The 115,343-nt window shown below is 62.3% G+C and carries 97 protein-coding genes and 3 tRNA genes (2 of these 100 cut by a window edge); 48 read left to right on the top strand and 52 right to left on the bottom strand.

The window, feature by feature from the left end; all coding sequences use genetic code 11:
• From dnaQ to ACL9RJ_RS17955, 3 genes are all read right to left on the bottom strand, one after another.
• On the bottom strand, nt 1-216 hold the beginning of the coding sequence (dnaQ, locus tag ACL9RJ_RS17965; RefSeq protein ID WP_017129538.1) for a DNA polymerase III subunit epsilon. Its footprint begins 540 nt before the window's first position; only the first 216 of its 756 coding nucleotides appear in the window; it begins with the start codon at nt 214-216; its stop codon lies beyond the left edge, outside the window.
• Nucleotides 209-661: a ribonuclease HI gene (gene rnhA / locus ACL9RJ_RS17960; RefSeq protein WP_017129539.1), complete on the bottom strand. Its 453-nt coding sequence runs from the start codon at nt 659-661 to the stop codon at nt 209-211. The genes dnaQ and rnhA overlap by 8 nt, the downstream gene beginning before the upstream one ends.
• A 90-nt stretch (nt 662-751) precedes the next feature.
• A complete protein-coding gene (locus ACL9RJ_RS17955) occupies nt 752-1,510 on the bottom strand; it encodes a class I SAM-dependent methyltransferase (RefSeq protein ID WP_017129540.1) in 759 nt (252 codons plus the stop codon).
• Nucleotides 1,511-1,585: 75 nt separating this feature from the next.
• Between ACL9RJ_RS17955 and gloB the strand changes: the two genes are divergently transcribed.
• From gloB to ACL9RJ_RS17920, 7 genes are all read left to right on the top strand, one after another.
• Nucleotides 1,586-2,365 (top strand): hydroxyacylglutathione hydrolase, encoded by a 780-nt coding sequence (gloB, locus tag ACL9RJ_RS17950; protein WP_017129541.1) that lies wholly within the window; start codon nt 1,586-1,588, stop codon nt 2,363-2,365.
• 99 nt (nt 2,366-2,464) lie between these two features.
• Nucleotides 2,465-3,871, top strand: coding sequence for a transglycosylase SLT domain-containing protein (locus ACL9RJ_RS17945; RefSeq protein WP_042937130.1), 1,407 nt, complete (start codon nt 2,465-2,467; stop codon nt 3,869-3,871).
• Between the two features lie 141 nt (nt 3,872-4,012).
• Entirely contained in the window at nt 4,013-5,842 is a 1,830-nt protein-coding gene (locus ACL9RJ_RS17940; RefSeq protein WP_017129543.1) for an extracellular solute-binding protein, read from the top strand.
• Nucleotides 5,839-7,683, top strand: coding sequence for an extracellular solute-binding protein (locus tag ACL9RJ_RS17935; RefSeq protein ID WP_017129544.1), 1,845 nt, complete (start codon nt 5,839-5,841; stop codon nt 7,681-7,683). Before ACL9RJ_RS17940 ends, ACL9RJ_RS17935 begins: the two co-directional genes overlap by 4 nt.
• Before the next feature lies 1 nt (nt 7,684).
• Nucleotides 7,685-8,758: a microcin C ABC transporter permease YejB gene (locus ACL9RJ_RS17930; protein WP_017129545.1), complete on the top strand. Its 1,074-nt coding sequence runs from the start codon at nt 7,685-7,687 to the stop codon at nt 8,756-8,758.
• A gap of 1 nt (nt 8,759) precedes the next feature.
• Nucleotides 8,760-9,779 carry an ABC transporter permease gene (locus tag ACL9RJ_RS17925; RefSeq protein WP_017129546.1) on the top strand — a complete coding sequence of 340 codons (1,020 nt, stop codon included), beginning with the start codon at nt 8,760-8,762 and terminating at the stop codon, nt 9,777-9,779.
• Nucleotide 9,780: 1 nt separating this feature from the next.
• Nucleotides 9,781-11,394 (top strand): ABC transporter ATP-binding protein, encoded by a 1,614-nt coding sequence (locus tag ACL9RJ_RS17920; RefSeq protein WP_017129547.1) that lies wholly within the window; start codon nt 9,781-9,783, stop codon nt 11,392-11,394.
• An 84-nt stretch (nt 11,395-11,478) separates the two neighbouring features.
• Here ACL9RJ_RS17920 and ACL9RJ_RS17915 read toward each other — a convergent pair whose 3' ends face one another.
• The 9 genes from ACL9RJ_RS17915 to ACL9RJ_RS17875 all read right to left on the bottom strand — a co-directional run bounded on the left by ACL9RJ_RS17915 (nt 11,479) and on the right by ACL9RJ_RS17875 (nt 20,746).
• Nucleotides 11,479-13,338, bottom strand: a complete 1,860-nt coding sequence (locus ACL9RJ_RS17915; protein WP_177107602.1) for a SurA N-terminal domain-containing protein — start codon at nt 13,336-13,338, stop codon at nt 11,479-11,481.
• A 243-nt stretch (nt 13,339-13,581) separates the two neighbouring features.
• Complete coding sequence (locus ACL9RJ_RS17910; protein ID WP_002552737.1) at nt 13,582-13,854, bottom strand: HU family DNA-binding protein; 273 nt, start codon at nt 13,852-13,854, stop codon at nt 13,582-13,584.
• 147 nt (nt 13,855-14,001) lie between these two features.
• Nucleotides 14,002-16,398 (bottom strand): endopeptidase La, encoded by a 2,397-nt coding sequence (gene lon, locus ACL9RJ_RS17905; protein WP_017129549.1) that lies wholly within the window; start codon nt 16,396-16,398, stop codon nt 14,002-14,004.
• A gap of 170 nt (nt 16,399-16,568) precedes the next feature.
• Entirely contained in the window at nt 16,569-17,852 is a 1,284-nt protein-coding gene (gene clpX, locus ACL9RJ_RS17900) for an ATP-dependent Clp protease ATP-binding subunit ClpX (RefSeq protein ID WP_008048848.1), read from the bottom strand.
• Between the two features lie 112 nt (nt 17,853-17,964).
• Nucleotides 17,965-18,600 carry an ATP-dependent Clp endopeptidase proteolytic subunit ClpP gene (gene clpP / locus ACL9RJ_RS17895; RefSeq protein WP_017129550.1) on the bottom strand — a complete coding sequence of 212 codons (636 nt, stop codon included), beginning with the start codon at nt 18,598-18,600 and terminating at the stop codon, nt 17,965-17,967.
• Nucleotides 18,601-18,693: 93 nt separating this feature from the next.
• Nucleotides 18,694-20,004, bottom strand: coding sequence for a trigger factor (gene tig, locus ACL9RJ_RS17890; protein ID WP_103032735.1), 1,311 nt, complete (start codon nt 20,002-20,004; stop codon nt 18,694-18,696).
• Nucleotides 20,005-20,418: 414 nt separating this feature from the next.
• A tRNA-Leu gene (locus ACL9RJ_RS17885) sits at nt 20,419-20,503 on the bottom strand.
• A 58-nt stretch (nt 20,504-20,561) separates the two neighbouring features.
• Nucleotides 20,562-20,637: transfer RNA gene (locus ACL9RJ_RS17880), tRNA-His, on the bottom strand.
• A gap of 32 nt (nt 20,638-20,669) precedes the next feature.
• Nucleotides 20,670-20,746, bottom strand: a tRNA-Arg gene (locus ACL9RJ_RS17875).
• A gap of 279 nt (nt 20,747-21,025) precedes the next feature.
• Between ACL9RJ_RS17875 and folD the strand changes: the two genes are divergently transcribed.
• Nucleotides 21,026-21,880: a bifunctional methylenetetrahydrofolate dehydrogenase/methenyltetrahydrofolate cyclohydrolase FolD gene (gene folD, locus ACL9RJ_RS17870; protein WP_017129552.1), complete on the top strand. Its 855-nt coding sequence runs from the start codon at nt 21,026-21,028 to the stop codon at nt 21,878-21,880.
• Nucleotides 21,881-21,943: 63 nt separating this feature from the next.
• Here folD and ACL9RJ_RS17865 read toward each other — a convergent pair whose 3' ends face one another.
• The 6 genes from ACL9RJ_RS17865 to ACL9RJ_RS17840 form a co-directional block, all read right to left on the bottom strand.
• Nucleotides 21,944-23,710: an ABC transporter substrate-binding protein gene (locus ACL9RJ_RS17865; RefSeq protein WP_017129553.1), complete on the bottom strand. Its 1,767-nt coding sequence runs from the start codon at nt 23,708-23,710 to the stop codon at nt 21,944-21,946.
• Between the two features lie 70 nt (nt 23,711-23,780).
• A complete protein-coding gene (locus ACL9RJ_RS17860) occupies nt 23,781-24,053 on the bottom strand; it encodes a DUF2160 domain-containing protein (RefSeq protein WP_017129554.1) in 273 nt (90 codons plus the stop codon).
• Nucleotides 24,054-24,064: 11 nt separating this feature from the next.
• Nucleotides 24,065-24,865: a carbohydrate ABC transporter permease gene (locus ACL9RJ_RS17855; RefSeq protein WP_017129555.1), complete on the bottom strand. Its 801-nt coding sequence runs from the start codon at nt 24,863-24,865 to the stop codon at nt 24,065-24,067.
• Between the two features lie 8 nt (nt 24,866-24,873).
• The gene (locus ACL9RJ_RS17850; RefSeq protein ID WP_017129556.1) at nt 24,874-25,740 is read right to left on the bottom strand and encodes a carbohydrate ABC transporter permease; all 867 of its coding nucleotides are present in this window, start codon (nt 25,738-25,740) and stop codon (nt 24,874-24,876) included.
• Nucleotides 25,737-26,834, bottom strand: coding sequence for an ABC transporter ATP-binding protein (locus tag ACL9RJ_RS17845; RefSeq protein ID WP_017129557.1), 1,098 nt, complete (start codon nt 26,832-26,834; stop codon nt 25,737-25,739). Before ACL9RJ_RS17845 ends, ACL9RJ_RS17850 begins: the two co-directional genes overlap by 4 nt.
• On the bottom strand, nt 26,834-27,928 hold the full coding sequence (locus tag ACL9RJ_RS17840) for an ABC transporter ATP-binding protein (RefSeq protein ID WP_042937131.1): 1,095 nt from the start codon (nt 27,926-27,928) through the stop codon (nt 26,834-26,836). Before ACL9RJ_RS17840 ends, ACL9RJ_RS17845 begins: the two co-directional genes overlap by 1 nt.
• A gap of 294 nt (nt 27,929-28,222) precedes the next feature.
• On the opposite strand from ACL9RJ_RS17840, the gene ACL9RJ_RS17835 reads away from it, so the two are divergent.
• Nucleotides 28,223-30,061 carry a sigma-54-dependent Fis family transcriptional regulator gene (locus tag ACL9RJ_RS17835; RefSeq protein ID WP_422765512.1) on the top strand — a complete coding sequence of 613 codons (1,839 nt, stop codon included), beginning with the start codon at nt 28,223-28,225 and terminating at the stop codon, nt 30,059-30,061.
• A gap of 60 nt (nt 30,062-30,121) precedes the next feature.
• Here the strand turns inward: ACL9RJ_RS17835 and cysS are convergent, their stop codons facing one another.
• A complete protein-coding gene (gene cysS, locus ACL9RJ_RS17830) occupies nt 30,122-31,504 on the bottom strand; it encodes a cysteine--tRNA ligase (RefSeq protein ID WP_017129559.1) in 1,383 nt (460 codons plus the stop codon).
• Nucleotides 31,505-31,522: 18 nt separating this feature from the next.
• Complete coding sequence (locus ACL9RJ_RS17825) at nt 31,523-33,220, bottom strand: glutamine--tRNA ligase/YqeY domain fusion protein (protein WP_017129560.1); 1,698 nt, start codon at nt 33,218-33,220, stop codon at nt 31,523-31,525.
• A gap of 244 nt (nt 33,221-33,464) precedes the next feature.
• Here ACL9RJ_RS17825 and ACL9RJ_RS17820 point away from each other — a divergent pair, with 244 nt between their 5' ends.
• Entirely contained in the window at nt 33,465-33,968 is a 504-nt protein-coding gene (locus ACL9RJ_RS17820; RefSeq protein WP_017129561.1) for a peptidylprolyl isomerase, read from the top strand.
• On the top strand, nt 33,965-34,711 hold the full coding sequence (gene lpxH / locus ACL9RJ_RS17815; RefSeq protein ID WP_017129562.1) for a UDP-2,3-diacylglucosamine diphosphatase: 747 nt from the start codon (nt 33,965-33,967) through the stop codon (nt 34,709-34,711). Before ACL9RJ_RS17820 ends, lpxH begins: the two co-directional genes overlap by 4 nt.
• 13 nt (nt 34,712-34,724) lie before the next feature.
• On the opposite strand, the gene ACL9RJ_RS17810 is transcribed toward lpxH, so the two are convergent.
• From ACL9RJ_RS17810 to ACL9RJ_RS17795, 4 genes are all read right to left on the bottom strand, one after another.
• On the bottom strand, nt 34,725-36,254 hold the full coding sequence (locus tag ACL9RJ_RS17810; RefSeq protein ID WP_017129563.1) for a DHA2 family efflux MFS transporter permease subunit: 1,530 nt from the start codon (nt 36,252-36,254) through the stop codon (nt 34,725-34,727).
• Between the two features lie 63 nt (nt 36,255-36,317).
• Nucleotides 36,318-37,520: an HlyD family efflux transporter periplasmic adaptor subunit gene (locus ACL9RJ_RS17805; protein ID WP_212809928.1), complete on the bottom strand. Its 1,203-nt coding sequence runs from the start codon at nt 37,518-37,520 to the stop codon at nt 36,318-36,320.
• A gap of 15 nt (nt 37,521-37,535) precedes the next feature.
• Nucleotides 37,536-39,005: an efflux transporter outer membrane subunit gene (locus tag ACL9RJ_RS17800; RefSeq protein WP_103032663.1), complete on the bottom strand. Its 1,470-nt coding sequence runs from the start codon at nt 39,003-39,005 to the stop codon at nt 37,536-37,538.
• Nucleotides 38,995-39,477, bottom strand: coding sequence for a MarR family winged helix-turn-helix transcriptional regulator (locus ACL9RJ_RS17795; protein WP_017129566.1), 483 nt, complete (start codon nt 39,475-39,477; stop codon nt 38,995-38,997). Before ACL9RJ_RS17795 ends, ACL9RJ_RS17800 begins: the two co-directional genes overlap by 11 nt.
• Nucleotides 39,478-39,783: 306 nt before the next feature.
• Here ACL9RJ_RS17795 and ACL9RJ_RS17790 point away from each other — a divergent pair, with 306 nt between their 5' ends.
• Together ACL9RJ_RS17790 and ACL9RJ_RS17785 are read left to right on the top strand one after the other, a co-directional pair.
• On the top strand, nt 39,784-39,966 hold the full coding sequence (locus tag ACL9RJ_RS17790; RefSeq protein ID WP_017129567.1) for a type II toxin-antitoxin system HicA family toxin: 183 nt from the start codon (nt 39,784-39,786) through the stop codon (nt 39,964-39,966).
• Nucleotides 39,967-39,989: 23 nt separating this feature from the next.
• Complete coding sequence (locus tag ACL9RJ_RS17785) at nt 39,990-40,394, top strand: type II toxin-antitoxin system HicB family antitoxin (protein ID WP_017129568.1); 405 nt, start codon at nt 39,990-39,992, stop codon at nt 40,392-40,394.
• On the opposite strand, the gene ACL9RJ_RS17780 is transcribed toward ACL9RJ_RS17785, so the two are convergent.
• A complete protein-coding gene (locus tag ACL9RJ_RS17780) occupies nt 40,391-41,005 on the bottom strand; it encodes a tRNA-(ms[2]io[6]A)-hydroxylase (RefSeq protein WP_017129569.1) in 615 nt (204 codons plus the stop codon). The genes ACL9RJ_RS17785 and ACL9RJ_RS17780 overlap by 4 nt on opposite strands.
• Before the next feature lie 239 nt (nt 41,006-41,244).
• On the opposite strand from ACL9RJ_RS17780, the gene ACL9RJ_RS17775 reads away from it, so the two are divergent.
• Complete coding sequence (locus ACL9RJ_RS17775) at nt 41,245-42,105, top strand: universal stress protein (protein WP_017129570.1); 861 nt, start codon at nt 41,245-41,247, stop codon at nt 42,103-42,105.
• 30 nt (nt 42,106-42,135) lie between these two features.
• Here the strand turns inward: ACL9RJ_RS17775 and ACL9RJ_RS17770 are convergent, their stop codons facing one another.
• A complete protein-coding gene (locus ACL9RJ_RS17770) occupies nt 42,136-42,606 on the bottom strand; it encodes a DUF1289 domain-containing protein (RefSeq protein WP_017129571.1) in 471 nt (156 codons plus the stop codon).
• Between the two features lie 404 nt (nt 42,607-43,010).
• Here ACL9RJ_RS17770 and acnB point away from each other — a divergent pair, with 404 nt between their 5' ends.
• Complete coding sequence (gene acnB / locus ACL9RJ_RS17765; protein WP_017129572.1) at nt 43,011-45,611, top strand: bifunctional aconitate hydratase 2/2-methylisocitrate dehydratase; 2,601 nt, start codon at nt 43,011-43,013, stop codon at nt 45,609-45,611.
• 204 nt (nt 45,612-45,815) lie between these two features.
• Here acnB and queF read toward each other — a convergent pair whose 3' ends face one another.
• Both queF and ACL9RJ_RS17755 read right to left on the bottom strand, forming a co-directional pair.
• Complete coding sequence (gene queF, locus ACL9RJ_RS17760) at nt 45,816-46,646, bottom strand: NADPH-dependent 7-cyano-7-deazaguanine reductase QueF (RefSeq protein ID WP_177086581.1); 831 nt, start codon at nt 46,644-46,646, stop codon at nt 45,816-45,818.
• Nucleotides 46,647-46,727: 81 nt separating this feature from the next.
• Nucleotides 46,728-47,210: a cupredoxin domain-containing protein gene (locus ACL9RJ_RS17755; RefSeq protein ID WP_370590937.1), complete on the bottom strand. Its 483-nt coding sequence runs from the start codon at nt 47,208-47,210 to the stop codon at nt 46,728-46,730.
• A gap of 209 nt (nt 47,211-47,419) precedes the next feature.
• Between ACL9RJ_RS17755 and ACL9RJ_RS17750 the strand changes: the two genes are divergently transcribed.
• Both ACL9RJ_RS17750 and ACL9RJ_RS17745 read left to right on the top strand, forming a co-directional pair.
• Complete coding sequence (locus ACL9RJ_RS17750; RefSeq protein ID WP_177086580.1) at nt 47,420-48,097, top strand: heavy metal response regulator transcription factor; 678 nt, start codon at nt 47,420-47,422, stop codon at nt 48,095-48,097.
• On the top strand, nt 48,097-49,467 hold the full coding sequence (locus tag ACL9RJ_RS17745; RefSeq protein WP_017129576.1) for a heavy metal sensor histidine kinase: 1,371 nt from the start codon (nt 48,097-48,099) through the stop codon (nt 49,465-49,467). Before ACL9RJ_RS17750 ends, ACL9RJ_RS17745 begins: the two co-directional genes overlap by 1 nt.
• 130 nt (nt 49,468-49,597) lie before the next feature.
• On the opposite strand, the gene ACL9RJ_RS17740 is transcribed toward ACL9RJ_RS17745, so the two are convergent.
• The 3 genes from ACL9RJ_RS17740 to ACL9RJ_RS17730 form a co-directional block, all read right to left on the bottom strand.
• Nucleotides 49,598-50,842 (bottom strand): lipoprotein-releasing ABC transporter permease subunit, encoded by a 1,245-nt coding sequence (locus tag ACL9RJ_RS17740; RefSeq protein WP_017129577.1) that lies wholly within the window; start codon nt 50,840-50,842, stop codon nt 49,598-49,600.
• Nucleotides 50,843-50,912: 70 nt separating this feature from the next.
• Nucleotides 50,913-51,596 carry a lipoprotein-releasing ABC transporter ATP-binding protein LolD gene (lolD, locus tag ACL9RJ_RS17735; RefSeq protein WP_167331660.1) on the bottom strand — a complete coding sequence of 228 codons (684 nt, stop codon included), beginning with the start codon at nt 51,594-51,596 and terminating at the stop codon, nt 50,913-50,915.
• Nucleotides 51,597-51,603: 7 nt separating this feature from the next.
• Nucleotides 51,604-52,854: a lipoprotein-releasing ABC transporter permease subunit gene (locus tag ACL9RJ_RS17730; RefSeq protein ID WP_017129579.1), complete on the bottom strand. Its 1,251-nt coding sequence runs from the start codon at nt 52,852-52,854 to the stop codon at nt 51,604-51,606.
• 111 nt (nt 52,855-52,965) lie between these two features.
• Here ACL9RJ_RS17730 and ACL9RJ_RS17725 point away from each other — a divergent pair, with 111 nt between their 5' ends.
• Together ACL9RJ_RS17725 and ACL9RJ_RS17720 are read left to right on the top strand one after the other, a co-directional pair.
• Entirely contained in the window at nt 52,966-53,553 is a 588-nt protein-coding gene (locus ACL9RJ_RS17725; protein WP_017129580.1) for a PilZ domain-containing protein, read from the top strand.
• Between the two features lie 63 nt (nt 53,554-53,616).
• Nucleotides 53,617-54,339, top strand: a complete 723-nt coding sequence (locus ACL9RJ_RS17720; RefSeq protein WP_017129581.1) for a glycerophosphodiester phosphodiesterase — start codon at nt 53,617-53,619, stop codon at nt 54,337-54,339.
• 42 nt (nt 54,340-54,381) lie between these two features.
• Here the strand turns inward: ACL9RJ_RS17720 and sthA are convergent, their stop codons facing one another.
• Together sthA and ACL9RJ_RS17710 are read right to left on the bottom strand one after the other, a co-directional pair.
• Nucleotides 54,382-55,776 carry a Si-specific NAD(P)(+) transhydrogenase gene (gene sthA / locus ACL9RJ_RS17715; protein WP_042937136.1) on the bottom strand — a complete coding sequence of 465 codons (1,395 nt, stop codon included), beginning with the start codon at nt 55,774-55,776 and terminating at the stop codon, nt 54,382-54,384.
• 181 nt (nt 55,777-55,957) lie between these two features.
• The gene (locus ACL9RJ_RS17710) at nt 55,958-56,935 is read right to left on the bottom strand and encodes an FAD:protein FMN transferase (protein WP_177086880.1); all 978 of its coding nucleotides are present in this window, start codon (nt 56,933-56,935) and stop codon (nt 55,958-55,960) included.
• A 353-nt stretch (nt 56,936-57,288) separates the two neighbouring features.
• On the opposite strand from ACL9RJ_RS17710, the gene ACL9RJ_RS17705 reads away from it, so the two are divergent.
• A complete protein-coding gene (locus tag ACL9RJ_RS17705) occupies nt 57,289-58,587 on the top strand; it encodes an MFS transporter (RefSeq protein WP_017129584.1) in 1,299 nt (432 codons plus the stop codon).
• An 87-nt stretch (nt 58,588-58,674) separates the two neighbouring features.
• On the opposite strand, the gene ACL9RJ_RS17700 is transcribed toward ACL9RJ_RS17705, so the two are convergent.
• Complete coding sequence (locus ACL9RJ_RS17700) at nt 58,675-60,138, bottom strand: glyceraldehyde-3-phosphate dehydrogenase (RefSeq protein WP_042937138.1); 1,464 nt, start codon at nt 60,136-60,138, stop codon at nt 58,675-58,677.
• 351 nt (nt 60,139-60,489) lie between these two features.
• Between ACL9RJ_RS17700 and mfd the strand changes: the two genes are divergently transcribed.
• Genes mfd through ACL9RJ_RS17685 form a run of 3 tightly spaced genes read left to right on the top strand, consistent with a single transcriptional unit; the run spans nt 60,490 to nt 67,228 of the window.
• Nucleotides 60,490-63,939, top strand: a complete 3,450-nt coding sequence (mfd, locus tag ACL9RJ_RS17695; protein WP_017129586.1) for a transcription-repair coupling factor — start codon at nt 60,490-60,492, stop codon at nt 63,937-63,939.
• A gap of 12 nt (nt 63,940-63,951) precedes the next feature.
• Nucleotides 63,952-64,518: a CsiV family protein gene (locus ACL9RJ_RS17690; protein WP_017129587.1), complete on the top strand. Its 567-nt coding sequence runs from the start codon at nt 63,952-63,954 to the stop codon at nt 64,516-64,518.
• A gap of 31 nt (nt 64,519-64,549) precedes the next feature.
• Nucleotides 64,550-67,228: a DEAD/DEAH box helicase gene (locus ACL9RJ_RS17685; protein WP_422765510.1), complete on the top strand. Its 2,679-nt coding sequence runs from the start codon at nt 64,550-64,552 to the stop codon at nt 67,226-67,228.
• A gap of 3 nt (nt 67,229-67,231) precedes the next feature.
• Here the strand turns inward: ACL9RJ_RS17685 and nagZ are convergent, their stop codons facing one another.
• A complete protein-coding gene (gene nagZ / locus ACL9RJ_RS17680; protein WP_177129597.1) occupies nt 67,232-68,230 on the bottom strand; it encodes a beta-N-acetylhexosaminidase in 999 nt (332 codons plus the stop codon).
• 36 nt (nt 68,231-68,266) lie between these two features.
• On the bottom strand, nt 68,267-68,977 hold the full coding sequence (locus ACL9RJ_RS17675) for a TetR/AcrR family transcriptional regulator (protein WP_177086576.1): 711 nt from the start codon (nt 68,975-68,977) through the stop codon (nt 68,267-68,269).
• 251 nt (nt 68,978-69,228) lie between these two features.
• On the opposite strand from ACL9RJ_RS17675, the gene lexA reads away from it, so the two are divergent.
• Together lexA and sulA are read left to right on the top strand one after the other, a co-directional pair.
• A complete protein-coding gene (gene lexA, locus ACL9RJ_RS17670) occupies nt 69,229-69,837 on the top strand; it encodes a transcriptional repressor LexA (RefSeq protein ID WP_042937141.1) in 609 nt (202 codons plus the stop codon).
• A 10-nt stretch (nt 69,838-69,847) separates the two neighbouring features.
• Nucleotides 69,848-70,315, top strand: a complete 468-nt coding sequence (gene sulA, locus ACL9RJ_RS17665; protein WP_017129591.1) for an SOS-induced cell division inhibitor SulA — start codon at nt 69,848-69,850, stop codon at nt 70,313-70,315.
• 104 nt (nt 70,316-70,419) lie between these two features.
• Here sulA and ACL9RJ_RS17660 read toward each other — a convergent pair whose 3' ends face one another.
• The 7 genes from ACL9RJ_RS17660 to ACL9RJ_RS17630 all read right to left on the bottom strand — a co-directional run bounded on the left by ACL9RJ_RS17660 (nt 70,420) and on the right by ACL9RJ_RS17630 (nt 78,883).
• A complete protein-coding gene (locus ACL9RJ_RS17660; RefSeq protein WP_010449609.1) occupies nt 70,420-70,653 on the bottom strand; it encodes a hypothetical protein in 234 nt (77 codons plus the stop codon).
• Between the two features lie 129 nt (nt 70,654-70,782).
• Nucleotides 70,783-71,304 (bottom strand): DUF6586 family protein, encoded by a 522-nt coding sequence (locus ACL9RJ_RS17655; protein ID WP_103032661.1) that lies wholly within the window; start codon nt 71,302-71,304, stop codon nt 70,783-70,785.
• 180 nt (nt 71,305-71,484) lie between these two features.
• On the bottom strand, nt 71,485-74,106 hold the full coding sequence (gene topA / locus ACL9RJ_RS17650; RefSeq protein ID WP_017129593.1) for a type I DNA topoisomerase: 2,622 nt from the start codon (nt 74,104-74,106) through the stop codon (nt 71,485-71,487).
• A gap of 115 nt (nt 74,107-74,221) precedes the next feature.
• A complete protein-coding gene (locus tag ACL9RJ_RS17645; protein WP_017129594.1) occupies nt 74,222-74,458 on the bottom strand; it encodes a DUF1653 domain-containing protein in 237 nt (78 codons plus the stop codon).
• An 88-nt stretch (nt 74,459-74,546) separates the two neighbouring features.
• Nucleotides 74,547-75,722 (bottom strand): acetyl-CoA C-acyltransferase FadA, encoded by a 1,176-nt coding sequence (gene fadA / locus ACL9RJ_RS17640; RefSeq protein WP_040063197.1) that lies wholly within the window; start codon nt 75,720-75,722, stop codon nt 74,547-74,549.
• A 29-nt stretch (nt 75,723-75,751) separates the two neighbouring features.
• The gene (fadB, locus tag ACL9RJ_RS17635; RefSeq protein ID WP_017129596.1) at nt 75,752-77,899 is read right to left on the bottom strand and encodes a fatty acid oxidation complex subunit alpha FadB; all 2,148 of its coding nucleotides are present in this window, start codon (nt 77,897-77,899) and stop codon (nt 75,752-75,754) included.
• A gap of 546 nt (nt 77,900-78,445) precedes the next feature.
• A complete protein-coding gene (locus tag ACL9RJ_RS17630; protein WP_042937144.1) occupies nt 78,446-78,883 on the bottom strand; it encodes a hypothetical protein in 438 nt (145 codons plus the stop codon).
• Nucleotides 78,884-78,989: 106 nt separating this feature from the next.
• Here ACL9RJ_RS17630 and ACL9RJ_RS17625 point away from each other — a divergent pair, with 106 nt between their 5' ends.
• Nucleotides 78,990-79,430, top strand: coding sequence for a universal stress protein (locus ACL9RJ_RS17625; RefSeq protein WP_017129598.1), 441 nt, complete (start codon nt 78,990-78,992; stop codon nt 79,428-79,430).
• Between the two features lie 51 nt (nt 79,431-79,481).
• Here the strand turns inward: ACL9RJ_RS17625 and ACL9RJ_RS17620 are convergent, their stop codons facing one another.
• Nucleotides 79,482-81,401, bottom strand: a complete 1,920-nt coding sequence (locus tag ACL9RJ_RS17620) for an ATP-binding cassette domain-containing protein (protein WP_177107583.1) — start codon at nt 81,399-81,401, stop codon at nt 79,482-79,484.
• Between the two features lie 212 nt (nt 81,402-81,613).
• On the opposite strand from ACL9RJ_RS17620, the gene ACL9RJ_RS17615 reads away from it, so the two are divergent.
• Nucleotides 81,614-83,542, top strand: coding sequence for a transglycosylase SLT domain-containing protein (locus tag ACL9RJ_RS17615; RefSeq protein WP_017129600.1), 1,929 nt, complete (start codon nt 81,614-81,616; stop codon nt 83,540-83,542).
• A 161-nt stretch (nt 83,543-83,703) separates the two neighbouring features.
• Here the strand turns inward: ACL9RJ_RS17615 and ACL9RJ_RS17610 are convergent, their stop codons facing one another.
• Nucleotides 83,704-84,510 carry an MOSC domain-containing protein gene (locus ACL9RJ_RS17610; RefSeq protein ID WP_422765509.1) on the bottom strand — a complete coding sequence of 269 codons (807 nt, stop codon included), beginning with the start codon at nt 84,508-84,510 and terminating at the stop codon, nt 83,704-83,706.
• 104 nt (nt 84,511-84,614) lie between these two features.
• Nucleotides 84,615-85,544, bottom strand: a complete 930-nt coding sequence (locus ACL9RJ_RS17605) for a chemotaxis protein CheV (RefSeq protein WP_017129602.1) — start codon at nt 85,542-85,544, stop codon at nt 84,615-84,617.
• 578 nt (nt 85,545-86,122) lie between these two features.
• Here ACL9RJ_RS17605 and ACL9RJ_RS17600 point away from each other — a divergent pair.
• The 3 genes from ACL9RJ_RS17600 (at nt 86,123) to ACL9RJ_RS17590 (ending at nt 88,645) form a co-directional block, all read left to right on the top strand.
• The gene (locus ACL9RJ_RS17600; protein ID WP_177086567.1) at nt 86,123-86,587 is read left to right on the top strand and encodes an Hpt domain-containing protein; all 465 of its coding nucleotides are present in this window, start codon (nt 86,123-86,125) and stop codon (nt 86,585-86,587) included.
• A gap of 496 nt (nt 86,588-87,083) precedes the next feature.
• Nucleotides 87,084-87,989, top strand: a complete 906-nt coding sequence (locus ACL9RJ_RS17595; RefSeq protein WP_177086874.1) for a sensor histidine kinase — start codon at nt 87,084-87,086, stop codon at nt 87,987-87,989.
• Complete coding sequence (locus ACL9RJ_RS17590; RefSeq protein ID WP_177107579.1) at nt 87,986-88,645, top strand: response regulator; 660 nt, start codon at nt 87,986-87,988, stop codon at nt 88,643-88,645. The genes ACL9RJ_RS17595 and ACL9RJ_RS17590 overlap by 4 nt, the downstream gene beginning before the upstream one ends.
• Here ACL9RJ_RS17590 and yegS read toward each other — a convergent pair.
• Nucleotides 88,629-89,528, bottom strand: coding sequence for a lipid kinase YegS (gene yegS / locus ACL9RJ_RS17585; protein WP_017129606.1), 900 nt, complete (start codon nt 89,526-89,528; stop codon nt 88,629-88,631). The two genes, ACL9RJ_RS17590 and yegS, sit on opposite strands and share 17 nt — an antisense overlap.
• Before the next feature lie 422 nt (nt 89,529-89,950).
• On the opposite strand from yegS, the gene ACL9RJ_RS17580 reads away from it, so the two are divergent.
• The 13 genes from ACL9RJ_RS17580 (at nt 89,951) to ACL9RJ_RS17520 (ending at nt 105,558) form a co-directional block, all read left to right on the top strand.
• Nucleotides 89,951-91,387 carry an undecaprenyl-phosphate glucose phosphotransferase gene (locus ACL9RJ_RS17580; protein WP_017129608.1) on the top strand — a complete coding sequence of 479 codons (1,437 nt, stop codon included), beginning with the start codon at nt 89,951-89,953 and terminating at the stop codon, nt 91,385-91,387.
• Nucleotides 91,388-92,845, top strand: a complete 1,458-nt coding sequence (locus ACL9RJ_RS17575; protein WP_017129609.1) for a mannose-1-phosphate guanylyltransferase/mannose-6-phosphate isomerase — start codon at nt 91,388-91,390, stop codon at nt 92,843-92,845.
• A 69-nt stretch (nt 92,846-92,914) separates the two neighbouring features.
• Complete coding sequence (locus ACL9RJ_RS17570; protein WP_017129610.1) at nt 92,915-93,688, top strand: polysaccharide biosynthesis/export family protein; 774 nt, start codon at nt 92,915-92,917, stop codon at nt 93,686-93,688.
• 18 nt (nt 93,689-93,706) lie between these two features.
• Nucleotides 93,707-95,701, top strand: coding sequence for a GumC family protein (locus tag ACL9RJ_RS17565; RefSeq protein WP_212809933.1), 1,995 nt, complete (start codon nt 93,707-93,709; stop codon nt 95,699-95,701).
• A complete protein-coding gene (locus tag ACL9RJ_RS17560; RefSeq protein WP_017129612.1) occupies nt 95,701-96,891 on the top strand; it encodes a glycosyltransferase in 1,191 nt (396 codons plus the stop codon). The genes ACL9RJ_RS17565 and ACL9RJ_RS17560 overlap by 1 nt, the downstream gene beginning before the upstream one ends.
• Nucleotides 96,881-98,206 carry a cellulase family glycosylhydrolase gene (locus ACL9RJ_RS17555; RefSeq protein WP_212809934.1) on the top strand — a complete coding sequence of 442 codons (1,326 nt, stop codon included), beginning with the start codon at nt 96,881-96,883 and terminating at the stop codon, nt 98,204-98,206. The genes ACL9RJ_RS17560 and ACL9RJ_RS17555 overlap by 11 nt, the downstream gene beginning before the upstream one ends.
• Nucleotides 98,203-99,420 carry a glycosyltransferase family 4 protein gene (locus ACL9RJ_RS17550; RefSeq protein WP_017129614.1) on the top strand — a complete coding sequence of 406 codons (1,218 nt, stop codon included), beginning with the start codon at nt 98,203-98,205 and terminating at the stop codon, nt 99,418-99,420. The genes ACL9RJ_RS17555 and ACL9RJ_RS17550 overlap by 4 nt, the downstream gene beginning before the upstream one ends.
• Entirely contained in the window at nt 99,411-100,511 is a 1,101-nt protein-coding gene (locus tag ACL9RJ_RS17545; protein ID WP_017129615.1) for a glycosyltransferase family 4 protein, read from the top strand. Before ACL9RJ_RS17550 ends, ACL9RJ_RS17545 begins: the two co-directional genes overlap by 10 nt.
• A complete protein-coding gene (locus ACL9RJ_RS17540; protein WP_017129616.1) occupies nt 100,511-101,899 on the top strand; it encodes an O-antigen ligase family protein in 1,389 nt (462 codons plus the stop codon). Before ACL9RJ_RS17545 ends, ACL9RJ_RS17540 begins: the two co-directional genes overlap by 1 nt.
• Entirely contained in the window at nt 101,896-102,717 is an 822-nt protein-coding gene (locus ACL9RJ_RS17535) for an acyltransferase (protein ID WP_017129617.1), read from the top strand. Before ACL9RJ_RS17540 ends, ACL9RJ_RS17535 begins: the two co-directional genes overlap by 4 nt.
• A gap of 9 nt (nt 102,718-102,726) precedes the next feature.
• Nucleotides 102,727-104,148, top strand: a complete 1,422-nt coding sequence (locus tag ACL9RJ_RS17530) for a lipid II flippase MurJ (RefSeq protein ID WP_422765508.1) — start codon at nt 102,727-102,729, stop codon at nt 104,146-104,148.
• 3 nt (nt 104,149-104,151) lie between these two features.
• Nucleotides 104,152-105,078 carry a glycosyltransferase gene (locus ACL9RJ_RS17525; RefSeq protein WP_177109302.1) on the top strand — a complete coding sequence of 309 codons (927 nt, stop codon included), beginning with the start codon at nt 104,152-104,154 and terminating at the stop codon, nt 105,076-105,078.
• Nucleotides 105,079-105,300: 222 nt separating this feature from the next.
• The gene (locus tag ACL9RJ_RS17520) at nt 105,301-105,558 is read left to right on the top strand and encodes a hypothetical protein (RefSeq protein WP_256260452.1); all 258 of its coding nucleotides are present in this window, start codon (nt 105,301-105,303) and stop codon (nt 105,556-105,558) included.
• Nucleotides 105,559-105,628: 70 nt separating this feature from the next.
• Here the strand turns inward: ACL9RJ_RS17520 and recR are convergent, their stop codons facing one another.
• The 3 genes from recR to dnaX all read right to left on the bottom strand — a co-directional run bounded on the left by recR (nt 105,629) and on the right by dnaX (nt 108,996).
• Nucleotides 105,629-106,231, bottom strand: coding sequence for a recombination mediator RecR (gene recR, locus ACL9RJ_RS17515; protein ID WP_017129621.1), 603 nt, complete (start codon nt 106,229-106,231; stop codon nt 105,629-105,631).
• A gap of 229 nt (nt 106,232-106,460) precedes the next feature.
• Nucleotides 106,461-106,799, bottom strand: coding sequence for a YbaB/EbfC family nucleoid-associated protein (locus tag ACL9RJ_RS17510; protein WP_017134152.1), 339 nt, complete (start codon nt 106,797-106,799; stop codon nt 106,461-106,463).
• A gap of 64 nt (nt 106,800-106,863) precedes the next feature.
• Nucleotides 106,864-108,996, bottom strand: a complete 2,133-nt coding sequence (gene dnaX / locus ACL9RJ_RS17505) for a DNA polymerase III subunit gamma/tau (protein WP_212809935.1) — start codon at nt 108,994-108,996, stop codon at nt 106,864-106,866.
• Between the two features lie 149 nt (nt 108,997-109,145).
• Between dnaX and ACL9RJ_RS17500 the strand changes: the two genes are divergently transcribed.
• Nucleotides 109,146-109,934, top strand: a complete 789-nt coding sequence (locus ACL9RJ_RS17500; protein ID WP_422765507.1) for a substrate-binding periplasmic protein — start codon at nt 109,146-109,148, stop codon at nt 109,932-109,934.
• A gap of 74 nt (nt 109,935-110,008) precedes the next feature.
• Here the strand turns inward: ACL9RJ_RS17500 and ACL9RJ_RS17495 are convergent, their stop codons facing one another.
• Complete coding sequence (locus tag ACL9RJ_RS17495; protein WP_017129625.1) at nt 110,009-111,700, bottom strand: putative bifunctional diguanylate cyclase/phosphodiesterase; 1,692 nt, start codon at nt 111,698-111,700, stop codon at nt 110,009-110,011.
• A gap of 356 nt (nt 111,701-112,056) precedes the next feature.
• Between ACL9RJ_RS17495 and ACL9RJ_RS17490 the strand changes: the two genes are divergently transcribed.
• The gene (locus tag ACL9RJ_RS17490; RefSeq protein ID WP_042937148.1) at nt 112,057-112,371 is read left to right on the top strand and encodes a helix-turn-helix domain-containing protein; all 315 of its coding nucleotides are present in this window, start codon (nt 112,057-112,059) and stop codon (nt 112,369-112,371) included.
• Nucleotides 112,372-112,506: 135 nt separating this feature from the next.
• Nucleotides 112,507-112,884 (top strand): VOC family protein, encoded by a 378-nt coding sequence (locus tag ACL9RJ_RS17485; RefSeq protein ID WP_017129627.1) that lies wholly within the window; start codon nt 112,507-112,509, stop codon nt 112,882-112,884.
• Here ACL9RJ_RS17485 and ACL9RJ_RS17480 read toward each other — a convergent pair.
• A complete protein-coding gene (locus ACL9RJ_RS17480; RefSeq protein WP_244861767.1) occupies nt 112,812-113,783 on the bottom strand; it encodes a DMT family transporter in 972 nt (323 codons plus the stop codon). The two genes, ACL9RJ_RS17485 and ACL9RJ_RS17480, sit on opposite strands and share 73 nt — an antisense overlap.
• A gap of 105 nt (nt 113,784-113,888) precedes the next feature.
• Here ACL9RJ_RS17480 and ACL9RJ_RS17475 point away from each other — a divergent pair, with 105 nt between their 5' ends.
• Both ACL9RJ_RS17475 and ACL9RJ_RS17470 read left to right on the top strand, forming a co-directional pair.
• Entirely contained in the window at nt 113,889-114,764 is an 876-nt protein-coding gene (locus tag ACL9RJ_RS17475) for a LysR family transcriptional regulator (protein ID WP_177086537.1), read from the top strand.
• Nucleotides 114,765-114,847: 83 nt separating this feature from the next.
• Nucleotides 114,848-115,343 carry the 5' portion of a DUF2167 domain-containing protein gene (locus ACL9RJ_RS17470; RefSeq protein WP_212809937.1) on the top strand. The gene runs 407 nt beyond the window's last position, so 496 of the gene's 903 nt are visible here — the first part of the coding sequence; the start codon lies at nt 114,848-114,850; its stop codon lies off the right edge, out of view.

The following is a 115,343-nucleotide window of genomic DNA, read 5'->3' as shown; positions in this document are numbered from 1 at the left end:
TTCGCCGAAACGTGGCTTGCCCACCAGGAACTGGTCGGTGATGCCGTGGACGCCGATCGCGCCCTCGTCGCTTTCGCGGTCCGGTTGCAGGTAGACATGGAAGTGCCGGCCTGTCAGGCGGCGGCCCATCAGTTCGACGCAACCGATCTCGATGATCCGGTGGCCGTCGGTGACCGGCATACCGGTGGTTTCGGTATCGAGTACCACACTACGCATGTTTGATTCCTCGCACTTCATCCACGCCGCGGTTGGCCAACTGGTCGGCGCGCTCGTTGCCATGATGGCCGATATGCCCGCGTACCCATTTCCATTTCACGGTGTGACGGTTGACCTGCTCGTCGAGCAGTTGCCACAGGTCGGCATTCTTCACCGGCTCCTTGGCCGCGGTCTTCCAGCCGCGCTTCTTCCAGTTGACCATCCACTCGGTGATGCCTTTCATCACGTACTGGGAGTCGGTCACCAGCAGCACCTCGCACGGCCGCTTGAGTTCTTCCAGGCCGCGGATCGCGCCCAGCAGTTCCATGCGGTTGTTGGTGGTGTTGAGCTCGCCGCCCCAGAGTTCTTTCTCGACACCCTTGCAGACCAGCAGTGCGCCCCAGCCGCCGGGGCCGGGATTGCCCTTGCAGGCACCATCAGTGAAGAGTTCAACGCTATCGCTCATTACAACCTTTCCATCGAAAATTGCCCTGTGGCCCGTCGGCAGCTGGCCGACGACGCCCGGACCGGAGAACCCGGTCCCTGGAAAAAACACCTAGGGTTCGCTGTGGCGGCGGTTGACCTTGGCCATGGGCAACGGCACCAGCTTGCCGACCGGTTCGCGTCGCACCTGGCGCACGGGCCGCAGGCCGACCACGATCTTGCGCGCCACCAACAGATAGAAGCCACCGCCCGACAACTGCCAGCCGCCGGCAACCCGTTCCCAGCCCGCCAGTCGTGCCTGCCAGGCCGGTGAAGCCAGCGGCGGACGATAGCATCCGAAGCGGCGTTTCTCCAGCGCAAAGCCCAGCAGGTTCAGCCAGTCGGCGACCCGTGACGGCGAAATGCATCGGGCCTGGCGCAACGCATCGTGGGCAAACACGTGCCGCAACCCCCAGGCACTCCAGGGATTGATCCCGATGATCAGCAGGTGCCCGCCGGGACGCACGCTGGCCGCTGCTTCGCGCAGCAGGCCGTGGGGCGACAGGCAGAAATCCAGGCCGTGTTGAAGCACCACGACATCGGCCGCGTGTTCGCTCAACGGCCAGGCCCGTTCGTCGCAGACGATCTCCACCCCCGGCAGCGGCGCGCCGAGACGCACGTTGCGCCGCACCTGCTGTGCCTGTGGCGGGGTTTCGGCGGAGGGGCCGTAGTGCACCAGGTAACCGCCGAAATAACGCCCGAGTTCATCCTCGAGCATGCGCCGCTCTTCATCGAGCAGCAGTTGCCCCAACGGGCCGGACAACCAGTCACGGGCCGCGCTGATCAGTGCCAGCCAGTCAGGATCAGCCTGAGCGAACGCTTTATCGGTCATTGCTTGCTCCAACTCGCCATGAGTCCTTCCCAGGCTCTAAGATGCGCCATTGTTCTCCGCTTGGCGACTTCCAACATGATACAGATCGATGCACTGCCCGCCTTCACCGACAACTATATCTGGCTGCTGCAGGACAACGCCCGGCATCGCTGCGCGGTGGTCGATCCGGGCGACGCCGCGCCGGTGCTGGCCTGGCTGGAACAGCACCCGGGCTGGCAGCTGGAAGATATCCTCGTCACCCATCACCATCACGATCACGTCGGCGGTGTCGAACGCCTGAAGCAGGCGACCGGTGCCCGCGTACTCGGTCCCGCCGCCGAGAACATCCCGGCCCGTGACCTCGCGTTGCACGACAACGACCGGGTCAAGGTACTCGGCCTGGACTTCCAGGTGTTCGCCGTCCCCGGTCATACCCTCGGACATATCGCCTTCTATCATGAGACTGTCGGCACGCCGCTGTTGTTCTGCGGCGATACCCTGTTCGCCGCCGGCTGCGGTCGCCTGTTCGAGGGTACACCCGGACAGATGCATGCCTCCCTGAGCCGACTGGCGGCCCTGCCGGCCAGTACCGCCGTCTACTGCACCCACGAATACACCCTGAGCAACCTGCGCTTTGCCCAGGCCGTCGAGCCGCACAACCCGGACATCGCCGCGCGGGTGGCACAAGTCAGCCAGTGGCGCGCCGATGGTCGGATCAGCCTGCCCTCGAACATTGCCCTGGAACGGCTGACCAATCCGTTCCTGCGGGTCGGGGAAACATCTGTTAAAGAAAAAGCAGACGAACGGAATGGCCTCGATAATCAGTCGCCGAGCGAGGTGTTTGCTGCCCTGCGAGGCTGGAAAGATAAGTTCTAATCCGTGGGGCGGTTGGCACAAAAATTCTGAATGGTTGACCGCACCCTGAGCGCTTTCTAGAATCCCCCGACATTTTTGCCCGGAACTACCTTCCAGCCAATGTCGTCACCTAACCGAAAACCCATCAACAAAGACGCATTGACGCGATTGGCTCAAGCTATCGCCGTGGCTGTGTCCGCCACCCTGGCGGGCTGCCAAAGCTTTCATCATCCGGCGGATAACAGCACCGAACCGGCCCCGAACCTCAGCACCCGGATCAAGCAGAAACCGATCTGGCTCGGCGAAAAAGCCAACCCGACTCCGCCCCAGGATGTCTGGGAGCGCATGCGCCAGGGCTTCAAGCTGCAGGATGGCCTGGGGGTGAACCCGCGTATCGAGCAGCAGCGCCTGTGGTTCGCCAGCAACCCGTCGTTCCTGGAGAATGCCAGCGAGCGCGGCACCCTCTACATCCACTACATCGTCGAGCGCCTCGAAGAACGCAACATGCCGCTGGAACTGGCGCTGCTGCCGGTTATCGAAAGCGCCTACAACCCGATGGCCTATTCACGCGCCGATGCGGTCGGCCTGTGGCAGTTCATCCCGTCCACCGGGCGTTATTTCAACCTGCGCCAGGACCGCTTCTACGACGGTCGCCGCGACATCACCGCCTCGACCATCGCGGCGATGAACTACCTGACCCGCCTGCACGACATGTTCAACGGCGACTGGCTGCTGGCCCTGGCGGCCTACAATGCCGGGGAAGGCACGGTCAGCCGGGCCATCGAGCGCAACGAAAAACTCGGCCTGCCCACCGACTACTGGAACCTGCCGCTGCCCCAGGAAACCCGTGACTACGTGCCCAAGCTGCTGGCCCTGTCCCAGGTGGTCATGGCCCCCGAAGCCTATGGCGTGAACCTCAACCCGATCGCCAACGAACCGTATTTCGCCACCGTCGAAGTCAATCAGCCGATGGACCTTTCCCGCGTCGCGGCCCTGGCCGAGATCGACGAAGACGAGATGATCCAGCTGAATCCGGCCTACAAGCAGAAGGCGACCCTCGACGGTCCGCAACACCTGCTGGTGCCGAGTTCCAAGGCCCAATTGCTGACCGCCAGCCTGTCGAACCTCAAGCCCGAGGAACTGATCAGCCTGCGGCCGAAGAAACCGGTATTCGAAAACGTCGCCAGCAATGCTCCGGTCCGCCTGAACCGCCGCTACAAGGTCAAGAACGGCGACAACCTGACGTCGATCGCCAAGGCCAACAAGGTGGACGTCAAGGACCTGCAGCACTGGAACAAGCTGTCCGGTCAGAAGCTGAAGGTCGGCCAGACCCTGGTGATGCAGGATAATGTCCGGGCTCCGGCAAGCAAGACAGCCACGACGACCTACAAAGTGCAGAAAGGCGATTCGCTGTACATTGTTGCCAAGCGTTTCAATCTCGAGGTGCAACACCTCAAGCGCCTCAACCCGCGCACCGGCCAGGCCCTGAAACCAGGTCAGATCCTGACGGTGTCCAAACCGCGCTGATAACCCGCCGTCTCGAAAACACCACGTTACCTGATGCAGGAGTCGGGCGTGCCCCCTTGCGGCACGCCTTTTTCCTGTCGATACAAGCTGTTAAGGTACGATCCATATAGCCCAAGCCGCCTGGATCGGATCTCTGACTTGATGCGTCCCCTCCTCCTGATCTTCATCAGCCTGGCCTTGAGCTCTCCCGCAAGCGCGACGATCAGCGAAAGCCACGGTTATGCGCAGTTCGGCACGCTCAAGTACCCCGCCAGGTTCACCCATTTCGATTGGGTCAATCCCGATGCGCCCAAGGGTGGCACCTTGCGGGTCATGGCCTTCGGTACCTTCGACACGCTCAACCCCTACACCTTCAAGGGCACCAGTCCGGTCTCGACCGCGAACTTCCTGCAGTATGGCGTCAACGAGCTGAACGAAACCCTGATGGTCGGAACCGGCCAGTATGCCCCCTCGGGCGACGAGCCGACCTCCAGCTACGGCTTGATCGCACAATCGGTGGAGTACAGCGAAGATCGCAGCTGGGTGGTGTTCAACCTGCGTCCCGAAGCGCGCTTTCACGACGGCACGCCGATCACCGCCTATGACGTCGCCTTTTCCTACCGCCTGCTGCTCAAGGAGGGTCACCCCCAGTACCGCACCAGCCTGCAGGAGGTTTCCCGGGTGGATGTGCTCGGGCCGCAGCGGATCCGCTTTGTCTTCAAGCGTTCGGGCAACCCGCTGCTGATCCTGCGCCTGGGCGAACTGCCGGTGCTGCCACAGCACTACTGGCAGGGTCGCGACTTCAAGGCGACGACCTTCGAGCCACCGCTGGGCAGCGGCCCCTACCGTATCACCCGGGTCCAGCCCGGACGGCAGCTGGTGTTCGAGCGGGTGAAGAACTGGTGGGGCGAGAACCTGCCGGTCAATCGCGGCAAGTACAACTTCGACCGCGTCGAAGTCGAGTTCTATCGTGACAGCGACGTCGCCTTCGAAGCCTTCAAGGCCGGCGAGTTCGATATCTACATCGAGCACCAGGCGAAGAACTGGAACACGGGCTACAACTTTCCCGCGGTCGCCCGCGGCGAGGTGATCAAGGCCCGGATTGCCCACCAGATCCCGACCCAGACCCAGGGCCTGTTCATGAACAGCCGCCGCAGCACCTTTGCCGCCGACAAGGTGCGCGAAGCCATGGGCCTGATGTTCGACTTCGAGTGGACCAACCGCACCCTGTTCAGCGGCGCCTACCAGCGCGCCATGAGCTACTACCCCAACAGCGAGTTTTCCGCCACCGGCCTGCCGGTCGGGCAGGAATGGCTGTTGCTCTCGCCGTACCGCGATCAACTGCCCGCCGGTCTGTTCAGCCAGCCATTCAGCCTGCCCCGGACCGACGGTCGCGGCATCCCCCGCGAGACCATGCGCCAGGCCCTGGCCCTGCTGAAGGAGGCCGGCTGGAAGCTCGACGGCCAGCGCCTGCTGAACAGCGCCGGGCAGCCGCTGCGCTTCGAGATCCTGCTGGTCAACCCGAACCTGGAGCGGATTCTCCAGCCCTATGTCGAAAACCTCGCCAGCATCGGTGTAGACGCCCACCTGAGAACAGTGGATCGTGCCCAGTACAAACAGCGTCTCGATCAGTTCGACTTCGACATGATCCTGATGACCCTCGACCAGACCCTCAGCCCGGGCCTTGAACAATGGCAGTACTTCCACTCCAGCCAGGCCGCCATCAAGGGCAGCAAGAATTACGCAGGCGTCGCCAACCCGGTGGTCGACCGCCTGCTCGAAGCCCTGCTGGCGGCCCGCTCGCGGGACGAACAGCTGGCCGCGGGGCGCGCCCTTGACCGGGTACTGCTGTGGCAGCACTACATGATTCCCAACTGGTACCTCAACTATCATCGCCTGGCCTACCGCAATCGGTTCGCCTTCGTCACCACGCCGCCGTACACCCTGGGCCTGAGCGCCTGGTGGATGAAAGCTTCGGAGAAAGCCCAATGATGCCTTTGCGTGCCCTGCTGCTGTCCGCCAGCGGCCTGTTGCTGACCGGGATGGTCGGCTTCGCCAGCGCCGCCCCGCAACACGCCCTGACGCTCTATGACGAGCCGCCGAAATACCCCGCCAACTTCAAGCATGTCGATTTCGTCAATCCGGATGCGCCCAAGGGCGGCACCTTCCGCCAGTCGGCCTCCGGTGGATTCGACAGCCTCAACCCCTTTATCAGCAAGGGCGTGCCGGCCGACGATATCGGCCTGATCTACGACACCCTGGCCCGCCAGGGCATGGACGAGCCCTTCACCGAATACGGGCTGGTCGCCGAAAAGATCGAAAAAGCCCCGGACAACAGCTGGGTGCGCTTCTACCTGCGCCCCGAGGCCCGCTTCCATGACGGCCATCCCATGCGCGCCGACGACGTGGTGTTCAGTTTCCAGACCCTGATCAAGGATGGCGCCCCGCTCTACCGCGCCTACTACGCGGATGTCGACGAAGCGATCGCGGAAGACCCGCTGCGGGTGCTGTTCAAGTTCAAGCACACCAACAACCGCGAACTGCCGCTGATCCTTGGCCAGTTGCCGGTACTGCCCAAGCACTGGTGGGCCACCCGCGACTTCACCAAGGGCAATCTGGAATTCCCCCTCGGCAGCGGTCCGTACAAGGTCGCCGAGGTCAAGGCCGGGCGCTCGGTACGGTACGAACGGGTGAAGGACTACTGGGCCAAGGACCTGCCGATCAATCGAGGGTTCTACAACTTCGACGTGATGACCACCGATTACTACCGCGACAACAGCGTCGCCCTCGAAGCCCTGAAGGCCGGGCAGTTCGACTACTGGCTGGAGATGAGTGCGAAGAACTGGGCCAATGCCTATAACACCCCTGCCGTGGCCCAGGGACGGCTGATCAAGGAGCAGATCCCCAACGGCAACCCGACAGGCATGCAGGGTTTTGTCTACAACCTGCGCAAACCGATGTTCCAGGATATCCGCGTACGTCATGCCCTGAGCCTGCTGTTCGACTTCGAGTGGAGCAACAAGCAGCTGTTCAATGGCGCCTATACCCGCACCCGCAGTTATTTCGAGAACTCGGAAATGGCGGCCACCGGTCTGCCGGACAAGGCCCAACTGGCGATTCTCGAGCCCCTGCGCGGCAAGATCCCCGAGCAGGTGTTCGACGAGGCTTTCCAACCGCCGCTGTGTGACGGCAGCGGGATGATCCGCAACCAGCAACGTCGCGCCTACCAACTGCTGCTGGAGGCCGGCTGGCATATCGTCGACGACAAGATGGTCGACACCAGCGGCAAGCCGGTGAGCATCGAGTTCCTGCTGGCCCAGACCGAGTTCGAGCGGGTCCTGTTGCCGTTCAAGCGCAACCTCGCCGACCTGGGCATCGACCTGGTGATTCGCCGGGTCGACGTGTCCCAGTACATCAACCGCCTGCGTTCGCGGGATTTCGACATGGTGGTCGGCAGCTTCCCGCAATCCAGCTCGCCGGGTAACGAACAGCGCGAGTTCTGGATGTCCGCCAGCGCCGACAAGCCCGGCAGCCGCAACACCATGGGCCTCAAGGACCCGGCGGTGGATACCCTGGTGGAACAACTGATCAACGCCGACTCCCGGCAGAGCCTGGTGGACCACGCCAGGGCACTGGACCGCGTGCTGCAATGGGGTTACTACGTGATCCCGAACTGGCACATCAAGACCTGGCGCGTGGCCTACTGGGATCATATCGGCCACCCGAAAGTCTCGCCGACCTACGATGTCGGTACGTCCACCTGGTGGATCAAGCCGGACGCCAAGCCGGCGGTATCGCTGGAAAAAACCAACAGCACAAGCGCGGAGCAATAAGATGCTGGCCTATATTTTTCGGCGACTGTTGCTGATCATCCCGACTCTGTTCGGCATCCTGCTGATCAACTTCGTGATCATCCAGGCGGCCCCCGGTGGTCCGGTGGAACAGATGATCGCCAAGCTCGAAGGCTTCGAGGGCGCCACCAGCCGGATCGCCGGCGGCGGCTCGGAGGTCTCGGTGGCCGGTTCCAGCTATCGCGGTGCCCAGGGCCTGGATCCGGCGCTGGTGAAGGAAATCGAGCACATGTACGGCTTCGACAAGTCGGCGCCGGAACGCTTGTGGATCATGGTCAAGAACTACGCGACCCTGGACTTCGGCGACAGTTTCTTTCGCGACGCCAAAGTCATCGACCTGATCCGGGAAAAGATGCCGGTGTCGATCTCCCTGGGGTTGTGGAGCACCCTGATCATGTACCTGGTCTCGATCCCGCTGGGGATCGCCAAGGCCACCCGCCACGGCAGTCATTTCGATGTCTGGACCAGTTCGGCGATCATCGTCGGTTATGCCATCCCGGCGTTCCTGTTCGCCATCCTGCTGATCGTGGTGTTTGCCGGCGGCAGTTACCTGGACTGGTTTCCCCTGCGCGGGCTGACCTCGAACAACTTCGATCAACTGAGCATGGGCGGCAAGATCCTCGACTACTTCTGGCACCTGGCACTGCCTGTCACCGCGCTGGTGATCGGCAACTTCGCGACCATGACCCTGCTGACCAAGAACAGCTTCCTCGACGAGATCAACAAGCAGTACGTGGTCACCGCCAAGGCCAAGGGCCTGACGCAACGCCGGGTGCTCTACGGCCACGTGTTCCGCAACGCGATGCTGCTGGTGATCGCCGGTTTCCCCTCGGCCTTCATCGGCATCTTCTTCACCGGCTCGTTGCTGGTGGAGGTGATCTTTTCCCTCGACGGCCTCGGCCTGATGAGCTTCGAGGCGGCGATCAACCGCGATTACCCGGTGGTCTTCGGCACCCTGTTCATCTTCACCCTGCTGGGCCTGGTAGTGAAACTGATCGGCGACCTGACCTACACCCTGGTCGACCCACGCATCGACTTCGAACACCGGGAGCATTGAGATGAAGTTATCCCCCCTCAATCGCCGACGCTTCGAGCGTTTCAAGGCCAACAAGCGCGGCTGGTGGTCCTTGTGGCTCTTCCTGATCCTGTTCGGCGTGAGCCTCGGTGCCGAGTTGATCGCCAACGACAAGCCGCTGGTGGTGCACTACGACGGCGCCTGGTATTTCCCGGCCCTCAAGCGCTACCCGGAAACCACCTTCGGTGGCGAATTCCCGCTGGAGGCCAACTACAAGAGCCCGTATATCCGCGAACTGATGAAGGCCAAGGATGCCTGGGTGGTCTGGGCACCGATCCCGTTCAGCTACCAGAGCATCAACTACGACCTGAAGGTGCCGGCACCCGCCCCGCCCTCGGCGGACAACCTGCTGGGGACCGACGACCAGGGCCGCGACGTGCTGGCCCGGGTGATCTACGGCTTCCGCATCTCGGTCCTGTTCGCCCTGACACTGACGATCCTCAGTTCGATCATCGGGGTGATCGCCGGCGCCCTGCAGGGTTTCTATGGCGGTTGGGTCGACCTCGCCGGCCAGCGCTTCCTGGAGATCTGGTCCGGCCTGCCGGTGCTCTACCTGCTGATCATCCTCGCCAGCTTCGTCCAGCCGAACTTCTGGTGGCTGCTGGGGATCATGCTGCTGTTTTCATGGATGAGCCTGGTGGACGTGGTCCGCGCTGAGTTCCTTCGGGGCCGCAACCTGGAATATGTGCGCGCGGCCCGGGCCCTGGGCATGCAGAACATCGCGATCATGTTCCGGCATATCCTGCCCAACGCCATGGTCTCGACCATGACCTTCATGCCGTTCATCCTCACCGGCGCCATTGGCACCCTGACCGCCCTGGACTTCCTCGGCTTCGGCCTGCCGCCGGGAGCCCCGTCGCTTGGCGAACTGGTGGCCCAGGGCAAGTCCAACCTGCAGGCGCCATGGCTGGGCATCAGTGCCTTTGCCGTCCTGGCGATCATGCTGAGCCTGCTGGTATTTATCGGCGAGTCCGCTCGCGATGCCTTCGACCCGAGGAAATAACATGAATCAGGACAATCTGATCGAAGTGCGCGACCTCGCGGTGGAATTTGTCGTCGGCGAACACCGCCAGCGCGTGGTCGAAGGCGTCAGCTTCGATATCCGCCGCGGCGAGACCCTGGCCCTGGTCGGCGAGAGCGGTTCGGGCAAATCGGTCACCGCCCACTCGATCCTGCGCCTGCTGCCCTATCCGCTGGCGCACCATCCGAGCGGGACCATCCAGTATTCGGGACAGAATCTGCTGGCCCTCAAGGAGAAAACCCTGCGGCATATTCGCGGCAACCGCATCGCGATGATCTTCCAGGAACCGATGACTTCGTTGAACCCGCTGCACTCCATCGAGAAGCAGATCAATGAAGTGCTCGGCATCCACAAGGGATTGACCGGCAAGGTGGCCACACGACGCACCCTGGAGCTGTTGGAGCTGGTAGGCATACCCGAGCCGCACAAACGCCTCAAGGCGCTGCCACACGAGCTCTCCGGCGGTCAGCGCCAGCGCGTGATGATCGCCATGGCGCTGGCCAATGAACCGGAACTGCTGATCGCCGACGAACCGACCACGGCGCTGGACGTCACCGTGCAACTGAAGATCCTCGATTTGCTCAAGGAACTGCAGGCGCGACTGGGCATGGCACTGCTGCTGATCAGCCACGACCTCAACCTGGTGCGGCGGATCGCCCATCGGGTCTGTGTGATGCAGAACGGGCGTATCGTCGAACAGGCGGGCTGCGAGGAACTGTTCTGCAAGCCGCAACATCCCTACACCTGCGAATTGCTGAGCGCCGAGCCACGCGGCGAACCGGCGGCGAACGAGGCCGGCGCGCCCTTGCTGGAAGTCGAGGACCTGAAGGTCTGGTTCCCGATCAAGAAAGGCCTGCTGCGCAGCACCGTGGACCATGTCAAGGCGGTGGACGGCATCAACTTCAGCCTGCCCCAGGGCCAGACCCTCGGCATCGTCGGGGAAAGCGGCTCGGGCAAGTCGACCCTGGGCCTGGCGATTCTGCGGCTGATCGGCAGCAAAGGCGATATCCGCTTCGAAGGCCAGTCGTTGAGCTGCCTGTCCCAGCAGCAGGTGCGACCTCTGCGGCGGGAAATGCAGGTGGTGTTCCAGGACCCGTTCGGCAGCCTCAGCCCGCGCATGTGTGTCAGCGAGATCGTTGGCGAAGGCCTGCGTATCCATAAGATCGGCACACCGGCCGAGCAGGAACAGGCGATCATTGCCGCGCTGAAGGAAGTCGGCCTCGACCCGCAGACCCGGCACCGATATCCCCACGAGTTCTCCGGCGGACAACGGCAACGGATCGCCATCGCCCGGGCCCTGGTGCTCAAGCCGGCGCTGATCCTCCTGGATGAACCGACCTCGGCCCTCGACCGCACCGTACAGCGCCAGGTGGTCGAACTGCTGCGCTCGCTGCAGGTCAAGTACAACCTGACCTACCTGTTTATCAGCCACGACCTGGCGGTGGTCAAGGCGCTGAGCCATCAGTTGATGGTGGTCAAGCATGGCCAGGTGGTCGAACAAGGGGCGGCGCAGGAGATCTTTGCCGCGCCGCAGCATCCCTATACGAAAAAGCTGCTGGAGGCGGCGTTCCTCGTCCCCGAGCCGGTCACCCCCTGATCGCTCCGTACCCTGGAGCACGAAAACAGGAAGGCCGCTCGATTGAGCGGCCTTCTTGTTTGTGGCTGAACGGTATCAATGGCTTCAGAAGCGCTTGATGTCCGCCTGGCCTTCGAGTTGCTTGCGATACGCGGCGAAGTCCTGCTGACCGATACGCGAAGCGAGGAAGCGACGGTACGAGGCTTTCTCCTGATCGGTCGGCGCAGCACCTTCGTTCACGCCGTTCAGGCGCACGATCACCAGGCTGCCATCAGCCAGGGTCACGGTGTTGAAGGTCGGCTTGTCCTTGGCTTCAGGCTTCGGCATGCGGAACAGCGCCTGCAGCACGGCCGGATCGACACCCTCCTGACCACGGGTCGCCGCTTCCTGGACCTTCCAGGACAGCCCGGCCGGCAGGGCCTTGCCATCACGCAGGCTGGCAATCAGCTCGTCAGCCTTGACCTTGGCAGCCGCGGTGGCGTGCTCCTTGGTCAGTTGCTTGCGGATGCTCGCATCAACGCTTTCCAGCGGCAGTTGCTCAGGCTTGCGGTGCTCTTTGGCACGCAGGACGACGACCGTGTCCGGATCCAGGTCGATGGCGGTGCTGTTGGCACCCTCGTCGAGAACTTCCGGGCTGAACGCGGCAGTCACCACGGCACGATTGGCCGCCAGGCCTTCGCCGCCTTCACGACCGAACGGAGCGGAGGTCTGTACCTTCAGGTTCAGGTCCTGGGCCGGCTGGGCCAGATCGGAGGCTTCGAACGAAGAGTCTTCCAGTTGCTTGGTCGCCTCGACGAAACGCTGCTCGACCTGCTGGGCCTTCAGCTCGCGGGTCAACTTGTCCTTCAGGCTGGCGAAGGTCGGCACTTCAGGCGCCTCGACACCCAGCAGCTTGATCAGGTGATAACCGAACTCGCTGCGCACCGGAGTCGAAACCTGGTCCTTGTTCAACGCATACAGCGCTTTCTCGAAGGCTGGGTCGTAGACACCAGGACCGGCGAAACCGAGGTCACCGCCATTGCTGGCCGAACCCGGGTCCTGGGAGAACTCCTTCGCCAGGGCGGCAAAATTCTCACCCTTGGCCAGACGCTGCTGGATCTCTTCGATCTTGGCCTTGGCCTGGGCGTCGGTGACCTTGTCGTTCACTTCGATCAGGATATGCGCCGCCCGACGTTGCTCGGACAGGTTGGCCGTCTCTTTCTGATACAAGGCTTGCAGGTCTTCGTCCTTGACGCTGACCTGATCGAAGAAGGAAGACTTCTTCAGTTCCAGGTAATCCACCACCACCTGATCCGGGGTCATGAATTCCTTGGCGTGCTTATCGTAGTAAGCCTTGACCTCGTCATCGGTCAGTTTCACGGCGGACGGGTCGGACTTGATGCTCAAGGAAGAGAAGTCACGGGTCTGCTTCTCCAGGCGGGCAAAGGCCAGGACCTGGGCATCGGTCACGAAACCACTGCCGGCCAGACCGGCGCGCACCTGGCCGATCAGCATTTCCTGGGCCAGCATCTGGCGGAACTGCATACGGCTGTAGCCCAACTGGCGAATCACCTGATCGAAACGATCGGCACTGAACTTGCCGTCCACCTGGAATTCAGGCGTCAGCAGAATGACCTGGTCCAGCGCGGCTTCGGAGAAAGCGAATTTCGATTTCTCGGCGCCTTGCAGCAACAGCTTGCGATCGATCAGCCCCTTGAGGGCGGATTCGCGCAGCATCTTTTCATCCAGCAGCGACGCGTCGAAATCCTTGCCCAGCTGTTGCATCAGCTGGCGGCGTTGCATGTCGACCGCCTGGCTCAGCTCGTTCTGGGTGATTTCCTCACCATTGACCTTGGCCGCGTCCTGACTGGTGGAGGTAGCCCGGAAAATGGCATCGAAACCGGTCAGCGCCATCAATGCGACGATGACCCCGATAATGGTCTTGGCAATCCAGCCTTGTGAATTGTCCCTGATATTTTGCAGCATGCGTCCCCCAGAAACGGTTGAACTTCAAAATAGGCAACCGTGGAGCGTGGGTAGAATCCGGATAGAAGAAAGGCGCATCCGAGGATGCGCCTTCTCGTAACTGGCGGAGCGGACGAAGATCGAACCTGCGACCCTCGGCATGACAGGACGGCGCTACCCTGAAAGGTCTGCCCGACCGCTTTACCGCTCCGCTGCCAAGTCAGGAGTGAACCCGACCCGGATAGGCAAAGGCTTGAAAGAAACTTAGTTGACCGCTTCTTTCAGTGCTTTACCGGCTTTGAAACCTGGTTTTTTAGCTGCAGCGATTTCCAGCGTCTTACCGGTCTGTGGGTTACGACCAATGCGAGCAGGACGATCGGTAACAGAGAAAGTACCGAAACCAACCAGTACAACGGAGTCGCCAGCCTTCAGAGCGCCAGTGACGGATTCGATTACTGCGTCCAGCGCACGGCCAGCAGCGGCTTTCGGGATATCAGCAGATGCAGCGATAGCATCAATCAGTTCCGACTTGTTCACTCTAAGTCCCCTTATATCTATTGAGTATGTTTCTAAGTTTTTTGGTGAAAGCTAAAACAGGTGCTGAATGGCCTAGACACTTAAGAGCCGCTTTATAACAAGGGCTCTAAAAAGCTGTCAAGGAAGCCCACCCAGGCAAGATCTCTACTAATGGGTACTGATTCTTTCCTTGGAATCCGAATCGCGTTTCTCATCCTTCGCGACGATCTCCGGAACCACATCTGGCAAGGGCTCCGGCGCGTATTGCAGCGCAATTTGCAGGACCTCGTCAATCCATTTAACTGGTTTAATCTGAAGATCCTGCTTGATATTGTCAGGAATTTCCTTCAGATCGCGCACATTCTCTTCCGGAATGATCACAATCTTGATCCCGCCACGGTGAGCCGCGAGCAGTTTTTCCTTCAAGCCACCAATCGCAAGCACCTGACCCCGCAGGGTGATTTCGCCGGTCATGGCAACATCCGCACGCACAGGGATCCCCGTCAAGGCTGACACCAGGGCCGTACACATTCCCACGCCCGCGCTAGGACCGTCTTTCGGCGTGGCCCCTTCCGGCATATGGATATGGGTGTCGCGCTTCTCATGGAAGTCCAGCGGGATGCCCAGGCTCTTGGCCCGGCTGCGCACCACGGTGAGGGCCGCGGTGATCGACTCGACCATGACATCGCCCAGGGAACCGGTCTTGATCAACTGGCCCTTGCCCGGCACCACGGCCGCCTCGATGGTCAGCAGTTCGCCGCCCACCTGGGTCCAGGCCAGGCCGGTCACCTGACCGATCTGATCCTGCTGTTCGGCCAGGCCGTAGCGGAATTTGCGCACGCCCAGGAAGTGCTCCAGCAGGTCGGAAGTCACCGTCACCGCGAAGCGTTTTTCCAGCGCATGCTCCTTCACCGCCTTGCGGCAGACCTTGGCAATCTGCCGCTCCAGCCCACGTACACCGGCTTCGCGGGTGTAGTAACGGATGATGTCGCGGATCGCCTCGACCTCGAATTCCAGCTCGCCCTTCTTCAGGCCGTTGGCCTGAATCTGCTTGGGCGACAGGTACTTGGTGGCGATATTGATCTTCTCGTCCTCGGTGTAGCCCGGCAGGCGGATCACTTCCATCCGGTCCAGCAGCGCCGGCGGAATATTCATCGAGTTGGAGGTGCAGAGGAACATCACGTCGGACAGGTCGTAGTCGACTTCCAGGTAATGATCGTTGAAATTGTGGTTCTGCTCGGGGTCCAGGACCTCCAGCAGGGCCGAGGCCGGATCGCCACGCATGTCGCTGCCCATCTTGTCGATTTCATCGAGCAGGAACAACGGGTTGCGCACACCCACCTTTGTCATCTTTTGTATCAATCTTCCTGGCATCGAACCGATATAAGTCCGGCGATGACCACGGATTTCCGCCTCGTCACGCACGCCACCGAGGGCCATGCGTACGAATTTACGGTTGGTTGCGTGGGCAATCGACTCCGCCAGGGAGGTTTTACCGACCCCGGGAGGACCGACCAGGCACAACACCGGGCCACGAATCTTCTTCACGCGCTTCTGCACGGCGAGGTATTCGAGAATCCGTTCCTTGACCTCATCCAGGCCATAATGGTCGGCATCGAGGATGTCCTCGGCCCGTTTGAGGTCCAGGCGCACCTTGCTCTGGGTCTTCCAGGGCACCTGCACCAGCCAGTCGAGGTAGGAACGCACAACGGTGGCTTCGGCCGACATCGGCGACATCTGCTTGAGCTTGTTCAGCTCGGCCTGGGCCTTGGTCAGGGCGTCTTTCGGCAGGCCGGCGGCATCGATACGCTTTTTCAGCTCTTCGATTTCATTGTGGCCCTCGTCGCCATCGCCCAGCTCTTTCTGAATGGCCTTCATCTGCTCATTCAGGTAGTACTCGCGCTGGCTGCGCTCCATTTGCTTCTTGACGCGGCCACGGATGCGTTTTTCCACCTGCAGCAGGTCGATTTCAGCGTCCAGCAGTGCCAGGACGTGTTCGACACGGGCCGGCAGCTCGACGATTTCAAGAATTTCCTGTTTCTGCTCGATCTTCAGCGCCATGTGGGCGGCCATGGTATCGACCAGGCGGCTTGGCTCATCGATGCTGTTCAACGAGGACAGGACCTCGGCCGGCACCTTCTTGCCCAGTTGCACGTACTGCTCGAACTGCGACAACAGGCTGCGCACGAAGACTTCGGACTCGCGGTCCGGGGCTTCGGTCTCTTCGATCAGCGCCACTTCCGCACGGCAATGGCCATCGACTTCGCTGAAACGCTCGACGGTGCCGCGCTGCTCGCCTTCCACCAGGACCTTGACGGTACCGTCCGGCAGCTTGAGCAATTGCAGGACAGTGGCCACGGTACCGACTCGATACAGTGCATCTTCGCCCGGGTCATCATCGGCAGGATTACGTTGGGCCAGCAGCAGGATCTGCTTGTCGCCCGTCATCGCGGCCTCGAGGGCTTCGATAGACTTCTCGCGCCCCACGAACAGCGGGATAACCATGTGCGGATACACCACGACATCACGCAATGGCAGGAGAGGCAATTCGATGGTTGTCTTCATGATTTCGCCTCTACGGCGGCCATAAGGCCGTAAACAGATGGAAGTAAGCTTGAAACCAAGATGGGGGCTGCCTCGGAAAAAAACAAGCACCCTGTCAGGAAAAGCAAAAGGGCCTGGAAAAGCAAAGGGGGCCCGAAGGCCCCCTTTTTCCGGGTCACACGCTCGGACGCTTACGCGTCAGGTGCGGCCTTGGCCGTCGGCTCGCTGTTTTCATAGATATACAGCGGCTTGGACTTGCCTTCTATGACGCTTTCGTCGATCACCACTTTACTCACCTCGGACTGCGAGGGGATTTCGTACATGGTGTCGAGCAAGACGCCTTCGAGGATCGAACGCAGGCCACGGGCACCGGTCTTGCGCTCCAGGGCACGCTTGGCCACGGATTTCAGCGCATCGGTACGGAACTCGAGGTCAACGCCTTCCATTTCGAACAACTTGGCGTACTGCTTGGTCAACGCGTTCTTCGGCTCGGTGAGGATCTGCATCAATGCAGCTTCATCCAGCTCGTCCAGCGTCGCCAGGACCGGCAGGCGACCGACGAATTCCGGAATCAGACCGAACTTGACCAGATCGTCAGGTTCGACCTCACGCAGGGATTCACCGACCTTCTTGCCTTCTTCCTTGCTGCGAACTTCGGCGTTGAAGCCGATGCCGCCCTTGGTCGAACGGTTCTGGATGACCTTTTCCAGGCCGGAGAACGCACCACCACAGATAAACAGGATGTTACGGGTGTCGACCTGCAGGAACTCCTGCTGAGGGTGCTTGCGACCGCCTTGTGGCGGAACGGAAGCGACCGTGCCCTCGATCAACTTCAGCAAGGCCTGCTGCACGCCTTCGCCGGAAACATCCCGGGTAATCGAAGGGTTGTCGGACTTGCGGGAAATCTTGTCGATTTCGTCGATGTAGACAATGCCCATCTGGGCCTTTTCCACGTCGTAATCGCACTTCTGCAGCAGTTTCTGAATGATGTTTTCCACGTCCTCGCCCACGTAACCCGCCTCGGTAAGGGTGGTTGCATCGGCGATGGTGAACGGCACATTCAGCAGACGCGCCAGGGTTTCAGCCAGCAGGGTCTTACCCGAGCCGGTCGGACCGATCAGCAGGATGTTGCTCTTGCCGAGCTCGACGTCGTCATTTTTCTTGTCACGCTGGTTCAGACGCTTGTAGTGGTTGTAGACCGCTACCGCGAGAACCTTTTTCGCACGCTCCTGACCAATCACATACTGATCAAGGATGCCGCTGATTTCTTTAGGCGAAGGCAATTTATGCGCGCTGCTTTCGGCCTGTGCTTCCTGCACCTCCTCACGGATGATGTCGTTGCACAAGTCGACGCACTCGTCGCAGATAAAGACCGAGGGGCCGGCAATCAATTTGCGTACTTCATGCTGGCTTTTGCCACAGAAGGAGCAATAGAGCAGCTTGCCGTTGTCCTCGCCGTTGCGGGTGTCAGTCATTCGTTCGATCCAAATCCGATAGGCTTGCAACACAAGATGAAGGCTATTGCGGGCTTTTTCAAGCCCGCCGGTGATCGGACCTGCCGACCACCCCTATTTTGAGCTGCTTATTTTAAGCGGGGCGCTGGGTGATCACTTCATCGATCAGGCCATATGCCTTCGCAGCTTCTGCACTCATGAAGTTGTCGCGGTTGGTATCGCGCTCGATTTCTTCAAGAGTACGTCCGCTGTGCTTGGCCATCAGCGTGTTGAGGCGTTCGCGAATGAAGAGGATTTCCTTGGCGTGGATTTCGATATCCGACGCCTGGCCCTGGAAACCGCCCAGTGGCTGGTGAATCATCACGCGCGAGTTCGGCAGGCAGAAACGCTTGCCTTCGGCACCGGCGGTCAACAGGAACGCGCCCATGCTGCATGCCTGACCGATACAGGTGGTCGACACGTTTGGCTTGATGAACTGCATGGTGTCGTAGATCGACATGCCAGCCGTCACCGAACCGCCCGGGGAGTTGATGTACAGATGGATGTCCTTGTCCGGATTTTCCGCTTCAAGGAACAGCAATTGCGCACAGATCAGGTTGGCCATGTAGTCCTCTACCGGGCCCACCAGGAAAATCACCCGCTCCTTGAGAAGACGCGAGTAGATGTCATAGGCGCGCTCGCCACGAGCGGACTGCTCGACAACCATCGGGACCAGGCCGCCTGCGGCCTGGATATCAGAGTTCTGCTGAATATAGGAATTACGGAACATGCTCTGCAGTCACTCCCAAATAGTCATGTCTCGAATACGCATAAGCCAGCACGAGGCTGGCTTATGGTGTGTATTTTCCAACGAGTCAGAAAATCAGTCGGCTTGTGGAGCTTCCACCGGCTTGACTGCTTCTTCGTAGGAGACCGATTTATCGGTCACATTCGCCTTCTGCAGAACAGTATCCACAACTTGTTCTTCCAGCACAACCGAACGAACTTCGTTCAGCTGCTGGTCGTTCTTGTAGTACCAGGACACAACCTGCTCGGGTTCCTGGTAGGCCGAAGCCATTTCCTGGATCAGTTCGCGAACGCGGGTTTCGTCTGGCTTGAGGTCGAATTGCTTGACCACTTCAGCCACGATCAGACCCAGCACGACACGGCGCTTGGCTTGTTCTTCGAACAGCTCGGCCGGCAGTTGGTCAGGCTTGATGTTGCCGCCGAACTGCTGAACAGCCTGCACGCGCAGACGGTTGACTTCGTTGTCCAGCAGCGCCTTGGGCACTTCGATCGGGTTGGCGGCCAGCAGACCGTCCATTACCTGGTTCTTGACCTTGGACTTGATCGCCTGACGCAGCTCGCGCTCCATGTTCTTGCGAACTTCGGCGCGGAAGCCTTCCAGACCGCTTTCCTTGATACCGAACTGGGCGAAGAACGCCTCGTTCAGCTCAGGCAGGGTCGGTGCGGAAACGCTGTTCACGGTCACGGTGAACTCGGCGGTTTTGCCCGCCAGGTCCAGGTTCTGGTAGTCAGCCGGGAAAGTCAGGTTCAGAACGCGTTCTTCACCCGCCTTGGCACCGACCAGACCATCTTCGAAGCCCGGGATCATGCGGTTGGAACCCAGCACCAGCTGGGTGCCCTTGGCGGAACCGCCAGCGAACGCTTCGCCGTCGACCTTGCCAACGAAATCGATGTTCAGCTGGTCTTCGTTCTGGGCGGCACGCTCGGCCACTTCGAAACGGGTGTTCTGCTTGCGCAGGATTTCCAGCATGTTGTCCAGGTCGGCATCAGCCACTTCAGCGCTCAGGCGCTCGACGGCGATGGACTCGAAACCGGCAACGGTAAATTCAGGGAACACTTCGAAAGTCGCGACGTATTCCAGATCCTTGCCTTTTTCCAGCACTTTCGGCTCTACCGAAGGCTGGCCAGCAGGGTTCAGCTTCTGCTCGACCACGGCTTCATAGAAGGAAGCCTGGATCACGTCGCCTACCGCTTCTTGACGTGCATCAGCTTCATAACGCTGACGGATCACGCTCATTGGCACCTTGCCAGGACGGAAGCCTGCAATCTTGGCCTTTTGGGCAGTCTGCTGCAGACGCTTGTTGACCTGGGTCTCGATGCGCTCAGCTGGCACGGTGATGCTCATGCGGCGCTCAAGAGCCGATGTATTTTCAACAGAAACTTGCATGGATATTCCTCGTTGCACAGACGTTAGCCGGCCGTTTCCGACCTCAGAAGCAAGGGCATGCATTCTAGTGGGTCATACTCAAGAAGTCACCCTACTGAAAACGGGTAAAAAACAGCAGGCAATTATTCGCCGGAACAGGCTGTTGGCAGCCTGTCCGACAACACGCATTCACTCGCGTCGCAGAGCCTCGGCCGGCCCCTCTATATATAGAAGGATCGTTCGACCGACGCCCCGACGATCGGTCCGCCAAACAGACCGAAGGTTGAACCGGTATCACCCAGCAACAATAGAGTGACGGCAAAGACCGCCACCCTACCCGCCCCGAACCGGCGGCACTCCTGGATCTGCCGGAGCCGGAAACAAAAACGGCGCAGCCCTTTTCAGGTGCTGCGCCGTTTTTTATTTCAAGCTAATTGGTGCGGACGAAGAGACTCGAACTCTTACGCCTCGCGGCGCTGGAACCTAAATCCAGTGTGTCTACCAATTCCACCACGTCCGCGGGTCAAACTTTTAAAGCAAAGACGCCAGATGATTAATCTGGCGTCTTTATTCGAATATGGGGTGGACGATGGGGATCGAACCCACGACAACAGGAGTCACAATCCTGTGCTCTACCAACTGAGCTACGCCCACCATATTGCGTTACTTGTGCCAAAGCTGCCTAATGGCGCACCCGGCAGGACTCGAACCTGCGACCATCCGCTTAGAAGGCGGATGCTCTATCCAGCTGAGCTACGGGCGCCTTATTAATCTGTATTCTATTACGACTACAAACTAAGAGCTTCAATCTTGCTGAGCTAGACATCAACTCTGCTCGACCTTCTCAACCAGTGCTAGGCTGTGCCCGACAAGTGCGACGAATGTTATAGGTGAGCCTGAGGGTCGTCAACTCTTTTTTGAAAAAAATTCAGAAATATAAAGGAGTTAGGGGAATAACCAGACCAAGCGCCTTTGCCCTTGGGCCATGGCATGCGAGAATGCGCACTCTTTTTCAACCCCTTTCGATGGTTAATCACGCGTCATGACTGCACAACTAATCGACGGCAAAGCGATCGCCGCCCGCCTGCGCCAGCAGATCGCCCAACGTGTCGCCGAGCGTCGCCAGCAGGGCCTGCGTACGCCAGGCCTCGCAGTGATTCTGGTCGGCAGCGATCCTGCCTCCCAGGTTTATGTCTCGCACAAGCGCAAGGACTGTGAGGAAGTCGGCTTCATTTCCCAGGCCTATGACCTGCCCAGCGAAACCACCCAACAGGCACTGACCGAGCTGATCGATCGCCTGAATGACGATCCGAGCATCGACGGCGTGCTGCTGCAACTGCCCCTGCCGGCCCACCTGGATGCTTCAAAGCTGCTGGAGCGCATCCGCCCGGACAAGGACGTGGATGGTTTCCATCCCTATAACGTCGGTCGCCTGGCCCAACGCATCCCGCTGCTGCGCCCCTGCACGCCGAAAGGCATCATGGCCCTGCTGGAAAGCACCGGGGCCGACCTCTACGGGATGGATGCGGTGATTGTCGGTGCGTCGAACATCGTCGGCCGGCCAATGGCCATGGAGCTGCTGCTGGCCGGCTGTACCGTGACCGTGACCCACCGCTTCACCAAGGACCTCGCCGGCCACGTCGGCCGTGCCGACCTGGTGGTAGTCGCCGCCGGCAAGCCGGGACTGGTCAAGGGCGAGTGGATCAAGGAAGGCGCCATCGTCATCGACGTGGGCATCAACCGCCAGGAAGACGGCAAGCTGGTCGGCGACGTGGTGTATGACACCGCCCTGCCCCGCGCCGGCTGGATCACGCCGGTACCGGGCGGCGTCGGCCCGATGACCCGCGCCTGCCTGCTGGAAAACACCCTGTATGCAGCCGAGTCGCTGCATGCCTGACGGCCAGCCGTCATCAACGACAAAGGCACCCTCGGGTGCCTTTGTCGTTTTACAGCCCCCGGATTACTTGCGGGCAGCCGCCCAGCTTTTCAGCAGCTCGTTGTAGTTGATGGTCTCGCCCTTGGGTTTCTCGTTGGCCAGCTTGCGCTGCGGTGCGGCGCCACCGGCGGCCTCACCCTTCTTGTACCACTCCTCGGCCGTGGTTTCCGGGTTCATCTTCGGCGCGCAACCGCTCTTCTCCTGCGCCTTGGAACGCTCAAGCCGGGTCAGGATCGCATCCTGATCCTTGGCCAGGCCATCCAGCGCCTGCTGCGCGGTCTTCTCGCCGGTCACGGCTTCGGCCACATGGCTCCACCACAACTGCGCCAGCTTCGGATAATCCGGCACGTTGGTACCGGTCGGCGTCCACTGTACCCGCGCCGGGCTGCGGTAGAACTCCACCAGGCCGCCCAGCTTCGGCGCCATCTCGGTCATGGCCTGGGAATTGATGTCCGACTCGCGAATCGGCGTCAGGCCAACGATGGTTTTCTTCAGGGACACGGTTTTCGAGGTCACGAACTGCGCGTAGAGCCAGGCCGCCAGCCGCTGTTTCTCAGGCGTCGAATAAAGGAAGGTCCAGGAACCGACGTCCTGATAACCCAGCTTCATGCCTTCCTTCCAGTAGGGCCCCTTGGGTGACGGTGCCATGCGCCACTTGGGCGTGCCGTCGGCATTCATCACCGGCAATCCCGGCTTGGTCATGTCGGCGGTGAACGCGGTATACCAGAAGATCTGCTGGGCAATATTGCCTTGCGACGGCACCGGGCCGGATTCGGAGAAGGTCATGCCCGCCGCCTCGGGTGGTGCATAGGCCTTGAGCCAGTCGATGTATTTCTGGGTGGCGAAGACCGCTGCCGGGCCGTTGGTATCGCCGCCGCGGGTGATGCTCGACCCTACCGGATGGCAGTTCTCCACCCGGATCCCCCACTCGTCCACCGGCAAGCCGTTGGGCAGGCCCTTGTCGCCGCCGCCGGCCATGGAGAACCAGGCATCGGTGAAGCGCCAGCCGAGGGACGGATCCTTCTTGCCGTAGTCCATGTGGCCATAGACGCGCTTGCCGTCGATCTCCTTGACGTCCTCGCTGAAGAACTTGGCAATGTCCTCATAGGCCGACCAGTTGACCGGCACCCCCAGCTCATAGCCGTACTTGGCCTTGAACTTGGCCTTCAGGTCCGCGCGCTCGAACCAGTCGGCCCGGAACCAGTAGAGGTTGGCGAACTGCTGGTCGGGTAGCTGGTAGACCTTGCCGTCCGGAGCGGTGGTAAAGGACAGGCCGATGAAGTCCTTGATGTCCAGGGTCGGCGAAGTGACCTTCTTGCCAGCATCGCTGGCCATCAGCTCGTCGAGGGACTGCGCCTTGCCATAGCGGAAGTGCGTACCGATCAGGTCGGAGTCGTTGACCCAGCCATCATAGATATTCTTGTCCGACTGCATCTGGGTCTGGATCTTCTCGATCACATCGCCTTCCTGCAGCAGGTCGTGGGTCACCTTGATCCCGGTGATTTCGGTAAAGGCCTTGGCCAGGGTCTTGGACTCATATTCGTGAGTGGTCAGGGTTTCCGAGACCACCTTGATATCCATCCCGCGAAAGGGCTCGGCAGCCTTGATAAACCACTCCAGCTCCGCGAGCTGCTGCTCGGGGGTCAGGGTCGAGGGCTTGAACTCCGCGCCAATCCATTTTTTTGCCGCGTCTTCGTAGGCATCCGCCCAGGCTGTCGCGCTCAAGCCACTGAGCGCCAGCATCGAAGCCAACGTCACGCTATGTCGAAGCTTATTGTTTTTATAGAACATAGACACCTCCAGATGATTCCCACGTAGCTCGCTTCCCAAGAGATCCGGGATCAGTCGCCGTGCTTGCCGGCTAACCCCAGCGCATCACCACCAACAGCCATACCAGGGCCAGCAACGACCCGATCCACAGGCTCCAGTCGGTGACACCGATTACCAGCAGATGCAGGTAGGCGCTGCCCAGGAGCCCGATAAACAAACGATCGCCACGACTGGTGGTGATCGGCAGAAAACCCCGTCGTTCGATACAGGGTGAACGCAGCTCCCAGACCGTCATGCCGATCAGCAGCAGCGCGATAGCCCCGAAGAAAGCGGCGGTCAGTGGAGTCCAGGCCATCCAATCCATCATGCGACTCCTCAGACCCGGCCGAGGGCAAAGCCCTTGACCACATGGTTACGAACAAACCAGATCACCAGCACGCCAGGCAGGATAGTCAACACCCCCGCCGCCGCCAGTACCCCCCAATCGATCCCCGAGGCCGACACCGTGCGGGTCATCACCGCCGCGATGGGCTTGGCGTTGACCGACGTCAGGGTGCGCGCCAGCAACAACTCGACCCAGGAAAACATGAAGCAGAAAAATGCCGTCACGCCGATCCCCGAACCAATCAGCGGAACGAAGATCTTCACGAAGAACTTGGGAAAGCTGTAGCCGTCGATATAGGCGGTTTCATCGATTTCCTTCGGCACGCTGGACATGAAGCCCTCCAGGATCCAGACCGCCAGCGGCACGTTGAACAGGCAATGGGCCAGGGCCACGGCAATCGGCGTGTCGAACAGGCCGATGGACGAGTACAGCTGGAAGAACGGCAGCAGGAACACCGCCGGCGGCGCCATGCGGTTGGTCAGCAGCCAGAAGAACAGGTGCTTGTCGCCGAGAAACCGGTAGCGTGAGAACGCGTAGGCCGCCGGCAGCGCCACCGTGAGGGAAATCACCGTGTTGAGGCTGACGTAGTACAACGAGTTGATGTAGCCGCTGTACCAGCTGGGATCGGTGAAGATCACCCGATAGTTCGCCAGGGTGAAATCCTGCGGAAACAGGGTCAGCCCGCCGAGGATCTCGGTATTGCTCTTGAACGACATGTTCAGCAGCCAGTAGATCGGCACCAGCAGGAACAGAATGTAGATCAGCAGGGGAATCAGCTTGCGTGCATTCATGACGGACCTCAGCGCTTGGCATCGGCGTGGGTCATGGCGGTATAGAACAGCCAGGACACCAACAGGATGATCAGGAAGTACACCAGCGAAAACGCCGCCGCCGGGCCCAGGTCGAATTGCCCGATGGCCATCTGGGTCAGGGTCTGGCTGAGGAAGGTGGTGGCATTGCCCGGCCCGCCGCCGGTCAGCACGAAGGGTTCGGTGTAGATCATGAAGCTGTCCATGAAGCGCAGCATCACCGCGATCAACAGCACGCTCTTCATCTTCGGCAACTGGATATGCCGGAACACCGCCCAGGCCGAGGCCCGGTCGATGCGCGCCGCCTGATAATAGACGTCCGGAATCGCCCGTAGCCCCGAATAGCACAGCAGCGCCACCAGCGAGGTCCAGTGCCAGACATCCATCACCAGCACCGTGACCCAGGCGTCCATGGTATTGGCCGCATAGTTATAGCTCAGGCCCAGGGCATTGAGGGTCCAGCCCAGCAGGCCTATATCCGCGCGACCGAAGATCTGCCAGATGGTCCCGACCACGTTCCACGGGATCAGCAGCGGGATCGCCAGCACGATCAGCACCAGCGAGGACCAGCGCCCCTTGGTCGGCATGGTCAGGGCGATGGCGATTCCCAGCGGGATCTCGATCGCCAGGACACAGGCCGAATAGATGAACTGGCGCAGCAGCGAATCATGCAGGCGCGGGTCCTGCAGCACCTGCCGATACCAGTCGGCGCCGACGAAGTAGCGGCTGGACTGGTCGAAGATGTCCTGCACCGAATAGTTGACCACCGTCATCATCGGCACCACCGCGCTGAACGCCACCAGCAGGAAAACCGGCAGGACCAGCCACCAGGCCTTGTTGTTCTGTACCTTGTTCATGGGTTGGCCTCCAGCAGGCGATCATCGGCATAGACCATCAGCCATTGCGCCGGGAAACTGATCCAGGCCTGGCCCTGCGGCACCGGCTTGTCTTCCTGCAGGCGCACCTTGAGCACCTGGCCATCCAGGTCCAGGGTCATGATCTTGTAGGTCCCGAGATCCTCGACATGCCGGACTTCGGCACACAACGCCTCTTCGTAGGCTTCATCCCAGACATGCACGAACTCCGGACGAATACCGACCTGCAGGCGACTCCAGCCACCGGCGGCGATCCGCTGCTGCAAGGCTTCGGAGAGTTCCAGGTGGGTATCGGCAAAGCCGACGCCGCCGGGCCGGGGCTGCACGTCGATCAGGTTCATCCCGGGACTGCCGATGAAATAGCCGACAAAGGTGTGGCTCGGCCGCTCGAACAGCTCCCGCGGCGTGCCGAACTGGACGATCTGGCCGCCATACATCACGGCGATCTTGTCGGCAAAGGTCGAGGCCTCCAACTGATCGTGGGTCACGTAGACCATGGTGATATTGAATTGCTCATGGATCTGCTTGAGCTTGCGCCGCAGCTTCCACTTCAGATGCGGGTCGATCACCGTCAGCGGTTCGTCGAAGAGAATCGCCGAGACGTCATCGCGCACCAGCCCGCGCCCCATCGAAACCTTCTGCTTCTCATCGGCGCTGAGGTTGCTGGCCTTGCGTTGCAGCAGCGCCTGCAGGTCGAGCACCTCGGCGATTTCCTGGACCTTGCTCAACACCCGCGACTCGGCCATGCCCTGGTTGCGCAGGGGAAAGGCCAGGTTGTCGAACACCGTCATGGTGTCGTAGACCACCGGGAACTGGAACACCTGGGCAATATTGCGTTTTTCCGGGCTCAGGTCGTTGACCACCGTGGTGTCGAACAGCACCTGTCCCTGCGACGGGCTGAGCAGCCCGGAAATGATATTGAGCAAGGTCGATTTGCCACACCCCGACGGCCCGAGCAGCGCATACGCACCACCCTGCTCCCAGACATGGTTCATCTCGTGAATCGCGTAATCCTCGGGCCCCGCCGGATTCTTGCTGTAGCTGTGGGCCAGGTTCTGCAAATGAATCTGCGCCATCAGGCAACCCTCGCGACACGTCGACCGGGGGCCTGGACCAGGCGGCCCTGCCCGTCGAACACAAAGAGTTTATGGGTCGGAATGTAGATACGGATCGAGGCATCGACGTCGTAGGCATGCACCCCGGGCAGATGCAGCACCAGTTGGAAATGCTCGTTGCGCACATGGAGAAAGGTTTCCGAGCCGCTGATTTCCGCCAGCTCCACGGTCACCGCCAGCTCCAGGTCGTCGTCGTTGCTCGGCACCAGGCAGATATGGCTCGGCCGTACGCCGAAACGGAACTCGCCTTCGCCGATGGGGCGCAGGTCGACGTTCAGCGGAAAGTGCACGAAGTTGGCGAAACTGACCTCATTGCCGAGAATCCGCCCCGGCATCAGGTTGATCGGCGGCTCGGAAAACAGCTCGGCCGCCAGCACCGTCTGCGGCTGGTGATAGACCGCCGGCGTGCTGCCGCTCTGGATCACCCGCCCCTCGTGGACAATGGTGGTGGTGCCGCCCAGGGCCAGGGCTTCGTTGGGCTCGGTGGTGGCATACACCGCAATGGTATGGCGCGCCTTGAACAGCTCGCGCATTTCCTGGCGCAGTTCTTCGCGCAGCTTGTAGTCGAGATTGACCAGCGGCTCGTCGAACAGGATCAGCTCGGCATCCTTGACCAGCGCCCGGGCCATGGCGGTGCGTTGCTGCTGACCACCGGAAAGCTCGAGGGGATGCCGCTGCAGGAACTTCTCGATCCGCAGCATCCGCGCGGTCTCCAGGACCTTGGCCTGGATCTGCTCCTCCGGTATCCGCGCCTGGCGCAGGGGCGAGGCAATGTTCTCGAATACCGTCATGGTCGGGTAGTTGATGAACTGCTGGTAGACCATCGACACATTGCGCAAGCGCACCGGACGCCCGGTGACATCCACGCCATTCATCAGCACCCGCCCGCCGTCGGGCTTGTCCAGGCCGGCCATCAGGCGCATAAGACTGGTCTTGCCGGAGAGCGTACGCCCCAGCAGGACATTGAAGGATCCGGGTTCGAAACTCAGGCTCGCCTCATTGATCCAGGTCTGCCCCTCGACCACACGGCTGACGCGTTCCAGCGTTAAAGACATGGCTCGACCTTTTTTATTATTGAAATCAAATGCCACACATCGCCCGAGAGACAGAGCGACATCCGTGCCAGAAACGCAAAACAGCGCGCAACCCCTCGGGGCAGAGCGCCGGACAGTGGAAATCGGAGGGTGTGGCAGATTCGCCAGTGAACAGAAATGAACAACCATCTGTGAACAGATGAACACTCCGGCGGTTGACAATGAACAAATGTGAACAACACTGGATGAATGCTTTTTGGCTCGATCGCGGCCGCCCACAACAAAAACAATAAAGCACCCCGGAGATCGACTGCCATGGCCGTTGCCCCTCTCAGTCACGACACCATCATCCAGGACTCCTGGAGCCGCTGCCGCCGCTTCGGCCTGAGCCACCAGTCCGCGCCGGCGTTCGACCAGTTGCCGACCAACGAGGTCGCGCACTTGCTGGACAGCCAGCAGGCACTGGTGCAGACCACCCACCAGGAAGTGCTGCCGTACTACGAGAACATTCTCAGCAACTCCAACTGCCTGATCATGCTCGCCGACAATCAGGGCCAGGTCCTCACATCCTGGGGCACCCAACGGTTTATCGAGCCGCAGTTGCTGCGCGGCTTCAGCCCCGGGGCCAGCTGGAAGGAGCACTACACCGGCACCAACGCCATCGGCACCGCCCTGGCCTGCGAGCAGGCGGTGCATATCGAGCACGACGAACATTTCCTCAAGGCCAACCGTTTCATGACCGGCTCGGCGGCACCGATCTTCGACGCCAGCCGGCAGGTTATCGCCGTACTGGATGTGTCCAGCGACAGCTACCTGCCGCCCTCCCACACCCTGGGCATGGTCAAGATGATGAGCCAGACGGTGGAGAACCGGCTGATCCTCAATCTGTTCAAGGGCGAACATTTCCAGCTGGTCTTCAACACCGGGCTGAACAACCTCGACAGCCAGTGGGCCGGACTGCTGATCTTCGATGAAAGCGGCCAGGTGCTGTCGGCCAATCGCCGCGCGGACAACCTGCTGGGCATCAGCCTGTCGCGGGTCGGCATCGACAGCCTGTTCAATGTGTCCTTGCTGGAACTGCTCAATCAGCCGGAAGGCCTGCCGTTTTCCCTGCAGGCCGCGGGTCGCAACCGTTTTCATTGCCTGCTCAAGCGGCCGAAGTACACACCGATCAAGCCGCGGGTATTTGCCGAAACCAGGCCTCGAACCGACACCCCGACCGACAGATCAGGTCTCAAGGCCCTGCATTGGGGCGACAACCGGGTGGAAAAAGCCATTCGACAAGCCGAGCGCCTGCAGGAGAAAGGCATTGCCTTGCTGATCCACGGCGAGACAGGGGTCGGCAAGGAAGTTTTCGTCAAGGCCCTGCACCGGGCCGGCTCGCGGGCCGCACAACCGCTGATCGCGGTGAACTGCGCGGCCATTCCGGCGGAACTGGTGGAATCGGAGCTGTTCGGCTACGAGAAAGGCGCCTTTACCGGTGCCAACCAGAAAGGCCATATCGGACTGATCCGCAAGGCCGACAAGGGCACGCTGTTTCTCGATGAAATCGGTGACATGCCGCTGCCGACCCAGGCCCGCCTGCTGCGGGTGTTGCAGGAACGTTGCGTACAGCCGGTGGGCAGCAGCGAGGCTTATCCGGTGGATATCCGCCTGGTTTCGGCAACCAACCGTTCGTTGCGCCAGCACATCGCCAATGGCCTGTTTCGCGAAGACTTGTACTACCGCATCGGCGGCCTGACCCTGGAGTTGCCGCCATTGCGCGAGCGTACCGACAAGCAGGCGGTGTTCCAGCACATCTGGGAACGACATCGTGAAAGCCCGCAATGGGCCGGGCTGAGCCGGGAGGTGCTGGAACTGTTTGAGCGCCATCCCTGGCCCGGCAACATCCGCCAGCTCGACAGCGTGATCCAGGTGGCACTGGCGATGGCCGAGGACCAGCCGATCCGTGCCGAGCATCTGCCGGATGATTTTTTCGTCGACCTCGGCCTGGACAGTGGAGAATCTGTCCCGTTGCAAAACCCGCAGGCTCTGGACAACGTCGAGGACCTGAACCAGTTACTGAAAGCCTCCGGCGGGAATATTTCCCACCTGGCGCGGCAGCTCGGGGTCAGTCGCAATACCTTGTACAAGCGCCTGCGCGCCCTGCCATGATCGCCTTGCCCGACAAACAGAAGCCCGCACAAGGCGGGCTTCTGTCGATTCAAGGTGTACTCAGTCGGCAACGCGCCAGGTCGTGCCGCCCTTGCCATCTTCCAGCACCACACCCATGGCGGTGATCTGGTCGCGAATACGGTCGGATTCCGCCCAGTCCTTGTTGGCCCGCGCCGCCAGGCGTGCCTGGATCAGCGCTTCGACTTCAGCCGCGTCGACCCGCCCTGCCGCGCCTGCCTGCAGGAAGTCATCGGCTTCCAGTTGCAGGACACCGAGCACGCTGGCCAGCTCCTTCAGGCGCGCCGCCAGACCGGCCGCCGCATTGAGATCGCTCTCGCGCAGGCGGTTGATCTCGCGCACCATCTCGAACAGCACCGCACAGGCTTCCGGCGTGCCGAAGTCGTCGTTCATCACCTGGGTGAAACGCTCGACAAAGGCTTCGCCGCCGGCTGCCGGCACGTTCGGCAGGCCTTTCAACGCGTGGTAGAAACGCTCCAGGGCGCCCTTGGCGTCCTTGAGGTTGTCTTCCGAATAGTTGATCGCGCTGCGGTAGTGACTCGACACCAGCAGGTAACGCACGACTTCCGGATGGTACTTGTCCAGCACATCGCGAATGGTGAAGAAGTTGTTCAAGGACTTGGACATCTTCTCGCCATTGATGCGGATCATGCCGCAGTGCATCCAGGCATTGGCGTAGGTCTTGCCGGTGGCCGCCTCGCTCTGGGCGATTTCGTTTTCATGGTGCGGGAATTCGAGGTCGCTGCCGCCGCCATGAATGTCGAAGGTCTCGCCCAGGCAGCAGGTGGACATCACCGAGCATTCGATGTGCCAGCCCGGACGCCCGGCGCCCCACGGCGACTCCCAGCTCGGCTCACCCGGCTTGGCGGCTTTCCACAGGACGAAGTCCAGCGGATCCTGTTTCGACTCGTCGACCTCGATCCGCGCACCGATGCGCAGGTCTTCGATCTTCTTGCGCGACAGCTTGCCGTAGCCCATGAACTTGCCGACGCGGTAGTACACGTCACCGTTGCCCGGTGCGTAGGCGTAGCCCTTGTCGATCAGGGTCTGGATCATGGCGTGCATGCCCGGGATGTGATCGGTGGCCCGCGGCTCCATGTCCGGCTTGAGGATGTTCAGGCGCGCCTCATCCTCGTGCATCGCGGCGATCATGCGTTCGGTCAGCGCTTCGAACGCTTCGCCGTTCTCGTTGGCCCGATTGATGATCTTGTCGTCGATGTCGGTGATGTTGCGCACATAGGTCAGGTCATAGCCGCTGAAACGCAGCCAGCGGGTCACCAGGTCGAAAGCGACCATGCTGCGGCCGTGGCCCAGGTGGCAGTAGTCGTACACGGTCATCCCGCACACATACATGCGGACCTTGTTGCCATCCAGCGGCTTGAAGACTTCTTTGCTCTTGGTGAGCGTGTTGTAGATGGTTAGCACAAAACGTTCCTTAACTGATCACTGACCCCAGGAGTCGCGCAGGGTCACCGTACGGTTGAATACCGGGGCGCCCGGTTTCGAGTCCTTGATATCCGCGCAGAAGTAGCCTTCGCGCTCGAACTGGAAACGGTCTTCCGGTTGTGCGTTGCCCAACGAAGGTTCGGCACGACAACCCGTAAGGACCTGCAGGGAGTCAGGGTTGATGTTGTCCAGGAAACTTGCGCTGTCTTCGGCCTTCTCCGGATTCGGCGATCGGAACAGACGATCGTACAGGCGCACTTCACACTCGACGCTGGCCGCTGCCGGCACCCAGTGGATCACGCCCTTGACCTTGCGGCCCTCGGGGTTCTTGCCCAGGGTTTGCGGATCGTAGGAGCAACGCAGCTCGACGATATTGCCCTCGGCATCCTTGATCGCCTCGTCGGCACGGATCACATAGCTGCCGCGCAGGCGCACTTCACCGGTCGGCTCCAGGCGCTTGTAGCCCTTCGGCGGCTCTTCCATGAAGTCGTCACGGTCGATATAGATCTCACGGGCGAATGGCAACTGGCGCACGCCCATGTCTTCTTTCGGATGGCACGGCAGTTCGAGGTTCTCGACCTGGCCTTCCGGGTAGTTGGTGATGACCACTTTCAACGGGCGCAGCACGCACATGGCACGCGGGGCGCTGTGATCGAGGTCGTCACGGATGCTGAACTCCAGCATGCCGAAGTCCACCACGCCGTCGGAACGGTTGGTACCGACCATCTCGCAGAAATTGCGGATGGATTTCGGCGTGTAGCCGCGACGGCGGAAACCCGAGAGCGTCGACATGCGCGGGTCGTCCCAGCCGTTGACGTGCTTCTCGTCCACCAGTTGCTTGAGCTTGCGCTTGCTGGTGATGGTGTAGTTCAGGTTCAGCCGCGAGAACTCGTACTGGCGCGGCTTGCACGGCACCGACAGGTTGTCGAGGAACCACTCGTAGAGCGGACGATGGCTTTCGAACTCCAGGGTGCAGATGGAGTGGGTAATGCCTTCGATGGCATCCGACTGACCGTGGGTGAAGTCGTAGATCGGGTAGATGCACCACTTGTCACCGGTCTGGTGGTGGTGGGCATGACGAATGCGATAGAGGATCGGGTCGCGCAGGTTCATGTTCGGCGAGGCCATGTCGATCTTGGCCCGCAGCACGCGCTCGCCGTCCTTGAATTCGCCGGCTTTCATGCGGGCGAACCAGTCGAGGTTCTCTTCCACCGACCGATCGCGGAACGGGCTGTTCTTGCCCGGCTCGGTCAGGCTGCCACGGTATTCCCTGGCCTGCTCGGGGGTCAGGTCGTCGACATAGGCCTTGCCGGCCTTGATCAACTCGACCGCCCAGTCATGCAACTGGTCGAAATACTGCGAGGCGTAACGCACTTCGCCGGCCCACTGGAAACCCAGCCACTTGACGTCGCTTTCGATGGCGTCGATGTATTCCTGATCTTCCTTGGCCGGGTTGGTGTCGTCGAAACGCAGGTGCGTGACGCCACCGAATTCCTGGGCCAGGCCGAAGTTCACGCAGATCGACTTGGCGTGACCGATGTGCAGGTAGCCGTTGGGCTCCGGCGGAAAACGGGTGACGATCTGGGTGTGCTTGCCCGAATCCAGGTCGGCCTGAATGATCGGGCGCAGGAAGTTGACCGGGACAGCCGGGCCGGTCTTGGCGTTCGAAGTAGGGTCGACAGTGGGCTTGCTCATAAGATCCTTGGACGTGACAAGTGCGTGGCCCGGATAGGCCGAGTCAATCAAAGCCCCTATCATAGCCGAACCTGTCAAGCCCCTGACAGGGCCACCCGGAAAACGGCTGCTTTTAATACCGTCGGGATAAAAACCCCTCGAAATGCCCGACGAGCACGTTAAACTCCCCGGCCAGGTTGTGGCGTGAACCGTTATCGGGTTCGGCCACAGTTCCACGAATTCCCTGAATAGAGCGATAGCTACCATGACCCAAGTCAAACTGACCACCAACCACGGCGAGATCGTTCTCGAACTGAACGCCGAGAAAGCCCCGCTGACCGTTGCCAACTTCATTGAATACGTCAAGGCCGGCCACTACGAGAACACCGTGTTCCACCGCGTCATCGGCAACTTCATGATCCAGGGTGGCGGTTTCGAGCCAGGCATGAAGGAAAAGAAAGACAAGCGCCCAAGCATCCAGAACGAAGCTGATAACGGCCTGCCGAACGAGAAGTACACCGTGGCCATGGCACGCACCATGGAGCCGCATTCGGCTTCCGCCCAGTTCTTCATCAACGTGGCTGACAACAGCTTCCTCAACCACAGCGCCAAGACCGTCCAGGGCTGGGGCTACGCGGTCTTCGGCAAAGTGGTTGCCGGCACCGAAGTGGTCGACAAGATCAAGGCCGTTGCCACCACCATGAAGGCCGGCCACCAGGACGTTCCAGCAGAAGACGTGATCATCGAGAAAGCCGAGATCGTTGAGTGATACTGCTGATTTCAGATTTGCATCTGGAAGAGGAGCGCCCGGACATCACCCGGGCGTTTCTGGATTTCCTCGCCGGGCGCGCCCGTTCGGCACAAGCGTTGTACATCCTCGGCGACTTCTTCGAAGCCTGGATCGGCGACGATGCCATGACCCCGTTCCAACGTTCGATCTGCGCCGCGCTGCGCGAGGTCAGCGATGGCGGCACCCCGATTTTCCTGATGCACGGCAACCGCGATTTCCTGCTCGGCACGGCCTTCTGCAAGGCCGCCGGCGCCACCCTGCTCAAGGACCCGAGCGTGGTGCAGATGAATGGCGAGCCGGTGCTGCTGATGCACGGCGACAGCCTGTGTACCCGCGATGAAGCCTACATGCGCCTGCGGCGCTACCTGCGCAATCCGGTCACGCTGTTTATCCTGCGCCACCTGCCGCTGCGCACCCGCCACCGGCTGGCGCGCAAGCTGCGCAGCGAGAGCCGTGCCCAGACCCGCATGAAAGCCAACGACATCGTTGACGTGACCCCCGAGGAAATCCCACGGATCATGCAGCAGCATGGCGTGCATACCCTGATCCATGGCCATACCCACCGTCCGGCCATCCACAAGCTGCAACTCGGCACGCAAGCGGCGAAACGCATCGTGCTGGGGGACTGGGATCGCCAGGGTTGGGCCTTGCAGGTGGATGAGCAGGGATTCCAGCTGGCGCCCTTCGATTTCGCTCCACCGCCGGCCCTCCCCGCTCACTGATCCCCCCGCTACATCAATGCCCCGCCGCCGCGGGCCCGGCCTTGGCCGCGAACGGCGGCTTGGCCAGCCACACCAGCAGCATCAGCCCCATGAACCCCCAACCCAGCAGCGTGAAGTAATCCACGGTCGAGAGCATGTACGCCTGGCTGGTGAGAATCTGGTCCAGCCGGCCATAGGCCTGGCTGCCCGCTCCACCGAGATTTTCCAGGGCGTTGCGGGTCGCCGGATCGAACGGGGTCATGCTTTCACTCAGGTAGGCATGGTGCTGGTCCGCCCGGCGAATCCAGATCCAGGTGGTCAGCGATGCCGCGAAGCTGCCCCCGAGGGTCCGCAGGAACGTGGCCAGGCCGGCGCCGTCGGCAATCTGGTGCGGCGGCAGGTCCGACATCAGGATGCTCAGGGTCGGCATGAAGAACAGCGCCACGCCGATCCCCATGAACAGTTGCACCAGGGCCACATGCTCGAAATCCACCTCATTGGTGAACCCGGCCCGCATGAAGCAGCTCAGGCCGATCGCCAGGAAGGCGAATCCCGCCAGCAGGCGCAGGTCGACCTTGTTGGCATACTTGCCGACAAAGGGTGACATCAGCACCGGCAGGATACCGATCGGCGCTACCGCCAACCCGGCCCAGGTCGCGGTGTAGCCCATCTGGGTCTGCAGCCACTGGGGCAAGATCAGATTGATGCCGAAGAACCCGGCATAGCCGAGGATCAGCACGATGGTGCCGATACGGAAGTTGCGGTAGGCGAACAGGCGCAGGTTGACCACCGGGTGCTTGTCGGTCATTTCCCAGATCACGAAGGCCGCCAGGGCGATCACCGAGATCACCGCGCCGACAATGATGAAGTTCGACTCGAACCAGTCCAGGTCGTTACCTTTGTCGAGGATCACCTGCAGCGCACCGACGCCAATGATCAGGGTCAGCAGGCCGACATAGTCCATCGGCTGGCGACTGGTCACCACCGGCCGCGCCTTGAGCTGCTGGCGCACGATCATAGTGGCGAAGATGCCGATCGGCACGTTGATGAAGAAGATCCATGGCCAGCTGTAACTGTCGGTGATCCAGCCACCGAGAATCGGCCCGGCAATCGGCGCGACCACCGTGACCATCGCCAGCAGCGCCAGGGCCATGCCGCGCCTCGCCGGCGGATAGACGGCAATCAGCAGCGTCTGGGTCATCGGGTACAACGGCCCGGCCACGAGGCCCTGGACGACCCGGAAGCCCACCAGTTCGGGCATCGACGTGGAAATGCCACAGAGGAACGAAGCCAGCACGAACAGCAGCGTGGCCCAGATAAACAGTTTCACCTCACCGAAGCGCCGGCTCAGCCAGCCGGTCAGCGGCAGGGCAATGGCGTTGCTCACGGCAAAGGAGGTGATGACCCAGGTGCCCTGCTCCGAACTCACCCCCAGGTTGCCGGAAATGGTCGGCAGGGCAACGTTGGCGATGGTGGTATCGAGCACCTGCATGAAGGTCGCCAGCGACAGGCCGATGGTGCTGAGCAAAAGGCTGGGCGGAGTAAAAGACGCGTTCGAGCTCATCGCGAATCCTTTGGAACGAGGCAGGTGCTGCGACCACCGGGGTCGCAGCCGGGGATTGGCGACTCAGCGTTGCGCGGTTTTGGTCGTCGCTGCGCTGTTTTCATGGATCAGCCGGGTAATCACCGCATCGGCGTCAGCCAGTTGCTGCTGATAGACATTGGTCGTGAACGAGGCCTTTTGCGGCGGTTGCTGGGCCAGCACCGGACCGCTCTGGTCATGCAGGTTGACTTCGACCTGGGTCGACAGCCCGACCCGCAGCGGGTGCTTGGCCAGCTCCTCGGCGTTGATATGAATCCGCACCGGCACCCGCTGAACGATCTTGATCCAGTTACCGGTGGCGTTCTGCGCCGGCAACAGGGCGAAGGCACTGCCAGTCCCCGCACCAAGGCTGTCGATGGTGCCGCTGTATTTCACGTCGCTGCCATACAGGTCGGCCTCGATGTCCACCGGCTGGCCGATACGCATCTGCTGCAACTGGGTTTCCTTGAAGTTGGCATCGATCCACAGCTGGTCCAGCGGGATCACCGCCATCAGCGCGGTTCCCGGCTGCACACGCTGACCGAGCTGCACGGTACGCTTGGCGACATAACCGGTCACCGGCGCGATCAGGGTGGTCCGGGCATTCGCCAGATAGGCCTGGCGCAGTTGGGCTGCAGCGGCTTTGACATCGGGGTGATTGGACACCACCGTGTCGTCCACCAGCGCATTGATGGTGTTGAGCTGCTGCTGGGCATTGCTCAGGGCGCTCAGTGCCGAGGTCAGGTCATCCCGGGCGTGGGACAGCTCTTCCTGGGAGATCGCCCCGCCGGCGGCGAGGTTCTTGCGGCGGGTGAAGTTGTCCTGGGCTTTCTGCACCGCGGCCTGCTGCGCGACGACCTGGGCCTTCATGCCATCGACGTTGCTATACAGGCCACGGACCTGGCGCACGGTCTTGGCCAGGTTGGCCTCGGCGCTCTGCAGGCCGACCTGGGCATCGCTCGGGTCGAAGTTCAGCAGCACCTGGCCCGCGTGGACCAGGTCACCGTCGTCGGCGCCGATGCTCACCACCGTACCGGTGACCAGCGGAGTGATTTCCACCACGTTGCCGTTGACGTAGGCATCGTCGGTGCTTTCGCTCCAGCGACCGTAGAATTCGTGCCAGCCCCAGACGGCCAGGCCACCGACGATCACCACCAGGGCGAGCACCGAGAGCATGATCTTGCGTTTACCGGAGTTGCCGGTATCCGGGGCGTTTTCAACAGCGTTTGTTTCGGCAGGGCTAGCCATGGCAAGTACCTTGAATTAATGGGGCTGTGCGGCCGGGTCTGGTGTGTTCGAGGCGATGTTCTCGGCGTGGAAGCCGCCGCCCAGGGCCTGCATCAGTTGGATGGAAAGATCGATCTGCTGGGCATTCAGGTCCGCCAGCTGGCGCTGGGACTGCAACAGGGTCTGCTCGATGGTGAGCACATCCAGGTAGTTGCCGATGCCCGCGCCATAGCGCTGGACCACGGTGTTGTAGGACTCCTGGGCGATGTCGGCCGCGTGTTGCTGGGCGACGACCTGCTGGCCCATGGCCCGCAACTGCCCGATGGTGTCGCTGACATCACCGAGTGCCTTGACCAGGCTCTTGTTGTACTGCGCCACCGCCAGGTCGTAATCGGCGTCCTTGGCATCGAGCCCGGCGCGCAGGCGGCCACCGTCGAAGATCGGCAGCGAAACCGTCGGCGCGATACTGAAGAAACGACTGGCCGAGCCGAACAGCGCATCGCCCAGCAGGGATTCGGTGCCGGCCGCGGCGCTCAGGTTGAGGTTCGGGTAGAAGCGGGTCTTGCCGGCGGCAATGTCCTTGCTCGCGGCTTCGACACGCCAGCGCGCCGCCACCAGGTCGGGACGCCGGCCCAGCAGTTCCGCCGGCAAGGTCGACGGCAGGGCGACCGCGCCGGGCTGGAGGATCTTCGGTCGGGCGATTTCATTGCCACGATCCGGGCCCTTGCCCAGCAGCACCGCCAGGGCAACCTTGGCACTCTGCAGTTTCCTGCTGGCATCGATCACCTGTTCCTCGGAACTGGCAGCCAGGCTTTCGGTTTGCTGGTACTGGTAATGACTGTCGATCCCGGCGCTCAGGCGACGCTGGCCGAGTTCGAGCAACTGCCGGGTGCGCTTGAGATCGTCGTTGGCCAGGTCATAGACGATATGCGCCTCGCCCAGGTTGCTGTAGGCCCGGGCGACATCCCCGGCCAGGGTCAGGCGTGCCGCCTGCTGGTCGACTTCGGCGGCCCGGGCCTGGCCGAGCGCGGCTTCCCAGGCGTCACGCTGACCACCCCAGAGATCGAAGGTGTAGTTGAAGTCGAGGCCCACCTTGCGCACGGTGTCGTAGGTGCCACCCTGCCCGCTCGGGTCCTGGTCCCGTGCCAGCCGCGAACGGCTGACACCGGCGCTGGCATCCAGGGTTGGCATGCGCGCGGCGTCGGCGGCATAGGCCGCAGCGGTCGCCTGATGGGTCCGGGCACTGGCGATCTGCATGTCCGGGCTGTCGCGCAGGGCTTCGCGGATCAGTCCGTCGAGCTGTGGATCGCCAAGGCTTTTCCACCAGTCGCTGGTCGGCCAGGCCGCCGGCGACAAGGTAATGCCCTTGAGGGATTGCTCGGCCCTGAGGTTTTTCGCCTCGAGGCTCACGCCCGAAGTCGTCAGGCCCTGGTAACTGGCACAGCCCGCCAGGGCCATTGCCAGGAACACCAGGCTCAAACCGCCACGCAGGGTTTTACTGTTCATTTTTACCACCCAGCCGCAGCTCGATGATCGAGTCACCGGCCGCCAGCAAAATCTTCTTGAGAATACTTTCCAGGGTTTGCAATTCGTCCCGGGTAATCGCCCCCGCCAGCTCGTTCATCGCATCGGCACCGATCTCCGGCAGCCGGTCTGCCAGGCCCTGTCCTTGCGCCGTCAGCACCAGCCGGACCTGGCGGCGATCGCCCTCGGAACGTTGGCGGGCCAGCAATTCCTTCTGTTCGAGACGATCGAGCATTCGCGTCATCGAGCCGCTGTCCAGGGACAGGTGGCGACACAGCTCGGCCGGGGAGTCGACGCCGAACTGGGCCATGATGATCAGCACCTTGAACTGCGCGGCAGTGATGCCATACGGCACCATATGGGTGTCGATGATCCGGTCCTTGAGCAGGGCAGCACGCCCCAGGAGCAGGCCGAGATGGCAATTGTGGAAGTCGTCCGGCAAGAAATGCTTCATAGGATCACCAGGAAAGCTGCCTAGGCAGAGAGTTGTGTAGATATTACTGCTTAGGCAGCGAATGTCAAAGCAATTGTTAGCAAGCTTTGTATTAAGCCGATAAAAGGCCTGCCCCGGGGACGTTCAGGCATAAGAGGGATGGGCTTAGAAGAAAATGGGCTGAACGGCAGGGTTTCGGGATCGTCTCAGCCACTACGTGACGAACGGCACGCCCCTCAAAAAGATAACTCTAGACACACCTTTAAAACCGATGTCTGATAGAGCAACAGCTAGGCTTCCCTGACATACCCGAAAAAGGAGTCATAGGTGAAGAGCAGGGATTTGATCGCCGAACTGGAGGCCGCCGGCTGGATGCTGCAACGAATCAAGGGTAGTCATCATGTGTTCGTTCACAGCACCAACCCTCATTCGATTCCCGTGCCACATCCCAAGAAGGATCTGCCACTCGGAACTATCAGAAGCATCAGAAAACGGGCGGGCCTGCTATGAACCCAGTTACGAAGGAGGAGCTCATGCAATATCCCATCGCCATTGAATGGGGTGATGAACACACCGCCATTGGCATCCAGGTTCCGGATATTCCCGGCGCCGTGACTGCCGGCGACACCTTCGAGGAGGCTTATAATGCCGCCATCGAGGTCGCCCATATAATGCTCGAGGAAATCGCGTCGGACGGACAACCGATCCCCATGCCCTCCTCGTCGCTTTCGCACCGGAAGAACCCCGACTTCGCCGACATGGGCTGGGGCATGCTGGAGCTGGATATATCGCCCTATCTGGGCAAGACCGAGAAGGTCAACGTCACCCTTCCCGGTTTCGTGATCCAGCGCATCGACCGTTATGTACGCGATCACCAGATCAAGAGCCGATCGTCGTTCCTGGCCGATGCGGCGCTGGAAAAACTGGTTCGTGCCTAAGCGATAGCCGTGGCGGGCACACCGCTGTGGAACCTGAACTCGATATCCGGCGACTCGATCAGTTCCTGTTCGACCGCCCGCACTTTTTCGATGACCCGGCCTATATCGTCGGCATCGCCGTATTGATAGGCCAGTTTCAGATAGCCCTGGAAATGCCGCGCTTCGCTCTTGAGCAAGCCGAAGTAGAACTTGCCCAGTTCTTCGTCAAGATGCGGCACCAGGGCTTCGAAACGCTCGCAACTGCGCGCTTCGATAAAGGCGCCGACCACCAGGGTATCCACCAGCTTCACCGGCTCGTGGCTGCGCACTACCTTGCGCAGTCCCGAGGCGTAACGGCCGGCGGACAGTTGCCGCAGTTCGATCTTGCGACGCTTCATCAGGCGCATGACCTGCTCGTGATGCACCAGCTCTTCCCGGGCCAGCCGTGACATCAGGTTGATCAGGTCGACATGGGAGTGGTACTTGGCAATCAGGCTCAGGGCCGTGCTCGCCGCCTTGAACTCACAGTTCTTGTGGTCGATCAGCAGCGTTTCCTGGTCGGCCAGCGCCGCTCGCACCCAACCGTCCGGCGTCCGGCAGCCGAGGAATTCATGGATTTCCGGCAGATTCACAGGAAGGCTCCCGCCAGTACGGGGCACGCAGGGTCGAACAACGAAAGAATCGGCAACATGGGGCTCACAGACACGGGCTCGCAGGACAGAAGGGAATCAGGCAACTCAGGGTCGCCGATTATACGGGTCCCGGGCCGGACCACCAGCCATCTCCCTTGATATGCATCAAGTCCAGAGTCGGCGCAGCCCAACTATAGTTGTGTATATGCCGCCTTCAGACCCTCCGGAGAGACCCGACCATGCAAGCCATCCGCAGCATTCTGGTGATACTCGACCCTGAACACGCCCACAGCCTGGCGCTCAATCGCGCCAAACTGATCGCCAAGGTCACCGATGCGCACCTGCACCTGCTGATGTGCGACCCCAAGCACGATCACAGCGCCCTGCTCTCGCTGCTCAAGAGCCAGTTGCATGACGACGGCTACAGTGCCACCGCGGAACAGGCCTGGGAAAAAACCCTGCACGACACCATCATCGGCGTGCAACAGGCTGAAGGCTGCGGACTGGTGATCAAGCAACATCGGCCCGACAGCCCGCTGAAAAAAGCCCTGCTGACACCCTCGGACTGGAAACTGCTGCGCTTCTGCCCCTGCGCCGTACTGATGGTCAAGACCGAAGCGCCATGGGCCGGCGGGGTGATCCTGGCCGCCGTGGATGTCGGCAACTCGGACGAAGAGCATCGGCACCTGCACGCCAACATCATTGACCATGGCTATGACATCGCCAGCCTCGCCAAGGGCCGGCTGCATGTGATCACCGCCCATCCTTCGCCCATGCTCTCGGCCGCCGACCCGGTGTATCAGCTCAAGGAAACCATCGAAGCCCGCTATCGCGAGCAATGCCGCGCCTTCCAGGCGGAATTCGATATCGACGACGAACACCTGCATGTCGCCGAAGGCCCCGCGGACGTGCTGATCCCGCACATGGCCCACAAGCTCGGCGCGGCGGTCACGGTTATCGGAACAGTGGCCCGCACCGGTATCTCGGGAGCCCTGATCGGCAATACCGCCGAAGTGGTCCTGGACTCACTGGAAAGCGACGTCCTGGTGCTCAAGACCCAGGAAATCACCGATCACCTGGAGGAACTGGCCAGAGGTTGAGGTCGGCGCCGGAGGCCCACTACAGGTTTCTCAGGCGCCGAACGCGTCCTTGAGAAACCCCGGCGCGATATAACGCTGGTAGTGCGCTTCGGACAACAGGAAAAACTCCCGATCAATGGCATCGCGCAGTTCCGGCAGGTTCCAGTCGCGGAACTCCGGCAGCAGCACCATGCCATAGGCGTCCAGCTGGCTGATCACCCGCGCGCCGCGGGCAATCAGTTGATAGGCCCAGCAATATTCCGACTGGTGCGGCACGAAGCGAATCTTGCGGGTCTCCAGTTGCTCGCGCAGCCTGACCGGATCGAACACCTCCAGCTTGGCCACCATCACCTGCACCAGCAATTGCTCCAGGCGCAACCAGACCGCGCGTTTCTCCTCCTCGTTGTAACCATTCCAGTGGATCACTTCATGGTGGAAGCGCTTGCAGCCGCGACACACCAGATCACCGTAAACAGTGGAGCAGAGGCCGACGCAGGGAGTCTTGATGGTCTGATTGGGCATGGGCAGGGAGCACGCGGAAAAGCAAAACAGGTCCGCATGTTAGCCCTTTGTCTAAGAGGGGTCACCCCCGAACCTGTAGGGCTTAACTTACCTTTCTCTGGAATATGCCGTAGAATCGGCCTGCCTTTTTAGGCGCCAATGTCCGTTGGAAGCTGTTTTCAAAGCGTCACGAGCACAGTTGATCCTGAAGAACGGCGTTGGCGTGAGAATTTCCGCCCGGAAATCCTCGCGCCGACCCTCATCCGCTCCCGTTCCGAAGGCGTAAAACTTTGAAAACAGCTTCTGTTGGAAATCGTGGAAACTCTGGCTAAGCGGCTCAAAAAGCCCCGCAGCGCATGAGTGCCGTGCATTTCTGGATGAGCGTCCCGGACACCCATTTGGGACCACTGATGAGGGTAATAACTGTGCTTGAAGCCTACCGCAAACATATCGAAGAGCGCGCAGCCCTGGGTATCGTGCCCCAGCCGCTTAACGCCGAACAAACCGCAGGCCTGGTCGAGCTGCTGAAGAATCCCCCGGCTGGCGAAGAAGCTTTCCTCGTTGACTTGATCACCAACCGCGTTCCGCCTGGAGTGGACGAGGCCGCCTACGTCAAGGCCGGTTTCCTCTCCGCCCTGGCCAAGGGCGAAGTCAGCTCCCCCCTGATCGACAAGAAACGCGCTGTTGAACTGCTCGGCACCATGCAGGGCGGCTACAACATCGTGACCCTGGTCGACCTGCTGGACGACGCCGAGCTGGCACCGGTTGCCGCGGCACAACTCAAGCACACCCTGTTGATGTTCGATGCTTTCCACGACGTCGCGGAAAAAGCCCGTAACGGCAACACCCACGCCAAGGCCGTGATCCAGTCCTGGGCCGACGGCGAGTGGTTCAAGAACCGCCCGACCCTGGCCGACAAGATCAGCCTGCGCGTATTCAAGGTCACCGGCGAAACCAACACCGACGACCTGTCGCCGGCTCCAGACGCCTGGTCGCGTCCTGACATCCCGCTGCACGCCCTGGCCATGCTGAAAATGGCCCGTGACGGTATCGTCCCGGACCAGCAAGGCGCCATCGGCCCGATGAAACAGATCGAGCAGATGCGCAACGACGGCTTCCCGATCGCCTACGTCGGTGACGTGGTCGGTACCGGTTCGTCGCGTAAATCGGCGACCAACTCGGTGCTGTGGTTCTTCGGCGACGACGTTCCCTACGTGCCGAACAAGCGCGCAGGCGGCTTCTGCTTCGGCAGCAAGATCGCCCCGATCTTCTACAACACCATGGAAGATGCCGGCGCACTGCCAATCGAATTCGACGTCACCAACATGAACATGGGCGACGTGATCGACCTGTACCCGCATGCTGGCAAGGTCACCAAGCACAACAGCGATGAAGTCCTGGCCACCTTCGAAATGAAGACCCCGGTACTGCTCGACGAAGTCCGTGCCGGCGGTCGTATCCCGCTGATCATCGGCCGTGGCCTGACCGAGAAGGCGCGTGCCGAACTGGGCCTGCCACCTTCGACCCTGTTCAAGCTGCCGGAAGCCCCGGCTGAAAGCACCAAGGGCTACACCCTGGCGCAGAAAATGGTCGGCAAGGCCTGCGGCGTGACAGGCGTTCGTCCTGGCACCTACTGCGAGCCGAAGATGACCACCGTCGGTTCCCAGGACACCACTGGCCCGATGACCCGTGACGAGCTGAAGGACCTGGCTTGCCTGGGCTTCTCCACCGACCTGGTGATGCAGTCGTTCTGCCACACCGCGGCCTATCCGAAGCCGATCGACGTCACCACCCACCACACCCTGCCCGACTTCATCATGACCCGTGGCGGTGTTTCCCTGCGTCCGGGCGACGGCATCATCCACAGCTGGCTGAACCGCATGCTGCTGCCGGACACCGTCGGCACCGGTGGTGACTCCCACACCCGTTTCCCGATCGGTATCTCGTTCCCGGCCGGTTCCGGCCTGGTGGCTTTCGCCGCCGCCACCGGCGTCATGCCGCTGGACATGCCGGAATCGATCCTGGTGCGTTTCAAGGGCAAGCTGCAACCTGGCGTCACCCTGCGTGACCTGGTCCATGCCATCCCTTACTACGCCATCCAGAAAGGCCTGCTGACCGTCGAGAAGAAAGGCAAGAAGAACGCCTTCTCCGGCCGCATCCTGGAAATCGAAGGCCTGGAAACCCTGACCGTCGAACAGGCTTTCGAACTGTCCGACGCCTCGGCCGAACGTTCCGCCGCCGGTTGCACCATCAAGCTGTCCAAAGAGTCGATCGCCGAGTACCTGAAGTCGAACATCACCCTGCTGCGCTGGATGATCGGCGAAGGTTACGGCGATGCCCGCACCCTGGAGCGTCGTGCACAGGCGATGGAAGCCTGGGTCGCCAACCCTGAGCTGCTGGAAGCCGACAAGGACGCCGAGTACGCCGAAATCATCGAAATCGACCTGGCCGACGTCAAGGAGCCTGTGCTCTGCGCGCCGAACGACCCGGACGATGCCCGCCTGCTGTCCAGCGTTGCCGGTGAGAAGATCGACGAAGTGTTCATCGGTTCCTGCATGACCAACATCGGCCACTTCCGCGCTGCCGGCAAGTTGCTGGATCAGGTCAAGGGCCAGTTGCCAACTCGCCTGTGGCTGTCGCCGCCGACCAAGATGGACGCTCACCAGCTGACCGAGGAAGGCTACTACGGCATCTACGGCAAGGCTGGCGCGCGCATGGAAATGCCGGGCTGCTCGCTGTGCATGGGTAACCAGGCACGGGTAGAACCGAACTCCACCGTGGTGTCGACGTCGACCCGTAACTTCCCGAACCGTCTGGGCGACGGCGCGAACGTCTACCTGGCTTCGGCCGAGCTGGCGTCCGTAGCATCGATCCTGGGTCGCCTGCCGACCGTCGAGGAATACATGGAGTACGCGGGCAAGATCGACAGCATGGCTGCCGATGTCTACCGCTACCTCAGCTTCGACCAGATCGCCGAGTTCCGTGAAGCCGCGGCGAACGCCAAGATCCCGGTTGTTCAAGCCTAAGCGACACCCGCAATAGAAAAAGCCCCGACTCGTCGGGGCTTTTTCATGCCTGCGCAAATCTGATTTTTACCCAGGGAAACATGGCCTTGAAAACGCTATGAAACTGTGGGAGCCGGCTTGCCGGCGATGAGGCCCTGGAGTTTTGCATCGTCCTTTCGATCGCCATCGCCGGCAAGCCAGCTCCCACAAGGTCAGCGTTCAGCCTTACTGCCGAACCAACCGCAGGTTCTGGAACTCGACCGCCTCGGTGCTGCGGTACGGATTGATATCCAGCCCGCCCCGCCGTACATAACGCGCATACACCGTCAGTTTCTCCGGCTTCAGCAGACGCTGCAGGTCGAGGAAGATCCGCTCCACGCACTGCTCATGGAAATCCGAGTGCTGGCGGAAGCTCACCAGGTACGCCAGCAGGCTCGCGTGATCCAGCGCCGCGCCACGATACTCGACGACAACGCTACCCCAGTCCGGCTGGCTGGTGACCGGGCAATTGGACTTGAGCAGATGGCTGTGCACGCTCTCCTCGATCACCCGCGACTCATCGCAACGTAGCAGCTCGGGACGCGGATGGGCATAGTCGCTGACACTGATATCCAGGTCGTCGATGCATACGCCCGGCAAGGCCACCACGCCCTCGGCCTGCACGTCGCCCAGGGAGCGGACCCGCACGCCCACCGGCTTCCCGGCGGCAGCCGACAGATCGGCACGCAACACCGCCTCCAGGCTCGCGGTATCGGTGAATGGCGTCTGGTTCAAGGAGTTGAGGTACAGCTTGAAGGACTTGGATTCGATGATATTCGGCGAATCCGCGGGAATGCAGAACTCGCCGATCGCCACCACCGGTTTGCCCGACGGCAGCAGCCAGGACAGCTCGAAGCAGTTCCAGAAATCCACGCCCCGATAAGGCAAGGTATCGGCGCTCAGGCCCAGTTCGGCCCATTTCGCCGCGCGCGGGATCGGGAACAGCAAGGACGGGGTGTAGGTAGCGATGTACTCACTGGACTTGCCCAGCGGCGAGTGTTCGGCTGCGGGATGCATAACGGAAACCTGAAAGAATGAACCCGACAAGTCTATCGGGTTTACGTCCGGCTTTCAGCGTGGGGATGCAACCCGCTTGACTCAGCGGTCGACTTTCAGCTGGCCGACCATGCCCGCCTGGTAATGACCGGGAATATTGCAGGCAAACTGCAGGTTATCGGCCTTGCTGAAGGTCCAGGTCAGTTCGGCGGTCTTGCCCGGCTCCACCAGCACACTATTGGGATCGTCATGTTTCATCCCGTGATCCATGCCCGCCATGGCGGAATGATCCATCCCGGCCATCTGCATGCCGGTCGGCGTCAACATGCCGCTCTGCTGCATCTTGAGCATTTCCTGCTGGTGCGCGGCATGCATCGAGGCTTCGCCAAGGTTGAACTCATGCAGCAATCGGCCTTTGTTGATCAACACGAAACGCACGGTCTCACCGGCCTTGACCTCCAGCTCCTTGGCGCTGAAGGCGATATCGGTCATGGTCACTTCGATAGTGCGGGTGGCCTTCGCGGCGGGTGCGGGCTGGCCGAAGTCATAGTGGGCCGGCGAGGCCCAGGCCGGCAGACTCAGCATCAGCAGGCCGGCAAGCGCCAGACCGTTACGCACAAACCCAGTAGCAACAAACATACTCACACTCCAACGGGATGGGCTTCACTCTGTGCAAGACTGTAGAGGCGGGCCGCTGCCAGCAAGCTGACGAACAGATTACAACTTTGTCAGCTTCGGCTGGAGCGACCGGACCACCTGTATAACGTCACTGTTCCATTTGCCATGAGTCATCCATGAAACTGCTGATCGTCGAAGACCAAGCGAAAACCGGCCATTACCTGCGCCAGGGCCTGAACGAGGCCGGATTCAACAGCGAACTGGTGGCGGACGGCACCACCGGCCAGCATCTGGCGCTGACCGGCGACTACGATCTGCTGATCCTCGATGTGATGCTGCCCGGTCGTGACGGCTGGCAGATCCTGCAAGCGGTCCGCGCGGCCGGCCTGGATATCCCGGTGCTGTTCCTGACCGCCCGCGATGCAGTCGAAGACCGTGTCCACGGCCTGGAACTGGGGGCCGACGATTACCTGGTCAAGCCTTTCGCCTTCTCCGAACTGCTGGCGCGGGTGCGCAGCCTGCTGAGGCGTGGCGGCAGCACTCAGGAAACCAGCCTGCAGGTGGCCGACCTGCGCCTGGACCTGATTCGCCGTCGGGTCGAACGGGCGGGCCAGCGCATCGACCTGACCGCCAAGGAGTTCGCCCTGCTGGAAATGCTCCTGCGCCGCCAGGGCGAGGTGCTGCCCAAATCGCTGATCGCCTCCCAGGTCTGGGACATGAATTTCGACAGCGACACCAATGTCATCGAGGTGGCCATCCGCCGTCTGCGCCTGAAAATCGACGATCCCCATCCGAACAAGCTGATTCACACCGTCCGGGGCATGGGCTACGTGCTTGAAGAGCGGACACTCTGATGCGCCGCCTGTCACTCGCCGGCCGCCTGGCACTGTTGTTCGCGGCCTGCACCGCCATGGTTTCACTAGTGGCCGGCGTGCTGTTCAGCCGCGCCAGCGAGTCGCACTTCATCGAACTCGACCAGCAACTGCTGGATGGTCGACTGGTCGCCCTGCGCAACACCCTCGGCCAGGTGGATGACTTCGGCGACTTCCAGCTCAAGGTCGAACGCCTGCGAGCCGAAATCAACCTGCGGCCGGACCTGGCCCTGAGAATCCACGGTGCCGATGGCCAACCCTGGTTCGACGCCGCCCGCGCCCTGCCCGACGCCCTGCCCGCGCAACCGGGACTGACCAGCCTGCAGATCGACGGAACCGCCTACCGGGTCTTCAACGCGCCCCTGACACCCGGTCAGGCCAGCTCGCCGCGGCTGACCCTGATACTCGACATCACCCATCACCAGCACTTTCTGCAGCGCATGCAGCAGTTGATCTGGCTGACGGTCGGTCTCTCGGCCCTGGCTACCGCCCTGCTCGGCGCCTGGGCTGCCCGTAGCGGCCTGCGCCCATTGCGGCGCATGAGCGATGTGGCGGGCAGTATCTCCGCCAGTTCCCTGACCCGACGCCTGGACACCGGGCAGATGCCGCCGGAACTGGCCGAGCTGGCGCAGGCTTTCAATGCCATGCTCGGACGCCTGGAGGACTCCTTCCAGCGTCTCTCGGCCTTTTCCGCCGATATCGCCCACGAGTTGCGCACTCCGCTGTCGAACCTGTTGACCCACACCCAGGTCACCCTGACCCGCCCGCGCCCACTGGAGGACTACCGCGAGGCCTTGCACAGCAACCTCGAGGAACTGCAATGGATGGCGCAACTGGTCAACGACATGTTGTACCTGGCGAAAGCCGACCATGGTCTGCTCAGCCCCAGGCACGAGCCACTGGAACTGGCGGATGAGGTCGATGTGCTGCTGGAGTTCTTTGCACCGCTGGCGGAAGACAACCAGGTAAGCCTGACAAGGGACGGTGCAGCCAGCCTGTCGGGCGACCGCAGCATGCTGCGCCGTGCCGTGTCCAATCTACTGGACAACGCCCTGCGCTTCACGCCTGCGGGTGGCGAGATCCGTATCCGCCTGGAGACGACCCGGTCCGGGTTACGGATCAATGTGGAGAACAGCGGCGAGGGTATTGCGGCACCATTGTTGCCCCGGTTGTTCGACCGTTTCTACCGGGCGGACCCGGCCCGCCATGAAGGCAGCAGCGAACATGCGGGGCTCGGGCTGGCGATTACCCGATCGATCATCCAGGCCCATGGCGGGCAGATTCGTTGCGAATCAGAAGCCGGCTGGACACGGTTTATCATCGAGTTGCCGCGCCAGCAGTCAAACCTGTAGGAGCCGGCTTGCTGGCGATTACGATTTATCCGGCGATAGAGATGTGGACTTTGAAACCGCTATCGCCAGCAAGCCGGCTCCTACAGGGGATCGCATTCAGCCCCGGGCAGGAAGATCGCGCCCCAAAAACTTACGAATATCTCAACGCATGCGCCGGTTCGATCTTCGCCGCCCGATACGCCGGGTACAGGGTCGCCAGGAAGCTGAGGATAAACCCGGCCGAACAGATCAGCACCACATCCCCGGCCTGCAACTGCGACGGCAGGTTACTGACGAAATACACATCGGAACTGAAGATGTGCTGCCCGCTGATCCGCTCGATCCAACCCACCAGTTCACTGACGTTCAGCGCCGCGATCACCCCGAGCACACCACCGATCAAGGTTCCGACAATACCGATCACCGTGCCCTGGACCATGAAGATCGCCATGATCTGCCGGGGCGTGGCGCCGATGGTGCGCAAGATGGCGATATCCGCGCCCTTGTCGTTCACCACCATGATCAGCGTCGCGATGATATTGAACGCCGCCACGGCAACGATCATCAGCAGCAGCAGGCCGATCATGGTCTTTTCCATCTTCATCGCGCTGAACAGGCTGCCCTGGGTGTGGGTCCAGTCATCCGCCGTGAACCCGGCCCCCAGCCCACCGGCAATGCGGGTCGAGACCTGCGGCGCGGCATACAGGTCCTTGACCGCCAGGCGCACGCTCTGCACCTGGTTCGGTTGCCAGTGCTGGATATCCGCCGCGTCGGCCATATGGATCAGGGCCATCGAACCGTCCAGCTCGGCACCGACCTTGAATACTCCGACCACGTTCAGACGCTGCATGCGCGGGGTGATGCCACCGGGCGCGGAACTCAGCTCCGGAACGATCAGGGTCAGCTTGTCGCCGACATTCAGGCGAAAGCGCCGCGCGGTGATCTCGCCGATCACCACGCCGAACTCGCCCGGCTTCAGGTCATCCAGCTTGCCCTGGACAATGTGCTGGGCAACGATCGAAACCTTGCCTTCCTGGGCCGGATCGACACCGCTGATCTGGATCGGCTGCATCGATCCCTTGTACGAGAGCATCCCGTCCATTTCGGTGAACGGCACCGCCGCGGTCACCTCGGGATTCTTCATCGCCGCGGCGGCCACCGGCTGCCAGTCATCGATGGGCTTCACGCCGACGATGGTCGCATGGGGCACCATGCCGAGAATGCGCGATTGCATTTCCTTCTGGAAACCGTTCATCACCGACAGCACCACGATCATCGCCAGCACGCCCAGGGCGAGGCCGATCATCGAGGTCATCGAGATAAACGAGACAAAACGGTTGCGGCGCTTGGCGCGGGTATAGCGCGTGCCGATGAAAATCGATAACGGTCGGAACATTCGCAGGCCACCGTAGAGAAAGTAAGGGACCCGGCACTCGCGCTACGGCAAGCGGCCGGGTCCTGGCGAATCAGATTGCAACCAGCTTGCCGTCTTCCAGATGCAGCACTCGGTCCATCTGGCGGGCCAGGTTCATGTCATGGGTCACCACCAGGAACGCCGTGCGCATCGAGGTGCTGAGTTCCAGCATCAGGTCCTGGATACCCTGGGCAGTGTGGTGGTCGAGGTTGCCGGTCGGCTCGTCGAGCATCACCAGGCCGGGTTTGTTCACCAGTGCCCGGGCAATCGCCACGCGCTGGCGCTCACCGCCGGACAGCTCGGCCGGCTTGTGCTCCAGGCGATGGCCCAGGCCCACCCGCTCCAACAGCGCGGTAGCGCGCTGGCGTGCTTCGGGAATCGCCGTGCGACCGATCAGCAACGGCATGCAGACGTTCTCCAGCGCGGTGAACTCCGGCAGCAGGTGGTGGAACTGGTAGACGAAACCCAGGGAGCGGTTGCGCAACAGCCCACGGGCCTTCTCACCCAGCGCCGAGAGTTCTTCGCCGGCCAGCCAGACACTGCCCTGGGACGGCGTATCCAGCCCGCCCAGCAGGTTGAGCAAGGTACTCTTGCCGGAGCCGGAACTGCCGACGATCGCCACCCGCTCGCCCGCGTGCAGCTCAAGCTGCAGGCCGGACAGCACCACCACCGACTCCGGGCCCTCCTCGTAGGATTTGCCCAGGTTGCGGCAACTCAGCACTGCTTTATCACTCATGCCCAATTCACTCATAACGTAGCGCCTCCGCAGGCTGGGTGCGCGCCGCACGCCAGGCTGGATACAGGGTGGCGAGGAAACTCAGGAGCAACGCCGCGCCGCAGACCATCAAGACGTCCTCGGCCATCAGCTGGGACGGCAGGTAGTCGATGAAATACACGTCGGCATTGAGGAACTTGTGGCCGATCAGGCCTTCGAGGGCGGAGATCGCGGCACTGACATTGAGCGCGGCGAAAATCCCCACGGCCGCGCCGATCAGCGTGCCCACCACGCCGATCACGGTGCCCTGGACCATGAAGATCGCCATGATCTGCCCGGGCGTGGCGCCCAGGGTGCGCAGGATCGCGATATCGCCTTTCTTGTCGTTCACCACCATCACCAGGGTCGAGATGATGTTGAACGCCGCCACCGCGACGATCAGCAGCAACAGCAGGCCGATCATGGCCTTTTCCATCTTGATCGCCTGGTACAGGTTGCCGTGGGTACGGGTCCAGTCGCGGGCGTAGTAGTGGCTGTCACCCAACTGCTGGGCGATTTCCCAGGCGGTACGTGGTGCCTGGAACAGATCGTTGAACTTCAGGCGCAGGCCCTGGACCTGATCCGGCTTCCAGCGATGCAGGCGCGCAAGATCGTCGAGATTGGTCAGGCCGAGATAGCCGTCCAGCTCACCGGCCCCGACATGGAAGATGCCGACCACGGTAAAACGCTTCATCCGCGGAAACATCCCCGCCGGCGTCACCGTGACTTCCGGGGCGACGAAGGTCAGCTTGTCGCCGAGACCGACACCGAGCTTGGTCGCCGCCTTGTCGCCGATGACGATACCGAAGCTGCCGGGCGACAACGCATCGAGCTGCCCCTGCTGCATGAACTGGTCGATGATCGAGACCTTGCGCTCCTGCGCCGGGTCGATGGCATTGAGCAGCACCTTCTGCACCTGGCCGTTGTTGGTCAGCAACCCCTGCATCTGGGTGAACGGGGCCACGGCGGCGACTTTCGGATTCTGCAGGACCTTGCCCGCCAGGCTCTGCCAGTCGCCGATCGGCTCGTCCGACTCGATGGTCGCATGGGGCACCATGCCCAGGACACGGTTGCGCATCTCACGGTCGAAACCGTTCATCACCGAAAGCACCACGATCATCACCACCACGCCGAGGGCGAGGCCGATCATCGAAGTCAGGGAAATGAAGGAAACAAAGTGATTGCGACGCTTTGCACGGGTGTAACGCGTGCCGATGAATACGAAGAGTGGTCTGAACATGTCGGAGGCTAGTTCGAAGGCAAAGAAGTTCGGAGGAAAAGAAGACGTCCATGTGGCGAGGTGGGGTCAGCAGCTTTACACTCAGACCATCACCTCTGCCTTGGGTTCGCCATGTCGACATTAGATGAAGAAGATCGCCGCGAATACTACCGTATCGAGGACACGATCGCACTGGAAATCCGCCCCCTGTCTGCCGCCGATGCCGCGGACAAGGAAGTGTTGCAGGATGCGTCGCCACTCTTCAATCTGCTGAGCGAACTGCACCTGAGCGAATTCGAATCACAGCATCTGCTGCGTCAGGTCAGCGAGCGCGACCGGGCCCTGTCGGCCTACCTGAAATCCCAGAACAAGCGCATCGACCTGCTGAGCCAGGTGATGGCGATGACCGTGCTCGGCGAGTTCGGCGAACCGCAGGCGGTGATCATCTCCGAAGGCGGCATCGAGTTCAGTCATCACATGGCCTACCCGGCCGGCACTCACCTGGCGGTCAAGCTGGTGCTGATGCCGCAGGCTCTCGGCCTGCTGCTGCGGGCCAAGGTGACCCACTGCGAACCGCAGAGCTTCGGCACCTTCGAAATCGGCACCGAGTTCGAATCATTGACCGATGCCCAGCGCCAGTTGCTGGCCCGCTATATCTTGCAGAAACAGGCGCTGCAACGACGCCTGGCCCGCGAGCAAAACGATCCCGAGGCGAGTTGAGCCCTGGATTCATCGTGCGACCCCGATTATTTGCAGGATCATTTTTTCCTTGAAGGAGCAGTCGTGACTCTGATTTATGGCCATCGTGGTGCCAAAGGCGAAGCACCGGAAAACACCCTGACCAGCTTCCAGGAGTGCCTCAAACACGGCGTGCGCCGCTGCGAACTGGATTTGCACCTGTCCATGGATGGCGAGTTGATGGTGATCCATGATCCGACCCTCAAGCGCACCACCGACCGGCGCGGCAAGGTGGTCGAGCATTCGGCCGCCGACCTGGTGACCTATGACGCGCGCAAGGGCGGCCCGGGCTGGATCACCCCCTGCCCGATCCCGCGCCTGGAAGAGCTGTTCGAGCAGTGCGATTTCGAACACTGGCAACTGGAAGTCAAGAGCGCCTCGCGCACCCGCGCCGCGACCACCGTCCTGGCGATCCGCGAGATGGCCCAGCGCTTCGGCCTGCTGGACAAGGTCACCGTCACCTCCAGTTCCCGCGAAGTGCTCAAGGCCGCCCTGGAGCTGACCCCGGACCTGTCACGCGGACTGGTAGCCGAGTACGCCTGGCTCGACCCGTTGAAGGTCGCCCAGAGTTATGGCTGCGAGATTCTGGCGTTGAACTGGACACTCTGCACCCCGGAACGCCTGATCAAGGCCCAGCGTCAGGGTCTGCATGTGTCGGTGTGGACAGTCAACGAGCCGGCGCTGATGCGCAGGCTCGCCGACTTCGGCGTCGATAGCCTGATTACAGACTTTCCCGGTTTGGCCACGGCCACACTTGGGAAAGGCTGAAATCGGTCTCCCCGGCCGGCTCAGGCCACCGGCCGGAGCCGCTCAAAAAAGCCGGTTGAGACCATCGTAGGCCGCTACCCGATAGGCTTCGGCCATGGTCGGGTAGTTGAAGGTGGTGTTGACGAAGTACTTCAGCGTGTTGTGCTCGCCCGGCTGGTTCATGATCGCCTGGCCGATGTGCACGATCTCCGATGCCTGGTAACCGAAGCAGTGAACGCCCAGGACTTCCAGGGTTTCACGATGGAACAGGATCTTCAGCATGCCTTGCGGCTCGCCGGCGATCTGTGCCCGGGCCATGCTCTTGAAGAACGCCTTGCCGACTTCGTAAGGCACCTTGGCCTTGGTCAGTTCATGCTCGTTCTTGCCGATCGAGCTGATCTCCGGAATGGTGTAGATCCCGGTCGGTACGTCGTTGACATAACGCCAGCTGCCGTTGTCGACAATGCTGCCCGCCGCCGAACGCCCCTGGTCGTGCGCGGCACTGGCCAGGCTCGGCCAGCCGATCACGTCACCGGCGCCATAGATGTTCGGCACGCAGGTGCGATAGTTCTCGTCGACCTCGATCTGGCCGCGGCCGTTGACCTTGACGCCGATGTTCTCCATGCCCAGCTTGTCGGTGTTGCCGGTACGGCCGTTACACCAGAGCAAGGCATCGGCCTTGATCTTCTTGCCCGACTTCAGGTGCAGGATCACCCCGTTGTCCAGGCCTTCGACACGCTCGTACTCTTCGTTGTGGCGCACGGTGATGTTGTTGTTGCTGAAGTGGTAGCTCAGCGCCTGGGAAATCTCCGAGTCGAGGAAGCTGAGCAACTGGTCGCGGTTGTCCACCAGTTCCACCAGAACCCCCAGGCCACTGAAGATCGAGGCGTACTCGCAACCGATCACCCCGGCACCGTAGATGATCAGCTTGCGCGGGGTATGGCCCAGGCTGAGGATGGTGTCGCTATCGTAGATACGCGGGTGGTGGAAATCGATATCGGCCGGGCGATAGGGACGCGAACCGGTGGCGATGATGATGTGCTTGGCCACCAGTTTCTCGACCACGCCGTTGGAGCAGACCACTTCGATGGTCTGCTCGTCGGCGAAGCTGCCGGTGCCGAAGAACAGGTCCACGCGGTTGCGGGCGTAGTAGCCGGTGCGCGAGGCGACCTGCTTGGAGATCACCTTCTCCGCGCTCTTGAGCACGTCCGGGAACGAGAACCAGCGCGGCTCACCGATGGCCCGGAACATCGGGTTGGTGTTGAACTGCATGATCTGCCGCACAGAGTGACGCAGGGCCTTGGACGGGATGGTCCCCAGGTGGGTGCAGTTACCGCCGACCTGCCGACGGCTGTCGACCATCGCCACCTTGCGCCCTGCTTTGGCGGCGTTCATTGCCGCACCTTCTCCAGCGGGGCCGGAACCCAGTACCACTACGTCGTAGTTGTAGACAGCCATGCGTACTCCTCAGAACAGGCCGAGGCACCCCTCTGGCACCTGCGGCTAAATCATGTCGCGGCCAGCGACATGAAGGATCAAATCTCGGTGTGCAGTCTATAGAAGCGTCAACGCCGCGCACATTAACCCTTGGTCGCGTCGTAGGCTAGTCTTGCCTGCACTACATGTCAGGCGCCCCATGTTAATGCGCCTTGCTTTTCAATAATCGGTCAAACGCCGAATTCGTTCGTGTGACGAAACCTTTATCGGCACGAATCACAAAAAATGCGGCGACATCGTGTTTTTCCGCATAGTCCCAGCCGCGCTCGGGCCCCAGGATCAGCAACAGCGTCGACAAGCCATCGGCCATCAGGGTCGAGGGATGAATCACCGTGACCGCCGCCAGGTCGTGGGTGATCGGCGCGCCGGTGCGGGCATCGAAGGTATGGGAATAGCGTCGGCCATCCTGCTCGAAATAGTTGCGATAGTCACCGGAAGTGGACACCCCGTAGCCGTCGATATCGACGACCCGCTGCGCGACCTGGCGATCGTCCCGCGGCTCCTCCAGCGCGACACGCCAGGGGCTGCCGTCGGGTTTCCTGCCGACCGCCTTGAGCTCCCCCGTGGCCTCGGCCAGAAAGCTGTCGATGCCCATCGCCGTCAGCCGCCGGGCAATCCGGTCCACGGTGTAGCCGGCGGCAATGCTGTCGAAATCGACCTGCACGGCCGCATCCTTGCACAACTGCTCGCCATCGATACGCAGGTGAGCATGCCCGACGCGCTGGCGGGCCTCGGCCAGTTGCGCGGCCTCCGGCACCTTCTCCGCGCGCCCTTGCGGGCCGAATCCCCAAAGGTTCATCAGCGGCTCCACCGTCAGGTCGTAGGCGCCGTCGCTGGCCAGCGAAAGCTGCTCGCCGACACGCACCAACTCAAGGATCGGCGCCGGCATGACCTGGCAGCGGTTGGCCGGCAGATCGTTGAAATGCTCGATGTCCGAATCACTGCGATAGGTCGACATCTGTTGGTCGACCTGCGCCAGGATCGCTTCCACCTCGCGCCTGACCTCGCTGACCGCCGGCCCGCCCGCGCGCCGCACATACTGGATGGAGTAGGTGCTCCCCATGGTCGGGCCGCCAAAACGCTCCAGCGAGTCTCCCCCATCACAGCCGGAAACCAGCAGGAACGCCGCAGCAGCGAGCAATCGCAGGGTTGTTCTTAGCAAAATCCGGGCCTCCGGGGCAATGGCACAGGTTGTGAAGGCGCCATTCGAGGCTGCACATTGCACCAGAGTTTAAAGGACATTCGCCAGGACCACCGTTGCGCGAAACCCTGCTCACGCAAAAACCCAATGAACCGCTCTAGTCCGCGGACTGTGCCATTTAGCCAGCAAGCTTGGTTTTTTTGTTGCCCGATAACCCTAATACACATATCGTTACAAAACTGTTCTGCCAGCGTGCGTATGCCTGAAAGGATCAGTAAGGACGAGCAAAGACGAAGGATTGCTTATAAGACAGCCAAAGTGAGTGAATAAAAATGGCCTCGAGTACGGGCAAGGGCAAGGCGATCTTTCGCGTTGTCAGCGGCAACTTTCTTGAGATGTTCGACTTCATGGTCTACGGCTTCTACGCCACGGCCATCGCTAAAACCTTCTTTCCTGCCGACAGTGCATTCGCTTCCCTGATGCTTTCGCTGGCCACCTTTGGTGCCGGCTTCCTGATGCGTCCGCTGGGTGCGATCTTCCTCGGCGCCTATATCGACCGCCATGGTCGTCGCCAGGGGCTGATCATCACCCTGGCCCTGATGGCCGCGGGTACGGTGCTGATCGCCTGTGTACCGGGTTACGCGACCCTGGGCGTGGCCGCCCCGCTGCTGGTCCTGCTGGGCCGACTGCTGCAAGGTTTCTCCGCCGGCGTGGAGCTGGGTGGCGTCTCGGTCTACCTGGCCGAGATCTCGACCCCGGGCCGCAAGGGCTTTTTCGTCAGTTGGCAGTCCGCCAGCCAACAGGCCGCGGTGGTCTTCGCCGGCTTGCTGGGCGTGGGTCTCAACCACTGGCTGAGCCCCGAGCAAATGGGTGAATGGGGCTGGCGCGTGCCGTTCCTGGTCGGTTGCATGATCGTCCCGGCGATTTTCATCATCCGTCGCTCGCTGGAAGAAACCCCCGAGTTCCAGGCGCGCAAACATCGTCCGACCCTGCAGGAAGTGATGCGCTCGATCGGTCAGAACTTCGGCCTGGTGCTGGCAGGCATGGCGCTGGTGGTCATGACCACGGTGTCCTTCTACCTGATCACGGCCTATACCCCGACCTTCGGTAAAGCCGAGCTGCACCTGTCGGACTTCGACGCTTTGCTGGTGACCGTGTGCATCGGCCTGTCGAACTTCTTCTGGCTGCCGGTGATGGGTGCCGTTTCCGACAAGATCGGCCGCAAGCCGCTGCTGCTGGCGGCGACCATCCTGGCGATCCTCACGGCCTACCCGGTACTGTCCTGGCTGGTGGCGGATCCGAGCTTCAGCCGCCTGCTGATCGCCGAACTGTGGCTGTCGTTCCTCTACGGTTCGTACAACGGCGCGATGGTGGTTGCCCTGACCGAGATCATGCCGGTCGAAGTCCGTACCACCGGCTTCTCCCTGGCCTACAGCCTGGCGACCGCGACCTTCGGCGGCTTCACTCCGGCGGCCTGCACCTACCTGATCCACGTGCTGGACAACAAGGCGGCACCGGGCATCTGGCTCAGTGGCGCGGCCGTGTTGGGCCTGATCGCCACCCTGGTACTGTTCCGTGGCAACAAGCACGAACTGCGTACCGCACAGATGGCGGCTTCCAGCCAAGCCTGAGTAGACGCCCGTGGCGAGCGGGCAATCCCCCTCGCCACAAACAAAAACGCCCCGACTGGTCGGGGCGTTTTCATGTGCAGCTAGCGCTTAGCGCGGAAACGCTGGCGGGTTGACCCCGGCCATGTCTTCCATCACGCGCACCACCTGGCAGCTGTAACCGAACTCGTTGTCGTACCAGACGTACAGGACAACGCGGTTGTCGTTGCAGATAGTGGCTTCGGCATCGACCACACCGGCGTGACGCGAACCGACGAAGTCGGTGGATACCACTTCCTGCGAGTTGACGAAGTCGATCTGCTTGTGCAGATCCGAGTGCAGCGCCATGTAGCGCAGGTACTCGTTCATCTCTTCACGGGTGGTGGCAGTACCCAGGTTCAGGTTCAGGATCGCCATCGACACGTTCGGCGTCGGTACGCGGATCGCGTTACCGGTCAGCTTGCCGGCCAGTTCAGGCAAGGCCTTGGCAGCCGCGGTGGCTGCGCCGGTCTCGGTGATCACCATATTCAGCGCGGCGCTGCGGCCACGGCGATCGCCCTTGTGGAAGTTGTCGATCAGGTTCTGGTCGTTGGTGTACGAGTGAACGGTTTCAACGTGGCCGTTGACGATGCCGAACTTGTCGTTGACGGCCTTGAGCACCGGCACGATGGCGTTGGTGGTGCAGGACGCGGCGGAAACGATCTTGTCGTCAGCGGTGATTTCACCGTGGTTGATGCCGTGAACGATGTTCTTCAGCTTGCCCTTGCCCGGCGCGGTCAGGACCACGCGGTCGATACCCGGGCAGGCCAGGTGCTGGCCCAGGCCATCGGCGTCACGCCATACACCGGTGTTGTCCACCAGCAGGGCGTCCTTGATGCCGTACTGGGTGTAGTCCACCTCGGTCGGGTTCTTCGCGTAGATCACCTGGATCAGGTTACCGTTGGCGGTGATGGTGTTGTTTTCTTCGTCGATGGTGATGGTGCCGTTGAACGAACCGTGCACCGAATCGCGACGCAGCAGGCTGGCGCGCTTGGTCAGGTCGTTCTCGGCGCCCTTGCGCACGACGATGGCGCGCAGGCGCAGGCCGTCGCCACCACCGGTTTTCTCGATGAGGATGCGCGCCAGCAGGCGGCCGATACGACCGAAGCCGTACAGCACCACGTCAGTGCCCTTGCGTGCGGAAACATTCTGCTGACCGACGACATCGGCCAGCTCTTCGCGGACGAACTGCTCGGCAGTGCGGCCATTGCCCTGGGCCTTGAACTTCACGGCCAGCTTGCCGAGGTCCACCGAAGCGGCGCCCAGCTTGAGCTCGCTCATCGCCTTGAGCAGCGGGAAAGTCTCGTGGACGGACAGTTCGGCATCATCACTCTGACGATGGCGAGCAAAGCGGTGAGCCTTGAGAATCGCGATGACAGACTGGTTGATCAGGCTGCGGCCATAGATCGAACTCACCACATTGTTATTGCGGTAGAGCTGACCGATAAGCGGGATCATCGCTTCTGCAAGCGCTTCACGATCAATCCACTCACCAAGACACTGGTCGGGCTTCTGAGTCACGGGAACCTTCCACATGTAGGGGCTGAAAAAAGGGGCTACATTATGCAGCCCAGCCGCCCTGCGAGCAATGCACGACTGTCGCGCAAACCCGCATAAAATCCCTTTGCAAAAAATCGCACCCCGCTCCAGCCCAGTAAACACGCGGGTTTCAGCGCGCCCCATTTTGGCGCACCGACTATCACTTGTCTGTAACCCTCCGAAACATAAGTGCAATGCGGCACTACATATTCAGGTAAAAAGCGCTATTTCTTGTCATAGCCACTACATTTCCCTTCACCTGTAATAGACACAGTCTGCAACTGACAGGCGGCACCCGGGGCCGTTACAATTACCGACTTTGTCGCAACGCTTGGAGCTCAACCTTCCGTGCCCGTTCTGCGTCTACCGCTACTCCCTGCCGCGGCAGGTAAACAGCACTGGGGCAATCTCCCCGGTGCCGCCCTGAGCCTGGCCATTGCCGAGGCTGCCAGCGCTGCCAAGCGCTTCACCCTGCTGCTCACCGCCGACAGCCAGAGCGCCGAACGGCTGGAGCAGGAGCTGAGCTTCTTCGCCCCCGATTTGCCGGTGCTGCATTTCCCTGACTGGGAAACCCTGCCCTACGACCTGTTCTCACCGCACCAGGACATCATCTCCCAGCGTATCGCCAGCCTGTACCGGCTGCCGGAACTGGAACATGGCGTGCTGGTGGTGCCGATCACCACCGCGCTGCACCGCCTGGCCCCGACCCGGTTTCTGCTGGGCAGCAGCCTGGTGCTGGATATCGGCCAGAAGCTCGATGTCGAGCAGATGCGCACCCGCCTGGAAGCCTCCGGCTACCGCTGTGTCGACACGGTCTACGAACACGGCGAATTCGCCGTGCGCGGCGCCCTGATCGACCTGTTCCCGATGGGCAGCAAACTGCCGTACCGCATCGACCTGTTCGATGACGAGATCGAGACGCTGCGCACCTTCGACCCGGAAAACCAGCGGTCCATCGACAAGGTCGATTCGGTACGCCTGCTGCCGGCCAAGGAATTCCCGCTGCAGAAGGAAGCGGTCACCCGCTTCAAGGCACGCTTTCGCGAACGCTTCGACGTCGACTTCCGCCGCTGCCCGATCTTCCAGGACCTCAACAGCGGGATCACCCCCGCCGGCATCGAGTACTACCTGCCGCTGTTCTTCGAGGAAACCTCGACCCTGTTCGACTACCTGCCCCAGGACACCCAGGTGTTCTCCCTGCCGGGCATCGAGCAGGCCGCGGAAAACTTCTGGAACGATGTGCGCAACCGCTACGAGGAACGCCGCGTCGATCCGACCCGTCCGCTGTTGCCGCCGGCCGAACTGTTTCTGCCGGTGGAAGACTGCTTCGCCCGCCTGAAAAGCTGGCCGCGGGTCATCGCCAGCCAGCAGGACGTGGAAACCGGTGTCGGCCGCGAACGCTTCCCCGCCCGCGAACTGCCGAACCTGGCGATCGAGGCCAAGGCCAACCAGCCCCTGGCGGCGCTCTCCGCATTCCTCGAGCAGTTCCCCGGCCGCGTGCTGTTCACCGCCGAATCAGCCGGTCGCCGGGAAGTCCTGCTGGAGCTGCTGGAACGCCTCAAGCTGCGCCCGAAGACCGTCGACAGCTGGCCGGACTTCACCGCCGGAAAGGAACGCCTGGCGATCACCATCGCGCCGCTGGACGACGGCCTGGTGCTGGACGATCCGGCCCTGGCACTGATTGCCGAAAGCCCGCTGTTCGGCCAGCGCGTGATGCAGCGCCGACGCCGGGAAAAACGCGCCGACGCCAACAACGATGCGGTGATCAAGAACCTCACCGAGTTGCGCGAAGGCGCCCCGGTGGTGCATATCGACCACGGCGTCGGCCGCTACCTCGGCCTCGCGACCCTGGAAATCGACAACCAGGTCGCCGAATTCCTCACCATGGAATACGCCGAGGGCGCCAAGCTCTACGTGCCCGTGGCCAACCTGCACCTGATCGCCCGCTACACCGGCAGCGACGACGCTCTCGCGCCGTTGCACCGCCTGGGCTCGGAAGTCTGGCAGAAAGCCAAGCGCAAGGCGGCCGAACAGGTCCGCGACGTCGCCGCCGAACTGCTCGATATCTATGCCCGTCGCGCCGCCCGCGAAGGTTATGCATTCGCCGACCCGAAAGCCGACTACGCGACCTTCAGCGCCGGCTTTCCGTTCGAGGAAACCCCGGACCAGCAGACCACTATCGAAGCGGTGCGCGCCGACATGCTCTCGGCCAAGCCGATGGACCGCCTGGTCTGCGGCGACGTCGGCTTCGGCAAGACCGAAGTGGCCATGCGCGCCGCCTTTATCGCGGTCCACGGCGGCAAGCAGGTGGCGATCCTGGTCCCCACCACCCTGCTCGCCCAGCAGCACTACAACAGCTTCCGCGACCGCTTCGCCGACTGGCCGGTGACCGTCGAAGTGATGAGCCGCTTCAAGTCCACCAAGGAAGTGAACGCCGCCGTGGCGGAGCTGGCCGAGGGCAAGATCGATATCGTCATCGGCACCCACAAGCTGCTACAGGACGATGTGAAGATCAAGAACCTGGGCCTGGTGATCATCGACGAAGAGCACCGTTTCGGCGTGCGCCAGAAGGAACAGCTCAAGGCCCTGCGCAGCGAAGTCGACATCCTCACCCTGACCGCCACGCCGATTCCGCGCACGCTGAACATGGCGGTGTCGGGCATGCGCGATCTGTCGATCATCGCCACCCCACCGGCCCGGCGCCTGTCGGTGCGCACCTTTGTCATGGAGCAGAACAAGAGCACGGTCAAGGAAGCCCTGCTCCGCGAGCTGCTGCGCGGCGGCCAGGTCTATTACCTGCACAACGACGTGAAGACCATCGAGAAATGCGCCGCCGACCTCGCCGAACTGGTGCCGGAAGCCCGTATCGGCATCGGCCACGGACAGATGCGCGAGCGCGAACTCGAACAGGTGATGAGCGACTTCTACCACAAGCGCTTCAACGTGCTGATCGCCTCGACCATCATCGAGACCGGTATCGACGTGCCGAGCGCCAACACCATCATCATCGAGCGCGCCGACAAGTTCGGCCTGGCCCAGTTGCACCAGTTGCGCGGCCGGGTCGGGCGCAGTCACCACCAGGCCTACGCCTACCTGCTGACGCCCGGTCGCCAGCAGATCACCGCCGATGCGGAGAAACGCCTGGAAGCCATCGCCAATACCCAGGACCTCGGCGCCGGCTTTGTCCTCGCCACCAACGACCTGGAAATCCGCGGTGCCGGCGAACTGCTGGGCGACGGCCAGAGCGGGCAGATCCAGGCGGTGGGCTTCACCCTGTACATGGAAATGCTCGAACGCGCGGTCAAGTCCATTCGCAAGGGCGAACAGCCGAACCTCGACCAACCCCTGGGCGGTGGCCCGGAGATCAACCTGCGCCTGCCGGCACTGATCCCCGAAGATTACCTGCCGGATGTCCATGCCCGCCTGATCCTCTACAAGCGCATTGCCTCGGCGACCGACGAAGAGGGTCTCAAGGACCTGCAAGTGGAGATGATCGATCGCTTCGGCCTGCTGCCGGAACCGACCAAGAACCTGGTGCGCCTGACCCTGCTGAAACTGCAGGCCGAGCAACTGGGTATCAAGAAGATCGACGGCGGTCCGCAGGGCGGTCGCATCGAGTTCGCCGCGGACACTCCGGTCGATCCGCTGGCCTTGATCAAGCTGATCCAGGGACAACCCAACCGCTACAAATTCGAAGGTGCCACACTGTTCAAGTTCATGGTGCCGATGGAACGTGCGGAAGAACGCTTTAATACACTGGAGGCGCTGTTCGAGCGCCTCACCCCGAAATCTGCTTGATAAGGACGCCGTATGCGCCTGATCTCCTCGCTGGCCGTGTTGTTGGCCCTGTTCACCCCGGCAGCCTTTGCCGACGAGCTGTACCAGGTCGAAATGATCCTGGTCCGGCAGAACCTCGAGCAACCGTTCCAGAGCCAGCCGGCTCCCGAGGACTGGGCCAGGGGTGCCAGGCCCGTCACCGCCGCTGACGAACGAACGCCCGCGCTGAACGACATGGTCGCCAAGCTCGGTGCCAGCGGCAACTATGAAGTATTGCTGCACAAGGCCTGGCAGCAGTCGCTCAGCGACCAGCCGAGCAAGGTCTCGATCACGGCCGGCGAGGAACAGTTCGGCCAGTTCCCGGTGGAGGGCACCCTGAGCCTGACGCTCAAGCGCTTCACCGACGTGGAGGCACAGTTCTGGGTCAACCGCTTCGACAACAACGGTGTGGTCAATGCCAGCGAACGCCTGAACCAGACCAGCCAGACCAAGAACGGCCAGCTCAATTTCCTCGACAGCGGCCACCTCGCCCTGCTGCTCAAGGTGACCTCGCTGTCAGCCTCCAAACGCGAAGCGCCGTCACAGAACCTGGACCAGTGACCCCCCGATGCCCTCGTCCCTGACGCCCTCCATGACCAAGCCACTCGCGCCGTCATGGGTCAGCCGCTTCAAGGAACAGAGCCTGGAACGTGGCCGCCGCTACGCCGTGGAAAACCGTGTGCGGATCGTCCAGGCCGGTGACAGCACCATCACCGCCAGTTGCGAAGGCTCCGGCGGCAATGTCTACCGCCAGACCATTCACCTGCGCGAGTCGGCCAAGGGCACCTTGCTGATCGTCGATGCCAACTGCACCTGCCCGGTTCGCATGAACTGCAAGCACACCGCGGCGGTCCTGCTGAAAGTCCAGGAGACCCTCGCCTACCCGGCCGCGGAAAAAGACGCCGAACTGCTGGAGAAGCTGCAGGCCGTACTTGACGCCCGTCCTCCCGCCCCGCCCCAGCAGATCGTCGACGACGTCCAGCCCATACCACGGCTGTGGCTGGCCAGCGTCGAGTTCAGCGCCTTCGAACCGCGCAACGGGCGCATGCAGCGTTATATCCAGCACCGCGCGGCACTGTCGTTCAACTACCTGGGCGAGTACGCCAGCGGCCAGAAAAACACCGACATCATCCAGCGCCAGGAACACCAGAGCCTGCGCATCAAGCGCCAGCCCGAGGCGGAAAAGGCCTGCCGCGAGCAACTGCGCCTGCTCGGCTTCAAGATCGCCACGCGTCAAAGCAAGGCCCTGCCGGAAAGCGCCGGCGAGCTGTACGAGATGGTGAACGACAGCGCCTGGCTGAACTTCACCCTCAACGAGCTGCCGGGTCTGCGCAGCCAGGGCTGGGAGTTGCAGATCGACGAGGATTTCGGTTTCGACCTGAGTACCGTCGACGACTGGTACGCCACCGTCGACGAAGCGCCGGAGCGTGACTGGTTCGACCTCGAACTGGGCATCATCGTCAATGGCGAGCGCCTGAGCCTGCTGCCGATCCTGCTCAACCTGATGCGCTCCCACACCGAACTGCTCAACCCCGAGCGCCTGGCCCGGCGCCGGGACGACGAACTGATCCTGGTGAACATCCCCGCCTCGCCCAACGGCAGCCATGGGCCGCTCCAGGTAGCGCTGCCCTACGGCCGCCTCAAGCCGGTGCTGATCACCCTCGGCGAGTTCTACCTGGAAGAACCCGGCACCACCACCCTGCGCCTGAGCAGCGCCGATGCCACGCGCCTCAACCCCCTCGACGGCTTGCCGCTGCTCTGGGAAGGCGGCGAACAGATTCGCAGCTTCGCCGAACGCCTGCGGGATATCCGCGAGTACAACGCGAGCATTCCCGAGGGACTCAACGCCACCTTGCGCCCCTACCAGCACGAAGGCCTGAGCTGGATGCAATCGCTGCGGCAACTGGAAGTCGGCGGAATCCTCGCCGACGACATGGGTCTGGGCAAGACCTTGCAGACCCTGGCGCATATCCTCAGCGAAAAGAACGCCGGGCGCCTCGATCGCCCGTGCATGGTGGTGATGCCCACCAGCCTGGTCCCCAATTGGGTCGACGAGGCCGCACACTTCACCCCGCAGCTCAAGGTCCTGGCCCTGTATGGCGCGGCGCGCAAAAAGCATTTCGAACACTTGCAGGACTACGACCTGATCCTCACCACCTATGCCTTGCTGCCCAAGGACATCGAGAAACTCAAGCTGCAACCGCTGCATGTGCTGGTGCTCGATGAGGCGCAGTACATCAAGAACCCCGGCAGCAAGGCCGCCCATGCCGCCCGCGAGCTGGACGCGCGCCAGCGCCTGTGCCTGAGCGGTACGCCTCTGGAAAACCATCTCGGCGAACTCTGGTCGTTGTTCCACTTCCTCCTGCCGGGCTGGCTGGGAGACATCAAGAGCTTCAACCGCGACTACCGCGTGCCCATCGAAAAACGCGCCAGTGAAGTCCGCCTGCAACACCTCAATGGCCGGATCAAACCCTTCCTGCTGCGGCGGACCAAGGAGCAGGTGGCCACCGAGCTGCCGCCCAAGACCGAGATCATCCACTGGGTCGAACTCAACGAAGCCCAGCGCGACGTCTACGAGACCATGCGCCTGGCGATGGACAAGAAGGTCCGCGACGAAATCACCCGCAAGGGCGTGACCCGCAGCCAGATCATCATTCTCGAAGCCCTGCTCAAGCTGCGCCAGGTCTGCTGCGACCTGCGCCTGGTCAACGGCGCGACCCTGCCGGCCCGCGGCAGTGCCTCCGGCAAGCTCGACAGCCTGATGGAAATGCTCGATGAGTTGTTTGCCGAGGGTCGGCGGATCCTGCTGTTTTCACAGTTCACCTCGATGCTCGCGCTGATCGAGACGGAACTGCAAAAGCGCAATGTAGCCTACGCCCTGCTGACCGGACAGACCCGCGACCGGAGGACACCGGTCAAGGATTTCCAGAGTGGGAAACTGCAGATTTTCCTGATCAGCCTCAAGGCCGGCGGCGTCGGCCTGAACCTGACCGAAGCCGATACCGTGATCCACTACGATCCATGGTGGAACCCGGCAGCGGAAAACCAGGCCACCGACCGGGCGTACCGGATCGGCCAGGAGAAGCCGGTGTTCGTCTACAAGATGATTGCCCGCGGCACGGTGGAGGAAAAGATCCAGCATCTGCAACAGGAGAAATCCGACCTCGCCGCAGGTGTGCTCGACGGGCGCAAGGCCGGCGACTGGCAGCTGCAGAACGAGGATATCGAGGCCCTGTTCGCACCGCTGCCGGACAAGAAAACCGGTCGCTAGCCGTCAATCGATCAGCTGGGCATCCCTGAGAGCGCCAATGGCGGTCAGCCAACGCGGCTCCTGGCGATAATCAGTGCGGGCAAATGCCTGGCCGCGCATCCGCGCGATGCGTGGCGACGGCGTCACCTTGAGCCGCTGCGCGGCACTCAAGGCCAACTCCGCCGCAGCCCGGTCGTTGCACACCAGGCCCATGTCGCAACCGGCCGAGAGGGCAGCCTCGATGCGACTGGCGGCATCGCCCACCACATGAGCTCCCGCCATGGACAGGTCATCGCTGAAGATCACCCCGTCGAATTGCAGTTCGCCGCGCAGGATCTCCTGCAACCAGCGCCGGGAAAAACCGGCAGGCTGCGCGTCGACCTGTGGATAAATCACATGGGCCGGCATCACCGCCGCCAACTGCCGGCTCAGGCGTGCGAAAGGCACCAGGTCATGGGCGCGGATCACTTCCAGGCTGCGCTCGTCGACCGGGATCGCCACGTGGGAATCCGCCTCGGCCCAGCCGTGTCCCGGGAAATGCTTGCCGGTAGCGGCCATGCCTGCATCGCTCATCCCACGGATAAAGGCACCGGCAAGCGAGGCGGCACGCTCGGGGTCACCATCGAAGGAACGACTGCCGACCACGGCGCTGCGCTGATAGTCCAGGTCGAGTACCGGCGCGAAACTCAGGTCGAGTCCCACCGCCAGGACCTCGGTCGCCATCAGCCAGCCACATTGCTCGGCCAGGTACTCGGCGTTCGGGTTGTCGGCAATGGCGCGCATCGCCGGCAGACGTACGAAGCCCTGGCGCAGACGCTGTACCCGGCCACCTTCCTGGTCGACCGCCAGCAACAGGTCGGGGCGAATGGCGCGGATCGACGCGCTCAACTCACGAACCTGGCGCGGATGCTCGATATTGCGCGCGAAGATGATCAGCCCGCCCACTTCCGGCTGGCGCAGCAACTGGCGATCTTCAGCCGTCAGCCAGGTACCGGCGATATCGACCATCAGGGAGCCTTGCAGGGCAGTACTCATAGAAAATCCTTGTGAAAAAGTACGTCAGACCTTGGCGGTGGCCGGCGCGGTCGACTTGCTGCGCGGACGCAGCTGCGCGGCCGCCATGGTTTCATCGGTCACGCCGCTGTCGGCACGCATGCCGGCGGCGAGGAACGGCACCATCAGGCGCATCACCGTCTCGATCGAGGTATTGACGCCGAAATCGGTCTCGGCAATCGCCCGCAGCGCCTTGATCCCCGACATGCTGAACGCGGCCGCACCCAGCATGAAGTGTACGCGCCAGAACAGTTCGATCGGGGGAATACGCGGGGCCGCTTCATTGACCAGCAGCATGTAGCGACGGAACACCTTGCCGTACATGTCTTCCAGGTAACGCCGCAGGTGGCCCTGGCTCTGGCTGAAGGCCAGGCCCAGCAGGCGCATGAAGATCGACAGATCGTTGCCGCTGCGGGGCTGCACCACCAGGGCCTGCTCGACGAGGATTTCCAGCAATTCCTCCAGGGTCGGCTTGACCTCGGGCTTGGCCTGGCGCCGCTCCAGCTCGCGATCGAGGCTGATGCAGAACGGCCCGAGGAAGCGCGAGAACACGGCCTGGATCAGGGCCTTCTTCGAGCCGAAGTGGTAGTTCACCGCCGCGAGATTGACGCCCGCCTTGCTGGTGATCAACCGCAATGAGGTCTCGGCGAAACCTTTTTCCGCGAACAATTGCTCGGCAGCATCGAGAATGCGTTCAACGGTTTCCGACTGGGCCATGATTATTCCGCCTGACAAACACTTGTTTGAAACATACGTTTCAGGCCATGGAATGTCAAGCCTGACGGTCCATTTGCGGCCAGCCAGTCAGGTATTAAATCATAGAAACCGGGGCCTGTAGCGCAGCACCCGATACGGCTGTCGACCCCCTTCCCGGCAACCGTCCGGCGGACACCTTGAAAAGGAGGATTGCCAAGCGCCTTCCACTGTATATAATCCCAGTCACTGTATAAAAAGACAGAGCGATCGAGATGCTAAAACTGACGCCACGCCAAGCTGAGATTCTGGCTTTTATCAAACGCTGCCTGGATGACAACGGCTATCCGCCAACCCGTGCGGAGATTGCCCTGGAACTGGGCTTCAAGTCGCCGAACGCCGCCGAAGAACACCTCAAGGCCCTGGCCCGCAAGGGTGCGATCGAAATGACCCCTGGCGCTTCGCGCGGTATCCGCATTCCCGGTTTCGAGGCCAAGGCCGACGAGTCCACCCTGCCGATCATCGGCCGGGTCGCCGCGGGCGCACCGATCCTCGCCCAGCAGCATGTCGAGGAATCCTGCAACATCAACCCGACCTTCTTCCATCCCCGGGCCGACTATCTGTTGCGCGTTCACGGCATGAGCATGAAGGACGTCGGCATTTTCGACGGCGACCTGCTGGCCGTGCATACCTGCCGCGAGGCCCGCAACGGCCAGATCGTGGTGGCGCGGATCGGCGAGGAAGTCACCGTCAAGCGCTTCAAGCGCGAAGGCAGCAAGGTCTGGCTGCTGGCGGAGAACCCCGAGTTCGCCCCCATCGAAGTCAACCTGAAAGATCAGGACTTCGTCATCGAAGGTTTGAGTGTCGGCGTCATTCGCCGCTGAAGGAGGCGTCATGCAATTTCCGCAAACTCCACAACACGCACAACTGCCCTTGTTCGAAGCGTTCATGGCGCAGCCGCTGGTCCCACTTCTCAAGGAGGTGGTTGAAACGCCCTGGAGCACCGAGCCCGAGGTCTTCAGCGAACTGTCGTTACGTGGCGGGAATTGCCTGAGCCTGCTCGCCCCCATCCTGCGCGAACTGAGCCAGGACCAGGATGCCCGCTGGCTGACCCTGATCGCCCCACCCTCGAGCCTGACCCAGGCGTGGCTGCGGGAAGCGGGACTGAACCGCGAGCGCATCCTGCTGCTGCAACCCAGCAGCGCCCAGAATGCCCAGCAACTGACGTGCGAAGCCTTGCGCCTGGGGCGTAGCCATACCGTGGTCAGTTGGCTCAATCCGCTGAGCAGCAGTGCTCGCCAGCAGTTGATCAGCGCAGCCCGCAAGGGTGACGCACAAAGCCTGAATATTCGTTTGGGCTAGATGCAAGCGCCAGACAGGCACTCTTCGCGCGTATCGCGCAGGGCTTCTCCAGGACAGAGAAGCCGATCAGAATTGACGAACCATGACAGAAACGGTTGGCAGCTTCAGTGAAGAACGCGCGGACCGTCTTCTTTCTCGATCTCGCCTTCCACCAGTCGCCCCGCCATCTGCACGCCCACGCTCAACATGGCCTTGGCCACTTCGACGTGCTGGCCCTGCAGGAAAGCCTTGGCATCTTCAGAGAAGTTCAGGGTAACCAGAGAACCTTCGTCCTCGGCCCGGCGCAGCTCGATACGGCCGTCCGGCAGCTCGACGATTTCTAGAAAGGACGTAGGCATAAAAGTCTGTTCTCCACGAAAGGCCAAGATTATATCAGTCATCCGTGGCAACCCGCTCAAGATCTCAACAGCTTTCTTTACTGCTTGATGAACAACTGACAGACGGGGCCTACAGCCCCACCCACTGAATCAGCACTCGCTCAGGCCATCGCGGAAGCGGATCGCCAGGCCCTTGAGGTTCTGCCGCCAGCCTTCCAGCTCCTCACGCCCCAGCTCCGGGGTTTCTTCCTTGTCCAGGCTGACCGCCACGATCAACGGCTGCAACACGTCGCCCTTGGCCTTCCTGGGCGCCTGGGGCGGCAGGTACAAGGCCGTGTGCGCGGCGATCAGGCGGGCCAGCCAGGTTTGCGGACTGTGCGCGAGTTCCACCAGTTCGGCCATTTCCGGAATGGCAATGGACTCCAGCACTTCTCGGGTCAGCAACAGCTCGGCCCGCGGGGCATTGGCCTGGGGCAGGCGGTAGAAACCGGCAATTTCATGGCACAGCCCGAGCAAGGCGCCGTACAGGTGGAACACCGCCGCTTCCCGCTCGGCCTGGATCAGCGCCAACGCGTTCATCGCCCGGCTTTCCTCGGCCTTGCCCAGGGCTTCGAGCGCAAGGCCCGCGTAAAAGATCTTCTGGTTGGTGCGGGTATAGAGTTCGTTGGCCATGACGGCGCACTCCAGGACAAAAAAGCCACAGGCGGGTCAGACAGTTTCAGGGATCGACCCGGCTTGTCGCAAGCCCAAAAGACCAAGGCCGCGTGAAAACCCAGGTCCTCACACGGCCTTGCCAATACCAGCCTTGCGCCAGTGAGCCGCAATGGGCCCGCTGGCACAAGACAGCAGACATCAGGCGCCCTGGCGCTTGTCCTCGACCTTCCACTTGCCGCCGTCGTAGAACGCCTTCCAGCCGGTCGGCTTGCCGTCCACTTCGCTCTGCACGTACTGCTCCTTGGTCTTGCGGCTGTAGCGAATGACCGCTGGACGACCGTCCGGGTCCTTCTTCGGCGCTTCACAGAGGAAGTGGTACTTCGGATCAATCTCGTCCTTGTGCGGAACGATTTCGCTCACCAGCGGTGCACGGGTCTCGCGGTTTTTCGGGAACTGACTGGCCGCCAGGAACAGGCCGGACGCACCATCACGCAGGATGTAGGTGTCGTTGACCTTTTCGCACTTGAGTTCCGGCATTTTCACCGGATCCATCTTCGGCGGCGCCGCGTCACCGCTCTTGAGCAGTTTGCGGGTGTTCTTGCAGGTCGGGTTGGTGCAACCGAAGAATTTGCCGAAACGGCCGGTCTTGAGCTGCATTTCACTGCCGCACTTGTCGCATTCCAGGCTCGGGCCTTCGTAGCCCTTGATCCGGTAGTTGCCTTCCTCGATCTCGTAGCCCGCGCAATCCGGGTTGTTGCCACAGATATGCAGCTTGCGCTTCTCGTCCAGCAGGTAGGCATCCATCGCCGTACTGCAGATCGGGCAGCGATGCTTGCCACGCAGCACCAGGGATTCCGACTCGCCCTCGTCGTCCGCGGCGATCTCATCGCCCGGAACCAGGTTGACGGTAGCCTTGCAGCGCTCTTTCGGCGGCAGGCTGTAACCCGAGCAACCGAGGAACACGCCGGTGGAGGCGGTACGGATCTGCATCGGCCGGCCGCAGGTCAGGCACGGGATATCGGTCATGACCGGCTGGTTGGCACGCATGCCATTTTCCGCGCCTTCGGCCACTTCGAGCTTCTTCTTGAAGTCGCCGTAGAACTCGTCGAGCACGTTTTTCCAGTCGCGCTCACCCTGGGCCACGTCGTCGAGGTTCTCTTCCATGCCGGCGGTGAAGCCGTAGTCCATCAGGTTCGAGAAGCTTTCCGCCAGACGCTCGGTGACGATGTCGCCCATCTTCTCGGAATAGAAGCGGCGGTTGTGCAGCGCCACGTAGCCACGGTCCTGGATGGTGGAAATGATCGCCGCATAGGTCGAAGGACGACCGATGCCACGCTTTTCCATTTCCTTGACCAGGCTGGCTTCGGAGTAACGCGCCGGCGGCTTGGTGAAGTGCTGGCTCGGATCGAGCTGGATCAGCTTCAGCGCATCGCCCTGGGCCATGTCCGGCAACACGTCGTCATCGCCCGGCTTGGCGATCTGCGGCATGACGCGGGTATAGCCGTCGAACTTCAGGATGCGGCCCTTGGCACGCAGCTCGAAGTCACCGGCCCCCACGGTCACGGTGGTCGACAGGTATTGCGCCGGCAGCATCTGGCAGGCCAGGAACTGGCGCCAGATCAGCTCGTAAAGGCGCTCGGCATCACGCTCCATGCCCGACAGCTTGCTCGGCTCGGTATTGGCGTCGGAAGGACGAATCGCTTCGTGAGCCTCCTGGGCGCCCTCCTTGCTGCTGTAGATGTTCGGCGAGTCAGGCAGGTACTTCTTGCCGAACTCGCTCTCGATGTAGGTCCGCGCCATCGCCACGGCATCGACCGAGAGGTTGGTCGAGTCGGTACGCATGTAGGTGATGTAGCCGGCTTCATACAGACGCTGGGCCATCATCATGGTCTTCTTCACCCCGAAGCCCAGGCGATTGCTCGCCGCCTGCTGCAGGGTGGAGGTGATGAACGGGGCCGACGGCTTGCTGCTGGTCGGCTTGTCTTCGCGCTTGACGATGCTGTAGGCCGACGCCTTGAGCTTCTCCAGTGCCGCCATGGCCTGGGCTTCGTTCAGCGGCTTGAAGGCTTCGCCTTTCTCGCGCGCCACTTCGAAACGCACCTTGGCGCCCTTGGTGGTGCCCAGGTCGGCGTGGATCTCCCAGTATTCTTCCGGGTTGAAGGCACGGATCTCGCGTTCGCGCTCGACCACCAGCTTCACCGCCACCGACTGCACACGGCCGGCGGACAGGCCGCGGGCGATCTTGGCCCACAGCAGCGGCGAAACCATGTAGCCCACCACGCGATCGAGGAAACGTCGCGCCTGCTGGGCATTGACCCGGTCCAGGTCCAGTTCGCCCGGCTTGGAGAAGGCTTCCTGGATCGCCTTCTTGGTAATTTCGTTGAACACCACGCGCTTGTAGCGGCTGTCGTCACCCCCGATGGCTTCCCGCAGGTGCCAGGCAATGGCCTCCCCTTCGCGGTCCAAGTCGGTTGCGAGATAGATGGTGTCGGCATCCTTGGCGAGCCGGCGCAGCTCTTCGATCACCTTCTCCTTGCCGGGAAGGATTTCGTAGCGGGCCTTCCAGCCGTGATCCGGATCGACGCCCATGCGCGAGACCAGCTGCTTGCGCGCCTTCTCCTTCGCCGAGAGCACGGGAGCTTCGCCAGCGGCGGCCTTGCCACGCTTGGCGGCAGGTTCCTTGGCGGCACTCGCCGAACCGCTGGTGGGCAGGTCTCGGATATGGCCGATACTCGACTTCACCACGTACTGGGTACCCAAGTACTTGTTGATGGTCTTGGCCTTAGCCGGGGATTCCACAATGACCAGCGATTTGCCCATGGATCGGAAAATTCCTGAATGCTTGAAGTGAGAGCGCAGCCCGCGTCTGGCGCGGCACCGCTATATATAGTGGCAACAAGGTGAGGTCAAGCGCGGGGTTCTGCGCGACCGGCACTCATGGCCTGGAAAAAAGGCTCGGTTCGGCTTGCACCAAAGCAAAGCGTGGGACCCGTTCGCCGTCAACCTCGACCGACTCCAGGAACATGCTCAAAGGGCGCACCCAGAAGCCGTAATCGTCATACAGTGCTTGGTAGAACACCACTTCCTCTTCGGTCTCGGAATGCCGTGCCACGCTGAAAACGCGGTACTGCGGTCCCTTGTAGTGCTGATAGAGCCCAGGCTGCAATTTCATATATCGGCCCTCTTACAAAATAAAATAAAAAAATTTTCAGAAAAACAAAAACCGGGGCACTAGGCCCCGGCTTCCATCGACGAAACGCTTAGACGCGTTCGAAGACGGTGGCAATGCCCTGGCCGAGGCCGATGCACATGGTGGAAACCCCGAGGGTCCCGCCATTCTGCTTCATCACGTTGAGCAAGGTGCCGGAAATCCGCGCACCGGAACAACCGAACGGGTGGCCCAGAGCAATGGCGCCGCCGTGCAGGTTAACCTTCTCGTTCATCTTGTCGAGCACTTTCAGATCCTTCAGCACCGGCAGGGCCTGTGCGGCGAAGGCTTCGTTGAGCTCGAAGAAGTCGATATCGGAGATTGCCAGGCCTGCGCGCTTCAGCGCTTTCTGGGTGGCCGGTACCGGACCATAACCCATGATCGCCGGGTCCACACCTGCCACCGCCATCGAGCGGATCACCGCCAGGGGCTGGATGCCGAGGTCCTGGGCACGCTGCGCCGACATCACGATCATGCACGAGGCACCATCGGTGATCTGCGACGAAGTACCCGCCGTCACGGTACCGCCCTTGGGGTTGAATGCCGGCTTCAAGGCCGCCAGGCTTTCCAGGGTGGTTTCCGGACGAATGGTTTCATCGTAGTCGAAGACTTTCAGGAAACCGTTCTCGTCATAACCCTGCATCGGGATGATTTCGTCCTTGAACTTGCCTTCCACGGTCGCCTTGTGGGCGAGCTGGTGGGAGCGCACGCCAAAGGCATCCTGCTGCTCACGGGTGATGCCGTGCATCTTGCCGAGCATCTCGGCGGTCAGGCCCATCATGCCCGAGGCTTTCGCCGCGTACAGCGACATGTGCGGGTTCGGATCGACACCGTGCATCATGCCGACATGGCCCATATGCTCGACGCCGCCGACGACGAAGACGTCACCATTGCCGGTCATGATCGCCTGGGCGGCGGTGTGCAGCGCGCTCATCGACGAGCCGCACAGGCGGCTGACGGTCTGGCCGGCCGCGGTGTGAGGGATCTGGGTCATCAGCGACGCCATGCGCGCGATGTTCCAGCCCTGCTCCAGGGTCTGGTTCACGCAGCCCCAGATCACGTCCTCGACTTCGTTCGGGTCGACCTTGACGTTGCGTTCCAGCAGCTTGCTGATCAGGTGCGCCGACATGTCCTCGGCACGGGTATTGCGGTGCATGCCGCCCTTGGAGCGGCCCATCGGAGTACGACCGAAGTCGACAATCACGACGTCTCTAGGATTCAAGCTCATATAGTTCACTCTCGCTCTAGTGTGGGCGCTTAACCGAAGAACCGCTGGCCATTCTTGGCCATCTCACGCAGCTTCGCGGTCGGGTGGTACAGCGCGCCCAGATCGGCGTACTGGTCAGCCAGGGCAACGAACTCGGCCACACCGATAGAATCGATGTAACGCAGCGCACCGCCACGGAAGGGAGGGAAACCGATGCCGTAGACCAGACCCATGTCGGCTTCGGCGGCGGTTTCGACAATACCGTCTTCCAGGCAACGCACGGTTTCCAGGCACAGCGGGATCATCATCCAGTTGATGATGTCCTCGTCGGTCACCTCACGCTGTTCGTAGATGATCGGCTTGAGCACTTCCAGCACCGAGGAATCGGCGACTTTCTTCTGCTTGCCGCGCTTGTCGGTCTCGTAGGCGTAGAAGCCCTTGCCATTCTTCTGGCCCAGGCGCTTGGCTTCGTACAAGGCGTCGACAGCCGAACGACGGTCATCCTTCATGCGGTCCGGGAAACCCTCGGCCATCACGTCACGGCCATGGTGGCCGGTGTCGATGCCGACCACGTCCATCAGGTACGCCGGGCCCATCGGCCAGCCGAACTTCTCCATGATCTTGTCGATACGGACGAAGTCCACACCGGCGCTGACCAGCTTGGCGAAACCACCGAAGTACGGGAACAGGATGCGGTTGACCAGGAAGCCCGGGCAGTCGTTGACCACGATCGGGTTCTTGCCCATTTTCTTGGCGTACGCCACGGTAGTCGCTACCGCTTGCTCGCTGGACTTCTCGCCACGGATCACTTCCACCAGCGGCATCATGTGCACCGGGTTGAAGAAGTGCATGCCGACGAAGTTTTCCGGACGCTTGAGGGCCTTGGCCAGCAGGCTGATGGAAATGGTCGAGGTGTTGGAAGCGAGGATCGCATCTTCCTTGACCTGGGCTTCCACTTCCGCCAGTACCGCCTGCTTGACCTTCGGATTCTCGACCACGGCCTCGACCACCAGGTCGACATGACCGAAGTCACCGTAGGACAGGGTCGGACGAATGCCGTTGAGCACTTCGGCCATCTTCGCCGCGGTCATCCGGCCCTTGTCGACACGACCGACCAACAGCTTGGCGGCTTCGGCCAGCCCCTGCTCGATACCGTGCTCGTTGATGTCCTTCATCAGGATCGGCGTGCCCTTGGACGCCGACTGATAGGCGATACCGCCGCCCATGATACCAGCGCCCAGTACGGCGGCCTGTTTCACGTCCTTGGCGATTTCGTCGTAGGCCTTGGCCTTTTTCTTCAGCTCCTGGTCATTCAGGAACAGGCCGATCAGGCTTTGTGCAGCCGAGGTCTTGGCCAGTTTCACGAAGCCGGCGGCTTCGATTTCCAGGGCCTTGTCACGACCGAAGTTGGCGGCTTTCTGGATGGTCTTGATCGCTTCGACCGGGGCCGGGTAGTTCGGACCGGCCTGACCGGCGACAAAACCCTTGGCGGTTTCGAACGCCATCATCTGTTCGATGGCGTTGAGCTTGAGCTTGTCCAACTTGGGTTGGCGCTTGGCCTTGTGATCGATCTCGCCGGAAATGGCGCGCTTGATCAGTTCCAGAGCGGCTTCCTGGAGTTTTTCCGGAGCGACCACGGCATCGACGGCGCCGACTTTCAAGGCATCTTCGGCACGGTTTTCCTTACCGGCGGCGATCCACTCGATGGCGTTGTCCGCACCGATCAGGCGCGGCAGGCGCACGGTGCCGCCAAAGCCCGGGTAGATCCCCAGCTTGACTTCCGGCAGGCCGATCTTGGCGCTGGCGGACATGACGCGGAAGTCCGCGGCCAGGCACATTTCCAGACCGCCACCCAGGGCGATGCCATTGATCGCGGCAACGGTCGGCACGGCCAGGTCTTCGAAATCGCTGAAAATCTTGTTGGCTTCGAGGTTGCCCGCCACGAGCTCGGCATCCGGCAACTTGAAGTTGTCGACAAATTCGGTGATGTCGGCGCCGACGATGAACACGTCCTTGCCGCTGCTGACAATCACACCCTTGACCGAGGCATCGGCCTTGATGGTGTCTACCGCCTGACGCAATTCGTTCAGGGTTAGACGGTTGAACTTGTTGACGGACTCACCCTTGAGATCGAACTTCAGTTCGACGATGCCACTTTCAAGAGCCTTAACCGTGATGGCTTTACCTTCGTAAATCATCAACTGATCTCCACGATATGGAAGCTGAACAGTACACGTCGGACGCTAACTTCTGGCCCGGCATTGACCTCATCGTCACTGCTACGCCAAGCCGCCAGGCACACCCGCCGACGCGATAGTCGGGATTCTGTAAGAGCCGTCTGATCAGACAAACGCTCAATTCATACGCCCGTTTGATTTGGGTGTGGATACCTTCACGGAATTCGAGGCAATTGTCAATTGCCGAAAACGCCCCTGAAAATGCGACTTTCCAGTCATTTCCCAGGCGCCCGGACGCTCCAGCAGCCGGCCTGATGGCGCTTCATTCATGAAATCAATAACAAACGAAGTGACCGAGTCAGACGGAAATACAGGAATAGACCTACCAGACCCCAAGAAACAGCCTAGTGGAAAATAGGGACGCTTTTTATGAAGACAAGGCGTAAGCTCGGCAACACAGATTGACCGGCCTGCCTGGCCAACCCCAGCCCGATGTTGCCTGTCGGGCTTTTTATTGGCTGTTTTTCCAGTCGTCGGCCGGCGCCGTTGCAGCCCGGCCCGCCTGCCTCAGGCCAGTGCCTTGAGCACCCCGGCGATGGCCTGCAGCACCTGCACTTCGCCACGTTCGCCCCAGTAGAGCGCGATCATCTGCCTATCCGCCTCGACCTTGAACACATTGGCCGGCAATGTCCTGAAATGAACCAGCAGGGATTCGTCCTCCAGCACTTCGCGCCACTGGTTGACCCAGATCCCGGGCTCGGTCTGCCAGTAGCTCCAGCAAGCCGGTTCCTTGCCACGACGGGGCCGGTGATACTGTGCACAGGGGCTGGGCGGCTCCTGCGGCAGCCAGTGCGGCCACTCCTGGGGCGCCAGTTGCATGCCCAGGCCGATGCGGCGCGCCTCCATGCGCAGGGCCATCTGACCGCTCTGGCGGCGCGAGGGACGCAACCACGCCAGAGGGCTGAGGACCACTGCCAGGATTGACACCACTATCCAGACCGTCATATCTCTACTCCCCGAACATTATTCATGAGCGATTGGGTCACTGCCGAACCAATCAGCTTGAAACGAGCCATACTTACAGCAATTGCGATCCTCAGGAGGTGCCTTCATGCCCTACCACCACATTCTGGTTGCCGTCGACCTGACGGAAGAATGCGACCCGGTCATTCATCGCGCACGCGAACTGTCGGTCAGCAACAGCGCCAAACTGTCCCTGGTGCATATCGTCGAGCCCATGGCCATGGCCTTCGGCGGCGATGTGCCGATGGATCTGTCCCAACTGCAGCAGCAACAGTTCGACCAGGCCAAGGAGCGCCTGGAGCGGCTGATCCTCAAGTATCCCGAACTGTCGCGAGACACCAGTCACCTGACCTACGGCCAACCCCGCCAGGAAATCCATCACCTGGCCAAGGAACAGGCCTGTGACCTGATCGTGGTCGGCAGCCACGGCCGCCATGGCCTGGCCCTGCTACTCGGCTCCACCGCCAATGACGTGCTGCACGGCGCGCCGTGCGACGTCCTCGCGGTCCGCCTGCAAAGCAAGAGCTGATCATCAAAAAGCCCGGCACGAAGCCGGGCTTTTTGATTGCAAGTCGATCAATCAGGCATCCAGCTCGGCCCAACGCTCGACCATCACCTCCAGTTCAGCCTGGAGTTTTTCCAACCGGGCGATCACTGCTGCCGTTTCCGCTGCGGGGCGCTGATAGAAACCGGTTTCGGCCATCTCCGCCTCGACAGCAGCGATCTGCTGCTCCTTGGCATCGATCTCGCCCGGCAGGGCTTCCAGCTCGCGCTGCAGCTTGTAGCTGAGCTTCTTCTTCGCGGCCGGAGCTTCGGCCGGGGCGGCCGCCGGTGCCGGCGCAGCGGTGACGACCGCCGAATTCAGCTCGGCCTTGCCCGATTTGTTCTCGGTCACGCCCAGCAGGCGTGGCGAGCCACCCTGGCGCAGCCAGTCCTGATAACCACCGACGTATTCGCGGACCTTGCCTTCGCCTTCGAAGACCAGGGTGCTGGTCACCACGTTATCGAGGAATGCCCGGTCGTGGCTGACCATCAGCACGGTGCCCTTGAAGGTCAACAGCACTTCTTCCAGCAGCTCGAGGGTTTCCACGTCGAGGTCGTTGGTCGGTTCGTCGAGCACCAGCAGGTTCGCCGGCTTGCTGAACAGCTTGGCCAGCAGCAGGCGCGCGCGCTCGCCACCGGACAGGGCCTTGACCGGCGTCCGCGCACGCTGCGGGCTGAACAGGAAGTCGCCGAGGTAGCTGAGCACGTGACGGCTCTGACCATCGATATCGATAAAGTCGCGGCCTTCGGCGACGTTGTCGATCACGGTCTTTTCCAGGTCCAGCTGATGACGCAACTGGTCGAAGTAGGCCACGTCGATGCGGGTGCCCTCTTCCACCTTGCCGCTGGTCGGCACCAGGCCGCTGAGCATCAGCTTCAACAGGGTGGTCTTGCCGGTGCCGTTGGCCCCCAGCAGGCCGATCCGGTCGCCGCGCTGCAGGACCATGGAGAAATCCTTGATCAGGAACGGGCCGCCCGGGTGGGCAAAGCTGACATTGTCGAGGACCATGACCTGCTTGCCGGACTTGTCGGCGGTATCCAGCTGGATATTCGCCTTGCCGGTACGCTCGCGACGTTCACTACGCTCCACGCGCAAGGCCTTCAATGCCCGCACACGGCCTTCGTTACGGGTACGCCGGGCCTTGATGCCCTGGCGAATCCAGACCTCTTCCTGGGCCAGGCGCTTGTCGAACAGTGCGTTGGCGGTCTCTTCAGCGGCCAGGGCCGCTTCCTTGTGCACCAGGAAGCTGGCGTAGTCGCCGTTCCAGTCGATCAGGCCGCCGCGATCCAGTTCGAGGATACGGGTCGCCAGGTTCTGCAGGAAAGAACGGTCGTGGGTGATGAACAGCACGGCGCCCTGGAAATCCTTCAGGGCCTCTTCCAGCCAGGCGATCGCACCGATGTCCAGGTGGTTGGTCGGCTCGTCGAGCAGCAGCAGGTCCGGTTCGGACACCAGCGCCTGGGCCAGCAGCACGCGACGACGCCAGCCGCCGGACAACTCGGCGAGGGTCTTGTCGGCCGGCAGCTGCAGGCGGCTCAGGGTGCTGTCGACCAGCGTCTGCAAACGCCAGCCGTCACGGGCCTCGAGGTCGTGCTGGACATGCATCAGCTTGTCCAGATCGGCATCGGTGACGATGTTCTGGCTCAGGTGGTGATACTGCGCGAGCAACTCGCCGACGCCGTCCAGGCCCTGGGCCACGACATCGAATACGGTCCGCTCGTCGGCCACCGGCAGCTCTTGCGGCAATTCGCCGATCTTGAGCCCGGGCGCACGCCAGACGGAGCCGTCATCGGGCTTCTGATCGCCCTTGACCAGCTTCAACATGCTGGACTTGCCTGTGCCGTTGCGGCCGATGATGCACACCCGCTCACCACGGGCGATCTGCCAGGACACCTTGTCCAACAACGGCATGGCGCCGAAAGCAAGGGACACATCGCTGAATTTGAGCAGGGTCATGAGCTTCTCCAAAAACCGGGCGCGCATTCTACCTGACTTGAGCCCCGAGGCGGCCGCGATTTTTGCCAATGCCCCGGCCAAGATGACATTTAGTATCAAGTTGCGTACAGCGCCCGGCAAAACTTTCGCCCGCCGCCGGCAAAAGGCTAAGCTACCCGACAATCAGTGTCGGTCCTGCCGGCACTTGCCCGTTTTTTTTGCTCGGAAGTCTCATGCGCAGCCGTCTTTTCAATTTTTTATCGTGTCTGCTTCTTTCCACCTGCGCCGTTCAAGCTGCACAGGCCGTCGACCTCGCCCAGCAACGCCAACTCTACGATGAAGCCAAGCGCGCCCTGGCCAAGGGTGACTCCGGCCCCTACTTCCAGTATCAGGACACGTTGCAGACCTATCCGCTGGAACCGTACCTGGCCTACGACGAGCTGACCGCCCGGCTGAAAACCGCCAGCAACGCCGAGATCGAGAAGTTCCTCGCCGAACACGGCGACCTGCCCCAGGCCAACTGGATGAAGCTGCGCTGGTTGCGCTGGCTGGCCGAACGTGGCGACTGGGCCCCCTTCGTCAAGTACTACGACCCGAAACTGAATTTCACCGAACTGGACTGCCTCAACGGCCAGTACCAGCTCAGCCACAACCTGCGTGCCGAAGGCTACGCCACGGCGGAAAAACTCTGGTTGACCGGCAAGACCCAGCCAGCCGCCTGCGACGCGCTGTTCGACCGCTGGGCGACGGAAGGCCAACTGACCGAGCAAAAACGCTGGCAACGCGTCAAGCTGGCCGCCGAAGCCCGCAACTACGGACTTGCCAGCGCCCTGGTCAAGGGCCTGAGCACCCTCGGCCCGCAAGGTCGAATGATGATCGAGGTGGCGCAGAAACCCGACCTGCTGAGCCAGCCTTCACGCTTCGTGCCGGCCGACGAAGCCATGTCCGACGTGGTCGGCCTGGGCCTGCGCCGCCTCGCCCGCCAGGACCCGGACAAGGCAATGGCCCTGCTCGACGGCTATGCCACCAGCATGCACTTCTCCCGTGACGAAAAGGTTTCGATCGCCCGCGAGGTCGGCCTGACCCTGGCGCGCCGCTACGACAGCCGCGCCCTCGAGATCATGACCCAGTACGACCCGGAGCTGCGTGACAACACCGTCACCGAGTGGCGCCTGCGCCTGCTGCTGCGCCTGGGGCGCTGGGAAGATGCCTACCAACTGACCCGCAGGCTGCCCCAGGACCTGGCGACGACCAATCGCTGGCGCTACTGGCAGGCCCGCAGCCTGGAACTGGCGCAACCGCAGAATCCACAGGCACTGGTGCTGTTGAAGAATGTCGCCCGTGAACGCGACTTCTACGGCTTTCTCGCCGCCGATCGCTCGCAGACCGCCTACCAGTTGACCAACCGCCCGCTGGTACTCAGCCAGCAGCTGATCAACAAGGTCCGCAATACGCCAGGCGTGCGCCGGGCGCTGGAACTGCATGACCGCGGCCAGATCGTCGACGGTCGCCGCGAGTGGTACCACGTCAGCCGGATGTTCAACCGTGACGAAATGGTCGCCCAGGCCAGGCTGGCCTACGACTTGAAGTGGTACTTCCCGGCGATTCGCACCATCAGCCAGGCGCAGTACTGGGACGACTTGGATATCCGCTTCCCGATGGCCCACCGCGATACGCTGGTACGCGAAGCCAAGCTGCGCGGCTTGCATTCGAGCTGGGTGTTTGCCATTACCCGTCAGGAAAGTGCCTTCATGGACGATGCCCGCTCCAGCGTCGGCGCCACCGGCCTGATGCAACTGATGCCCGGCACCGCCAAGGAAACCGCGCGCAAGTTCAGCATCCCGCTGGCATCGCCCCAGCAGGTGCTGGATCCGGACAAGAACGTGCAACTGGGTGCCGCCTACCTGAGCCAGGTCCATGGCCAGTTCAACGGTAACCGCGTACTCGCCACCGCCGCCTACAACGCCGGCCCGGGTCGGGTCAGGCAGTGGCTCAAGGGCGCGAACCACCTGAGTTTCGACGTCTGGGTGGAAAGCATCCCGTTCGACGAGACCCGGCAATACGTGCAGAACGTGCTGTCGTACTCGGTGATCTACGGCCAGAAGCTCAACGCACCGCAGCCGCTGGTTGACTGGAACGAGCGGTTTTTCGACGATCAATAATCAGGGACCTACAGGAAGCTCCCCACAGGACCCGCGCCGAACCCTGAACAGGTGTCCGCGCGTGCCCCGTGGGAGCTGGCTTGCCGGCGAAGAGGCCGGCAAGGCTGGCACCGCCTGATCGACCGCTATCGTCGGCAAGCCGGCGCCCACCGTTCACTTCATTATTCGAGAACGGTCACCGGCATCCCCACCTCGAGCCGCCCCTGGCCGTCATTGACCAGGTTCTGCCCGAACATCACATCCCCATCCTGCTCGCGGTAGGTCTTGAGCGTCGTCAACGGTTCCCGGTCGGCGCTACGCTCCCCCGACTGCGGGTCAATGGTGGTCAGGATGCAGCGCGAGCACGGCTTGACCACGCGAAACTCGACGTCACCGATACGAATGCGCTTCCACTGATCCTCGGCAAACGCCGTGCTGCCTTCGATCACCAGGTTGGGACGAAAACGCAGCATCTCCAGAGGCCGTCCGACCTTATGGGAAAGGTCTTCCAGCGAGGCCTGGCCGATCAGCAGCAGCGGGAAACCATCGGCAAACGCCACACGATCATCATCCCTGCCGTAGCCCGGCTGGGTGATCCGCGCCCGCTCCAGCGGTACATGCACCAGGCGCACCGGCTTGCCGATAAACCCGCTGAGCCAGGCCGCCGCTTCATCGCCAGCATCGGGCACCCGCAAGGTGTCGCTCCAGATGGTCACGCCACGCAACGACTGGTCGGCCGGCGGCAGTGCCACGTCCAGCGCCGAACGGCCCGGCGCGCTCAGGGTCATGCCACCCGCGGCATTCCACAGAGCGGACAACTGGCTCATGCCTGCGACGGCACGCTGGGTCAGGAAACGTCCGTTGGCTTCGTCCACCACCATCCAGCGTCGATCCCCGCTCAACCCCAACTCGTCGAGCGAGCTGTGCTGCAGGGATTCGCCCTTGCCGGACTTCAATGGGTAACGATACAGCGCGCTCAGACGCAACATGTCCAACTCCCGTAGAGGTAAAACCCCGATTCTACAGGAGGGTGGACCAGCGCAACACCGAGCGGCCGGCCAAACAGCGGCCTATGGCAGCCAACCGTACGGGATCAGGCTTCATCCAGCAGCAGACGCTGGCGCACCACATCCACCAGTTTGTCTGGCTGGAACTTGGACAGGAAGTTGTCGCAGCCAACCTTCTTAACCATGGCATCGTTGAAGCTTCCGGACAGCGAAGTATGCAGCACCACATACAGACCGCGCAGGCGCGGGTCGTTGCGAATCTCGGTGGTCAGGCGGTAGCCGTCCATCTCCGGCATTTCCGCATCGGTAAAGACCATCAGCAGCTTGTCGGTCATCACCGCGCCGGCATCGGCCCAGCCCTTGAGCATGTTCAAGGCCTTCAGGCCATCGCTGGCGATATGCATCTTCACCCCCAACTGGCCCAGGGTATCGCGCAGCTGCGACAAGGCCACGTTGGAGTCGTCGACCAGCAGCACCTCGCGGCCCCGCGCACGCTCCATCACCGGGTCATCGAGTTTTTCACGGGACACCTTGGCGTTGTACGGAACGATCTCCGCCAGGACTTTCTCGACATCGATGATTTCCACCAACTGGTCGTCGACCTTGCTGATGGCGGTCAGGTAGTGCTGGCGGCCGGCACTGGTCGGCGGCGGCAGAATCGCCTCCCAGTTCATGTTGACGATGCGATCCACGCCACCGACCAGGAAGGCCTGCACCGAACGGTTGTATTCGGTCACGATAATGGTGCTGTTGGGGCCCGGTACCAGGGGACGCATGCCGATCGCCTGGGACAGGTCGATCACCGGCAGGGTCTGCCCCCGCAGATTGACCACACCGCAGACAAACGGATGGCGCTGCGGCATCAGGGTCAGCTTGGGCAGTTGCAGGACTTCCTGAACCTTGAACACGTTGATCGCGAACAGCTGGCGACCGGCCAGGCGAAACATGAGAATCTCCAGACGATTCTCACCCACCAGTTGCGTACGTTGGTCTACCGTGTCGAGAATGCCGGCCATCAATCACTCCTGGGGCGCTGATACAAAAAGACTACATTGAGAGAGTTATCGGCCGGACCCGCCAGACCTTGACCCTCCGACAAAATGCCATGCAAAACGTTTGATGTCACATTAACATCATGCTTTACTGGACTCATCGCCTTGACTCGACACAATTCCCTCCCGGCGCGACCACAAATTGCTCCTTTGGTTCCCCTCCATAGGGGAATCCCCTAGTAACAATCAGGCCCAACCTGATATTCGCGATATCCAATAGCCATTAATGTGACGCCATTCTCATTGCATGAATGGAGTCAGGCTTTTGCTTTCGATCGCGGGACGGTGGCCAGAAAGCCAGGCAAGGCGCCTCACAAATCTTGTGGAAGCGCTCTGGAACGGCCCTTTTGAACGATCTCTGCAAGCGTCGGGACTCTTTTTCCTGAAGATGAGCGCGCGCAACCCAAGAATGTTGCGCAATCAATCAAGACTGAAACAATCGGAAACAGACTACAGACATCCTCTGTTGGCCGACATTAACTTAACGCCGTTCGCCAAGCGCGACGTTCTATCGCCTGCCGATGTTTTCATGGAGATAAAGCATGCTGAACGGTAAAGAGTGGCAGACGAGTCTGCCGGAATTCCTCGTCGAGGCTGGAACCCTGCAGGCGAAAATGCAGGAGTGCTGCCAGCACCTGGGCCTGATCCGCAACGATCGGGATGCGATCGACTGCCTGCTCGCCGCGCTGCACAAGCTGGCCGGCCGCGCCGATGTGCTTGGCGTACGCTGCATGGCCGACTTCTGCCGGCATATCCACGGCGTGCTGAGCCATGCTCCCGAACAGCTCAACCTGCACAATGACGCCTTGCAGGCGCTGCAGGACTGCCTGACCCTGCTGGCATGGCAACTGGAACTGATCGATCCCCGTACGGGCCAGTTGAGCCTCGACGACAGCGAACAGGCCGAACTGATCGCGGCCCTGGCGGCACAGACCGACCTGTCCGGAACCCAGTTCACCGAGCCGAAAGCCTTCGCACTGATCACCTTTCCCGGACAATCCGTTTGAACAGCAGCACTCTCGCCCATGCATTTACATTAGCTATTTCCAATAGTTAAACGCGTCTTACGCCTCCCTCATAGTCAAAACCGACACGACCAACTAACGAGCAACTTCCCGGTTTCAGACTGGGTTTTTTAGTGCGCGAAGAATAACTAGCGTACACATGACAAAGTGCCGTAAGTTCACAAGTAAGCAGACTGCAGCGAGCGGTTTCCCAGGCATTCTGGAACCATCGTACAAAAAATGCTGACCATTCGGACATATATCACCGGGGACGACCAACCTTAAACGAAGTGCTATTATGCTGCCCGCTCACTTATGTGCTTGATGGCAAAGTGATTTCATCTTGATTCATGATGACGCCAGCACTGTTTTGCCGTGTAAACATATACATCACACCACCTTGTGTATAAGTATTGAACCGTAGCCGTTTTTTCAAACAGAGTCCTGCCGGCGACAGCGTGGGGCTCCCCGTAGCGAACACTCATTGGCTCTACACGCTATGTACGCCAGCCTCAAGTCCTTAAAGCCTTGGCTCCCCTCTCGCAAAAACGCCCGCCGGCTGACCGTCCTGCTCTGTGTCGCCTCGGCCGTGATGAGCCTGTCGGTCTATCTGAATTGTGCGAGCCTGCCGCGAAGCCTGTTGCTGCTGATCCTGCTGATGCTGAACCTGGCCGCGCTGACCAGCGTCTGGCTGCAGCACCGGGTGTCACAGACATCGATCAATTTTCAACCCCAGGAACTCGCCGATCGCCTGCTGGAAGTGCAGGAAAACGAACGTCACCGCCTCAGCCGTGAACTGCACGACGATATCGGCCAACTGCTGACGGCCGCCAAACTGCAGACCCAGTGGTTGCAGGGACGCCTGCCGGAGGAATTGCGCAACCACTGCGCCGACCTGAGCAATACCCTGGACGAAACCCTGGCCAAGGTGCGGGACGTGTCGGCGATTCTCAATCCACGCCAGTTGGCCAGCCTCGGACTGGAAGCCAGCCTGCGCGCCCACCTGCTCAAGACCCTGGGCAATACCACGGTGCACTGGAGCCTGGAATGCCAGCAGCGGTTGACCGGGTTGTCCGAGGAAATGGCCGTGACCGCCTTTCGCGTGACCCAGGAAGCCGTTACCAACATGTTGCGCCACGCCAAGGCCAGCAACCTGCTGATACGCCTCAAGCGCCTGCCCGAAGGCCTGTCGCTGCATATCGCCGACGATGGCCTGGGTTTTTCCCCGGCGGCCAATCCGGGCGAGCAGGGCCAGCGCGGCATGGCCGGCATGGCGGAGCGTATCGAACAGTTGGGCGGCACATTGACAGTCACCAGCGGACCCGGCAAAGGTACGCAAATCGAAGCCCTTCTTCCCTGGGCCCCCCGGGCCCTCGAACGAGCCAGTACGAATAAGGTTCTATGACCTGCAACTTACTTCTTGTGGATGACCACTCTCTGATCAGGGCCGGTGTGCGTGCCCTGGTACTGGATATTCCGGGCTACGCCGTGATCGGCGAAGCCAATGACGGCGCACAGTTGCTCGAAGCCGTCGAACGCCTGAACCCGGATATCATCCTGCTCGACCTGTCCATGCGCGATACCGGCGGGCTCGACGCCTTGCGCCAGCTCCAGGCGGTACGCCCGCAGAGCAAGGTACTGATCCTGTCGATGCACACCGATCCGCAGTTGATCATGCAGGCCCTGGAAATCGGCGCCCATGGCTATCTGCTCAAGGACACCACCGCCACCGAACTGGCCCAGGCCCTGGAGGCCTTGCGCAACGACGAGCGCTACCTCAGCCCGGCGATCGCCCACACGGTGATCAACCAGGCCCTGACCCAGGTCCAGCGCCATTCGCCGGTGGAAACCGAGACCCATAACCTGACCGGACGCCAGCTGGAAATCCTGCGGTTGATCGTGCGCGGCAAATCCACCCGGGAAATCGCCAACGGCCTGGGCCTGAGCATCAAGACCGTGGAAACCCACCGCTCGCAGATCATGAAGCGCCTGCAGATTTTCGACGTCGCCGGGCTGGTCCTGTTCGCCGTCCGCGAGCGCATCATCAGCCTCGACGACTGAGCAGCGGCGAGTCCGCCGGCAAATGCACCTGCAACGCCCCGGCACGCGCTTCGAAACGCAGGCAATCGCTTTCCAAGGGTTCGCCGTCGAGGTTCAGGTACAAGCCTTCGGCAACCTTGATCTCGACCCAGGGCAGGCGGGCCCGGACGAACATGTTGTCGATCCCCCAACCATCGCTCATCAGGCTGCGCAGCGTCCCCACCACCTCCTGGGGCGCCGGCAGGATACTGATATCGAGCAGGCCATCATCGGCCAGCGCCTCGGGGCACAGCAGGTGCCCGCCGCCTGCCTGGCGCCCGTTGCCGATCCCCAGTGCCAGCAGTTCACCCCGCCAATGGAAATCCGGCCCCTGCAACTCGCCATAGGCGGCATGCAGTTCGTTGAAGCGTGACAACCCGGTAAACAGGTAGGCCGCGCCACCCAGGACCTTCTTCAGGTCTTCCGAGGTATTGGCCGTCACCTGACTGCCGAAACCGCCGGTGGCCATGTTCAGGAACAACTGCCCGCCGACAGCGCCCAGGTCGATCGGCCGGGCCGGCACCTCCAGCAGTTGCAAGGCCAGGGCCGGCTCCAGCGGCACTCCGGCGGCACGGGCAAAGTCATTGGCGGTGCCCAGCGGCATCAGCACCAGGCTCGCCTCGCTGGCGGCCAGGGCCAGGGCTTCGGCGATCTCGCGCAAGGTGCCGTCACCACCGCCGGCGATCAACTGCCGATAACCCATGTCCAGCGCTTCATCCACCAGGCGCCGGGCATCGCCGGCCTCCCAGGTGACGCGCACCGCCAGTTCCCAGCCTTCCCGCCGCTTGCCCTCGACCGCTGCCCGCACGTCTTCGTTGAGGGCCTGCTTGCCATGCAGAATCAGCAATGCCTTGCGCTCGTTCATGAGCCGTTTCTCCTGTGTCGATGGGCCTGGAACATGTGGACCACGGCGAGCTGAAAACGACCTGGCGCAACGGGATTTATTTCACCGCTACCCGCCCGAACGCTCTGGAACGCGCGTGATATAGCACAACAGGGGCGCTTCGGATTTTTTTTAGCTACAAGACATCATTCAATTAGCGACCCGCTGTTTCATGAGCTTTACTCAAGCCCGTGCCATTCAAACGAGAGGAAATATCGGCCGCCGCAGCGATAAAAGCGGGGGCATACCTTCAAACGGTTGACTGCCGATACCGGGCCCGCCCGGTAGAGAATTAGCCATCAGGGACGGGGTTATCGCGAAAAACCTTGTGGCTTTGCCATAGGAAGTACCTGCCGTAGTGCTTCGTAGTTGCCATTTCGCGATGGTAGAAAGGGAGGGGTCACATGCGTTTGCAACCCGTCGACAGCTTATTGCTCACTCGACCCAGCATGGTCGAGTACTTTCTGTTCGGCATCCGTCTGGTCCACGGCCTGACGGCCATTCTGCCCGGGCTGTTGCTGCTGGTTTACCTGCGCGAGCAGAGTCCCGAGATCACCCGCAGCTACCTGACCATCCTGCTGTTCTTCGGTGTCATCAGCGTACTGATCTTCCAGGCCCTGGGGGTCTATGCCGAAACCATCTTCAGCAACCTGCTGCGCTTCCAGCTCACCCTCTTCGCCTGGTCCTCGGCGTTCTGCCTGCTGCTGTTCATGCACCACGGCCTGCAACTGTTCAGCTACCTGACCAATACCCAACTGCTGGTCTGGTTCCTCGCCAGCCTGGTGCTGTTCGGCATCGAGCGCCTGATCCTGCTGACGCTGTTCCAGCAACTGATGCAACGCGGCATCTTCCTGCAGAACGCGGTGATCCTCGGCGCCACCGAGAACGGCCAGCGCCTGGCCGAATACCTGGCCCAGCACCAGGACATCCGCTCCGGCGTCATCGGCTTTATCGACGACCGCATCGGCCGGCTGCCGAAAACCATGGTCAACCTGCCGCTGCTGGGCAACTCCAGCGACCTGGAACGGCTGATCCGCGAGGAGAAGGTCACCCAGGTGCTGGTCGCCCTGCCCTGGTCGGCCGAGAACCGCATGGACTACATCATCCGCGAACTGCGCCGGCTACCGGTCAATGTGCTGCTGGTGCCGGACATGGTCGCCTTCCGCCATGCCCACAACCGCATCACCGAAGTCGCCAACCTGCCGATGTTCAACGCTTCCGAAGTGCCCCTGCGCGGCTGGTCGCCGATGTTCAAGCGCCTCGAGGACATGGTGCTGTCGAGCACCGCGCTGATTCTTTTGTCACCGGTGATGCTGCTGGTGGCCCTGGCGATTAAACTCGACTCCCCCGGCCCGGTGCTGTTTCGCCAGAAACGCTATGGCTACAACAACCGGCTGATCGAAGTCTTCAAGTTTCGCTCGATGCATCAGCACCAGAGCGACGCCAACGCAGAGAAACAGACCACCCGCGGCGACCCACGGATCACCCGGGTCGGCCGTTTCATCCGCAAGACCAGCCTCGACGAGTTGCCCCAATTGTTCAATGTATTCATCGGCAGCATGTCCATGGTCGGCCCGCGGCCCCACGCCACGGCGACCAAGGCCGCCGGCATCCTGTTCGAAGAAGCCGTCAAGGAATACACCTCGCGCCACCGGGTCAAGCCGGGGATCACCGGGCTGGCGCAGATCAACGGCTATCGTGGCGAAACCGACACGCTGGAAAAAATCGAGAAACGCGTGGAGTTCGACCTGGAGTACATCGAAAACTGGTCGATCTGGTTCGACCTCTACATTCTGTTCCGCACTGTCCCGGCAGTGCTCCTGACACGCGAGGCCTTCTGAATGAGCCTACTCATTCCCTGCATCATCGCCGGCGGTGCCGGTACCCGACTCTGGCCGGTGTCCCGCGAGGCCATGCCCAAGCCCTTCATGCGCCTGCCCGACGGCGAAAGCCTGCTGCAGAAGACTTTCCGCCGCGCCGCCGGTCTCGCTGACGTCCAGCGCCTGCTGACGGTGACCAACCGCGAGGTGTTCTTTCGCACCCTGGATGACTATCGCCTGCTCAACAAAAGCGCCGCGGCCCTGGACTTCATCCTCGAACCGTTCGGTCGCAACACCGCGCCGGCGATCGCCGCCGCCGCCCTGCATGTTGCCCGCCTGTACGGCGAGGATGCGCAACTGCTGGTGTTGCCCGCGGACCATCTGATCAAGGACCTGGACGCCTTCGCCAAGGCGGTGCGCAGCGCCCGGCAACTGGCGGAACAGGGCTGGCTGGTGACCTTCGGCCTGGTGCCGACCAAGGCCGAGACCGGCTTCGGCTATATCGAGAAAGGCCAGGCCCTGGGCAACGACAGCTTCCAGGTCGCCCGCTTTGTCGAGAAGCCCGACGCGGCCACTGCCCAGCGCTACCTCGACGGTGGCCTGCACCTGTGGAACGCCGGCATGTTCTGCATGCGCGCCGACGCCGTGCTGCGCGAACTGCAGGAACATGCACCGGATGTCCTGGCGGCGATGACCGAGTGCCTGGCCCACAGCCACAGCCGCGAGGGCAACCAGGAATTGCAGCTGGAACTCGACGGCAAGACCCTGGCCCTGGCCCCGGATATTTCCATCGACTATGCGTTGATGGAGCGCTCGCAAAAAGTCGCGGTGGTGCCCTGCCAGCTGGGTTGGAGCGATATCGGCTCCTGGCAGGCGGTACGCGAATTGAGCCCGGCCGACGCCAACGGCAACCAGTGCAATGGCGAAACCGTGCTGCATGACGTGAGCAACTGCTACATCGACTCACCCAAGCGCCTGGTCGGCGGGGTCGGCCTCAAGGACCTGATCATCATCGACACCCCCGATGCCCTGCTGATCGCCGACGGCAAGCGCAGCCAGGACGTTCGGCTCATCGCCCAGGAACTCAAGCGCCAGGGCCACGACGCCTACCGCCTGCACCGCACCGTGACCCGGCCATGGGGCACCTACACCGTGCTCGAAGAGGGCAAGCGTTTCAAGATCAAGCGCATCGTGGTCAAGCCCGAGGCCTCACTGTCGCTGCAGATGCACCACCACCGCAGCGAACACTGGATCGTCGTCAGCGGCATGGCGCGGGTCACCAACGGCGACCACGAATTCCTGCTCGACACCAATGAATCGACCTTCATCAAGCCGGGCAAGACCCATCGCCTGGTCAACCCCGGGGTGATTGACCTGGTGATGATCGAAGTGCAGAGCGGCGAGTACCTCGGCGAGGACGACATCGTGCGTTTCACCGACATTTACGGGCGGGTTCCCGCCACCACCGACAAGGCCTGAAACACCGTCAACGCAATGCCACCTAGCCCGTCAGGGAGCTGCAGATATGCACGACAGGAAGACTGACCGATGAAAAACATCCTGCTGATCCTCAGTGTTTTCTTACTCAGCGCTTGCAGCATCCCGGCCAAGGTGGCCCTGCCGGACGGCAACATATTGCGTGAAGGTCACCGCGCCGGTGACGCCCTGGCCGGCAAGCCGTTGCCAGCGCAGCGGATCCGCGCCGGCGATACCCTGCGTATCGTGCGCAACACCGGCGAGGCGCCGTCGATCTCCGCGTTCACCGCCAACTCGATCTATGAACTGACCCTGTTCACCGTGATGAACGACGGCAGTTTCGCCTACCCCTACATCGGCAACGTCAAGGCGGCGGGCCTGACCCCGCAGCAACTGACGCTGGTCCTCGAAGACAAGCTCAAGAACATCTACCAGGACTCGGCCCTGACCGTGAACATCTCCACTGCACCGAGCAACACCGTGTTCGTCGGTGGTTCGGTGCGCAACCCCGCCAGCCTGCCGGTGACCACCGTCACCACCCTCGAACAGGCGCTGATCGGCGCCGGCGGCCTGCTGCCGGTGGGCGACAGCCGCAACGTCGCGCTGCTGCGCCAGGAAGACGACGGCCGCTACAAGACCTACTTCTTCGACTACCGCGACACCATGCTCGCCGGCGTCAGCAACCGGCCGCCGGTGCTGCTGCAACGCGGCGACGTGGTGTTCGTACCCAAGTCCCATGTGGGCAATGGCATCGAATGGGTCGACCTGTACCTGAACCAGCTGATTCCGTTCCAGAAATCGATCGGTATCGGGGTGAACTACAACTTGCGCGATAACAACAACTGATCGTTAAGGACAACAGACATGATCAATATCCGTTCCTTCCGCGATTTGTTGCGCCTGTTCTTCATCTTCAAGCGCGAAGTGAAAATCACCGTGCTGGTGACCCTCATCATCATCCTGCTGGGGGCCTTCCTGCTGCCGAACCGATACGAGTCCACGGCGTTGTTGCTGGTCAAGCCCGGGCGTGACACCAGCACCCTGCCGATCGAGATCTCCGACCGCCAGGCCACCATCATCCCCAGTGCCCAGCGTGATCCGATCCTCGACGAAGAGCGCATGCTCACCGGACGACCGATTGCCCGCCTGGTCGCCGAGCAATACCTCGACCAGTTGTCCAAGGTGCCGCCACAGGAAGGTTTTATCGGCACCCTCAAGACCCTGGTAAAAAGCGCGGTGCAGGGTGTGATCGAAGCCGGCCGCGGCTTCCTGCAACTGCTCGGCCTGGTGGAAAAACAGACCCCGGTCGAACGCCTGGCCGATCAGTTGTCGAGGAATTTCAGCGTGACCCACGCCGCCGGGTCTTCGGTGATGGAGATCAGCTTCAAGTGGAACGATCCGCAGGTCGCCCAGACCATCGTCAAGAGCTGGGTCGAACAGTACGAGCAGGAACGCACCCGCAGCCTCGGGCGCAAGAGCCTCTACACCTTCTATGAAGGCGAGAGCAAGGCGACCCAGGCACGGATCCTCGACTACAAGAAACAGATCGAGACCCACCTCAACCAGCTGGGCGCGGTGAGCATCGCCGAACGCCTGAACGATATCTCACGCAACCTCAACAACCTGCGCGGCGAGCACCTGAACACCACCCGTGCCGTCGCCTCGACCCAGAGCGGCCTGGAGCGGATCCAGGCGCAGCTCAACAGCATGAAGAAAGAAATCAGCATCGGCCGGCAGATGAGCATCAACCCGGACCGCCAGGACCTGCAACAGCGGATCAACGCCAAGCAGATCGAGCGCCAGGAAATGCTCCGCACCTTCAAGGAAGGCGCGCCACCGGTGCGGGCCATGGACACCGCCATTGCCAACCTGCAGGATCTGCTCAAGTCGCAGAACGCGGTGGTCCAGCGCACCGACAACCTCGCGCCGAACCCGGTCTACACCCGCCTGCAGAACAGCTTCGCCGACCAGCAGGCCAGCCTCAGCCGCCTGACGACCCAGGCCGCGCAACAGAAAACCCAGCTCGAACAGCTGGAAAAGGATCGTCGCCAGGCCCTGGCCATCGAGCCGGAAATGTCGCGCCTGCAACGGGAACTCGACGCCGCCGAGAAAAGCTTCGCGCTGTACAGCGACAGCACCGAGAAAGCGCGGATCGACCGTGAACTGGACAAGAGCCAGATCAGCAACATCGCGGTGATCGAGCACGCCACCCTCAACGAAAGCCGGGTCTTCCCGAAAAGCCTGAGCATGTTGCTGCTGGCGATTCCCCTGAGCCTGGCGGTCGGCCTGCTGGCCCTGTACTTCTTCTACCTGCTGGACCAGCGCATCCACGACGGCGACAAGATCGAGGAACGCTTCGGGGTCAAGGTCTGGACCAGCCTGCAGGACATCAGCGACGGCCAGGCGCAACGGCGCACGGCCTTCACCGCCAGCATGTACCGGCTGTACGGGGTGCTACCGCTGGAACAGGTCGCCGAACACGGCCTGGCCATCGGCCTGACGTCGGCCCGCCATGGCGAAGGGGTCAGCTTCGTCATCGAGCATCTCACCCAGTTGCTGCGCGAGCGCGGCCATAACGTCCGTATCGCCGGGCCGGGCCCCGCGCAACCGGGAGAAATCCTCCTGCTCGATGCCGGCGGTTTCTTCTCCAACCAGGAAGCCTTCGTGATCCTGCGCCAGGCCAATCTGATTGCGCTGATCGTCGAGGCGGAAACCACCACGGTGCCGATCCTGGAGAACGCCCTGTCGACCCTCAACACCGCGTTCAAGCGGGTCGACGGCATCATCCTCAATCGCCGCCGCTTCGAGATCCCGGAGCGTGTCCTCAACGCCCTGGCCCGTATCCGGAGCCATGCCTGATGCATATCGCCCTGCTCGCCCCCCTGCCCCCGGAACAGAACGGCATCGCCGACTACGCCGGGCACCTGAAGGCCGCGCTGGAAAGCCAGGGCGTGCGTGTCAGCACGCCGCTGGCGGGGCTGGGCAACGATCCGCAGCGAGCGATCCAGGGAGTGGCCGACGGCGATTGGCACGGGATCGACCTGGTCCATGGGGAAATCGGTGGCGGCCGCCTGGCCGAGTTCCACGCCCTGAAAGCCTTGCGCGCGCGCTTTGCCCGGTTGCCGCTGACCGCCACCATCCATGATCCGGAACGCCTGGTCTGGCGCCGCGAGCGCCTGCCCTGGCCGCTGTCGCTGGCGAGCAGGCTGCCGTCACCGCTGCCCCAGGTAGCGACGGTGCTGGCCGACCCGCTGTGCCTGCACGAAGAACGACAATTGGCGCGCAGCCTGACCCGACTGATCACCCTGACCCAGTCCGGCGGCCACTGCCTGCGCCAGCGCATGGGCCTGCACAGCGAACAGATGGCGGTGATCCCCCATGGCAACCTCGCCATCGCCCCGGCCCCGCTGCCATCCCTGGATCCGTTGAAGCTGCTGTACTTCGGCTTTATCTATCGCGGCAAGGGCATCGAGGACCTGCTCGACGCCCTGGCGATGACCTTTGCCCAGCAACCCGGATTGCGCGCCAGGCTGCGCCTGACCCTGGCCGGCGGCAGCGAGCCGGAAATGGCCTTCGGCCCGGCCGGCAGCTACCTCGATCAGTTGCGCCAGCATATCCGGCGACTCAACCTGCAAGACAGCATCGACTGGCAGCTCGACCTGCCGGCCGCCGAGATTCCCCGGGTGATCCAGGCCCACCACGTGATGGTCCTGCCGTACCGCGAGTCGAGCAAGCTCAAGCTGCTGGGCAACCTGCGCGGTACCAGCGGCGCGCTGTCCTGGGCCGCCGCCTGCGGCCGTGGCGCGATCACTTCCGACGCCCGCTCCTTTGCCGAAGAGGTGGCCCAGGGCAACGGGGTGATCTTTCCCCAGGGCAATGTCAGCGCCCTGGCCGCCGAGATCAGCCATCTGTGTGCCACCCCCGAGCTGGCGATCCGCTGGGCCGAGCACGCCAGCATGATCGGCAACCAGCGGGTCTGGAGCCAGACCGCGAAACGCTTCCTGCAGGTCTTCCAGGAAGCCTGCCGAGGACAAGAAGATGTTGCGTAGAACCTTGCTCTGGGTGCCGCTGCTGGGACTGCTGGGCGGCGTGGCCTGCACGCTGCCCTGGAGCACCGGCGCCCAGGCCCAGGTATTGCTCAAGGCGCCACGGGCAGTCGAGTGGAAAGACTTCCTCGGGGTCAACGTGCAGTTCCAGTACTTCGACCCGGCCATTTACCAGAAGCAGATGGACCGGCTCGACGCCCTGGGCCTGAACTGGGTACGCCTGACCATCCACTGGCCGATGATCGAACCGCAGGCGGGGGTCTATGATCTCGCCACCCTGGACGCCGCGATGACGGCGATGCAGAGCCACCGGTACAACACCGTCGCCTATCTGGTCGGCTCGCCAGCCTTTGCCAGCAGCGCCCCGGCCGGTACGCCCAGTGCCGACCAGTACCCACCCAGCGATTTCAATCTGTTCGCCAGCCGCATGGCGACCCTGGCCCGGCGCTATCCCCAGGTGAACACCTGGCAGGTCTGGAACGAACCGAACATCATCTGGCTGCCCAAGGAAGACCCGACGGCCTACTACCGGCTGCTGACCACCACCGCCAAGGCGATCCGCGCCGCCGTGCCGGGCAAACCGGTCGCCACCGCCGGCATGGCCTACTACAGCCAGATGCACAGCACCCCGGGGCTGATGCTCGACAGCCTGCTGAGCCAGGGCCTGGCCAGCCAGAACATCATTGCCGCCTACCATCCCTACTCCGAGCTGCCCGAGGGCGACAACGCCGGCACGCAGGATTTTCTCAGTCAGGGCAATGGCCTCAACAGCACCCTGCATGGCGCCGGCGTGTCCCAGGTCTGGGCCACCGAATGGGGCTGGTCGAGCTATGCCGGACCACGGGAAATGCAGGCGCTGATCGGCATCGGCGGCCAGCAGGACTACACCCTGCGCCGACTGGCCCTGATGAGCGCCATGGACTACCAGCGGATCTTCCTCTTCAACCTCAGCGACCTCGACTCCCGGGCCAGTCCGCGTGACCAGTACTACGGCCTGCTGGACCTAGATGGCGAGCCGAAGCCGGTCTACACCGCCCTGAAGAACTTCTTCGACGTCACCGGTCCGGCGCTGCAACCCGCCGACACCCCCAGCCTGAGCAATGCGCCCGACGATCTGTTCAGCGTCACCTGGACCCGTGGCGACGGCGCCCGTGTCTGGATGTTCTGGAGCGCCAGCGGCACCCGCCTGCAACTGCCCGGCGTCACCCGCGCGGCGCTGTTCGATCCCCTCGCCGGCACCCGTACCGACCTGAGCGATGCCCAGGCCGTCACCGTGCCGCTGAAAACCAGCCTGCAACTGTTGGTGTGGTCGCCATGAAAATTCTCTGGACCCTGCCCTACCTGCCCTGGCCCACCACCAGCGGTGGCAAGACCCGGCAATTCCACCTGCTGCGCAGCCTCGCCGCGCGCGGGCACCGGATCACCTTGCTGGTGCAGTCGAAGAGCGAACTCGACGCTGCCACGCGCAACGCCCTGGAACCCTGTCTCGAACGCCTGATCGTGGTACCGCGGCGCTCGCTGCGCAGCCTGCAGACGTTGTTCACCGTCCTCTGCGCGCCCTACCCGATGCTGGCCGCCATCAACGGCTCGGCGCCGCGCCTGCAACAGCAGTTCCGGGCGCTGCTCGACGAACACTGGGACGTGATCCAGATCGAGCACAGCTACAGCTTCCAGCCCTTCGAGCAACCGCTGCTCGACGCCCGACGGGACTTTATCCTCACTGAACACAATGTCGAGTCGGCCCTCGGCGCGGCCAGCTACGACCGGCTGCCGGGCTGGATGAAACCCTTCACACTGTATGACCAGTGGCGTTACCGCCGCTGGGAAAGCCGGGTGTTCCGCCAGGCCGCCGAACTGATCGCCGTGACCCGCCAGGACGCCGATGTGCTGCGCCTGCAGACCGGCAAGCCGGTGGCCGTGGTGGTCAACGGCGTCGACACCGGCCATTACGCCGGCGTCCAGCCCGACCTGCACGCCCAGCGCCTGCTGTTTATCGGCAACTATGAATACAGCCCGAACCTGGATGCGGTCGAATGGGCGCTGGAAGAAATCCTCCCGGCCCTCTGGAAGCTCAATCCCGGCGTGCGTTTCGCCATTGCCGGGTTCGGCCTGCCGGATGCCTGGCGCCAGCGCTGGGACGACCCGCGCATCGAATGGCAAGGCTTTGTCCCCGACCTGCGCACCCTGCAAAGCCGCGCCTCGGTCTTTTTCGCGCCCCTGCGCCAGGGCGGCGGCTCCAAACTCAAGGTGCTGGAAGCCATGGCCGCCGGCCTGCCGGTGGTCACCACCGACCAGGGCAGCTCGGGCCTGAAAGTCGAGAACGGCCGCCATTACCTGGGCAGCGAAGACCCGCAGGCCCTGGCCAGGATTCTCGCCGATGCCCTGGCGCACCCTTCGCGACTGCACCAGATCGCCGAAGCCGGTCGTGCCTACGTCAAGGCCGAACATGACTGGTCCGTGGCTGCCGCGCAGCTCGAAGCGGTCTACTCCCGACTCCCACGCCTCAAGGAGCAAGTGCCCGTATGCGCATAGGCCTGGATTACCGCCCAGCGGCGGGTTACACCCACAGCGGCATCGGCCGCCAGAACCTGGCACTGGAGGACGCCCTGCGCGCCCACCCCGACGTGCAACTGCAACTGTTCGGCGTGGCGCCGGAAGATCATCCGCTGCGCCGCCGGGTCCATTGCCCACGCTGGGGCGCACCGCTGCAAGGCGTGCACCGCCTGCCCCTGCGGCTGAAATTCGAGGGGGGCTTCCTGCCCGGCGCACTGCGCGAGGCCGGCGTGGAAATCTATATCTGCAACTTCAACATGGGCCTGCCCCTGGGCCGCAAGCCGGCCGGCATGCGCTATGTGCTGCAGTTGCATGACCTGTTCCAGCTGACGCTGCAGAACAGCCACGGTTCCAGGCTCAAGGAGCGGATCTACGGCACCACCGACAAGCTGTCGATCGGTCACTCGGTGAAGGTTGCCGACCGCATCTGGACACCATCGCAGTACACCGCCGACGAGCTGGTCAAGCTGTTCCCCACGGCCCGTGACAAGGTCCGGGTACTGCCCAACCTGGTCGGCGGCTTCACCGAGGAACCCGCCGACATCGGCGACCTGCAGCTACCGACGCGCTACTGGCTGGCGGTGGGCACCCGTGAACCGCGCAAGAACATGCCCTGGTTCGTCGCCGCCTGGCAGGCCGCGCGCCAGCAATCGGCCGAGGTTCCGGAACTGGTGCTGATCGGTGCGCCGGAACACCTGCCCGCGGAGCTGCAGCACCTGCCCGGCCTGCATTACCTGAACGGCATCAGCGATGCCCAACTGCACGCGGTGTACCGCCAGGCCGCGCGCCTGTGGCAGCCGTCCTACGCCGAGGGTTTCGGCCTGCCGGTGATCGAAGCCCTCAGCGTCGGCACCTCGGTGGCCGTCGCCAGCGGCTCCTCCCTGGATGAAATCACCCCGCCGGACAGCCCACGCTTCTCGCCCACCGACAGCGCCGCCCTGACCGCGCTGATGGTCAGCCTGGCCGACGCCCCCGGCGAAGACCCCGCGCTGCTCAAGGTCTGGGCCGCCCGCTACGCCACCAGTGCCTATCGCGAGCGCTTCAACCAACTGCTCGAGGAGCTGAGATAATGCCGTTGGCGATGCCCCTAGCACTGTTGTTCAGCCTGGTATTCGGCGTGCTGGTCTGGCTGTTGCCGGCGTTCAAGGTGCTGGTGGTCCTGATCGGGATCGCCGGGGTGGTGACGATCATCCGCCACCCGCTGTGGGGTCTGCTGCTGTTCACCGTGCTCGCCACGTTCCTGCCCTACTCGACGGTACAGATCGGCCTGCGCACCACGGTATCCGAAGCCCTGGTCCTGCTGGTCTGGGGCAGCGTGCTGGTACAGGGGATCTTCAACAACCTGCCGGCCAAACCGGCATTGCTGCGCACCGAGCGCTGGCTGGTGGCGCTGATGCTGTTCAGCGCCTTCCCCTTTGTCATTGGCCAACTGACGGTGAATGCCGACGGCAACGGCCCGGTGAACTGGATCCGCTGGTTGCTGAACCTCTCGGTACTGTTCCTCGTCCCGCGCCTGCTGGACACCACGAAGGCCCGCGAACAGGCGGTGACCGGCCTGCTGCTGGGGACCCTGCTGCTGTTGCTGCTGTCGATCCCGGTGTTTCTCAAGAACGGCACCGCCACCAGCATGACGCCGATCCTCGCCAACCTCGGCTACGGCGGGATCGAGGTCCTGGGCGACAGTCTCAGCGCCCTGTCCAACCGCATGGGCTCGCCCTGGATGCACCCCAACGTCACCGGCGGCGCCCTGGCCCTGCTCCTGCCCCTGGCCTTCTGTTTCGGCCTGACGCGCCAGGGCTGGCCACGGGCGCTGGGCTTCGCCGTCGCCGGCCTGGGCGTGATCGCCCTGTTGCTGACCGGCTCGCGCGGCGCCCTGCTGAGCCTGATCGTGGTGCTGATATGGATGGCCCGCAAGCGCGTGCCCTACACCGGCCGCCTGCTGATGGCCGGCGTCGCCTTCGGCACCTTGCTGCTGATGTTCTACCCGCCGTTGCAAGACCGCCTGCTGACCCTCTTCTCGAGCAACGACGCCAGTACCAGCGTGCGTTTCGACGAGTACTCGCACTTCCCCGAGGCCGTCGCGATGTTCCCCTTCGGCATCGGTTTCAAGGTCGAGCCACCGGTGCCCGGCACCGGCCTCTGGGGGATTTCCAATCTGTGGCTGAACTTCGTCTACAAGCTCGGCGTGCCAGGCCTGCTGCTGTTCGTCGCGGTGATCTGGAGCTGGTGGCGGGAAACCCGTCCCTCCCGGCGCACCATCCGCCTGACGGCGGACAACGCGCTCTGGCTCGGCACCACCTCGGGCCTGATGGCCGCCCTGCTCAGCGGCATTTTCGACCACTACTTCAGCTTCACCCAGGTCCTGATCGCGCTGTTCTGGCTGCTGCTCGGCCTGAACCTGCATGAAGCCCGACGCCTCAAGCTCAAGGCCGCGAGCCTTTCTGGAGTCCAACCATGAAACACCGCATGTTTCACTCCCTGAACCTGCAGCAGGCCCTGCCCGAGTACGCGGTGAAAATGGGCGTCAACCTGGACGAACTGCAGGCCACCTATCAGTGGATGCTGGAAAACGACGTGTGCTTCGAGCAGCCGCTCAAGGGCAATGTGCTGTGCTTCATCAGCTACCTGAATATCGAGACGCGGATCGAGCCGCCACTGGCCCGGCGCTTCTATGCCTTGCTCGGGCGCGAGATCAAGGGCGCGCTGATCCCGCTCTACGGAATCAACTGGCCGACCCTGCGCGACCGCATGCTGCGCTGGTGGGAGCTGGCCTACAACATCCTGGTCTGCAAGATCCCCAGCCACACCCTGCGCCTGCTCTGGCTACGGCTGGGCGGGGCGAAGATCGGCAAGGGCTCGACGGTCTGGCGCAACACCGAAGTACTCGGCGTCGACAGCCTGCGGATCGGCAATGACAGCACGGTCGGCTGGCATTGCCAGCTGGATGCCCGGGGCGGGCTGATCATCGGCGACCATGTGACCATCGCCTCCCACGTGCTGGTCATCGCCGGCGGGCACGATGTCCAGGCTCCGGAGTTCTGGGCCGTCGGCGGACCGGTTTATATCCGCGACTACGCCTGGGTCGCCAGCCGCGCGCTGCTCTCCTTCGGTGCCGATATCGGCGAGGGCGCGGTGGTCGGCGGCAACTGCGTGGTGTCCAAGCCGGTGCCGGCCTACGCGATTGTCGGCGGCCCGGATGCGGCGATCAAAGGCGAACGCTGCCGCAACCTGAACTACAAAGTGGGCGGCAAAGGCCTGTTCACTTTGTTCCACTGAGTCGCGACAGTGTTTGGTTCAACCCTGTGGCTGACCCTCGCGACCCTCACCGGCCTGGCCGCCGGGTTCGCCCGGGAATGGCTGCTGGTCGCGGCCTGGGGCGCCGGCGGGCGCAGCGACAGTTTCCTGGTCGCGCTGTTCCTGCCGGAAGCCTTGCGCATGGCGCTTGCCGCCGGCCTGCTCAGCGCGGCGGCACTGCCGCTCTACCAGCAACGCTCGGCCACCGGACAGGCCGACTGGCTCGGCGCGCTGGCTCCGCGCCTGCTGCTCTGCGGCCTGCTGCTGGGGGGGCTGCTGAGCATCGGGGCGCCACTGTGGGTCCGCCTTATCGGCCCCGGGCTCGACGGCCAGGGTTACGCACTCGCGGGCGACAGCCTGCACTGGCTGGCTTGGTGTGCACCGGGATTTATCCTCCATGCGCTGTTCTGCGTGCCGTTGCAGGCCCGCTCGCGGTTTGTCCTGGCCGGCCTCGGCTCGTTGCTGTTCAACCTGCCGCCGGTGCTGTACCTGGCGATCCTGCGACATGCCGCGACGCCAACCGGCCTGGCCGCCGCCTGTGTCCTCGGCAGCCTGTTGATGCCGACCATCCTCTTGCCATCGCTGTACCGCGGCGGCTGGAAACCCTGGAAACCGGGGCATGCGCCCGGGGCCGGCCGCGAGCTGCTGCAACGGATCGGCCCGTTGCTCAGCAGCAACCTGGCGAGCCAGGGCCTGGCCCTGCTGGAACGGATGGTCGCCTCGCTGCTCGGCGAAGGCGCGGTCACCTGGATCAACCTGGCGCGCAAACTGATCAACCTGCCCCTGATCGCCCTGATGAGCCTGAATCAGGTGCTGCTCGGCCTGATGAGCGGCAGCGCCGGCGCCGAACGCCTGTCCCTGCTGCGCAAGGGCCTGGCCAGCGCCACGTTGCTGACCCTGCCGGCCGTCGCCGGTCTGATCGGTGCCGCCGCCGCGCTGGTCAGCCTGCTGCTGCCCAACCAGGCCGGAGACAGCCCGCTGCCGGAACTGCTGGCGTGGTTCTCCGTACCGCTGATGTTCGGCGCCTGGAACGCCCTGCTCGCCCGCTACGCCTATGCCGCCGGCGACACCCGCCTGCCGCTCAACTGCGAACTGACCGGCAGCCTGCTCAATGCCCTGCTACTGGCCGTGCTGCCCTATTTCTTCGGCTTGATCGGCATTGCCCTGGCGGCGGTCTGCGGGGTAATCCTGACCGGCCTGCTACTGATGCGCCGTCAACAACTGCTGGCCGAAGTGCCCTGGCGCAGCCACTGGTTGCTCGGGCTCGGCGTCATGGGCCTGGCCGCCCTGTTGCTGCATCCCCTGGCCGGTATCTGGTTGCAACTGGGTCTGAGCACCCTGTGCAGCCTGGTCCTGCTGATCGCCCTGGCATTCTGGCTGCGCCCCTGGCGCCCGCTGTCCCCTGGAGGCTGAACCATGTCGACGCTCAACGTGGCCTGCGTGATCCCGACCTACAACGGCTGCCGGGACCTGGCGCGCCTGCTCGACTCCCTCGACCGCCAGACGGCGGTCTTCACGACCCTGATCGTCGACTCCAGCTCCAGCGACGGCACCTTCGAACTGGCCAGCGCACGCTGTCCCAATGTCTTGCGCATCGACAGCAGAGACTTCAACCACGGCGGCACCCGCCAGATGATGGTCGAGCGCAATCCCGGCCATGACATCTACGTGTTCATGACCCAGGATGCCTACCTCGAGGACCCCGAGGCGCTGGCCAATATCGTCCGGCCGTTTGCCGACGACAGCATCGGCGCGGTCTGCGGCCGGCAGCTGCCGCACCTGGATGCCAGCCCGCTGGCCGAGCATGCCCGGCTGTTCAACTACCCGCCGACGTCCCAGGTCAAGAGCCTGGAGGATGCGCCCCGGCTGGGGATCAAGACCGCCTTCGCCTCCAACTCCTTTTGCGCCTACCGGCGCCGGGCACTGATGCAGGTGGGCGGATTCCCGCAGCATGTGATCCTCTCGGAAGACATGTACGTGGCGGCGAAGATGCTCATGGCCGGCTGGAAAGTCGCCTACGAAGGCAGCGCCTGCTGCCGGCACTCGCACAACTACACCCTCGGTGAGGAATTTCGTCGTTACTTCGACATCGGCGTATTTCATGCCCGCGAACCCTGGATCCGCCAACAGTTCGGCGGGGCGGGAGGAGAAGGCCTGAGGTATGTGCTGTCCGAGCTGAGGTTTCTCGGCCCCGGACGTTGCCTGGCGTGGCCGGGCTCGCTATGGCGCAATGCGGTGAAGCTGTTTGCCTACAAACTCAGCCAGCAGGAACGCCATCTGCCCAAGGGTCTGAAAAAAAGCCTCGGCATGTACAAACGCTACTGGGACAGCCCCTATGCCTGACCCAGCGGCCACTTCAGACGCCGGCGACTTTTCCTATGAACATCCGGGAATCGCCTCAATTGACCGAAAAGCGAAATAGCGCGATTTTCCATGGTGTGATCAGGGCAATGGCGCCCGGGACATGAACCACCGAGGACGTGAAAACACATGGAAGTTGAGCTACAGCACTGCGTGACACCCTGCCTGCATCCGGCTCCCCGATGGTCGGGCAATCACGAGGCGATGCAGCAATCCCCGTCACCCACCGACCCCACCAAGACCGGCGAACCGTCTGGAGGCGACACCATGGAACCGCGAATCACCGAACTGGAAACCCACCTGGAGTACATCCACCGCGATCTCGGCGAAGTCCGCGGCGATGTGAAATCGATCAAGGCCCGCCTCGCCTATATCGCCGGCGGCACGGCGGTCCTGGGAGTGCTGCTGAGCTGGGTCGCCAACCACCGGCTGGATCAGATACTGCGCTTGCTGGCTGCCTGAGCATGCTGCCCGGTCGCCCCTTGTCCGGGGCGACCACCGGAAAAATGGCCTCCGGCCAGACGCCTCACCCTCAAAGCGCGATCGGCTTGCGCCCTGCAAACGAGTGGGCCAGCGTACCGCCGTCCACCAGTTCCAGCTCACCCCCCAGGGGAACGCCATGGGCGATACGCGAGGTGATCAGCCCCTTGTTGGAGAGCAGCTGGGCAATGTAGTGCGCCGTGGCTTCGCCCTCGACCGTCGGGTTGGTGGCGAGGATAATCTCGCTGAAGCTGCCCTGTTCTTCGATACGGGCCAGCAACTGCGGAATGCCAATGGCTTCCGGCCCAAGGCCATCGAGCGGCGACAGGTGCCCCTTGAGCACGAAGTAACGTCCGCGATAACCGGTCTGCTCCACCGCGTAGACATCCATCGGTCCTTCGACCACACACAGCAAGGTGTCGTCACGCCGCGGATCGGCACACTGCGGGCAGAGGTCGTCTTCGGTCAGGGTCCGGCACTGGCGGCAATGCCCGACGCCTTCCATGGCCTGGCCCAAAGCCTGTGCCAGGCGCGCGCCGCCGCTGCGATCGCGCTCGAGCAGTTGCAGGGCCATGCGCTGGGCGGTTTTCTGGCCGACGCCGGGCAAAACCCGAAAGGCGTCGATCAGTTGGCGAATCAGGGGGCTGAAGCTCATGGGAAAAGGTCCGACAAAACTGCGAGAGGCGGTTTATACCCGTGGCTCCGGCCAGCGTCAAATGCACAGGCGACCAGCCCCGGAAACAACAATGCCAGGCAGCGAGCCTGGCATTGCTTGAGTACAAAATACCTCAGGTTCCGTGCGAAAACTCGCCGAGCGGCGATCAGGCAAGGCAAGCCTGCTTCAACGCCGCATGATCGTCGCCCAGGCAGTTTTCGTACAGGGCCTAGAACGGCATCTTGAAGCCCGGCGGCAGCTGCATGCCGGCGGTCATGCCGGACATCTTGTCCGAGCTGTTGGCTTCGATCTTGCGCACGGCGTCGTTGACGGCGGCGGCAAACAGATCTTCCAGCACTTCACGGTCATCGTCGCTGACACCTTCCAGCAGGCTCGGGTCGATGCTCACGCGCTTGATATCGTGACGCCCGGTCATGACCACGGTGACCATGTCGCCGCCGGCCTTGCCGGTGATTTCAGCGTTGGCCAGTTCTTCCTGCATCTTGGCCATTTTTTCCTGCATCTGCTGCGCCTGCTTCATCAGGCCGGCCATGCCACCCTTCATCATGGGAATCACCTCAAAAGTTGCTTGGACAATAGGCACGAGGCTCCGGCCTCGCGCCGCTCAGTTATTAACCCTGGGTCACCAGGGCTTCGACAGGTTCGATTGTATCGTCACGGATCACCGCACCGAACTGTTGCATCATTTGCTGGATGAACGGATCGGCATGAATCGAGGCCACAGCCTCGTTCTGGCGTTCGTGGCGCCGGCGGGACGCCGCCTGGGCCGGGGTTTCCTGCTCGGGCTTGATCAGCTCGATGGTCACCTTCAGCGTCCGCCCATGGTACTGGTTCAGCGCATCGTTCACGCGACGCAACTGCGTGGCGTTGAACAGGGCGCTGTGGGCCGGGTCCAGGTGCAGCAGCCAGTCATCGCCGTCGACCGCGATCAGCGTGCAGTTGGCCGCGATGCTGCCGGTCATGCCGGAGATCGGCAGTTTCGGGAACAGTTGCAACCACTCCAGCGCCAGGCCGGTGGCCGGCTGCGCGGCCGGCAACGGCTCGGGCTCCGGTGCCGGCTCGGCGGTGTGTTCACTGGCCAGGTCGTCGAGGTAGCTATAGGACGAGTCCATATCCGGCTCGATATAGTCTTCATCCAGCGGCGGCTCGTCGTCGCGATCCGGGCCCGGAGTCGCGGCATCCACCTGGGCCGGGGTCGGCTCGGGAATGGTGGCGGCCGCCCACTCGGGGGCGTCCGGCACCACGCTGTCAGGCGTCGGCAGCGGCATCGGCACCAGTTCCGGCTGCTCGGCGGCGGTTTCCAGCACCGGCTCTACGGCGGGCTCCTGCACCACCGGCTCGGCGGGTTCGTTCCAGGGCAGGTCGACTTCTTCGACCGCGGCGGCCAGGGGTTCGGGCACGGTAGCCGCCTCGACCACCGGCTCCGGCTCCGGCTCAGGCACGGCTTCGACCACCGGCGCCGGGGCTGGTTGCACCACGGGCGCGGGGACTGGCGCAGCGGCCGGCGCAGCGACTGGCACGACATCGGCCTCGACCGCCGGAGCCACAGCCGCGACAACCGGCGCAGCAGCCGCTGGGCCAGCCACGTTCTGGGTGGAATCAACTGTGGCCTGGCTGATCCCCACTGGCTTTAGCGGCTGCCTCGGTGCCGAGGCACTGTCGGCCGGCCGGAACGCGAGCATTCGCAGCAGGACCATCTCGAAGCCGCCACGCGGGTCCGGCGCCAGCGGCAGGTCGCGCCGGCCGATCAGGCCCATCTGGTAGTAAAACTGTACGTCTTCGGCCGGCAATGCCTGGGCCAGGGCCAACACGCGATCACGGTCGCCGTGACCGTTGTCGACGCCTTCCGGCAGGGCCTGGGCAATCGCCACGCGGTGCAGCACATTGAGGATTTCCGAGAGCACGCCGTTCCAGTCCGGGCCCTGCTCGGCCAGATGCCGTACCGCTTCGAGCAACGCCTTGGCATCGCCTTCGATCAGCGCGTGCAGCACATCGTAGACCTGGCCGTGGTCCAGGGTGCCGAGCATCGCCCGCACATCGCTGGCCATGACCTTGCCCTCACCGAAGGCAATGGCCTGGTCGGTCAGGCTCATCGCATCGCGCATCGAACCGTCCGCCGCGCGACCGAGCAACCACAGGGCGTCGTCTTCGAATGGCACGTTCTCGACCCCGAGCACGTGGGTCAAATGCTCGACCACCCGCTCCGGGGTCATGTTCTTCAGGGAGAACTGCAGGCAGCGCGACAAAATCGTTGCAGGAAGTTTCTGAGGATCGGTGGTCGCCAGGATGAACTTGACGTAGGGCGGCGGCTCTTCCAGGGTTTTCAGCAAGGCGTTGAACGAGTGGCTGGAAAGCATGTGCACTTCGTCGATCAGGTAGACCTTGAAGCGCCCGCGGCTCGGCGCGTACTGCACGTTGTCCAGCAGTTCGCGGGTGTCCTCGACCTTGGTGCGGCTCGCGGCGTCGATCTCGATCAGGTCGACAAAACGGCCCTCGTCGATCTCGCGGCATACCGAACAGGTGCCACAGGGTGACGAGGTGATCCCGGTTTCGCAGTTCAGGCACTTGGCGATGATCCGCGCAATGGTGGTCTTGCCTACACCCCGGGTACCGGTGAACAGATAGGCGTGGTGCAGCCGCTGGCTGTCCAGAGCATTGATCAGCGCCTTGAGCACATGGGTCTGGCCGACCATTTCGCGGAACGAGCGCGGACGCCATTTACGTGCAAGAACCTGATAACTCATCGATAACCGTCGCATCTGGAAAGCGGAAGACCGCTAATGCTAGCGGAGCAGGGGCGAAATTGCATCCGGCGTGCTTCTCTAATCTGACTAAGCTGCACTTTGTGGGAGAATTCGCGTCCTGAAGCGTCGTACTCCAGACGGAGAGTTGAATGCGTGTAGTGTGGGGCGCCCTCGTACTGATGACCGCCAACTGTTTTGCCGCGCCTGCGCCGTTGCGCTTCGCCGTGGCCGACAGCTGGGCCATGCCGCTGGTCCAGATCGACAACGACCGACCGACCCAGGGCATTCTCTATGACCTGATGACCAGCCTTGCCCAGCAGGTCGGAGTACCGGCCGAGTTTCACGTGCTGGCCCGGGCCCGCGTGCAGAGCGCCATGGAACACGGCGAAATCGACGTGCGCTGCTATGCCGCGCAATCCTGGCTGCCGAACCTGTCGGGCGACTATATATGGAGCATTCCCCTGCTGATGCAGCGCGACGTGCTGATCAGCAATGCCGAGCACCCGCGCCAGGTCAGGCCGCAAAGCCTGCCCAGACAACCTGTCGGCACGGTATTGAGCTACACCTACCCGACCCTGCAGCCGTTGTTCGACAGTGGCCAGTTGATCCGCGACGACGCCCGCAACCAGGAACAGGTGCTGCAGAAACTCTCGGCGGGCCGCTATCACTATGCGGTCAGCAACCAGTGGAGCCTGGACTGGTTCAACCAGAAGCTGATGCCCCAACAGCAACTGCATGCCGTCGCGGTGCTGCAGGAACAACCGGTGGGCTGTTTTGTGCGCAACGACCCGGCGCTGCCGGTGCAGCGGATCCTGCGGACCTTGCTGAGAATGAAGATGTCCGGGGAAATCGACGGGATCATCGGGCTCTACACCGGCAATGGCGAACAACTGGACAGCCCCACGCCTCCCTCTGCGGAAAAACCCGATGACCTGTAGGAGCCCGGCCTGTCGGCGATGACACCCGCAACCTTTTCACCGGCAAAGCGGGCTTCCACAGGATGCATGAAGGCTCAGGCGGTGGTGCTCCACAACCCCGACGGGACAAACCCCGCGACCCAGTCCGGCACCTCGTCGGCCGCCATCGGCCGGGCAATGAAATAGCCCTGGGCCACGTCACACCCCAGATTCATCAGCAGGCGCCCGTGCTCGGCGGTCTCCAGGCCCTCGGCAATCACCTCGCGACCAAAGGCCCGGGCCAGACTGATCACCGCCGTGGTCAGGGCCAGGTCATCCTTGTCGTGGAGGATATCGCGCACAAAGGAACGATCGATCTTGATGGTCTGGGTGGGCATGCGCTTGAGGTAGCTCAGGGACGAGTAACCGGTGCCGAAGTCATCCAGGGAAAAACGCACGCCAAGGGCCTGGCAGGCCCGCAGGCACTGGCTGACCCGCTGGATGTTCTCGATGGCCACCGACTCGATGATTTCCAGGTCGAGCATCTGTGGCGGTACTTCGGCATGCCGGGTCAGCAAGGCGCGCAGGCGCTCGACAAAATCCCCACGCTGGAAATGCCGGGCGGCGATATTCAGGCTGACCGGCCAGTTGTGGCCGGCCTGCAACCAAACCTGCATCTGCGCCATGACCCGGTCGATCACCCACTCGCCGACCTCGATGATCACATCGGTCTGGGCCACCAGAGGCAGGAACTCATGGGGTTCGAGCAGGCCCTTGTGGGGGCTTTCCCAGCGCACCAGCGCCTCGAAGCCGACCACCGTGCCGGTACGCATGTTGACCTTGGGCTGATAGACCAGGCGCAACTCGTCGCCGGCTAGTGCATGGCGCATCAGCTCAACGCTCTGGTGCGTGGCCTTGACCTCCTGGTCCTGGGATACATCGAACAGATGGAAACGGTTGCGCCCGCCCTGCTTGGCCAGGTACATCGCCTGGTCCGCGTGGCGCAACAAGGTATCGGCGTCTTCATTGTCGTTGGGGAACAGGGTCACGCCGATGCTGGCACAGACATGGATGTCCTGGCCGAGGAGCGAATACGGCGCGGAGATCGCCAGCAGCACCCGCTGCAACGCCGCGTGCAGTTCCTGGCTGTCGCGCACATAACGCAGGATCAGCACGAACTCGTCACCGGACAGGCGTGCCACCACATCCTCGCCACGCATGATCCCGCGCAGGCGCGCCGCCACTTCCACCAGCAACGCGTCACCGCTGGCATGCCCGTAGCCGTCGTTGACAGCCTTGAAGCCGTCCAGGTCGAGCATGCACACCGCCAGCGGAATATGCTCGCGCCGGGAGAACTCCAGGGCCTGGTTCAACAGATCGGAGAGGAACGCGCGGTTCGGCAGGCCGGTCAGTACATCGTGGCCCACCCGCCACTGCAAGGTGTGCAGCAGTCGCAGCTTTTCGCTGACATCAAAACGGATCGACATGTACTTGCGGACCCGTCCCGTCTCTTCGTCCAGCAGCGGCACCATGGTACTGTCGACCCAGTACAGCGAACCGTCCTTGGCACGGTTGCAGACCTCGCCCTTCCAGACCCGGCCAAGGGCGATGGTGCGCCACATCTCACTGAAGAATTCGGTCGGATGAAAACCGGAATTGAGCATCCGGTGGTTCTGCCCCAGCAGCTCCTCGCGGCTGTAGCCGGAGATCTCGCAGAACGGGTCGTTGACGTAGGTAATCCTTCCGCTCAGATCCGTCTCGGAGAAAATCGCTGCTGCATCCACCACCTTGCGGTACGTCTCGTCCATGACTCAGCTCACCTGGGCAGCTACCGGTTGAACTGATCGACACGCTGTTCGAAAGAACTTCGACGAGGATCAACTAGAGTTAAATGAAGGTCATCAGCAAACAGCGGGGTTGGCGAGCGGCACTCCGTGAAACCAACGCCCGAAGGCACGGCTTGACGGTCGTGGCATGAACTCAAGAGAAATGCGAGGATTTCCTGTTTCATCATTTTGCCACCTGAAACCAGATCACCAAATACCTGTCATAACCGTCGATTCTACGAATTGCATCACATTATGCAATAGAAGGTGATGAATCATGGCGTTGTCTAATGTAAAGATTTGTCGTTAAGTTCTTGATTCTAAATGGGAATTGAGCGATGGAAATTTCAAGTTTGGGTACGGCCATCAGGCGCTATCGCAAGGTAGCGGGGCTAACTCAGGCTGAACTTGGCGAGAAAACCGGTTTTGACCCGAAAACCATCAGCCGCTTCGAAACCGGCAGTTACACCCCCAGCGTGGAAGCCCTGTTTCTGTTCGCCGACGTACTGGGAGTGAAGCTCAAGGCCTTTTTTGCGGATATGGCTGACGAAGACGAACAGCGTGCCTACCTGTTCGGCGTCATTCACAAAGCGCCCTCGAAGGACCTGGGAAAGCTGATCGTCGCGGTCGATCTAGCCCTTGCCAAGCCTTAGCCTCATGCCACTGCGCGCCTGGCGCCGCGACCACGCTACTGACAAAAGCTGACAGCCCCCGGGGTTAGGCTGGGTTGCCCTGGAATCACCACAAACGATTCCAGGCCTTCCCACCACTTTCCCAGGAACCACACCGTGACCGATCCCAACTACTTCATGCTGTATGTCGAAAGCCCCGCCGTCAGCGTCGACTTCTACCGTCGCCTGCTGGGCAAGGAGCCGCTGATCGACACGCCGGATTTCGCCCTGTTCGCGCTGGACTCGGGCATCAAGCTCGGCCTCTGGTCGGCCAGCGTCGTGACGCCTGCCGTGCCACACACCGGCGGCGGCGGCGAGATGGCCTTCAATGTCGGCGAGAACGCCATTGTCGACGAACTCCATGAAGCCTGGCGCGAACTGGGGGTGCGCATCGTCCAGCCGCCGAGCACCCTGGGTTTCGGTTATGCCTTCGTTGCGGTGGACCCCGATGCACACCGGTTGCGGGTGTATTCGCCGTCCCCTTCACTGCGCTGATCCAGCGGTCCGGCAGCCGGCCTCTGCCGGCGCCCCTCGAAGTGCAGGCCCAGCACGCTCGCCAGGACAATCGAGCCGCCCAGCAGGACCATGCCCGAGACACCGACACCGAGGATCAACGCCGCCATCAGCATGGCCACCGGCGGGATCAGGTACAAGGCGATGGAGGAACGGCTGACCGTCGAGTGCGTCAGCACATAACCCCAGGCCAGGTACGCCAGGGCACTGGGGAAAATACCCAGCACCAGCACCGCCACATTCACCCGCACGGGGGCCAGCGTCACCTCCTGCGCCAGCCCCGGTCCGTAGACACAGAGCAACAGCAGCGTTCCGGCCCAGACCATGTAGCACACGGTGGTCAACCCGCTGTAGTGATGGGCATAGTGTTTCTGCAGGGTGAAATACAGGCTCCAGGACAGCGCCGCGAGCAGGACCAGCAAGCCCCGGGGATTGAACGGGCCGACGCCGTGATCGCCCCACACCACCACCAGCGCCCCGGCCAGCCCCACAAACACACCCAGCCAGCGCCAGCCCGTCACCGACTCCTTCAGCCAGAAGAACGCGATCAGCGTACTGAACAACGGCGTCGACTGGGCCAGTACGCTCCCGGCCCCGGGGCTGACCCACTGCTGCCCATAGTTGAGGCTGACGTGATGCAGGAAGATCGCGAAGAAACCCAGCACGAACAGCCAGGGCAGATCGCGGACCCGGGGCAAGGCAATGCCCTTCATCAGCGCCACTGCGGCCATGAACACCGATGCGATCAGAAAGCGCAGCAGGGCCAGGTGTCCGGGGCTGTAGCTTTCCAGGCCGATATGGATGCCGATGGGCGAATACGCCCAGCACAGGATGACCAGGGCGGTGGCCAATGAAATTTTTATACGCGGCAGGGCTTTCACGAGAACGCTACATCCAAGATGATCCAGGGGTGTGGCCAGTCTTGAGCGGCGTGGCGACAAGCACAATTGACGAATATTGAGTCGAGAATTCACCGGGAGTGAATCATGGAACTGGCGCAAATGCGCATGGTGAAAGCCGTCGCCGAAACCGGCAGCATCGCCCTCGCGGCCCAACGGCTGCATTGCGTGCCGTCCAACATCACCACGCGCATCAAGCACCTGGAAAGCGAGCTGGGCACCGACCTGTTCGTCCGCGCCGGGCGCGGCCTGAGCATCAGCCCCGCCGGCGAAGTGTTCCTCGAATATTGTGCGCAGATCCTCAACCTGGTGGACGAGGCCAAACGCGCCGTCGACGCCAACACCCGGCCCTCCGGCACCTTGCGCATCGGCGCCATCGAATCCTGCGCCACCGTGCACCTGCCGGCCCTGCTCGCCGAATACCATCGGACCTATCCCGAGGTCAGTCTGGAACTGATCACCGGGACCTGGACGCAACTGCTGGAAGATGTCCGCCAACGCCGGCTCGACGGCGCCCTGGTGGCTGCCGATATCCACCACCCGAAAATCGCCAGCACCGCGTTGTACAGCGAAAAACTGGTGCTGATCAGCGCCGCCGACAGCGCACCGATCCACAATGCCCACGACCTGCTGGGCCGCACCCTGATCATGTGGCCGAACGGCTGCCCCTACCGCGCGGCGCTGAAGAACTGGGTCCAGGACTGCGACCGCAACCCACCGATTGCCAGCTACGGCAGTTGGGGCACGATCATCGGCAGCGTCAATGCCGGTGCCGGCGTCTCGCTGGTGCCCGAAGGCATCCTGCGTCGCTACGAACAGTCGACGGGGCTGGCGACCTATCGCTTCGACGAACTGGCCCCCGTGCAAAACAGCTTTATCTGGCACAGGGAAACCACCCGCCATCCGGCCCGCGAGGCCTTTGCGCGACTGCTGCGGGAACGCCTGGAAACGCGTCCGGAGTAGCGCGCCTACACGGCAATCTGGCGATTCGCCAGTCCCTTCAGGTATTCTGCCAGGCAAATTAATTCAAAATGTAAGGGACTACGATGAAACACCTGCGCCAGCTGTTGGCGGCCGTGTTGCTCAGCGCAACCACTCTGCCCGCCATTGCCGCCAGTACCCCCGCTCCAGCCCCCACCGCCAGCGAGCAACCGCACCAGAGCGCCGAACAGTGGCTCACCACCCTCAAGCAGCAGCACGGCACCATCACCCTGCCGAGCGGTATCGCCACCCTGCAACTCAACAACGAGTTCTACTACCTGTCGCCGGACGACACCGAGCGCCTGCTGACCGAAGCCTGGGGCAACCCGCCGGGCCACAAGACCCTGGGCATGATCATCCCCACTGCCGTCAGCCCCCTGGCGGACAACGGCTGGGGCGTGATCGTCAGCTACAAGAACGACGGACATATCTCCGACGATGATGCCGCCAAGATCGACTACGCCGACCTGCTCAAGCAGATGCAGGCCGACGATGAAGAAGACAACAAGGAGCGGCGCAAGCAGGGTTACGCCGGCCTGCAACTGCTGGGCTGGGCCGAAC

Source organism: Pseudomonas sp. Mn2068 (assembly GCF_049319725.1).
GTDB lineage: Bacteria > Pseudomonadota > Gammaproteobacteria > Pseudomonadales > Pseudomonadaceae > Aquipseudomonas > Aquipseudomonas gingeri.
This window is presented reverse-complemented; position numbering and strand designations above follow the sequence as displayed.

Bases quoted from the DNA above. Each gene is read 5' to 3' on its own strand.
- rnhA (WP_017129539.1), bottom strand. From the start codon at position 661: ATGAGCGATAGCGTTGAACTCTTCACTGATGGTGCCTGCAAGGGCAAT.
- ACL9RJ_RS17955 (WP_017129540.1), bottom strand. From the start codon at position 1,510: ATGACCGATAAAGCGTTCGCTCAGGCTGATCCTGACTGGCTGGCACTG.
- gloB (WP_017129541.1), top strand. From the start codon at position 1,586: ATGATACAGATCGATGCACTGCCCGCCTTCACCGACAACTATATCTGG.
- ACL9RJ_RS17945 (WP_042937130.1), top strand. From the start codon at position 2,465: ATGTCGTCACCTAACCGAAAACCCATCAACAAAGACGCATTGACGCGA.
- ACL9RJ_RS17940 (WP_017129543.1), top strand. From the start codon at position 4,013: ATGCGTCCCCTCCTCCTGATCTTCATCAGCCTGGCCTTGAGCTCTCCC.
- ACL9RJ_RS17935 (WP_017129544.1), top strand. From the start codon at position 5,839: ATGATGCCTTTGCGTGCCCTGCTGCTGTCCGCCAGCGGCCTGTTGCTG.
- ACL9RJ_RS17930 (WP_017129545.1), top strand. From the start codon at position 7,685: ATGCTGGCCTATATTTTTCGGCGACTGTTGCTGATCATCCCGACTCTG.
- ACL9RJ_RS17925 (WP_017129546.1), top strand. From the start codon at position 8,760: ATGAAGTTATCCCCCCTCAATCGCCGACGCTTCGAGCGTTTCAAGGCC.
- ACL9RJ_RS17920 (WP_017129547.1), top strand. From the start codon at position 9,781: ATGAATCAGGACAATCTGATCGAAGTGCGCGACCTCGCGGTGGAATTT.
- ACL9RJ_RS17915 (WP_177107602.1), bottom strand. From the start codon at position 13,338: ATGCTGCAAAATATCAGGGACAATTCACAAGGCTGGATTGCCAAGACC.
- lon (WP_017129549.1), bottom strand. From the start codon at position 16,398: ATGAAGACAACCATCGAATTGCCTCTCCTGCCATTGCGTGATGTCGTG.
- clpX (WP_008048848.1), bottom strand. From the start codon at position 17,852: ATGACTGACACCCGCAACGGCGAGGACAACGGCAAGCTGCTCTATTGC.
- clpP (WP_017129550.1), bottom strand. From the start codon at position 18,600: ATGTTCCGTAATTCCTATATTCAGCAGAACTCTGATATCCAGGCCGCA.
- tig (WP_103032735.1), bottom strand. From the start codon at position 20,004: ATGCAAGTTTCTGTTGAAAATACATCGGCTCTTGAGCGCCGCATGAGC.
- folD (WP_017129552.1), top strand. From the start codon at position 21,026: ATGACTGCACAACTAATCGACGGCAAAGCGATCGCCGCCCGCCTGCGC.
- ACL9RJ_RS17865 (WP_017129553.1), bottom strand. From the start codon at position 23,710: ATGTTCTATAAAAACAATAAGCTTCGACATAGCGTGACGTTGGCTTCG.
- ACL9RJ_RS17860 (WP_017129554.1), bottom strand. From the start codon at position 24,053: ATGGATTGGATGGCCTGGACTCCACTGACCGCCGCTTTCTTCGGGGCT.
- ACL9RJ_RS17855 (WP_017129555.1), bottom strand. From the start codon at position 24,865: ATGAATGCACGCAAGCTGATTCCCCTGCTGATCTACATTCTGTTCCTG.
- ACL9RJ_RS17850 (WP_017129556.1), bottom strand. From the start codon at position 25,740: ATGAACAAGGTACAGAACAACAAGGCCTGGTGGCTGGTCCTGCCGGTT.
- ACL9RJ_RS17845 (WP_017129557.1), bottom strand. From the start codon at position 26,834: ATGGCGCAGATTCATTTGCAGAACCTGGCCCACAGCTACAGCAAGAAT.
- ACL9RJ_RS17840 (WP_042937131.1), bottom strand. From the start codon at position 27,928: ATGTCTTTAACGCTGGAACGCGTCAGCCGTGTGGTCGAGGGGCAGACC.
- ACL9RJ_RS17835 (WP_422765512.1), top strand. From the start codon at position 28,223: ATGGCCGTTGCCCCTCTCAGTCACGACACCATCATCCAGGACTCCTGG.
- ACL9RJ_RS17825 (WP_017129560.1), bottom strand. From the start codon at position 33,220: ATGAGCAAGCCCACTGTCGACCCTACTTCGAACGCCAAGACCGGCCCG.
- ACL9RJ_RS17820 (WP_017129561.1), top strand. From the start codon at position 33,465: ATGACCCAAGTCAAACTGACCACCAACCACGGCGAGATCGTTCTCGAA.
- ACL9RJ_RS17810 (WP_017129563.1), bottom strand. From the start codon at position 36,254: ATGAGCTCGAACGCGTCTTTTACTCCGCCCAGCCTTTTGCTCAGCACC.
- ACL9RJ_RS17805 (WP_212809928.1), bottom strand. From the start codon at position 37,520: ATGGCTAGCCCTGCCGAAACAAACGCTGTTGAAAACGCCCCGGATACC.
- ACL9RJ_RS17800 (WP_103032663.1), bottom strand. From the start codon at position 39,005: ATGAACAGTAAAACCCTGCGTGGCGGTTTGAGCCTGGTGTTCCTGGCA.
- ACL9RJ_RS17795 (WP_017129566.1), bottom strand. From the start codon at position 39,477: ATGAAGCATTTCTTGCCGGACGACTTCCACAATTGCCATCTCGGCCTG.
- ACL9RJ_RS17785 (WP_017129568.1), top strand. From the start codon at position 39,990: ATGCAATATCCCATCGCCATTGAATGGGGTGATGAACACACCGCCATT.
- ACL9RJ_RS17775 (WP_017129570.1), top strand. From the start codon at position 41,245: ATGCAAGCCATCCGCAGCATTCTGGTGATACTCGACCCTGAACACGCC.
- ACL9RJ_RS17770 (WP_017129571.1), bottom strand. From the start codon at position 42,606: ATGCCCAATCAGACCATCAAGACTCCCTGCGTCGGCCTCTGCTCCACT.
- queF (WP_177086581.1), bottom strand. From the start codon at position 46,646: ATGCATCCCGCAGCCGAACACTCGCCGCTGGGCAAGTCCAGTGAGTAC.
- ACL9RJ_RS17755 (WP_370590937.1), bottom strand. From the start codon at position 47,210: ATGCTGAGTCTGCCGGCCTGGGCCTCGCCGGCCCACTATGACTTCGGC.
- ACL9RJ_RS17750 (WP_177086580.1), top strand. From the start codon at position 47,420: ATGAAACTGCTGATCGTCGAAGACCAAGCGAAAACCGGCCATTACCTG.
- ACL9RJ_RS17745 (WP_017129576.1), top strand. From the start codon at position 48,097: ATGCGCCGCCTGTCACTCGCCGGCCGCCTGGCACTGTTGTTCGCGGCC.
- ACL9RJ_RS17740 (WP_017129577.1), bottom strand. From the start codon at position 50,842: ATGTTCCGACCGTTATCGATTTTCATCGGCACGCGCTATACCCGCGCC.
- lolD (WP_167331660.1), bottom strand. From the start codon at position 51,596: ATGAGTGATAAAGCAGTGCTGAGTTGCCGCAACCTGGGCAAATCCTAC.
- ACL9RJ_RS17730 (WP_017129579.1), bottom strand. From the start codon at position 52,854: ATGTTCAGACCACTCTTCGTATTCATCGGCACGCGTTACACCCGTGCA.
- ACL9RJ_RS17725 (WP_017129580.1), top strand. From the start codon at position 52,966: ATGTCGACATTAGATGAAGAAGATCGCCGCGAATACTACCGTATCGAG.
- sthA (WP_042937136.1), bottom strand. From the start codon at position 55,776: ATGGCTGTCTACAACTACGACGTAGTGGTACTGGGTTCCGGCCCCGCT.
- ACL9RJ_RS17705 (WP_017129584.1), top strand. From the start codon at position 57,289: ATGGCCTCGAGTACGGGCAAGGGCAAGGCGATCTTTCGCGTTGTCAGC.
- ACL9RJ_RS17700 (WP_042937138.1), bottom strand. From the start codon at position 60,138: ATGTGGAAGGTTCCCGTGACTCAGAAGCCCGACCAGTGTCTTGGTGAG.
- ACL9RJ_RS17690 (WP_017129587.1), top strand. From the start codon at position 63,952: ATGCGCCTGATCTCCTCGCTGGCCGTGTTGTTGGCCCTGTTCACCCCG.
- ACL9RJ_RS17685 (WP_422765510.1), top strand. From the start codon at position 64,550: ATGACCAAGCCACTCGCGCCGTCATGGGTCAGCCGCTTCAAGGAACAG.
- ACL9RJ_RS17675 (WP_177086576.1), bottom strand. From the start codon at position 68,977: ATGGCCCAGTCGGAAACCGTTGAACGCATTCTCGATGCTGCCGAGCAA.
- lexA (WP_042937141.1), top strand. From the start codon at position 69,229: ATGCTAAAACTGACGCCACGCCAAGCTGAGATTCTGGCTTTTATCAAA.
- sulA (WP_017129591.1), top strand. From the start codon at position 69,848: ATGCAATTTCCGCAAACTCCACAACACGCACAACTGCCCTTGTTCGAA.
- ACL9RJ_RS17660 (WP_010449609.1), bottom strand. From the start codon at position 70,653: ATGCCTACGTCCTTTCTAGAAATCGTCGAGCTGCCGGACGGCCGTATC.
- ACL9RJ_RS17655 (WP_103032661.1), bottom strand. From the start codon at position 71,304: ATGGCCAACGAACTCTATACCCGCACCAACCAGAAGATCTTTTACGCG.
- topA (WP_017129593.1), bottom strand. From the start codon at position 74,106: ATGGGCAAATCGCTGGTCATTGTGGAATCCCCGGCTAAGGCCAAGACC.
- ACL9RJ_RS17645 (WP_017129594.1), bottom strand. From the start codon at position 74,458: ATGAAATTGCAGCCTGGGCTCTATCAGCACTACAAGGGACCGCAGTAC.
- fadA (WP_040063197.1), bottom strand. From the start codon at position 75,722: ATGAGCTTGAATCCTAGAGACGTCGTGATTGTCGACTTCGGTCGTACT.
- fadB (WP_017129596.1), bottom strand. From the start codon at position 77,899: ATGATTTACGAAGGTAAAGCCATCACGGTTAAGGCTCTTGAAAGTGGC.
- ACL9RJ_RS17630 (WP_042937144.1), bottom strand. From the start codon at position 78,883: ATGACGGTCTGGATAGTGGTGTCAATCCTGGCAGTGGTCCTCAGCCCT.
- ACL9RJ_RS17625 (WP_017129598.1), top strand. From the start codon at position 78,990: ATGCCCTACCACCACATTCTGGTTGCCGTCGACCTGACGGAAGAATGC.
- ACL9RJ_RS17620 (WP_177107583.1), bottom strand. From the start codon at position 81,401: ATGACCCTGCTCAAATTCAGCGATGTGTCCCTTGCTTTCGGCGCCATG.
- ACL9RJ_RS17615 (WP_017129600.1), top strand. From the start codon at position 81,614: ATGCGCAGCCGTCTTTTCAATTTTTTATCGTGTCTGCTTCTTTCCACC.
- ACL9RJ_RS17610 (WP_422765509.1), bottom strand. From the start codon at position 84,510: ATGTTGCGTCTGAGCGCGCTGTATCGTTACCCATTGAAGTCCGGCAAG.
- ACL9RJ_RS17605 (WP_017129602.1), bottom strand. From the start codon at position 85,544: ATGGCCGGCATTCTCGACACGGTAGACCAACGTACGCAACTGGTGGGT.
- ACL9RJ_RS17600 (WP_177086567.1), top strand. From the start codon at position 86,123: ATGCTGAACGGTAAAGAGTGGCAGACGAGTCTGCCGGAATTCCTCGTC.
- ACL9RJ_RS17595 (WP_177086874.1), top strand. From the start codon at position 87,084: ATGTACGCCAGCCTCAAGTCCTTAAAGCCTTGGCTCCCCTCTCGCAAA.
- ACL9RJ_RS17590 (WP_177107579.1), top strand. From the start codon at position 87,986: ATGACCTGCAACTTACTTCTTGTGGATGACCACTCTCTGATCAGGGCC.
- yegS (WP_017129606.1), bottom strand. From the start codon at position 89,528: ATGAACGAGCGCAAGGCATTGCTGATTCTGCATGGCAAGCAGGCCCTC.
- ACL9RJ_RS17580 (WP_017129608.1), top strand. From the start codon at position 89,951: ATGCGTTTGCAACCCGTCGACAGCTTATTGCTCACTCGACCCAGCATG.
- ACL9RJ_RS17575 (WP_017129609.1), top strand. From the start codon at position 91,388: ATGAGCCTACTCATTCCCTGCATCATCGCCGGCGGTGCCGGTACCCGA.
- ACL9RJ_RS17570 (WP_017129610.1), top strand. From the start codon at position 92,915: ATGAAAAACATCCTGCTGATCCTCAGTGTTTTCTTACTCAGCGCTTGC.
- ACL9RJ_RS17565 (WP_212809933.1), top strand. From the start codon at position 93,707: ATGATCAATATCCGTTCCTTCCGCGATTTGTTGCGCCTGTTCTTCATC.
- ACL9RJ_RS17560 (WP_017129612.1), top strand. From the start codon at position 95,701: ATGCATATCGCCCTGCTCGCCCCCCTGCCCCCGGAACAGAACGGCATC.
- ACL9RJ_RS17555 (WP_212809934.1), top strand. From the start codon at position 96,881: ATGTTGCGTAGAACCTTGCTCTGGGTGCCGCTGCTGGGACTGCTGGGC.
- ACL9RJ_RS17550 (WP_017129614.1), top strand. From the start codon at position 98,203: ATGAAAATTCTCTGGACCCTGCCCTACCTGCCCTGGCCCACCACCAGC.
- ACL9RJ_RS17545 (WP_017129615.1), top strand. From the start codon at position 99,411: ATGCGCATAGGCCTGGATTACCGCCCAGCGGCGGGTTACACCCACAGC.
- ACL9RJ_RS17540 (WP_017129616.1), top strand. From the start codon at position 100,511: ATGCCGTTGGCGATGCCCCTAGCACTGTTGTTCAGCCTGGTATTCGGC.
- ACL9RJ_RS17535 (WP_017129617.1), top strand. From the start codon at position 101,896: ATGAAACACCGCATGTTTCACTCCCTGAACCTGCAGCAGGCCCTGCCC.
- ACL9RJ_RS17525 (WP_177109302.1), top strand. From the start codon at position 104,152: ATGTCGACGCTCAACGTGGCCTGCGTGATCCCGACCTACAACGGCTGC.
- ACL9RJ_RS17520 (WP_256260452.1), top strand. From the start codon at position 105,301: ATGCAGCAATCCCCGTCACCCACCGACCCCACCAAGACCGGCGAACCG.
- recR (WP_017129621.1), bottom strand. From the start codon at position 106,231: ATGAGCTTCAGCCCCCTGATTCGCCAACTGATCGACGCCTTTCGGGTT.
- ACL9RJ_RS17510 (WP_017134152.1), bottom strand. From the start codon at position 106,799: ATGATGAAGGGTGGCATGGCCGGCCTGATGAAGCAGGCGCAGCAGATG.
- dnaX (WP_212809935.1), bottom strand. From the start codon at position 108,996: ATGAGTTATCAGGTTCTTGCACGTAAATGGCGTCCGCGCTCGTTCCGC.
- ACL9RJ_RS17500 (WP_422765507.1), top strand. From the start codon at position 109,146: ATGCGTGTAGTGTGGGGCGCCCTCGTACTGATGACCGCCAACTGTTTT.
- ACL9RJ_RS17495 (WP_017129625.1), bottom strand. From the start codon at position 111,700: ATGGACGAGACGTACCGCAAGGTGGTGGATGCAGCAGCGATTTTCTCC.
- ACL9RJ_RS17490 (WP_042937148.1), top strand. From the start codon at position 112,057: ATGGAAATTTCAAGTTTGGGTACGGCCATCAGGCGCTATCGCAAGGTA.
- ACL9RJ_RS17475 (WP_177086537.1), top strand. From the start codon at position 113,889: ATGGAACTGGCGCAAATGCGCATGGTGAAAGCCGTCGCCGAAACCGGC.